General features: G+C 66.5%; 89 protein-coding genes. 38 read left to right on the top strand and 51 right to left on the bottom strand.

Going from position 1 to position 99,032, the window contains the following annotated elements; all coding sequences use genetic code 11:
- Positions 1–153 precede the first annotated feature (153 nt).
- From L1892_RS18130 to hpf, 9 genes are all read right to left on the bottom strand, one after another.
- On the bottom strand, positions 154–1,353 hold the full coding sequence (locus L1892_RS18130) for a fatty acid desaturase family protein (RefSeq protein ID WP_235725039.1): 1,200 nt from the start codon (positions 1,351–1,353) through the stop codon (positions 154–156).
- A 69-nt stretch (positions 1,354–1,422) separates the two neighbouring features.
- On the bottom strand, positions 1,423–2,745 hold the full coding sequence (locus L1892_RS18125) for a fatty acid desaturase family protein (protein ID WP_235725038.1): 1,323 nt from the start codon (positions 2,743–2,745) through the stop codon (positions 1,423–1,425).
- A gap of 155 nt (positions 2,746–2,900) precedes the next feature.
- Positions 2,901–3,974, bottom strand: coding sequence for a GNAT family N-acetyltransferase (locus tag L1892_RS18120; RefSeq protein WP_268900449.1), 1,074 nt, complete (start codon positions 3,972–3,974; stop codon positions 2,901–2,903).
- A 131-nt stretch (positions 3,975–4,105) separates the two neighbouring features.
- Entirely contained in the window at positions 4,106–5,227 is a 1,122-nt protein-coding gene (locus tag L1892_RS18115) for a ferredoxin reductase (protein ID WP_308191721.1), read from the bottom strand.
- A gap of 94 nt (positions 5,228–5,321) precedes the next feature.
- Positions 5,322–5,888, bottom strand: coding sequence for a DUF6912 family protein (locus tag L1892_RS18110; RefSeq protein ID WP_235725036.1), 567 nt, complete (start codon positions 5,886–5,888; stop codon positions 5,322–5,324).
- A 100-nt stretch (positions 5,889–5,988) separates the two neighbouring features.
- Positions 5,989–7,497, bottom strand: a complete 1,509-nt coding sequence (locus L1892_RS18105) for a wax ester/triacylglycerol synthase domain-containing protein (RefSeq protein WP_235725035.1) — start codon at positions 7,495–7,497, stop codon at positions 5,989–5,991.
- 81 nt (positions 7,498–7,578) lie between these two features.
- Positions 7,579–8,139 carry an Rv3235 family protein gene (locus L1892_RS18100; RefSeq protein ID WP_235725034.1) on the bottom strand — a complete coding sequence of 187 codons (561 nt, stop codon included), beginning with the start codon at positions 8,137–8,139 and terminating at the stop codon, positions 7,579–7,581.
- Between the two features lie 72 nt (positions 8,140–8,211).
- Positions 8,212–11,058 (bottom strand): preprotein translocase subunit SecA, encoded by a 2,847-nt coding sequence (gene secA, locus L1892_RS18095; RefSeq protein ID WP_235725033.1) that lies wholly within the window; start codon positions 11,056–11,058, stop codon positions 8,212–8,214.
- 124 nt (positions 11,059–11,182) lie between these two features.
- Positions 11,183–11,986 carry a ribosome hibernation-promoting factor, HPF/YfiA family gene (gene hpf, locus L1892_RS18090; RefSeq protein ID WP_235725032.1) on the bottom strand — a complete coding sequence of 268 codons (804 nt, stop codon included), beginning with the start codon at positions 11,984–11,986 and terminating at the stop codon, positions 11,183–11,185.
- A gap of 457 nt (positions 11,987–12,443) precedes the next feature.
- Here hpf and L1892_RS18085 point away from each other — a divergent pair, with 457 nt between their 5' ends.
- Complete coding sequence (locus L1892_RS18085) at positions 12,444–13,145, top strand: ComF family protein (RefSeq protein WP_235725028.1); 702 nt, start codon at positions 12,444–12,446, stop codon at positions 13,143–13,145.
- A gap of 39 nt (positions 13,146–13,184) precedes the next feature.
- Here the strand turns inward: L1892_RS18085 and lpqB are convergent, their stop codons facing one another.
- From lpqB to mtrA, 3 genes are read right to left on the bottom strand one after another with little or no spacing between them, the layout of a single operon-like run.
- Positions 13,185–14,957, bottom strand: a complete 1,773-nt coding sequence (lpqB, locus tag L1892_RS18080; RefSeq protein WP_372475203.1) for an MtrAB system accessory lipoprotein LpqB — start codon at positions 14,955–14,957, stop codon at positions 13,185–13,187.
- Positions 14,944–16,770 carry an MtrAB system histidine kinase MtrB gene (gene mtrB, locus L1892_RS18075; RefSeq protein ID WP_308191720.1) on the bottom strand — a complete coding sequence of 609 codons (1,827 nt, stop codon included), beginning with the start codon at positions 16,768–16,770 and terminating at the stop codon, positions 14,944–14,946. Before mtrB ends, lpqB begins: the two co-directional genes overlap by 14 nt.
- Positions 16,767–17,444 carry an MtrAB system response regulator MtrA gene (mtrA, locus tag L1892_RS18070; RefSeq protein ID WP_004023513.1) on the bottom strand — a complete coding sequence of 226 codons (678 nt, stop codon included), beginning with the start codon at positions 17,442–17,444 and terminating at the stop codon, positions 16,767–16,769. Before mtrA ends, mtrB begins: the two co-directional genes overlap by 4 nt.
- Positions 17,445–17,603: 159 nt before the next feature.
- Here mtrA and L1892_RS18065 point away from each other — a divergent pair, with 159 nt between their 5' ends.
- Positions 17,604–18,239, top strand: a complete 636-nt coding sequence (locus L1892_RS18065; RefSeq protein WP_235725027.1) for a dTMP kinase — start codon at positions 17,604–17,606, stop codon at positions 18,237–18,239.
- A gap of 67 nt (positions 18,240–18,306) precedes the next feature.
- Complete coding sequence (locus L1892_RS18060) at positions 18,307–18,993, top strand: Rv0361 family membrane protein (RefSeq protein WP_235725026.1); 687 nt, start codon at positions 18,307–18,309, stop codon at positions 18,991–18,993.
- A 170-nt stretch (positions 18,994–19,163) separates the two neighbouring features.
- Here L1892_RS18060 and ahcY read toward each other — a convergent pair whose 3' ends face one another.
- The 12 genes from ahcY to L1892_RS18000 all read right to left on the bottom strand — a co-directional run bounded on the left by ahcY (position 19,164) and on the right by L1892_RS18000 (position 28,371).
- Positions 19,164–20,636, bottom strand: a complete 1,473-nt coding sequence (gene ahcY, locus L1892_RS18055) for an adenosylhomocysteinase (RefSeq protein WP_235725024.1) — start codon at positions 20,634–20,636, stop codon at positions 19,164–19,166.
- Positions 20,637–20,703: 67 nt separating this feature from the next.
- Positions 20,704–20,886 carry a methionine/alanine import family NSS transporter small subunit gene (locus L1892_RS18050; RefSeq protein WP_235725023.1) on the bottom strand — a complete coding sequence of 61 codons (183 nt, stop codon included), beginning with the start codon at positions 20,884–20,886 and terminating at the stop codon, positions 20,704–20,706.
- The gene (locus L1892_RS18045; protein ID WP_235725022.1) at positions 20,883–22,442 is read right to left on the bottom strand and encodes a sodium-dependent transporter; all 1,560 of its coding nucleotides are present in this window, start codon (positions 22,440–22,442) and stop codon (positions 20,883–20,885) included. Before L1892_RS18045 ends, L1892_RS18050 begins: the two co-directional genes overlap by 4 nt.
- Positions 22,443–22,620: 178 nt before the next feature.
- A complete protein-coding gene (locus L1892_RS18040) occupies positions 22,621–22,917 on the bottom strand; it encodes a WXG100 family type VII secretion target (protein WP_235725020.1) in 297 nt (98 codons plus the stop codon).
- Between the two features lie 91 nt (positions 22,918–23,008).
- The gene (locus tag L1892_RS18035) at positions 23,009–23,332 is read right to left on the bottom strand and encodes a WXG100 family type VII secretion target (protein ID WP_235725019.1); all 324 of its coding nucleotides are present in this window, start codon (positions 23,330–23,332) and stop codon (positions 23,009–23,011) included.
- Between the two features lie 126 nt (positions 23,333–23,458).
- Complete coding sequence (locus L1892_RS18030; RefSeq protein WP_235725018.1) at positions 23,459–24,274, bottom strand: ESX secretion-associated protein EspG; 816 nt, start codon at positions 24,272–24,274, stop codon at positions 23,459–23,461.
- 1 nt (position 24,275) lies between these two features.
- Positions 24,276–25,325: a PPE domain-containing protein gene (locus tag L1892_RS18025; RefSeq protein ID WP_235725017.1), complete on the bottom strand. Its 1,050-nt coding sequence runs from the start codon at positions 25,323–25,325 to the stop codon at positions 24,276–24,278.
- A gap of 50 nt (positions 25,326–25,375) precedes the next feature.
- The gene (locus tag L1892_RS18020; protein WP_235725016.1) at positions 25,376–25,681 is read right to left on the bottom strand and encodes a PE family protein; all 306 of its coding nucleotides are present in this window, start codon (positions 25,679–25,681) and stop codon (positions 25,376–25,378) included.
- Positions 25,682–25,751: 70 nt separating this feature from the next.
- Positions 25,752–27,077 carry a hypothetical protein gene (locus L1892_RS18015; protein ID WP_235725048.1) on the bottom strand — a complete coding sequence of 442 codons (1,326 nt, stop codon included), beginning with the start codon at positions 27,075–27,077 and terminating at the stop codon, positions 25,752–25,754.
- A gap of 53 nt (positions 27,078–27,130) precedes the next feature.
- Positions 27,131–27,439 carry a hypothetical protein gene (locus L1892_RS18010; RefSeq protein WP_235725015.1) on the bottom strand — a complete coding sequence of 103 codons (309 nt, stop codon included), beginning with the start codon at positions 27,437–27,439 and terminating at the stop codon, positions 27,131–27,133.
- 137 nt (positions 27,440–27,576) lie between these two features.
- A complete protein-coding gene (locus L1892_RS18005) occupies positions 27,577–27,903 on the bottom strand; it encodes a YbaB/EbfC family nucleoid-associated protein (RefSeq protein WP_235725014.1) in 327 nt (108 codons plus the stop codon).
- A gap of 9 nt (positions 27,904–27,912) precedes the next feature.
- Positions 27,913–28,371, bottom strand: coding sequence for a hypothetical protein (locus L1892_RS18000; RefSeq protein WP_308191719.1), 459 nt, complete (start codon positions 28,369–28,371; stop codon positions 27,913–27,915).
- A gap of 336 nt (positions 28,372–28,707) precedes the next feature.
- On the opposite strand from L1892_RS18000, the gene L1892_RS17995 reads away from it, so the two are divergent.
- On the top strand, positions 28,708–29,907 hold the full coding sequence (locus L1892_RS17995; RefSeq protein ID WP_235725046.1) for a CaiB/BaiF CoA transferase family protein: 1,200 nt from the start codon (positions 28,708–28,710) through the stop codon (positions 29,905–29,907).
- A 154-nt stretch (positions 29,908–30,061) separates the two neighbouring features.
- Complete coding sequence (locus tag L1892_RS17990) at positions 30,062–31,615, top strand: MinD/ParA family ATP-binding protein (protein ID WP_235725013.1); 1,554 nt, start codon at positions 30,062–30,064, stop codon at positions 31,613–31,615.
- 13 nt (positions 31,616–31,628) lie between these two features.
- Here the strand turns inward: L1892_RS17990 and L1892_RS17985 are convergent, their stop codons facing one another.
- Complete coding sequence (locus L1892_RS17985; RefSeq protein WP_235725012.1) at positions 31,629–32,309, bottom strand: DedA family protein; 681 nt, start codon at positions 32,307–32,309, stop codon at positions 31,629–31,631.
- Between the two features lie 232 nt (positions 32,310–32,541).
- Between L1892_RS17985 and L1892_RS17980 the strand changes: the two genes are divergently transcribed.
- Positions 32,542–33,642, top strand: coding sequence for an alpha/beta fold hydrolase (locus L1892_RS17980; RefSeq protein ID WP_372475199.1), 1,101 nt, complete (start codon positions 32,542–32,544; stop codon positions 33,640–33,642).
- 53 nt (positions 33,643–33,695) lie between these two features.
- The gene (locus tag L1892_RS24935) at positions 33,696–34,223 is read left to right on the top strand and encodes a TM2 domain-containing protein (protein ID WP_235725011.1); all 528 of its coding nucleotides are present in this window, start codon (positions 33,696–33,698) and stop codon (positions 34,221–34,223) included.
- Between the two features lie 62 nt (positions 34,224–34,285).
- Here L1892_RS24935 and truA read toward each other — a convergent pair whose 3' ends face one another.
- The 8 genes from truA to infA form a co-directional block, all read right to left on the bottom strand.
- Positions 34,286–35,113 (bottom strand): tRNA pseudouridine(38-40) synthase TruA, encoded by an 828-nt coding sequence (truA, locus tag L1892_RS17970; protein WP_235725044.1) that lies wholly within the window; start codon positions 35,111–35,113, stop codon positions 34,286–34,288.
- Between the two features lie 66 nt (positions 35,114–35,179).
- Positions 35,180–35,815 carry a 50S ribosomal protein L17 gene (rplQ, locus tag L1892_RS17965; RefSeq protein WP_235725010.1) on the bottom strand — a complete coding sequence of 212 codons (636 nt, stop codon included), beginning with the start codon at positions 35,813–35,815 and terminating at the stop codon, positions 35,180–35,182.
- Between the two features lie 59 nt (positions 35,816–35,874).
- On the bottom strand, positions 35,875–36,927 hold the full coding sequence (locus L1892_RS17960; RefSeq protein ID WP_235725009.1) for a DNA-directed RNA polymerase subunit alpha: 1,053 nt from the start codon (positions 36,925–36,927) through the stop codon (positions 35,875–35,877).
- 80 nt (positions 36,928–37,007) lie between these two features.
- Positions 37,008–37,613 (bottom strand): 30S ribosomal protein S4, encoded by a 606-nt coding sequence (gene rpsD / locus L1892_RS17955; protein WP_235725008.1) that lies wholly within the window; start codon positions 37,611–37,613, stop codon positions 37,008–37,010.
- 23 nt (positions 37,614–37,636) lie between these two features.
- Positions 37,637–38,044 carry a 30S ribosomal protein S11 gene (gene rpsK / locus L1892_RS17950; protein ID WP_160900678.1) on the bottom strand — a complete coding sequence of 136 codons (408 nt, stop codon included), beginning with the start codon at positions 38,042–38,044 and terminating at the stop codon, positions 37,637–37,639.
- A complete protein-coding gene (gene rpsM, locus L1892_RS17945; RefSeq protein ID WP_235725006.1) occupies positions 38,044–38,412 on the bottom strand; it encodes a 30S ribosomal protein S13 in 369 nt (122 codons plus the stop codon). The genes rpsK and rpsM overlap by 1 nt, the downstream gene beginning before the upstream one ends.
- A gap of 218 nt (positions 38,413–38,630) precedes the next feature.
- A complete protein-coding gene (gene rpmJ, locus L1892_RS17940) occupies positions 38,631–38,744 on the bottom strand; it encodes a 50S ribosomal protein L36 (protein WP_040515091.1) in 114 nt (37 codons plus the stop codon).
- Between the two features lie 77 nt (positions 38,745–38,821).
- A complete protein-coding gene (gene infA / locus L1892_RS17935; RefSeq protein WP_005170487.1) occupies positions 38,822–39,043 on the bottom strand; it encodes a translation initiation factor IF-1 in 222 nt (73 codons plus the stop codon).
- 540 nt (positions 39,044–39,583) lie between these two features.
- Here infA and L1892_RS17930 point away from each other — a divergent pair.
- The 11 genes from L1892_RS17930 (at position 39,584) to L1892_RS17880 (ending at position 49,702) form a co-directional block, all read left to right on the top strand.
- Positions 39,584–40,441: an ABC transporter permease gene (locus tag L1892_RS17930; protein ID WP_235725005.1), complete on the top strand. Its 858-nt coding sequence runs from the start codon at positions 39,584–39,586 to the stop codon at positions 40,439–40,441.
- Positions 40,442–40,445: 4 nt separating this feature from the next.
- Entirely contained in the window at positions 40,446–41,498 is a 1,053-nt protein-coding gene (locus L1892_RS17925) for an MlaD family protein (protein ID WP_235725004.1), read from the top strand.
- Positions 41,495–42,523 (top strand): MlaD family protein, encoded by a 1,029-nt coding sequence (locus L1892_RS17920; protein WP_235725002.1) that lies wholly within the window; start codon positions 41,495–41,497, stop codon positions 42,521–42,523. Before L1892_RS17925 ends, L1892_RS17920 begins: the two co-directional genes overlap by 4 nt.
- Entirely contained in the window at positions 42,520–43,626 is a 1,107-nt protein-coding gene (locus L1892_RS17915) for an MCE family protein (RefSeq protein ID WP_235725000.1), read from the top strand. Before L1892_RS17920 ends, L1892_RS17915 begins: the two co-directional genes overlap by 4 nt.
- On the top strand, positions 43,626–44,741 hold the full coding sequence (locus L1892_RS17910; RefSeq protein WP_235724999.1) for an MlaD family protein: 1,116 nt from the start codon (positions 43,626–43,628) through the stop codon (positions 44,739–44,741). The genes L1892_RS17915 and L1892_RS17910 overlap by 1 nt, the downstream gene beginning before the upstream one ends.
- 14 nt (positions 44,742–44,755) lie before the next feature.
- Positions 44,756–45,787, top strand: coding sequence for an MlaD family protein (locus L1892_RS17905; RefSeq protein ID WP_235725043.1), 1,032 nt, complete (start codon positions 44,756–44,758; stop codon positions 45,785–45,787).
- Positions 45,784–46,752 (top strand): MlaD family protein, encoded by a 969-nt coding sequence (locus L1892_RS17900; protein WP_235724998.1) that lies wholly within the window; start codon positions 45,784–45,786, stop codon positions 46,750–46,752. Before L1892_RS17905 ends, L1892_RS17900 begins: the two co-directional genes overlap by 4 nt.
- Positions 46,753–46,791: 39 nt before the next feature.
- Positions 46,792–47,625, top strand: a complete 834-nt coding sequence (locus L1892_RS17895) for a hypothetical protein (protein WP_235724997.1) — start codon at positions 46,792–46,794, stop codon at positions 47,623–47,625.
- Positions 47,626–47,628: 3 nt separating this feature from the next.
- Complete coding sequence (locus tag L1892_RS17890) at positions 47,629–48,468, top strand: ABC transporter permease (protein ID WP_372475197.1); 840 nt, start codon at positions 47,629–47,631, stop codon at positions 48,466–48,468.
- A 122-nt stretch (positions 48,469–48,590) separates the two neighbouring features.
- Positions 48,591–48,977 (top strand): phage holin family protein, encoded by a 387-nt coding sequence (locus tag L1892_RS17885; RefSeq protein ID WP_235724995.1) that lies wholly within the window; start codon positions 48,591–48,593, stop codon positions 48,975–48,977.
- Positions 48,974–49,702: an SIMPL domain-containing protein gene (locus L1892_RS17880; RefSeq protein WP_235724994.1), complete on the top strand. Its 729-nt coding sequence runs from the start codon at positions 48,974–48,976 to the stop codon at positions 49,700–49,702. Before L1892_RS17885 ends, L1892_RS17880 begins: the two co-directional genes overlap by 4 nt.
- Here the strand turns inward: L1892_RS17880 and L1892_RS17875 are convergent.
- Positions 49,683–50,201 carry a flavodoxin domain-containing protein gene (locus L1892_RS17875; protein ID WP_235724993.1) on the bottom strand — a complete coding sequence of 173 codons (519 nt, stop codon included), beginning with the start codon at positions 50,199–50,201 and terminating at the stop codon, positions 49,683–49,685. The two genes, L1892_RS17880 and L1892_RS17875, sit on opposite strands and share 20 nt — an antisense overlap.
- A gap of 108 nt (positions 50,202–50,309) precedes the next feature.
- Between L1892_RS17875 and dtd the strand changes: the two genes are divergently transcribed.
- Genes dtd through L1892_RS17860 form a run of 3 tightly spaced genes read left to right on the top strand, consistent with a single transcriptional unit; the run spans position 50,310 to position 52,374 of the window.
- Positions 50,310–50,756: a D-aminoacyl-tRNA deacylase gene (dtd, locus tag L1892_RS17870; protein WP_235724992.1), complete on the top strand. Its 447-nt coding sequence runs from the start codon at positions 50,310–50,312 to the stop codon at positions 50,754–50,756.
- 31 nt (positions 50,757–50,787) lie between these two features.
- Positions 50,788–51,642, top strand: coding sequence for a formate dehydrogenase accessory sulfurtransferase FdhD (gene fdhD / locus L1892_RS17865; RefSeq protein WP_235724991.1), 855 nt, complete (start codon positions 50,788–50,790; stop codon positions 51,640–51,642).
- 9 nt (positions 51,643–51,651) lie between these two features.
- Entirely contained in the window at positions 51,652–52,374 is a 723-nt protein-coding gene (locus L1892_RS17860; protein ID WP_235724990.1) for a TIGR00266 family protein, read from the top strand.
- A gap of 409 nt (positions 52,375–52,783) precedes the next feature.
- Here L1892_RS17860 and L1892_RS17855 read toward each other — a convergent pair whose 3' ends face one another.
- The gene (locus tag L1892_RS17855; protein ID WP_235724989.1) at positions 52,784–53,017 is read right to left on the bottom strand and encodes a hypothetical protein; all 234 of its coding nucleotides are present in this window, start codon (positions 53,015–53,017) and stop codon (positions 52,784–52,786) included.
- Between the two features lie 112 nt (positions 53,018–53,129).
- On the opposite strand from L1892_RS17855, the gene L1892_RS17850 reads away from it, so the two are divergent.
- On the top strand, positions 53,130–53,582 hold the full coding sequence (locus L1892_RS17850; RefSeq protein WP_235724988.1) for a hypothetical protein: 453 nt from the start codon (positions 53,130–53,132) through the stop codon (positions 53,580–53,582).
- Positions 53,583–53,627: 45 nt separating this feature from the next.
- Positions 53,628–54,122 carry a GreA/GreB family elongation factor gene (locus L1892_RS24930; RefSeq protein ID WP_235724987.1) on the top strand — a complete coding sequence of 165 codons (495 nt, stop codon included), beginning with the start codon at positions 53,628–53,630 and terminating at the stop codon, positions 54,120–54,122.
- 715 nt (positions 54,123–54,837) lie between these two features.
- On the opposite strand, the gene L1892_RS25065 is transcribed toward L1892_RS24930, so the two are convergent.
- On the bottom strand, positions 54,838–55,098 hold the full coding sequence (locus tag L1892_RS25065; RefSeq protein ID WP_266061532.1) for a LysR substrate-binding domain-containing protein: 261 nt from the start codon (positions 55,096–55,098) through the stop codon (positions 54,838–54,840).
- 142 nt (positions 55,099–55,240) lie between these two features.
- Between L1892_RS25065 and gdhA the strand changes: the two genes are divergently transcribed.
- Positions 55,241–56,590 carry an NADP-specific glutamate dehydrogenase gene (gene gdhA / locus L1892_RS17840; RefSeq protein ID WP_235724986.1) on the top strand — a complete coding sequence of 450 codons (1,350 nt, stop codon included), beginning with the start codon at positions 55,241–55,243 and terminating at the stop codon, positions 56,588–56,590.
- 381 nt (positions 56,591–56,971) lie between these two features.
- Here the strand turns inward: gdhA and L1892_RS17835 are convergent, their stop codons facing one another.
- From L1892_RS17835 to L1892_RS17785, 11 genes are all read right to left on the bottom strand, one after another.
- Positions 56,972–59,041 carry an MprF family protein gene (locus L1892_RS17835; protein WP_235725042.1) on the bottom strand — a complete coding sequence of 690 codons (2,070 nt, stop codon included), beginning with the start codon at positions 59,039–59,041 and terminating at the stop codon, positions 56,972–56,974.
- A 146-nt stretch (positions 59,042–59,187) separates the two neighbouring features.
- Entirely contained in the window at positions 59,188–59,982 is a 795-nt protein-coding gene (map, locus tag L1892_RS17830) for a type I methionyl aminopeptidase (RefSeq protein WP_235724985.1), read from the bottom strand.
- A gap of 31 nt (positions 59,983–60,013) precedes the next feature.
- Positions 60,014–60,568 carry an adenylate kinase gene (locus tag L1892_RS17825; RefSeq protein WP_235724984.1) on the bottom strand — a complete coding sequence of 185 codons (555 nt, stop codon included), beginning with the start codon at positions 60,566–60,568 and terminating at the stop codon, positions 60,014–60,016.
- Positions 60,565–61,890 carry a preprotein translocase subunit SecY gene (gene secY, locus L1892_RS17820; RefSeq protein ID WP_235724983.1) on the bottom strand — a complete coding sequence of 442 codons (1,326 nt, stop codon included), beginning with the start codon at positions 61,888–61,890 and terminating at the stop codon, positions 60,565–60,567. Before secY ends, L1892_RS17825 begins: the two co-directional genes overlap by 4 nt.
- A gap of 215 nt (positions 61,891–62,105) precedes the next feature.
- Positions 62,106–62,546, bottom strand: coding sequence for a 50S ribosomal protein L15 (rplO, locus tag L1892_RS17815; RefSeq protein ID WP_235724982.1), 441 nt, complete (start codon positions 62,544–62,546; stop codon positions 62,106–62,108).
- A complete protein-coding gene (gene rpmD, locus L1892_RS17810; RefSeq protein ID WP_187589711.1) occupies positions 62,546–62,728 on the bottom strand; it encodes a 50S ribosomal protein L30 in 183 nt (60 codons plus the stop codon). The genes rplO and rpmD overlap by 1 nt, the downstream gene beginning before the upstream one ends.
- A 5-nt stretch (positions 62,729–62,733) precedes the next feature.
- Positions 62,734–63,387: a 30S ribosomal protein S5 gene (gene rpsE / locus L1892_RS17805; protein WP_235724981.1), complete on the bottom strand. Its 654-nt coding sequence runs from the start codon at positions 63,385–63,387 to the stop codon at positions 62,734–62,736.
- Positions 63,388–63,433: 46 nt separating this feature from the next.
- The gene (gene rplR, locus L1892_RS17800; protein ID WP_235724980.1) at positions 63,434–63,838 is read right to left on the bottom strand and encodes a 50S ribosomal protein L18; all 405 of its coding nucleotides are present in this window, start codon (positions 63,836–63,838) and stop codon (positions 63,434–63,436) included.
- A 3-nt stretch (positions 63,839–63,841) separates the two neighbouring features.
- Positions 63,842–64,378 carry a 50S ribosomal protein L6 gene (gene rplF, locus L1892_RS17795; RefSeq protein WP_235724979.1) on the bottom strand — a complete coding sequence of 179 codons (537 nt, stop codon included), beginning with the start codon at positions 64,376–64,378 and terminating at the stop codon, positions 63,842–63,844.
- Positions 64,379–64,390: 12 nt separating this feature from the next.
- Positions 64,391–64,789, bottom strand: coding sequence for a 30S ribosomal protein S8 (rpsH, locus tag L1892_RS17790; RefSeq protein ID WP_235724978.1), 399 nt, complete (start codon positions 64,787–64,789; stop codon positions 64,391–64,393).
- 408 nt (positions 64,790–65,197) lie between these two features.
- Complete coding sequence (locus L1892_RS17785) at positions 65,198–65,875, bottom strand: YjbH domain-containing protein (protein ID WP_235724977.1); 678 nt, start codon at positions 65,873–65,875, stop codon at positions 65,198–65,200.
- Positions 65,876–66,096: 221 nt separating this feature from the next.
- Here L1892_RS17785 and L1892_RS17780 point away from each other — a divergent pair, with 221 nt between their 5' ends.
- The 10 genes from L1892_RS17780 (at position 66,097) to L1892_RS17735 (ending at position 80,652) form a co-directional block, all read left to right on the top strand.
- Complete coding sequence (locus tag L1892_RS17780; RefSeq protein WP_235724976.1) at positions 66,097–67,272, top strand: PQQ-dependent sugar dehydrogenase; 1,176 nt, start codon at positions 66,097–66,099, stop codon at positions 67,270–67,272.
- Positions 67,273–67,276: 4 nt separating this feature from the next.
- Positions 67,277–67,606: a cupin domain-containing protein gene (locus L1892_RS17775; protein ID WP_235724975.1), complete on the top strand. Its 330-nt coding sequence runs from the start codon at positions 67,277–67,279 to the stop codon at positions 67,604–67,606.
- Between the two features lie 128 nt (positions 67,607–67,734).
- A complete protein-coding gene (locus L1892_RS17770) occupies positions 67,735–71,439 on the top strand; it encodes a nitrate reductase subunit alpha (RefSeq protein ID WP_235724974.1) in 3,705 nt (1,234 codons plus the stop codon).
- On the top strand, positions 71,439–73,103 hold the full coding sequence (gene narH, locus L1892_RS17765; RefSeq protein WP_235724973.1) for a nitrate reductase subunit beta: 1,665 nt from the start codon (positions 71,439–71,441) through the stop codon (positions 73,101–73,103). The genes L1892_RS17770 and narH overlap by 1 nt, the downstream gene beginning before the upstream one ends.
- Positions 73,100–73,786 (top strand): nitrate reductase molybdenum cofactor assembly chaperone, encoded by a 687-nt coding sequence (gene narJ, locus L1892_RS17760; protein ID WP_235724972.1) that lies wholly within the window; start codon positions 73,100–73,102, stop codon positions 73,784–73,786. Before narH ends, narJ begins: the two co-directional genes overlap by 4 nt.
- The gene (narI, locus tag L1892_RS17755; RefSeq protein ID WP_235724971.1) at positions 73,783–74,529 is read left to right on the top strand and encodes a respiratory nitrate reductase subunit gamma; all 747 of its coding nucleotides are present in this window, start codon (positions 73,783–73,785) and stop codon (positions 74,527–74,529) included. Before narJ ends, narI begins: the two co-directional genes overlap by 4 nt.
- The gene (locus tag L1892_RS17750; RefSeq protein WP_235724970.1) at positions 74,526–75,746 is read left to right on the top strand and encodes an MFS transporter; all 1,221 of its coding nucleotides are present in this window, start codon (positions 74,526–74,528) and stop codon (positions 75,744–75,746) included. Before narI ends, L1892_RS17750 begins: the two co-directional genes overlap by 4 nt.
- 291 nt (positions 75,747–76,037) lie before the next feature.
- Positions 76,038–76,709, top strand: a complete 672-nt coding sequence (locus tag L1892_RS17745) for a MarR family transcriptional regulator (protein WP_235724969.1) — start codon at positions 76,038–76,040, stop codon at positions 76,707–76,709.
- 2 nt (positions 76,710–76,711) lie between these two features.
- Positions 76,712–79,945, top strand: a complete 3,234-nt coding sequence (locus L1892_RS17740; RefSeq protein ID WP_235725041.1) for a helicase HerA domain-containing protein — start codon at positions 76,712–76,714, stop codon at positions 79,943–79,945.
- A gap of 104 nt (positions 79,946–80,049) precedes the next feature.
- On the top strand, positions 80,050–80,652 hold the full coding sequence (locus L1892_RS17735) for a DUF4262 domain-containing protein (RefSeq protein ID WP_235724968.1): 603 nt from the start codon (positions 80,050–80,052) through the stop codon (positions 80,650–80,652).
- Between the two features lie 106 nt (positions 80,653–80,758).
- Here the strand turns inward: L1892_RS17735 and L1892_RS17730 are convergent, their stop codons facing one another.
- Genes L1892_RS17730 through rplN form a run of 4 tightly spaced genes read right to left on the bottom strand, consistent with a single transcriptional unit; the run spans position 80,759 to position 82,217 of the window.
- The gene (locus L1892_RS17730) at positions 80,759–80,944 is read right to left on the bottom strand and encodes a type Z 30S ribosomal protein S14 (protein ID WP_160900647.1); all 186 of its coding nucleotides are present in this window, start codon (positions 80,942–80,944) and stop codon (positions 80,759–80,761) included.
- 1 nt (position 80,945) lies between these two features.
- Positions 80,946–81,527, bottom strand: a complete 582-nt coding sequence (gene rplE / locus L1892_RS17725; protein WP_235724967.1) for a 50S ribosomal protein L5 — start codon at positions 81,525–81,527, stop codon at positions 80,946–80,948.
- A 2-nt stretch (positions 81,528–81,529) separates the two neighbouring features.
- Positions 81,530–81,847 (bottom strand): 50S ribosomal protein L24, encoded by a 318-nt coding sequence (rplX, locus tag L1892_RS17720; RefSeq protein WP_235724966.1) that lies wholly within the window; start codon positions 81,845–81,847, stop codon positions 81,530–81,532.
- 1 nt (position 81,848) lies between these two features.
- Complete coding sequence (gene rplN / locus L1892_RS17715; protein WP_235724965.1) at positions 81,849–82,217, bottom strand: 50S ribosomal protein L14; 369 nt, start codon at positions 82,215–82,217, stop codon at positions 81,849–81,851.
- A 410-nt stretch (positions 82,218–82,627) separates the two neighbouring features.
- Here rplN and L1892_RS17710 point away from each other — a divergent pair, with 410 nt between their 5' ends.
- Genes L1892_RS17710 through L1892_RS17695 form a run of 4 tightly spaced genes read left to right on the top strand, consistent with a single transcriptional unit; the run spans position 82,628 to position 98,720 of the window.
- The gene (locus tag L1892_RS17710) at positions 82,628–96,613 is read left to right on the top strand and encodes a non-ribosomal peptide synthetase (protein WP_372475187.1); all 13,986 of its coding nucleotides are present in this window, start codon (positions 82,628–82,630) and stop codon (positions 96,611–96,613) included.
- A 22-nt stretch (positions 96,614–96,635) separates the two neighbouring features.
- Positions 96,636–96,878, top strand: a complete 243-nt coding sequence (locus L1892_RS17705; RefSeq protein ID WP_235724964.1) for an MbtH family protein — start codon at positions 96,636–96,638, stop codon at positions 96,876–96,878.
- Entirely contained in the window at positions 96,856–97,941 is a 1,086-nt protein-coding gene (locus tag L1892_RS17700; protein ID WP_235724963.1) for an ABC transporter ATP-binding protein, read from the top strand. Before L1892_RS17705 ends, L1892_RS17700 begins: the two co-directional genes overlap by 23 nt.
- On the top strand, positions 97,941–98,720 hold the full coding sequence (locus L1892_RS17695; RefSeq protein ID WP_235724962.1) for an ABC transporter permease: 780 nt from the start codon (positions 97,941–97,943) through the stop codon (positions 98,718–98,720). Before L1892_RS17700 ends, L1892_RS17695 begins: the two co-directional genes overlap by 1 nt.
- Positions 98,721–99,032 lie beyond the last annotated feature (312 nt).

Genomic DNA, 99,032 nt, shown 5'->3' with positions numbered 1-99,032 from the left:
GGTCTCGATCCAGAACTCGCCATCAACGGTTCCGTAGCCACGAGTGCTCACCCAGCAGCAGCCACCAACACCAAGTCTGACCCAAACTCACGACCAGACCCAGTAGCTCCCATTAGTAGCCACCGAGCCGCTAGGCGAGGCGGCGTATCGAGATCACCTACGCGACAGCTTGTTGCGCTTCAAATCAGCGATGGCGGACTTGAGCCCCCGGGTACGCGCCATACCGGCGAAGCGACGTTCGGACGCGGTTTCGGGGGCGTCGTCGGCGGTGTCGCGCAGGAATCGGTCGGGCAGCGCCAGTTTGTTGATCGTGCGCAACGTCTTCATGTACTGCACGAACAGCGACCCGGTGGTGTACGGCAGGTCGTACTTGTCGCACAAGGCACGCACGCGTTCGGCGATCTCGGCATAGCGGTTGCTGGGCAGGTCCGGATAGAGATGGTGCTCGATCTGGTAGCACAGGTTGCCGCTCATGAATGCCATCGCCGGTCCGGCGTTGAAGTTGGCGGTGCCGAGCATCTGCCGCAGGTACCACTGCCCCGGCGTCTCGTCGTCGAGCGATTCGGTGGTGAATTTCTCTGCGCCGTCCGGGAAATGGCCACAAAAGATCACCACATACGCCCACAGGTTGCGAATGACGTTCGCGCTGAGATTCGCGGTTAGCGTGTGCCGCGCATTCGGTCCGGTGAGTACCGGGAACAGGACATAGTCCTTGGCGACTTGCCGACCGATCTTCCGTAGGAACAACGTGATCTGCGGGATCGCCTCCTCCTTGGACTTCTTTCCCGCGATGACGTCCTTGAGCGCCAGATCGTGCAGCCCGATACCCCACTCGAAACTCAGCGCCAGCAACACGTTGAACAGCGGCTGGAAGGCGCGGCGCGGTTCCCAGGGCTCGTCCCGGGTGACCCGCAGGATCTTGTAGCCCACGTCGTCGTCCATGCCGACAACGTTGGTGTACTTGTGATGGATGTAGTTGTGCGAGTGCTTCCAGTGCGGGGACGCGCACACCATGTCCCACTCCCACGTGGCGGAGTGGACCTCGGGATCGTTCATCCAATCCCATTGCCCGTGCATCACATTGTGCCCGAGCTCCATGTTCTCGATGATCTTCGACAGGGCCAGCGACCCGGTGCCCAGCCACCACAGCGAACGCTTGTGGCTGCCGAACAATGCGACTCGCCCCACCACTTCGAGTGCTCGGTGCGCGACAATGGTGCGCCGCAGATAGCGGACATCGCGAAGCCCCCGATCGGCTTCGATCTCGCGTCGAAGCGCATCGAGTTCTGCGCCGAGCGCCTCGACGTCCGCGTCGGTCAGATGGGCATACTCATTGATGTCGGTGATGGCCATTGGTCCCCATTATGCCTGCGCAGCCGCGCCGGCCGCACGCCCGACCCCACGCGGTCGGGCGCGTTGGGTTCACGCTGCCCGGCGTTGCGGGGTCGACGTCGCAACGCTCGACACCGAACGGTCGCGCCGCCGACCACGCTTGCGCAGTGCAGCGATGGCGGTGCGTAAACCGCTGCGACGTCCACTGACCGGATCAACCGTGCCCTGCAGGCGTGCACCATCGGCCAACTCTGCCTTGAAACGCCACTCGGACGCCGTCTCCGGCGCGTCATCGACGGTTGCCGACAGATACTTGTTCGGCAACGACAGCTTGGCGATCGTCCGCCACGCCTTCGCGTACTGCACGGGAAGTGAACCGGTGGTGTAGGGCAGATCGTATTTCGCACAGAGCGCCTGCACGCGCACCGAGATCTCCGGCAGTCGGTTGCTCGGCAGGTCGGGGAAGACGTGGTGTTCGATCTGGTAGGAGAGGTTGCCACTCATGAAGCCGAGCACCGGACCGGAGCGAAAGTTGGCGCTGCCCAACATCTGCCGCAGATACCACTCCGCCTGGGTTTCGCTGTCGACGTCCTGCTTGGTGAACTTCTCCGCACCATCGGGGAAATGGCCGCAGAAAATGACCGCGTTGGTCCAGACATTGCGGATCACGTTGGCCAGGGCATTCGCCGACGCCGCCTTGCCGAAGGCACGGGCGTAGCCGGTGCGATGTCCCGTCGCCGCGCTCACCATCGCCGGATACACGGCGTAGTCCTTGGCGATCTGCTTGCCGACCTTCTTGCCGACATCGGCGAGGTCGCGCTGGAATTGCTCCTTGGCCTCGGGCGTCCGACGCTTCTTGCCCAGCTCGAGATGCTGCACGGCGACGCCCCACTCGAACAGCAGCGCGAGGATCGTGTTGTATGCGAGGTTGCCCAGGTAGAAGGGTCGCCACCGCTGATCGCGGGTGACGCGGAGCAGGCCGTACCCCACATCGTCGTCCATCCCGAGCACATTCGTGTACTTGTGATGGATGTAGTTGTGGGTGTGCTTCCAGTGCGCGGACGGGTCGGTGTTGTCCCACTCCCAGGTGGTCGAATGCACCTCCGGGTCGTTCATCCAGTCCCACTGACCGTGCATCACATTGTGGCCGAGTTCCATGTTCTCGACGATCTTCGCGACGCCGAGCGCACCTGCGCCCGCCCACCACATCGACCGCTTGGTGGAGCCGAAGATCAACGCGCGACCGGCGAGCTCCATGCCGCGTTGGAAGCGGATCGTGTTCCGGATGTAGCGCGCATCGCGCTCGCCGCGATCGGCCTCGATGTCGGCGCGGATGGCGTCGAGTTCACGGCCGAGCGCTGCGACGTCGGCGTCGGTCAGATGGGCGTACTCGGGAATGTCGCTGATCGCCATGAGCCCTCCCGGGTGTAGTCGAAGACCTGTGTGGTTCGGCCGGAGCACCGACCTACCATTCCGTAACCTACGCAAGCGTAGGTTAGCCGGAGCCGACGTGTCCACCCCTTGCCGATGTCAGGGCTCGATTGTGACCGAGCGCACTCTGTGCGCGGTCAGGCGTCGTCGCGCAGCAGTTCGTAGCCGACGAGATCCTCGAGGCGCCCCGCGGAGCTGGCGGCGAGCGGTTGGGTGCCGAACTCGCGCAATCCGGCCCGCCGCGCCAACGCTTTACTGCCCTCATTGGAATCGGCGGCGAACATCGTCATCCGGCGAATGTCGAGGACATCGAAGCAATGGCGGACGGCCGCCGGAAACGTCTCGCCGAGGACTCCGCTGCCGCGGGCATCCGGATGGGTGTAGAAGCCGATCTCCGCCCCGGTGACAGGGCTGATCTCGAATATCGAGATGTCGCCCAGATAGTTGTCGGTCTCGAGGTCGGCAACCGCCCAGGTACAGGTCTCCCCGCGTGCGGCGGTCCACCACTTGCGGGTGCGCTCCGCGGCGGCATGCTCGATCAGCAGCGGGTCGGGGCGCCCGAACAGGTACTTGCGCGAGACCGGGTCATCGAGGGTCTGTCGAATCCGCTCGTCATCGGCCTCGGCGAGTGGACGTAATCGGAACCGATCGGTTTCAAAAGTGGTTGCGCGCCAAGTTGATTTGGGCGCGAAGTCGTCGCCGGCACGCCACTTCGCACACCACGCGTCGACCACTTTGCTGTTCATCTCAAGCCAATCCGGGATCTTGGCGGTGAGTGTGAAACCGCAGCTGTGCGCCGTCCGGAGACTCGCGAGGTTCCCTTCCTCGGCCTGCCACCGCACCACCTCGATATCCCGGTGGGCGACGGCGTACTCGATCGCGAGGATGATCGCTCGACGGGCCAGCCCCCGCCCGCGCACATCCGGATGCAGGACGAAACCGATCTCGACGATGCGACCGGAACCGGTCAGATCGACACTGCCGATGAATCGCCCCTCATACTCGATCGCCCAGGTCATCGCCTCGCCGGACTGCCATCCGGCCCGCGCCCCGGCAATATAGCGCTCGGCATCGGTGCGGCCGTAGGGCGAGGGCATCCTGGCCCACCGCATCGTCAGCGGGTCCGTCGCGTACTCCACGACCCGCTCCGCATCCGCGGACGAATGGGCCCGCAGCGTGACGACGTCGTCGGACAGGACCGGCACTTCCATGGTCTGGGTCAGCTCAGCGCGCACGCGGATCTCCTCCGTGGTCGACTACTGCCGTCCTGACGAGCCTAACGCCATCCGGGCGCGACGCCGAGTCGAAACCGAACTCGCCCGCAGGTCCGAACCGGCGCGTCTCACACGTCGAGCGTGCAGTCCCCGGCCGCGACGCTGACGCAGGTCTGGATCCGCTCACCTTCCACGTGTTCGACTCCGGACCGCAAGTCGCGGACACACCCTTGATCCAGCATGACCACGCAGCTCTGGCAGATCCCCATCCGGCAACCGAAAGGCATCAGCACCCCCGCCGATTCACCCGCCTCGAGCAGCGTCGTCGCGCCGTCGACCTGCGCGACCGTACCCGACCGACCGAAGGTGACGTTTCCGCCCCGCGCACCGACCGCGCCGCGTTCAAGCGCGAACCGCTCGATATGCAGTGCGTCATCGACGCCGGCATCGGCGAACATGGCCTGCACCGAGTCCAGGAACCCGGCCGGGCCGCACGCCCACGTCTGCCGCTCGCGCCAATCCGGCACCACCGTGGCCCATCGATCTCCGGTGAGTTGCCCGACGCTCCGCGTGTACTGCACATGCAGATCGATCAGGCCGTCGGCGGCGAGCCCGGCGAGTTCATCGGCGAACAGCAGATCGTCTTCGTGGGGCACCGAATGCACCAAGCAGATGTCGGCGCGCTGCCCGCGATGTCGGATGGTGCGCAGCATCGACATGATCGGGGTGATCCCGCTTCCGGCAGTGGCGAACAGGATCTTCGACGGCAACGGCTCGGGCAGCACGAACTCGCCACGGGGCGCCGCGAGTCGGACGACGGTACCCGGACGCAGACCGGTCACCAGGTGCGAGGACAGGAATCCCTCGGGCATGGCCTTGACCGTGATGGCGATGATCCGATCATCGCGACCGCCCGCGGTGACCGGGACCGACGTCAACGAGTAGGAGCGCCACGTCCAGCGCCCCTCCATGCCGACGCCGATGCCCACGTACTGTCCCGGCTGATAGTCGAAGGAGAACCCCCACCCCGGCCGGATGCGGATGGTGGCCGAATCCTCGGTCTCGGCGGTCACGGAGACGACCTTGCCGCGCAGTTCCCGAGCCGACCAGAGCGGATTCGCCAGATGCAGATAATCGTCGGGCAGCAGTGGCGTGGTGATCCTGGCGACCGCGGCGCGCGCCCACTGCGCAGCCCGGCTGCGTGCGGCGACCCCCGCCACCGGCTCTTCGAAACGCTCGCGCCAGCCCACCTGCGCACCACCTCACCCGTGACCGACGATCACGCTCGACACCCGACAACCTACGGTTCCGTAGGTTACGCGACCGTTGGCGGGCAGCCAACCGTCACAGCAGTTCGAGCAGGAACGGCAGCTCCTGAGTGGCATACCAGGCAAGGTCGAAGTCCTCCACGTCGCCGACCGCGAGCTCGGCGTCCTGGTCACCGAGGTCGGCGGCATCGATCACCACCGCCGCGGCCCGCACCTTGTCCTCGGCTTCGGCGACGTCGACGTGCACCGAAGCGATGTCACGCAGCGCCACCGGCCCGGAGATGCGAACGACCGCGTCGTCGAGTTCGGGATGCAACGTCACGTCGGCGACATCGGCAGCCACCACCACGCGACGCGGCGGAAGTCTCGGCGTGTCCCCCGGTCTCGTGGTGCGCTCGTCGGCTGTCAGGTCCGCATCGGCGGCGTCGTCGCCGGGTTCGGGAGCCTCGCCGGCGAGTAACCGCAGCGAGGCGCGCGCAGCCTCGCGCATCGCCACCTCGGCGAGTTCCTCGTCGTCACCGGATACGAACGCCTCGCGCAGGGTCGGGGTCAACGCGAAGCCGGTACCACCGACCGCGCGGAACTCGCCGACCTCGTTGAGCTCCATCAGCATCGCCAGTGTCGCCGGCAAGTACACCCTCATCCGCACCATCCCTCAACCACATCGGCACCCCGCTGTCAGATCAATCCACCACCCTATCGGCTCGTCGGCGCCGCCCCCGGTGGGCGGCCGACCCAGCGGATCACTTGGTGGCCAGGAGCTCCTCATATGCCTCGGTCACATAGTCGGTCATCGCCGGCAGATCGTTCATGACCCCGCGATCGGCGATGAACGCGAACTCCAGGTTGTCGCGGTAGTCGGTGATGCTGATGGCCAGCGCCCGCTGGGCCATCAACGTGGGGATCATGTACATCTCCGACACCGGGCACCCGTCCACGAACTTGTCGGCGACCGGCGATGTCCCCATCCCGACCGGCACGTTGTAGGCGCGACGGTTCAGGCTGCGGAAGGCGCGCGAACTCAGCTCGGGAAAGGGCACCACACCCAATTCGGACAGGATCGGTTGCGGACCCATCGACAGCCGTCGCGACGACTGCGAGTACCGATTGGCCAGGCCCGCCACCTGCGCCAGTCGCACCGCCGGATTGTCCTCCCCGACGGGCAGGTCGGTGACGAAACTCGGTTTGCCCACGGCGATCCAACGCGCCTCGGAATCGAGACGTCGCTCGACCCCGGGGTCACGCGCCGACAGTGGGAGCACCACGCGGACGGTGTCGGCGACGTTCACCGACTCGTCGAAGGACAGCATCCACCGACGCATCACACCCGAGATGATCGCCAACTCCACATCGTTGACTGTGCAGTCGTAGCGGTCGGCGATCTTGGCGCATCCGCGACGTGGAACCGACGCCACCGCGAAGATCCGGGTAGACGTGGTCGAGTTGTTGAGCGGGCTCGACGGAGCCGAGTCGGAGAGTTGCTGGACGATGCTGCCCACCCGGCGCAACGCGTCCTCGGCAGTGGAGCGCACCTCGGCGACCACCGAGTTCCCGTGCATCAACGAGTCCAACAGATCGCCGGGCCGGGAGAACGCCTCGGCCACCGCACCCACCGCCAGCGACACCGAACCGGGCGGCGCTCCCGGCATCCACAGGTCTTCGGCGAGCGCTTCGACCTCCGGCTGTTCGTCGCAGATCGCCTCGCTGATCTCGAGCGCGGCCTCGTCATCGACCAGACATCGGTGGGTCTTGGTCAGAATTGCCTGTTGACCGTTTGGGAGTCCCTCGATCAGGTACATCTCCCAGAGCGGCCGGGTCCTATCGAGTGGTCGCGACATGACCCGCGCGATCAGATCCTGCAGCTGCGCGGTGTCCCCGGGGCGCGGCAGGCCGGAGCGGCGGATGTGGAAATTGATGTCGAAATCAGGGTCGTCGACCCACACGGGGCGGGCCAGCCCGAGGGTCACTTCGCGCACCACCTGCCGGTACCGGGGAATGGACTGCAACCGGTTCTCCACCAGCGCGACCAGGCTCGGGTAGTCGAGTGTCCGGGTGGTGGAGCCGCTGCGCGCAGATTTCTTCGCCGACCCGGATCTCGCGCCGTCACCTGACTGCTGTTCGGCCGCCGCAGTCGTGCCCGACTTCTCCGATTCGCCCGCGTCAACGATCAGCAGCGCTCCGAGGTGAGTCGTCGAACCCGTCTCGTCGAGGAAATAGAACATCGCTTCGCGCGGGGACAGCCGGTTGACCACGAGTGTGATCTTAGTGGTGCTGTCGGTGAGTTCGTCCGGACTGTGCTTGCTCGATCGGTGAGTCAGGTCGGGCAACGGACATCAGACCAGCGTGAAAGCAACCAGTTGCCAACGATATTCCGCGGCGCGGGTCAGCACCGGGTGTCGCGGGCCGGGCGTGGCGCGCACACGACACGGCAGCTGCTCGATGCGTGCGGCGAACGCCCGCACACGCATCCCGCGACGATAACTACCGAAGATCTCGGCGGTGCCGGGGCTGAGCATCTGCACGTGCACACGACGCAACGTGGCGGTGTCGCCGGCCACGCCACCGGGTGGTGTCAGGCGGATGAGCGCGGCGACCTGATCGATGAGATGCGCGGTTGCCAGCCCCTCGAGATGTGCCACGGTGCGGCGACGGTCGATGACCTCGAGGACCAGGGTGATGGTGCGGATGGCGTGTCGTCGGGCGTCGACTGTCGCCTTCGACAGTGCCCGACGCGGCCGGCGGGTCGGCTCATCGGGCACCGCGCCGGGCGCCGTGGCGGGCGCGCTCGTGTCGGGAGCGCCGCCAGGGACCTCGTCGACGGGACGGGCCGGCGGCTCATAGGACGGTGCGGGTCGGATCAGGACTCGAGAGGGCTCCATATGAATCGGACGCATCAGCGTGCCCGCCGGTTCCGTTTCCGCAGCAACTTTCTCGACAGATCCGCTGTCGCAGAACTCGGAGAAGCGTCAGCGACGCTTCTTCTTGGACTTCGGCGGCTTCTGCCGAGCGCCCTTGACGCTCTCTCGCGCGGCCGCGCGTCGTTCGCGACGCGTCGCCGAGACCAACGCCGGATCGTCGAGCTCCTCCTCTGCGGAGTGCACTTCGGTTCCGCCGCCCTCGGAGGGACCGGAGAATGTCATCGGCACCTCCGGCTGCTCCACGCCGACGGCGCGTAGCGCCGAAGGAACCTGCTTCTCGGGGGTTTCCGGCTCCTGCGTAGCGCTGCCGTTCGCGGCCGCGAAGTCGGCGACCTCGGGCGACGACAGGGTCGCCTGCGCGCCCGGCGCGGGGACTCGTGGCGGGGCCTGCTCGGTCTGCACCTGGACGTTGTAGAGGAAGCCCAGTGCCTCTTCCTTCAGACCGTCGAGCATCCCGTGGAACATGTCGAAACCCTCGCGCTGGTACTCCACCACCGGATCGCGCTGGGCCATCGACCGCAGATGGATACCCTCGCGCAGATAGTCCATCTCGTAGAGGTGGTCCTGCCACTTGCGGTCGAGCACGGTGAGCAGAATGGTGCGTTCGAGCTGACGCATCGCGCCTTCGCCGGCGATGGACTCGATTTCCTTCTCCCGGGCCTCGTAGGCCGCGCGTGCGTCGCCTACGAGTACGTCTTTGAGCTCCTCGGCGCTGATGTCGTCGCGTTCGCCGAATTCGTTCTCGCCAACGACCTCTTTGGGATCCAGCTGGATCGGGTACAGCGTCCGCAACGCCGTCCAGAGTTCGTCGAGGTCCCAATCCTCGGCGTACCCCTCGCCGGTCGCGCCTTCCACATACGCTCCGACGACGTCACCGATCATCGTCTGGACCTGTTCACGGTGGTCTTCGCCCTCGAGGATGCGGCGGCGCTCGGAGTAGATCACCTTGCGCTGCTCGTTCATGACCTCGTCGTACTTGAGGACGTTCTTACGGACCTCGAAGTTCTGCTGTTCGACCTGGGTCTGCGCGCTCCGGATGGCCTTGGTGACCATCTTCGCCTCGATGGGCACGTCATCGGGCAGGTTGACGCGATTCATGATCGACTCGAGCGCGGCGCCGTTGAAGCGACGCATGAGTTCGTCACCGAGCGAGAGGTAGAAGCGCGACTCCCCTGGGTCACCTTGACGGCCGGATCGACCGCGCAGCTGGTTGTCGATACGACGGGACTCGTGGCGTTCGGTGCCCAGCACGTACAGACCACCGGCCGCGCGCACCGCCTCGGCTTCCTCGGCCGCGGCCGCCCGGGCGACCTCGATGGCCTCGGGCCATGCGGCCTCGTACTCGTCGGGTGTGTTCACCGGGTCGAGCCCGGCCTTGCGCAACCGGGTGTCGGCGATGATGTCCGGGTTGCCGCCCAGCACGACGTCGGTGCCACGACCGGCCATGTTGGTGGCCACGGTGACCGCACCGGTACGGCCGGCCTCCGCGATGATCTGGGCCTCTTGCTCGTGGAACTTGGCGTTGAGGACGTTGTGCGGGATTCCGCGCTTGGTGAGCTGGCGCGAGAGGTACTCCGAGCGTTCGACGCTGGTGGTACCGATCAGGACCGGCTGCCCCTTCTCGTGGCTCTCGGTGATGTCGTCGACGACGGCGTCGAACTTGGCCTCTTCGGTCTTGTAGATCAGATCGACCTGATCCTTGCGGATCATCGGCTTGTTGGTGGGGATCGGCAGCACGCCGAGCTTGTAGATCTGATCGAACTCGGCGGCCTCGGTCTCCGCGGTTCCCGTCATGCCGGCGAGCTTGTCGTACATGCGGAAGTAGTTCTGCAGGGTGATCGTGGCCAGCGTCTGGTTCTCGGCTTTGATCTCGACGCGTTCCTTGGCCTCGATCGCCTGATGCAAACCTTCGTTGAATCGCCGTCCGTCGAGCACGCGGCCGGTGAACTCATCGACGATGAGCACGTCACCGTTGCGGACGATGTAGTCCTTGTCGCGATGGAAGAGCTCTTTGACCTTGATGGCATTGTTCAGGTAGCTGACCAGTGGGGAGTTGGCCGCCTCATACAGGTTGTCGATGCCGAGTTGATCCTCGACGAACTCGACGCCTGCCTCGTGCACGCCGATGGTCTTCTTCTTGATGTCGACCTCGTAGTGCACATCCTTCTCGAGCAGCGGCGCGATCCGCGCGAACTCGACGTACCACTTGCTCGATCCCTCGGCGGGACCGGAGATGATCAGTGGGGTACGGGCCTCGTCGACCAGGATGGAGTCGACCTCGTCGACAATCGCGTAGTTGTGGCCGCGCTGCACCAGATCGGGCAGCGAGTGGGCCATGTTGTCGCGCAGGTAGTCGAAGCCGAACTCGTTGTTGGTGCCGTAGGTGATGTCGGCGGCATAGGCTGCGCGGCGCTGCTCGGAATTCATGCCGGTCAAGATCACCGCGGTGTCGAGACCGAGGAACCGGTGTACGCGGCCCATCCACTCGGCGTCGCGCTTGGCGAGGTAGTCGTTGACGGTGACCACATGCACACCGTCGCCCGATAGCGCGTTGAGGTAGGCCGGCAGCACACAGGTCAGCGTCTTGCCCTCACCGGTCTTCATCTCGGCGATATTGCCGTAGTGCAGGGCCGCGCCGCCCATGATCTGGACGTGGAAGTGCTTCTGTTCGAGCACTCGCCATGCCGCCTCACGCGCCACCGCGAACGCCTCGGGCAGCAACTCGTCGAGCGAGGCGCCGTCGGAGATGCGCTCCTTGAACTCGTCGGTCTTGGCCCGCAGTTCGGCGTCGGTCAGCGCCTCGACCTCGTCGGAGAGAGCCTCGACGTGCGACGCGATCGCATCGAGACGCTTGACCATCCGGCCTTCACCGACGCGCAGCAGCTTGTTCAGCACCGTGGATCGAGTCCCTCACTCTTGTCGACAACACACGAAATCCGGCCTGCAACGCAGTACAGGCCGGATTCCATGGTACTCAGGTCGCCTTAGTGCAACCTGATCGGTGTCGGGCTGATCGATGTCAGGCCAAACGGATCAGACCGTAGTCGAAGGCGTGGCGCCGATAGACGACCGACGGCCGGTCGGTTTCCTTGTCGTGGAACAGGAAGAAGTCGTGTCCGACGAGTTCCATTTCGTAGAGCGCGTCGTCCACCGACATGGGGACCGCCTCGTGCTCCTTGACGCGGACGACCTGACCTGGCTCATGGAGCTCGACACCGTCATCCCACTCCTGAGCGTTCGCATCGGCGCCGGCATCGGGTTGGGCAGTGAGCTGGCCATCACGAAGCGGGGGCGCGCCGATCTCGGTGGCCTCGGCCACCGACAGCGGACGGCGGTTGCCGTAGGACACCCGACGGCGGTCCTTCACCCGACGGAGCCGGGATTCCAGTTTGTCGAGCGCGGCCTCGAGGGCGGCGTAGAAATTCTCTCCACACGCCTGGGCGCGTGCCTTGGGGCCTTTGCCCACCGCGGTGATCTCGACCTGTTGGCAGACCTTGGACTGTCGCCGATTGCGTTCGTGGTTCAGTTCGACGTCGAAACGGAAGATGGACGGATCGAAACGTTCGAGTCGGGCGAGCTTGTCTCCGACATAGATTCGGTAATGGTCTGGGATCTCGACGTTGCGTCCACTGATGTCGACCTTGGCATTGGGTTCGGCGGGTTCGTCGGCGGCGACGGAGCCGGCAGGTCGGACGAAGGCAAAACTGGGATCGAAGGCCTCGTCTGAGGTCGGACGGGCCTGCTTGGAGTCCGGGGTTGATTCGGGGGCTCGTTCACCGACCTTCGACTCGCGATGGCCTTTGCGGTGGATGACTGTTGACATAAACAACTACCTCCTTGTGGTGGTTCCCACCCGAGGACCGCAGTGTCACGACGCGACCTGATCCGATCCACCGGCACAGGCGGCATGATGCCGCTGGTGGAGGACGCCGATCAGGGTGTACCACTCACGTTTCTGCCGCCGGGCGCAGAACCCACGGCAGGAGAGGCTGGACAGCGACGTCAGACTCGTTGTCGCGCTGACACCTTCGTCGTCGGTAGGGAATCGAGTCCATGCCAGCCGACGGCTGACACTCAGGGGCAGGGGCCTCACCTCCTCGTGAAAAGCGGTGGCTACCTGTTGTGCCTTCGACCGTAGCCGGAAGTTCGCCTACTGGCCACGTTTCCGGGCAACAGACGCGTGTCACGATTGTCCACCGGCGATTCGGTGCATCCCCAGATCTGTCGTCCCCGCCTCGGCCGGCGCCGCGACGATTCACAAGCCCGGTCATACTCGACCGATGACCCGATGGCGCCCCGGCCTGGCCGGCCATGCCGCCGACGTCGCGCGCGCCGGGGTCGATCTGATGATCCCGACACACTGCGGCGGGTGCGATCTCCCCGGCATCGCGTGGTGCGCGCAGTGCGCGGCGACCCTGGCCGACTCCCCGGTGCGGCTCGAGCCCCGGGTGAAGGTCGGCGTGCCGGCATGGGCCCTCGGGCGTTACCGCGGGCCACACCGGGCCGCCCTGATCGCGGTCAAGGAGCACGGTCGTCGTGATCTGGTCGAGGAGCTCGCCGATGCCTTGGCGCGGGGGCTGGTGACGCTCGCCCAGTGGGGTGAGATCCCCGACCGCCACACGTTGACCTTGGTTCCCGCGCCCACCCGCGCCGCGTCGGCACGACGTCGGGGTGGAGATCCGGTGACCGCGATCGCCCGAGCCGCCGCTGTGCGCCTCGGACCCCGGGTGCGGGTGGCGGAGTTGCTCGTGACGGCCTCGCGGGCGCGGGACTCGGCAGGCCTCGATGCACGTGGACGGGTGGCCAATCTCACCGGCGCCGTCCACATGCGGCGCCGGACGCGGACCCGGCCGCTGCCCGGCGGAACTCTGGTGCTCGTCGACGACATCCTCACCACCGGTGCCACCGCGGCCGAGGCGTCGCGGGTACTGTCCACCCACGGCCTGCGCCTGGCCACGGTCGTCGTGATCGCCGGCGCCTGACATGCTCCCTGGGCCGGGAGGTGTGTCAGGCGGGCCGGGTCATGGCAGGACCGGGATCACGTCCGGGGCCATCGCCGGTTCGACTTCCGTCCAGTACTGGTCGGGCTGGCCATTTGAGCTGCCCAGGCGCAGCACACCAAGGGTGTCCCCGACGTAGACGGTGGACTGGTCGGCGACGACGGCACGCACCGGCGGCGACAGGTTGCCCGACAGGAGTCCGACCGCGGGCGTGCCGTTGATCGACAGCTGGGCGACCGGAGACTCGACGGTGTCCCGGGCCACCATCAGGGTGGTGGGCGACGCCCAATCCAACGACACCGCCCGGTTACCGATGTTGTAGGCCGCGATTCGTGGGCTGGTCAGCGAGAGCCCGCCGTCGGCATTGGTGCTGACCACCGCGAAGACCACCTGGCCGCCGACGATGAGCGCCACCCGCACCCCGTCGGGGGCCACCTGCAACTCGGTGATCGCCCCACGCGCCACCGTGGCGATGGCGTCGGCGTTCACCGGGATGAGCCGTTCACTGTCGCCGGACTCGTCGCGCATCCATTGCACGGGTTGTCCGTCGACGACCGCCCAGACCGCGTTGGCGTCCTGCCCGAACGACGGCCGAGTGATCGAGACCCCGCTCGTCACGACCGCCGGATTCGCACCGTAAGGCCCGACGACCAGGTCGAATCGCCGTTCGGCGCGGGCGAGCACGGCCGCGTCGGTCTCGCCGTCGGCGGAGATCACCGCGGAGCGCACCGCGGTGCCCGAGCCGAGCGGGCCGTCGACGGGCACCGTGCCGGAGTCGGTGACCTTCAGCAATGCCCCCGACCGGATGATGTTGAGGCCGACATCGGTGGCAGGCACCGCGGTCGGGTCGAACGAGCGTACGTCGGTGGTCTGCCAGCCGGGCGCGCGCTCGGGGATCAGTGGACCGCCGTCGGCGTTGATCACGTACGGCCCGCCGATGTCGGCGGCGTCGAGGGTCCAGATGATCTGCGCCGCCAGCGCGGTACGGTCGCGGGTCGAACTGGAGCCGATACCGGTCAGTTCCACCCGCACGCCACCGTCGTTCAATGCGGTGACCGGCCCACGTAGTGCGGCACCGTTGGGGAAGCCGCTGTCGACGGCGTCTGCCAGGTCGGCAGCCGGCCCCGCGATCAGCCGGGTGAGCAGTTCGGTCGCCTCGGTGTCCTTGCCGGAGTAGAACCATCGTGGGTCCGCGACGAGGTGTTCGAGGCTGCGGTTGGTGAAGTACAGCGTGGCGCCGCGGTAGGCGGTCTCGAACTGGTTGCGGTCGAGCATCGTGCCGTTGGGCAGCGGACCGTCGATGCGCCATTGATCGCCGACCCGGGCCAGCGAGAGTGTGGTCTCGACCCGGCCTGTCGCCGGCAGCAGTTCCCCGTCGGTTTTCAGCGTGCCGACATTGTCGCCGATCAGACGCAACCGGACGGCGTCCTCACTGCGTTGGTCGACGAAGATGTTGATCTCGTCGATGATCAGCATGTCGCCTCGATCGTCCCACTGCTCCGACGAGGTGGTGGTGAGGAACTTGCGCGCAGCCTCGTGTCCGGAGTCCGGGTCGGCGGTGGCCTTGAGGAAGGCCCGCACCAGCGACTCCGGATCCATATCCGCCTGCGGGACCGGCACGGCATTGGTCGGCCCCTGGCGTTCGAACGCGGTGATCGGTTGAGGTGATGAACTGCTGGGGATCGATCCACAGGCACTCAGACCGCACAAGACTGCCAGCATCATCGCCAGCGTCGACACCGCACGATGCGCCGAGCCCCCGGCACCGGCCGGTGCGTGATCAACCGGCGCCATTGCCACCTCCCCCGTTGCTGCGCTGTGGCACGGTCGGGCCGTGTGGCCCCGATGGGTTCTGCGGCATAGATGTGCTTTGCGTTGCGGGTGGGTTCTGCGACGCGGGCGAGTTCTGCGGTGCTGATGCCGGGGTGTCGTCGGCACCCAACTCGGGCCCCGCGACCGGCTTCGGCGCGGTGCGCGCGGGTGACTGACGGCCCAGCCCCCCACCCACCGGTTTGAGCGGCAACGGGCTGCCGAGCACCTTGTGGCCCCGCACCAATGGCAGCGTCAGCCGGAAGCTGGCTCCGTTGCCGGGTTCTCCCCAGGCCTCCAGCCGGCCCTGGTGCAGGCGGGCGTCCTCGATGCTGATCGCCAGACCGAGCCCGGTGCCGCCGGAACGACGGAAGCGCGACGGGTCCGACCGCCAGAATCGGTTGAAGACGAGTTTTTCCTCCCCGGGCCGTAGTCCGATGCCGTGGTCTCGCACGGTGATGGCCACCGCGTCGCCGTCCGACCGCATCGTCAGCACCACAGGGCTGCGCTCACCGTGATCGATGGCATTGGCGAGCAGGTTCCGCAGGATCCGCTCGACGCGGCGGGGATCGATCTCGGCGATCACCGGTTCGGTCGGAAGGTCCAGCACCAACTCGGTTCCGGTCTCCTCTGCCAGGTGGCTGACCGTCGCGAGCGCACCGTCGATGGGGATCGCCATATCCATCCGCTCGGCGGCGAGTTCGGCCATACCGGCGTCGTGGCGCGAGATCTCGAGCAGCTCGTTGAGCAGCGTCTCGAAACGGTCGAGCTCCTTGTCGAGCAGCTCCACGGATCGTTTGCGCACCGGATCGAGTTCGTCGCGCCCCTCGTAGAGCACGTCACTGGCCATCCGCACCGTGGTCAGTGGAGTGCGCAGTTCGTGGCTGACGTCGGAGGTGAACTGTCGCTGCAGTCCACCGAACTCCTCGAGATGGGTGATCTGTTTCGACAGGCTCTCGGCCATGTCGTTGAACGACATCGCCAGCCGCGCCATGTCATCCTCACCTCGAACCGGCATCCGCTCCTTGAGCCGGCCGTCGGCGAAGCGCACGGCGATGCGCGATGCGCTGCGCACCGGAAGCACCACCTGCCGCGACACGAGCCAGGCGATCGCGGCCAGCAGACCAAGCAACACGACGCCACCGGTGACCAGGGTGCCGCGCACCAGATCGACGGTGTTCTGTTCGCTGGTCAACGGGAACACGAGGTAGAGCTCGAGACCTGGCACCGATGCGTTGGTCGGTGTGCCGACGACGAGCGCGGGTTCCGACCCTCCGGACGCATTGGAGATCGAGGTGTATTGGTAGGCGACCTGCCCACCTTCGACCATGTCTCGCAGGTTGTCGGGGATCTCCGAGATCGGTCCGACGCCGCTGTCGCTCCCGTCGTCCTCGGTACCCGGCACCAGCAGCACCGTGTCGAAAGTGCCCACCGTTCCGGAGCTGTCGCTGGTGTCGACGTCACGGTCGGTGAGCAGCGATCGTGTCTGGCGCAGCCGATTCTGCACCGACATGTTGCCATCGCTGCTGGTCAGATCCCGTTCCACGGAGATCCGGGCGCGCTCGACCTCTTCGGTCGCCGCAGCGAGTTTCACATCGAGGAGCCGGTCGGTGATCTGACTGATCAGCACGAACACCAGGATGACGATCACAACGAACGACAGCACCAACGTCGAGACCACCACGCGCAGCTGGAGCGATCGCCGCCAGATCCTGCCGAAGGCACGACCGACGCTGCTCGCGACGCGGGTGACCCGCCCGAAGGTGCTGTTGACGCGACGTCGAGGACGGCCGATCACGGCGGGCCGGCCTTGTAGCCGACCCCCCTCACCGTCAACACGACCTCAGGATTTTCCGGGTCGGTCTCGACCTTGGCTCGGAGACGCTGGACATGCACGTTCACGAGTCTAGTGTCCGCGGGATGGCGGTAACCCCACACCTGCTCCAGCAGGACGTCACGGGTGAACACCTGACGCGGCTTACGTGCGAGTGCCACCAACAGATCGAACTCCAGCGGGGTCAGCGAGATCGGTACCCCATCCCGGGTGACCTTGTGCGCGGGGACGTCGATCTCGACAGGACCGATGGACAACAGCTCGGCCGGCTCCTCGTCGGTACGGCGCAGCCGGGCGCGCACCCGCGCGACGAGTTCCTTCGGCTTGAACGGCTTCACCATGTAGTCGTCTGCGCCGGATTCCAACCCGAGCACCACGTCGACGGTGTCGGATTTCGCCGTCAGCATGACGATGGGTACACCCGAATCGGCGCGCAGTACCCGGCACACGTCGATTCCGTTCATCCCCGGCAACATGAGGTCGAGCAACACCAGGTCGGGCCGGATCTCCCGAACCGCGGTCAAGGCCTGCGTCCCGTCACCGACGACAAACGGCTCGAAACCCTCGCCGCGCAGCACGATGGTGAGCATCTCAGCGAGTGCGGCGTCGTCGTCGACGACGAGGATGCGAGGCTTCATGCTCTCAATGGTGACACTTTCGTGACCCAACCGCGGAGATGACGCGCCGAACCGCACCGGTCCACCCACCCCTGCGGGACACTCCGGCGCCACACTCCTGCACGACGCACCGCCGCGCCTCGGCGGGTCGACCCACCCGCGGCCGTTACCATCGCGCTCGTGGGTCAACTCATTGCCGTCGAGGGACTCGACGGCGCCGGCAAGAACACCTTGGTCACCGAACTCGTCGACCGATGGCGCAGAGACGGACTCCGGGTCTGGACCGTGACGTTTCCGCGCTACGGAGAGTCTGTGACCGCAGACCTCGCCGCCGAGGCGCTGCACGGCCAACACGGCGACCTGCGCGAGAGTGTGTACGCGATGGCACTCATGTTCGCCCTTGATCGTGCCGACGCGGCCGATGAGATCCGCGCAGCCGTCGCCGCACACGACATCGTGCTCCTCGACCGGTACGTGGCGTCCAATGCCGCCTACAACGCCGCGCGGCTGAGCCAGGAAGCAGACGGCGAGATGGTCGAATGGGTCCGCGAGGTCGAGTTCCACCGATTTCGGCTGCCGGTCCCCGACCACCATGTACTCCTCGGCGTGGCGCCCGAGGTCGCCCTCGACCGAGCGGCCCGTCGAGCCGCGACCGACGCCACCCGTCCCCGCGATCTCTACGAGCGGGACACCGACCTGCAACTTCGCGTGGATCGCGTGTATCGCCAACTGGCCCAGTCGATGTGGATGTCACCGTGGTTGTCGACCGCGGACGGCGATCCGGCCGAACTCGCGCAACGTCTACTGGACGAATGAGCGCAATGCCCGCCGCCGACGATTTCGATAGCCTGGGAGTTCCACCCCGCCGCGGGAAGGAGGTCGCATGACCCAACAGCCGCCGCCGGATGGCCCGCAGCCGTTTCCGCCCGCGCAGAACCCTCCGTACGGTCCCGCGCCGTGGCCGCCGCCCACCCACGGGTCGGGCGCAGGGCAGTTCGGCGGGTATCCGCCCACTCCGCAGCACGGATGGGTCCCTGGGTATCGGCCGCCGTATCCTCCCCCACCGCCGCCGCCACCGCCCCGCGGCCCGCGCGCCGGGATGATCGTCGGTGCGGTGCTCGGGATCGTGACGATCGTCGTCATCATCGCCGCAGCGGTCGTGCTGACCATCGCCACCGAGTCCAACGGCAGCTCCACCGGCCGCGACCACACCATCACACAAGGCGTCCCGACCGAGGAAACCGCGAACGCAGCCGATGCCGGCGCCATCCGCTCGGCCATGCAGATGTTCGTCGACGCGGTCAACTCGCGCGACGTCGCCCGTATCCGGGCCTCGGTGTGTAGTGCGTTGCGTCCGCAGGTGACCACGCCCCTCGACATCACCGGAAACGTGGTCCTCGAAGAGTTGACCAATATCACGGTCAGCGGGGATGCGGCCGCCTCGACGGTGTCCACACACGTCGAGCTCGGCAACCAACGCTCGATGACCAAACGCAACGACGAGAGCTTCGCCCGCGAAGACGGCACCTGGTACGTCTGCCCCGGCACCCAACTCGACATCGGCACGTAGGGTCCCGCCGACGAAACCCACTTTCACGTCGACAGAACCCCGAAAATCGCCGAGAGAAACCCACGGTCGGTGACCGTGTCGCGACTGTCGATCGCGGTGGGTTCTCTCGGCGATTTTCGGGGTTCTGTCGACCGCCGTGGGGCGAGTGACGAGGTTGGGTGCGGGGTGGGTCAGTAGCGGTAGTGCTCCGGCTTGTACGGGCCTTCGACGTCGACGTTGATGTACTCGGCCTGCTCCTTGGTGAGCTTGGTCATCGTGCCACCGAGCGCCTCGACGTGGATACGTGCGACCTTCTCGTCGAGATGCTTGGGCAGGCGGTAGACCTCGTTGTCGTACTCGTCCTGCTTGGTCCACAGCTCGATCTGCGCGATCACCTGGTTGGAGAAGCTGTTGCTCATCACGAACGACGGATGGCCGGTCGCGTTGCCGAGATTGAGCAGACGCCCCTCGGACAACACGATGATCGACTTGCCGCTCTCGAAGATCCACTGATCCACCTGCGGCTTGACGTTGATCCGCTTGGCACCGGAGTTCTCGAGGCCGGCCATGTCGATCTCGTTGTCGAAGTGACCGATGTTGCCGAGAATTGCCTGGTTCTTCATCTGCCGCATGTGCGCCAGGGTGATGATCCCCAGGTTGCCGGTCGATGTGATGACGATGTCCGCGTCGGCGATTGCCTGCTCGACGGTCACCACGTCGAAACCGTCCATCAGCGCCTGCAGGGCGTTGATGGGGTCGATCTCGGTGACCTGGACCCGCGCTCCCTGTCCGGCAAGCGATTCCGCGCAACCCTTACCGACGTCACCGTAGCCGCAGATCAACACCTTCTTGCCACCGATGAGCACATCGGTTCCGCGGTTGATGCCGTCGATCAGCGAGTGCCGAGTGCCGTATTTGTTGTCGAACTTGCTCTTGGTGACCGAGTCGTTGACATTGATGGCCGGGAAGGTCAGCTCGCCGGCGGCGGCGAACTGATACAGCCGCAACACACCCGTCGTGGTCTCCTCGGTGACACCCTGCACCGAGTCGGCGATGGTCGTCCACTTGGTCTTGTCGGTCTCGAAGCGGGACCGCAGCAGTTCCAGGAAGACCTTGTACTCAGCGGGATGGTCGTCCTCGGCGGGCGGGACCACACCTGCCTTCTCGAACTCGGCACCGCGCAGCACCAGCATGGTGGCGTCGCCACCATCGTCGAGGATCATGTTGGCCGGCTGGTCGGGCCAGGTCAGCATCTGCTCGGCGGCCCACCAGTACTCGGCGAGGGTCTCCCCTTTCCACGCGAACACCGGAACACCCTTGGGCTCCTGTGGCGTGCCGTGCGGACCGACCACGACCGCGGCGGCCGCGTGGTCCTGGGTGGAGAAGATGTTGCAGGAAGCCCAGCGAACCTCTGCGCCCAGCGAGGCCAGCGTCTCGATCAGAACCGCCGTCTGCACCGTCATGTGCAGCGAACCGGAGATGCGAGCCCCCTTGAGCGGCAGCACATCCGCGTATTCGCGGCGCAGCGACATCAGACCGGGCATCTCGTGCTCGGCGAGTTCGATCTCTTTGCGGCCGAAATCCGCAAGTGACAGGTCGGCCACCTTGAAGTCGATCCCGTTGCGACTGTCTGCCGCAGGTGCGGAGTCCGCCACCGTGGTCATCTCGTCCCCTTCGTCTACCTTGTCGTCTGCCTTGTCTCTGGCAAGGCTATCCGACCGGGACGCGGGGCTAGGTGTCGCGGGTGGGATGCGGCAGATGCTCGCGTGCGATGTCGTCGGCGACGAGATCGGGGTCCTCGAACGGGCTGTCCGTCTTCTCCGGCCGCAGCCGGAGATTCACGATGCTGGCCGCAAGCCCGCCCCACACGATCACCATCGCGATGATCATCATGATGATGGCACCGGCGCTCATCGAACCGCCTCCTTCTCCGGCTTGGTGTCCAGTGGGGGCCACGGTTGGAATCCAGGATAGTCGCGGCCCCGCCACGACGGCAGGGTCAAGGCCACCGCACCGACGACGAGCAGCGCGATCGTGCCCCATCCGAACACTCCCAGATACCACTGCGGGTAGCCCTCGTAACCGTCGTTGATGATCGAGATGATCTTCTGCACCAACATCACGGTGAGGAAGACCGGCCCGACGACGCCGATCAACGCAATCCACCAGCGTCCCAGCTGGAATGTCGACACCGCGTTGAGATGTCGACGCAACAGATCCGCGTCGCGCGCCAGCCACACCGTGAAGACCGTCATGATGATCGCCGAGGACACCACACCGATGTTGTTCGCGAACTGATCGACGGTGTCGAGTGCGATCAGTCCGGAGGTGGTGGAGAACAGGCCGATCGAGATCACGCCGCTCACGCCGGCGGTGATCACTGCGGCCACCACGCGTGACAGCCCGAACTTCTCCTGAAGCGAACTCGAGACGCCGATCAGCAACGAGATCAGGGAGGTGAAGCCGGCGACAACGAGCGAACCGAAAAACAACGCCCCCCAGAAGCTGGCGCCCGGCATCTCCGAGATCACCGCGGGGAAGGTGACGAACGACAGGATCGGGCCGGTCAGGCCCTCCAGGTCCGAGATCGCAGTCTGCTGCTGGTAGGCCAAGAAGCCCAGTGCACCGAAGACGCCGATGCCGGCGAGGATCTCGAACGAGGAGTTCGCGAACGCCACCACCAGGCCCGAACTCGTCATATTCGCCTTGCGGCGCTGGAACGACGAGTAGGCGATCATGATGCCGAACGCGATCGACAGAGAGAAGAAGATCTGGCTGTATGCGGCGATCCAGACGTCGAGATCCGACAGGGCCGACCAATCCGGACTGAACAGCGCGTTGAGGCCGTCAGCCGCGCCGGGCAGGGTGACGGCGCGCACGACGAGTCCGGCGAATCCGACGAACAACAGCGGGATGAAGACCATGTTGATCTTCTCCACACCTCGGGCCACACCCAGGCACAGCACGGCCAGGATGGCCAACCACACGATCACCAGCGGCAGCGCGACGTTGCCGACGACCGTCGTGGAGATCTCCGGGTCACCCACCTGGAGGTAGTCGGAGAGGAAGAACGTCTGTGTGTCTTCACCCCAGCGCAGGTCGAACGAGTAGACGAAGTAGCTCATCGCCCAGGCGATCACCGCGGCGTAGTACACGCCGATCACGAACAGCAGTCCGGTCTGGAACCAGCCGATCGCCTCGGCGTGACGCCGGATGCGACGGAACGCCAGCGGCGCAACCGCGCGATATCGATGGCCGATTGCGTAGTCCAGGAACAGGATCGGAATGCCGGCGGTGAGCAGTGCGCACAGATACGGAACGATGAACGCTCCGCCACCGCTTTCGTAGGCAACGCCGGGGAATCTCCAGATGTTGCCGAGTCCGACCGCAGATCCGATCGCGGCCAGGATGAAGCCGGAGTTCCTGGTCCACGTCTCACGATTCGCGGTGCCAGCGTCGGGGTTGGCCACAGTTCCCTCCCTCGTCGGTTCTGCCCGACGCTATCGCACCGGTGGGGTCTGCGGGCGTCATTCGACCTCGCGCGTCAGCCGATGACGGTGCGCCGCCGAGCCCGACAGACACAGCGAGGAGGGCCCACCGGCACAGGTGGCCGGTGAGCCCTCCCCGGGTGTGACCGTTCGGGTGTGACTATCCGTGGAACGAGGCGCCGACGGACCGGTCGGTCTGCATCATCCGCTCCGCGGCGTTCGAAACGCCCTGGCCGAGGCCGCTCAGCTGGAGTCGCGCTTCCTCGAACAGCTTGTCCCAGTGCGCCTGAGCAACGCGGTAGGACTCGGCGCCGTCCTGCGAGATCCAGTTGCCGCCGAGTTTGTTGACCTCGCTCTTGAGCTGGTCGGACAGGTGTCCCAGCGCGGCGAAATGGCGATTGAGGTCGCCGGACAGCGTGTCCAGGCCGGCGAAGTCGTACTTGATGGGTTCAGACATGGTGGCTCCCCCTATTGAGGTATCAGTCCTCATGAGATTGGGCTGATGAGATATCGGCTGATGGGATGTGGGCGTACGCAGCGTCGGTGGATCAGAGCTTGAGGTGACCGACGCTCGACGTGATCGCCTGGGCGATGTCCTCGTCGTGCTCCGCGTACCCCTTGAACCCGGTCGTCAGTTTGCCCTCGATCTCGTCGAGCGCCGCCTGCAGTTTCTGCGCCGTCCCACTCCAGTCGGTCTGGGTGGTGTTGTAGGACTTGGCTGCAGTGCCGCCCCACGTGGCCATGCCACTCTGTGCCGAACTCTCGATCTGCCGCAGAATGCCTCGCATCTGTTCGACGATCCCCGCGATCGACTGCGATGACGCCTGTGCGGCAACAACATCGAGATTCAGTCCCGACCCTTCACCGGCCATGCTTGTTCTCCTTCTGTGTTTCGGCACCGCACGGCGATGCCCCGGTGGTATCCGCGGAAAAGTGGCCCGCTCGCGATGCTCCCGGCGCCGGCGACACAGATACCCTGACTATTTCCTCCGTACGGTTCACGGCATCCACCGCCCGTCGGGCAGCGTCTCGATCAGCAGGCCGACGGCCTGCGCGATCCGGTGAGCGCCACCCGGCGACAGCGTGGTCCACACGCGCCCGTCCGGAGACTTGCTGGGACTGGCGACGACTCGTCCGCGATCGGTGTCGAAGATCGCCAGTGCACCGCAAGATTGTGTGCTGCCACTGCTCGACCAGGAGACCGCGACGATCTCCGACCGGGTGTGGCAGCAGGTCAATGCCGAGGCGAGCACGACCGCGTCGGAGCCGACAGCCCCGAGTGCGTGCAACGCGTCGGCGATGTCGTTGGCGCCGTGGCAGTCGGTGAGCCGCTCGGTCAGTTCCGTGGCAGGTGCACTGAGGCCGCCGAACTCGAGCGGTTCGACGACGTCCAGTTCGCGCGCCACCAGCGACCCGACCTCGGATTCACCGGTGACGCTCACCAACCGGAGATCCACCTGCTCACCGGCCCGGCGCGCGATGACATGGTCGTGTCCGCTGCGCGCCACGCACGTCCGCCGAATCTCGGCCGCACCCGTACCCATCGTGCGGATCTCCAGCTGCCGCTCCGGTGTTCTGAGCACCCGCAGCGCGGTGGCCAGCCAGGCCACCGGCTCCCCGGCATCGATGAGACCGCGCTGCGCGATCTCGCGATCGGCAGCGGCGCGGATGGCATCGAGGTCGTCGCCATCGGCATGCGTGGGCCAGAGGTCGAGCACGACCGGCCAGGTCTGCACGTCGCTGTACTCGCCCAGTCGTCGCAACACGTCGAGGTCGAGGCGGGCGGCCGGGGCGTCGGCGCTGATTTGCCACATGTCAGAACCCCTTCCCGTGCTCGAGCGACAGTGTCTCGTCCAGGTAGCGACGGTCGAGGGTTCGACTGTCGGCGAGGTCCTGGGTGTGCGTCACGGCAGGACTCTGCGCCATGGCCACATCTGCCCAGGTGGCCAGAGGTTCGGCTTCCACCTCTGCGGCCGCCGCTTGTGTGTCGGGTTCGGGCGCCGACGGCCCGCGGGTGACGAACCGATCGGCGCTGCCCGCACCATGCGGTGACATCGGTGGGGCCAAGGGCCCCGCGTGCGGAGACGGCGTGGGTTGGCTCGCCGGTGCCGTCGACGTGGTGGGCGCGGGACCTCCGCCGGCCAGGATGGTGGGCGCGTAACCCGTCTTCTCCGGAGGCGGCATCACCATGCCCGCCAAGGGCAGCCCGACAGGGGCCGTCGCCGCCGCGATGGGCGCCGGTTGCGGCTGGGGTGGTGCCGGTGCGGCCGCACGGGACGCGGCTTCCCGTGCCGCCCGCTCGGCGGCAAGTGCTTGCCCCGATACCAGGTTCGGTGCAGGAGCGGCGCCGCCCCACGGAGTCGCCGCCGAGTCCGATGCGGCCTCGTAGGTCTGCATCACGCGAGCGGCCCGCAACCGCTGGTCGTGCAGAGCACGTTCTGCCTGGGCGGCGGCACCGACGAGCGCCGGTGCGACTGCGGCGATCGTGCTCGCAGTACGCATCGCCTCCTCGGCCAGGTCGACCTCGGCCAGATTCGGCATCGTCATCCGGGCGACGGTCACCGCGGCCGCCTGCGCCTCGGCACGGGCGGCGTTGCGGCCCGCGGCTGCCGCGGCATCGGCGAACCATGGGGCCAGGCGACTCAGGGTCTCGAACGACTCACTGGTGTGCACCGACTCCCAATGGATGCCGAGCGCAGCCAGAATGGTCCCGTATTCGGCTGCCGCAGATGCCAACTCGGACGCAACACGACTCCACGCCAGCCCCGCCTCGGCGAGCGGGGCTGGTCCGGCGCCATCACCGAGATCCGAGGCGAGTTGCTCGGTGGTGCGGGCGTCCCAGACGACACCGGTGAAGCCGGTCACTGTCACCTCTCCTTCCTGGCGATGATGGGTGGGCGGTCTGTCAGGTCACGTCAGATGCGGAAGCCTGCTGCGGCGTCGTCCTCGCCGCGGGCGTATCCGTCGGCTTGGGCACGAAGCAACGCCGCGATCTTGCGGAGCTCCTCGACGCCCTTCGCGGAATCCGTCGCGAAGGTCTCGGCCACCGAGTTGAAACTCGTCGCGGACACCTGCGATACCTCATCACGACCGGCCGCGGGAACACTCAGGGCGGGCACGGCACCACCCAGAGAGGTCTCCAGCCGCTCGGCCAGGCGGTCGAGTCGGCCCGCCGCCGTGACGAGTTCGGTGGGGTCGACGTTCAAGTGCGAATCTGCCATGTCTTCCTCGTTGTGGTCGGTTCGGTTGGTCAGTGCGATGCGCAGGCCGGTGAGCTCGGGTCGACGACGCCTACGAGCTGTCCGACGGATCAGGCTTCGGGTTCGACGGCGGGCCCAGTCGCAGTTCGATGTCCGGAGATGCCGAAGCCGCAGGCTGGTCGTCCTCCTGACCGATCACTGCGGGCACCACATCGGGGACCTCGCCGACGACCCGCTGGCCGTTGTCCTCGGTCACCAGATAGTCCGGAACCTGATGCTCCTCGGTACCCGCGCCCGCACCCGCGCCGCGAGCGGCGCCGGCGCCGGCCATCGGAGCCATCGATGCCGGCATCGCACCGGTGGAGGTCACCGCACCCCGGGGGGTGGTGGTCGGGCCCGATGCGGCCGGCTCGGTCATCCCGACCGAAGGGGTCATGAACGGGCGGGGCGCCAGCGGAGTCGACGCAGCGCCGACCGCACCGACACCACCTCCGCCGCCGACGCGGCCCTTGCCGCCGGAGCCACCGGCTCCACCACCACCCGGACCACCTGGCCTACCGGCGAGCCCGGCAGCCGCTGATCCGGGCATCGGATCTGCCCGTGCCGCCGACAGCATCCCGGACACCGGTGACGCGATCATCGACGGCAGCTCCGACGCCGACGACACGGCCGGAGAGACCCCGTCCAGCACCGCACTGGCCACGGCGAACGGCGATTGCGTCGCGCCGGCGGTGGTGGGTGCACTGGTGACCGGTACCTGCGCGCCGTTCGCCGTCATCTTCGCGGTGGGCGCGAGTAACTGTGCGCGCGTCACCGCAACCTGGGTGGTCGCCTCGGCGAGACCTTCGGAAGCGAACGCGACCGCCAGCCCCTGCCCGGGCGGGGTCATGATGATCGGAACCGTGCCCGCGATCTTGGCGATGGTGGCCGCGATGATCGCCTGCACCGCGGCGAGACCGGCCCCGACAATGCCCGCAGCGGCCTGGATGTCGATCGACATCCCGGTGCCCTGGGTGGACACATTCGCGGTATCTGCCGTCGCGACCGCCGATTTACCCACCGCGGCGGTCGACGCCGTGCCGGTCCACAGCTTGTCGAGCGCCTTCACCGCTCCCGATCCCATCGACATGCTGGTCTGCAGCACCTTCGACAGTCCTTCGAAGATCGCCGACGGGTCGAAGTCGGCGCCCGACAGGTTGCCGGTACCGAAGCCACCGAGGAGGTCGGTCAACGGCTTGATCAACAGGGTGATGTCGATCGGCGGCAGCGGCGGCAGCCCTGGCAGTGGGGGTCCTGGCGGCGGCATCGGGGGCAGAGCCGGCAGACCGTGGCCCGCGAGCACGTCGGCCACGCTGGTGTCGAGGATCGGGCCCAGCGGAGATGCATCGATCATCTCCTGCACCGTCATGTGCATCATCGCCGGCACATCCGGCACCGTCACCGGCAACGGCCCGGGGTCTCCGACGCCGGTCACAGGACCGATCGGATGGTGGCCGCGGAATCGCCGTCGGCGCCCTGCATCTGGGCCAGGCCGGCGAAAGTCGCTGCGGCGCTGCCCGCATGCACGGCCGCGAGGTTGCCGACCGACAGCAGGTGGTTGGCCTGCGCGACGATGAACGAGGCCAGGAACTCCTGGCCGATGAGACCGAAGACCGGGACCATCACCGCGGTGTTGGCCGCCGCGTTGATCGATCCGGCGGCGCCGACCGCAGTCGCCATGGCCGCGCTGGTCGCCCCGAATGCCTCGACCGCTTCCGGCACGACTGTCACGTCACTCATCGCTGTCCCTCCCAATTCACCGCTGTGACTTGCTTGCGCGCTCTCGATGTCGAGCGCAGCCGCCGCGATTCCCTCTTTGGACGCAGCGGCGTCCGATTCGGTTCCACTCTTGCGAAAGTTTTTCTCGGTCGTGCCGGCTAGTCGGTCCGTGGCCGGGAATTCACCAGGTCACCGAACGACTCGTTGAACTCCTCGGTGATCGACGCGCGCTTGGCGAATGCCCGCTGAGCCGCCAGCGCGGCGGTGGCGACGATCTGCTCGCCGAGGCGCGGCCCGCCCATCTCGTTGGCGCCGGGGGCAAGCCACAGACCGGTGAGCGCTCCGACACCGTCGACCTCCACGGTCACCAGATCGTCTGCCGACGTCTCGCGCACCGAGATCGCCGCGTAGCGCTCGTTGAGCTCGTAGAGACTGTTCAACTGCGCGTGTGCCCGGGCCTCGAGTTCGTCCATCGCCCAACTCATGGCGTCCCCCTACCCTGACCGCAACCAGGACGCCGGGGCGTCGAGGTCATGGTCGTCGAGTTGCTCGGCACGTGCGAGATCATCAGCCCGCGGCAGCTTCATCGCATCCACCACGTCGTGTTCGACACCCGAGGCGATGAGCTGCTCGCGCAGTCGGATCCCGGCGGCCATCGCGGATTGCCGACACAGCCGCAGGATCTCGTCGGCCACGACCGCGGGTTCTTTGTCGAGTGCCGACTGATCGATCCGCACCGAGACGGGCAATCCCTGCGGCGTGGTGATCACCGCCAGGGAGCCGGAACGTGAGCGTGCGCTCGACAGCGCCTGCGCGGCGTCGGCCGTCTGGTCGTCGCCGGTTGCACCTCTGCGATCTTGGGCGACCCCGCCATCGAGCGCTTCGTCATCCGCGTACCCGTCGTGCTGATACCCGTGGTTCGCGTCCCACGTGTGGTGACCTGGTGCGGTCATGGCGACTCCCCCTTCCGGACCCCATCCTGCTGACACTTGGACGCAGCCCGGCCGCGATCGGTTCCCACGATCGACGATGTGGCGATACGAGTCCCCCGACCAACCGTGCGCACGCCCGCGGGTGCACAACAATTCGACCGACGCGTCATAGCGACCGGTCGCCGACGACGATCCTGCCATACCAGCCCGTCACCGCCCACCCAACACTCGGGTTTGCGTTCGTTCGAATGACCTCGCCGACGACCGCACAGCCGTACGCGGCCGCCTCGGCGCCCCACTCACATCACCTCGGACCGGATCGGCGATGCTGGCAGTGTGACGCACACCGACACAGACGTGCCCGGCGCACTAGACGGGCTCCGAGTCCTCGAGCTGGGCACACTGATCGCCGGTCCGTTCGCGGGCCGGCTCCTCGCCGACATGGGTGCCGAGGTGATCAAGGTCGAACCACCCGGGTCGCCGGACCCCATCCGCACCTGGGGCCAGGCCGAAAAGGACGGCCAACGAGTGTACTGGACGGTGCACGCGCGCAACAAGAAGGCGGTCACCCTCAACCTGCGCGCTCCGGCCGGCCGGGCGGTCTTCCTCGAACTCGTCGAGGTCGCCGACATCATCGTCGAGAACTTCCGCCCGGGGACGCTGGAACGGTGGGAGCTCGGCTACGACGTCCTCGCGGACCGCAACCCCGGCATCATCCTCACCCGGGTATCCGGATACGGCCAGACCGGTCCGGCCGCGACCCGGGCCGGTTACGCGTCGGTCGCCGAGGCGGAGAGCGGGTTGCGTTATCTGAACGGATATCCCGGGGAGGCGCCCCCACGCCTCGCGCTGTCGCTGGGTGACACCCTGGCCGGGATGTTCGCCGCCCAGGGCACACTTGCCGCGGTGTATCGACGCACCGTCACCAGCCGCGGGCAGGTCGTCGACACCGCGTTGACCGAGGCCTGCCTGGCCGTTCAGGAATCCACCATCGCCGATTACGACCTCGCCGGGGTGGTGCGCGGCCCCTCGGGCACCCGTTTGGACGGCATCGCCCCCTCCAACCTGTATCTGGCGGCCGACGGCCTGCGCGTGGTGATCGCCGCCAATCAGGACACTGTCTTCGGACGGCTGTGCGGCGCGATGGGCCGGCCCGAACTGGCCACCGACGAGCGCTTCGTGGATCACCGGGCCCGCGGTATCAATCAGGATGAGCTCGACGAGATCATCGCCGACTGGGCATCGCGGCACACCAGCGAGGAACTCATCGACGTCCTGAGCGCCGCCGGCGTCGTGGTCGGGCCGGTGAACACGGTTGCCGAGGTCGTCGCCGATCCGCAGATGCAGGCACGCGAGATGCTCGTCGCCCACCATGACGAGCGGCTCGGCCGAGACGTCCTCGGCCCCGGGATCGTGCCGAAGCTGTCGGAAACGCCGGGCCGGGTGCGCTCGGCCGGCCCTCCGCGACCGGGCACCCACAACGACGAGATCTATCGCGACCTCCTCGGCCTGGACGACGCCACGATGGCGGACCTGCTCCGCGACGGTGTGATCTGATGCACGATCCTCGGCTCGCACACAAGCGATGAGGCGCGACAGCGAGCGGGGAGTCTACATCGCCGCATTCGGCGGGTCGGAAAGTGTTCGTTAGACTCGTCAACGCGCGATGGAATTGCCACCATCGACCACCTACAGGGGGACCTTTTCTCACATGACGTACGACGACTCCGGAAGTTTGGACAATTCCGGTGTGCCGGCGCCCCCTCCATGGCTCCAGTTCGCCGAGCCGGAGCCGACCGAGGCGCCCGCACCGGCCCCGAGTCCCGAAAGCGCGCATCGTCAGCCCGATGTACCGCCGGACCGGCAGCACAACGGTACGGCTGCCGCCGCCGGCGCGCCTGGACACGGCGCCCCGTTGCCGCCGACCACGCCTCCTCCGCCTGGCACCACCCCGCCGAACGGAGCTGCGCAACCGCCCGGTGCGCCACCAGCCCAGCACACGCCTTCGGCCGGCCCGATGCCCGCGACCGACCCACCGGGCCCTCGCGGTCCCATGCCTACGGCCGGCCCGCCGCCGCCGTCCGGCCCACAGCCGCCGTCCGGCCTACAGCCTCCGCACGCGCCGCATTCCCCGAATTCCGCCGCCGCGCCGCAGGGCCCACCGAACTCCTTCGGTGCCCCGCCCTGGCCGGACGCGCCCGCACCCGTGGGTCCACCCCCACAGCCACCGGCCGGACCGCCGCCCGGTCAGCCGCCGATGAACCCGGGCGGACCGTACGGCGGCTACCCGATGGGACCGCCCGGATACGCCGACCCGCAGTCGGGCCCGGCGCTCGATGAGGTCGCCCTCATCCGCAAGGCCCGGCGACCACCGAGCCGAGGGTGGCGGCGCGCCGTGCACACCATCTCCGCCGGAACGATCAATCCGGGTGAGTCGTCGGCCGACGTCGAGTACAAGCGGCTGCTGGAACGCGTCAATCGGCCGGTCCGCGGCGACTACCGGATCGCTGTGCTGTCGCTGAAGGGCGGCGTCGGCAAGACCACCACCACCGTCGGCCTGGGTTCCACCTTCGCGTCGCTGCGCGGTGACCGGGTCATCGCCGTGGACGCCAATCCCGACCTCGGCACCCTGGCGCAACGCGTGCCCCAACAGACCCGCTCCACGGTGCGCGACCTGCTCGCCGATACCAACGTCTACCGGTACTCGGATGTGCGGGCGCATACATCTCAGTCGCCGAGCCGTCTCGAAGTACTCGCCTCCGAGCGGGACCCGGCGATGGCCGAGGCCTTCAGCGAAGAGGAATACCGCGGGGTGATGCGCATCCTGCAACGCTTCTACAACATCATCATCACCGACTGCGGCACCGGATTGAGCCACTCCGCGATGGGCGGGGTGCTCGACCTCGCCGACGCCATCATCCTGGTCAGCTCGCCGGCGATGGACGGCGCACGCAGTGCCGGGGCGACGCTCGACTGGCTGGCCGCCCACGGCTACGCCCATCTGGTGTCGCGCGCGGTGGTCGTGTTGAGTTCATCGCGCCCGGGCGCCTCGACGATCGACACCGATCAGCTGGGCCAGCACTTCCTGACCCGATGTCGAGCGGTGCACAAGGTCCCGTTCGACGATCATCTCTCCGAAGGCGCCGACGTGGATCTCGACCTGGTCAGTAAACAGACCCGACGCGCCTTCGCCGAACTCGCCGCCACGATCGCCGATGACTTCTCATCGGTGCCCACCGACCGCGACGAGCCGTTCTACCAGTAGCCGGTTGGCGGACCTACGACGTCGGTTTCTCGGCGGCGGGCTCGGGATCCGGCTCTTCTGGCACGGGTTCGGCAGCCCCGTCCTGCGACGTTCGGCGCCCGTTGCGCCAACGCCGCGCGAGATGCAGGGCGGTCGGCACCACCACGGTGAGCACCGAGGCGATGATGAAGACGTCGAGGTGGTCGCGGATGATCGAAACCTGACCGAGGAAGTATCCGAGCGTGATGATGCCCGCCGCCCACGCGAAACTGCCGAGAACGCTGAACAGTGTGAAGATCCGGTACGACATCCCGGTGAACCCGGCCACCAGCGGCGTCAGGGTGCGCACGATCCCGATGAACCGGGCGAAGAACACCGTCAGCGCACCGAACCGTTCGAAGTACCGGTGTGTCTTGGCGAGCGGTTCGGGACCCACCAACCGCATCAGCCGGCTCTCCACGACACTGGAGCCCAGCCGTCGGCCGATGGCGTAACCGACCTGGTCACCGATGATGGCTGCGGCGGGCACGGCGATGCACAACAACCACAGCGGCGCGAACGGATCCGGTTGCGCGGCAAACACGCCGGCGGTGAACAGCACCGAGTCGCCCGGGAACACGAACCCGATCAGCAACCCGGTCTCGACGAAGACCAGCAGACACAACCCGATCAGGCCGCCCGTGGCGAGGAAGGTGTCGACGTCGAACGGATTCATCACCTCAAGCCTAATGACGTGGGCGAGAGCCCGGCCGCGTGCGGCGCCGCAGCGGCGCCGCCCCCCAGCGTCGACGGACGAAGTTAACTCGATGCAACATGCCGGGCGAAATGTGCCAAACTGCGGTTTACTCATGGGTAAGCACGCCGACGAACGCCGCCGGGCCGACCGGTTCCGCGTACTCGCACGGCGCCCGCAGCCATCACGCAGATGTGATCACCAAGGAGTCACCGTGTCCGGAGCCACACCCCCGCCGGCGGCGGGGTCTCGGAGCCGAACCCACGGCCGCAACGGCAAGAGCCACGCCCTGCGGCCGGTAACCGATACCGAGATCCGCATCGAGTATCACACCATCCACGGGTACCGGCGGGCCTACCGCATCGCCGGCAGCGGACCGGCGCTGCTGCTCATCCACGGCATCGGCGACAACTCGTCGACCTGGGACTCGGTGATCCCCACGCTCGCCCAGCATTACACCGTCATCGCGCCGGACCTCCTCGGCCACGGACGGTCGGAGAAGCCCCGCGCCGACTATTCGGTGCCGGCGTTCGCCAACGGCATGCGCGATCTCCTTGTGGTGCTCGGCATCTCGAAGGTCACGGTGGTCGGCCACTCCCTCGGCGGAGGCGTCGCCATGCAATTCTGCTACCAGTTCCCACGTTTCGTGGAGCGTCTGGTCCTGGTTGCGGCCGGCGGCGTCACGCGGGAGGTCAATCCCGCACTTCGGCTGGTGTCGATGCCGATTGCGCACGAGATCCTCACCCTGCTGCGGGTGCCCGGAGTGGTTCCCTCGTTGCGACTGGCCGCCCGCACCCTGGCCGCGGCACCGCACATCCCCGGTATGCCGGCCGCCGCATCTCCGCGGCGTCTGCTCAACGACCACGAGGACCTGGTGCGCGTGCTGGGTGACCTCGCCGACGCCACCGCGTCGTCTGCGTTCCTGCGCACGCTGCGCGCAGTGGTCGACTGGCGTGGTCAGGTCGTGACCATGCTGGACCGGTGCTATCTCACCGAACGTCTTCCGGTGTTGTTGATCTGGGGCGACGAGGACACCGTCATCCCCTACCACCACGCCCGGCTGGCACATGCCGCGATTCCGCATTCGGAGTTCGAGACCTTCACCGGTTGTGGACACTTCCCATTCCATGCCGATCCGGACCGCTTCACGAAAACCATCATCGACTTCATCGACCGCAACGAGGCCGTAGTGTTCGATCCGGCGAACTGGCGTCATCTGATGTCCGAGGGCCAGCGACTCGGCGAGTTCGCCGGTGACGAGGAGACGGTGGAGGCGGTGCTCGAGGCGATCGAGGACGAACGCAGCGCCACCTGAACGACCACTACATCCGCGCCCGACCACGCCAATGCCCGTGCGATGATGTGACGGTGAGCCACCCGGGACAGCCGCCGAACGACCCGTACCACGATCCGTACGGATACCCCTCCGGTGATCCGCACGGACAGTACGGCTTTCCGCCGGCCGGCGGACAGCCACCGTCGGCGCCCCACAGCGCGCCCGGAGCGGGGCACCAGCCCTGGGGGCCGGCTCCGGTGAATCCGTATCCGCCGAATCCGTACCTGCCGAATCCCTACGGTTTCGCCCCGATGGGCGGTGACCCGTACGCACCGTACGGTCGCGATCCGATGTCGGGACTGCCGTACTCGGGGAAGTCGAAGGTGGTCGCCGGGTTACTGCAGATCTTCTTCGGCACCCTCGGGGTCGGCCGCTTCTACATCGGCGACAACCAGACCGGCGGCATCCAACTCGGGCTCACGCTGGTCGGCTTCGTGACCCTGTTCTTCTTCATCGGGTTCTTCCTGATCCTCGCGGTGAGTCTGTGGGCACTGGTCGACGGGATCATCATGCTCACCGGCGGCGTGACCGACACGCACGGATATCCGCTACGACCGTGACCGTGTCCCGCCGCCGTACCCGAAACCGCCGCTGACTCCGACCGGGCCCGTCCCGACCACGATCAGCCGCCGCAGCAACCGTCGGCGGTGCGGATGTCGCGGGTGACCTCGTTGCGTGCGGCGAGGTCATCGTCGGCGGGGTAGTCGACGCCGACCAGACACAGTCCGCGCGCTTGCGCCACCGGAATCGCGCTGTTGCGGGTCCGCTCGGTCAATAGTCCGCGACACCAGTCGATATCGCGTCGTCCGTCGCCGACGCTGGCGACAGCCCCGACCAGCGAGCGCACCATCGACCAACAGAATGCGTCGGCGCTGACCCGCGCCACCAGCACCCCGTCGGCGTCGGCGGTCCAGTCGAAACGCTGCAAATCACGGATGGTGGTGGCGCCCTCGCGACGACGGCAGAACGCCGCGAAGTCGTTGAGCCCGAGCAGGGTGGAGGCGGCCGCGTTCATGGCCGCGAGGTCGATCGGACGACGCCAGTGCGCGGTGGTGCGGGCCATGATCGGTTCCGCACCCCAGACCGCGTCGGTGAGCCGATACACGTAATGGCGTCGGAGCGCGGAGAACCGCGCGTCGAAATCCCTGTTCACCCGCTCGACGACACGGACACGGACATCATCGGGCAGCATCTTGGCCAGTCTGCCCGTCAACCGCGACGGGTCGCCGGCAATCGAGCGGGTGCCCAGCGTGGCCTCCGGCACGTCGGTGTGTGCGACCTGTCCGGTCGCGTGTACGCCGGCGTCGGTACGACCGGCGACGGTCAATCGCACCGGCACACGCAGGATGGTGCCAAGCGTTTCCTCGAGCACACCGCAGACGGTCCGTTGACCAACCTGCGATGCCCACCCGGCGAAATCGGTCCCGTCGTAGGAGATGTCGAGGCGCAGACGGCAGAGCCCGCCGTCACCGGATGTGGTGACGGCGGGCTCTGCGCGCTCTGCTGAGTTCAGCGACTACTTCTTGTCGCCATCGACGTCCGCGCCCGCTGCCTCGGCATCGGGAGCGGTCGCCGCGGAGGACTCGTCGTCCACGGCCTCGGCCACGGCCTCGGCGTTCTCGACGGCCGCGTCGTCGGCGTCGGCCTCGACGGCCTCGACCGGGTTCTCGGCGTCGGTGACGTCGGCGACGTCGCCTTCGGTCGCGACGACCTCTTCGGTCTCGCTGAGCTTCTCCTCGGCGGCCTTCTTGGAGGCGGCGACGCGGGTCGCGCGGCTGGCCTCGCTCGACGCGGTCGACTCACGCACCAACTCGATCACAGCCATCGGGGCGTTGTCGCCCTTGCGCGGCAGCGTCTTGATGATGCGGGTGTAGCCGCCCGGACGATCCGCGAAGAACGGACCGATCTCGGCGAACAGCGTGTGCACGACATCCTTGTCCCGGATGTCCTTCATCACCTCACGCCGATTGGCCAGCGAGCCGGCCTTGGCGTGGGTGATCAGCTTCTCGGCGTACGGACGCAGCCGCTTCGCCTTCGCTTCGGTGGTGGTGATCCGGCCATGCTCGAAGAGCGAGGTGGCGAGGTTCGCCAACATCGCCTTCTGGTGGCTGGCCGACCCGCCGAGGCGGGCACCCTTGGTGGGCTTGGGCATTTCTCTTCTCCTCGAAGAAACTCACGATCTCTCGACCGGAAGGGTTTGGGGCGAGCGCCTTACAGCTGCTCGGTTTCAGCGAAATCCTCACCGGAGTCGGCATCGAACGATGCGTCATCGGTCCACGTACCGGTTGCCGGGTCGTAGCCGGCGACCTGCGACGGGTCGAAGCTGGCCGGGCTGTCCTTGAGCGACAGACCCAGCGCGTGCAGCTTGACCTTGACCTCGTCGATCGACTTCTGGCCGAAGTTGCGGATGTCGAGCAGATCCGACTCGGTCCGGGCCACCAGCTCGCCGACGGTGTGCACACCCTCGCGCTTGAGGCAGTTGTAGGACCGCACGGTCAGCTCGAGATCCTCGATCGGCAGGCTGAACGACGCGATGTGGTCGGCCTCGGCCGGCGACGGCCCGATCTCGATGCCCTCCGCCTCGACGTTGAGCTCCCGGGCGAGCCCGAACAGCTCGACCAGGGTCTTGCCCGCCGAAGCGAGCGCGTCGCGAGCGGTGATCGAGTTCTTGGTCTCCACATCGAGCACGAGCCGATCGAAGTCGGTGCGCTGCTCGACACGGGTGGCCTCGACCTTGTACGTCACCTTGAGCACCGGCGAGTAGATCGAGTCGACCGGAATCCGGCCGATCTCGGCACCCGACGCCTTGTTCTGCACGGCCGGCACATAGCCGCGGCCCCGCTCGACGACGAGCTCGATCTCGAGCTTGCCCTTGTCGTTCAGGGTGGCGATGTGCAGGTCAGGGTTGTGCACGGTGACACCGGCCGGAGGCACGATGTCGGCGCCGGTGACGGTGCCCGGACCCTGCTTGCGCACGTACATGGTGACCGGCTCGTCCTCTTCGGAGCTGACCACGAGGCCCTTGAGGTTCAGGATGATGTCGGTGACATCTTCCTTCACACCCGGGACGGTGGTGAACTCGTGCAGGACACCGTCGATGCGGATGCTGGTGATCGCAGCTCCGGGGATCGACGAGAGCAGGGTACGACGCAGCGAGTTGCCGAGGGTGTAGCCGAATCCCGGCTCGAGCGGCTCGATGACGAACTTCGAGCGGTTCTCGGCGATGATCTCCTCGGTCAGAGTGGGTCGCTGTGAGATGAGCATTTCTGTGTTCTCTCCTTTGGCCTACCGCTATTTGAAGGCCTCGAGGGTGAAACCGAACAGCCAGGTGGCTGCTGGCTTGACTACTTGCTGTAGAACTCGACGATGAGCTGCTCGGTGAGCGGCACGTCGATCTGAGCGCGCTCGGGCACCTGGTGCACGAGAATGCGCAGCGTCGACGGAACCACCTGCAGCCACCCCGGAACCGGACGGTCGCCCTGGATCTCCTTGGCGATCTGGAACGGGACGGTCTGCAGCGACTTCGGCCGGACGTCGATGATGTCGTACTGGCTGACCCGGTAGCTGGGCACGTCCACGCGCACACCGTTGACGGTGAAGTGACCGTGGGTAACCATCTGGCGGGCCTGACGACGGGTCCGGGCCAGGCCGGCGCGGTACACGACGTTGTCGAGGCGGGTCTCGAGCAGCTTCAGCAGCTCGTCACCGGTCTTGCCGGTACGACGGTTGGCCTCTTCGTAGTAGCGACGGAACTGCTTCTCCATCACTCCGTAGGTGAATCGGGCCTTCTGCTTCTCCTGCAGCTGGAGCAGGTACTCGCTCTCCTTGATCCGCGAGCGGCCATGCTGGCCGGGCGGGTAGGGGCGACGCTCGAACGCCTGGTCTCCGCCGATGAGATCGACGCGCAGACGACGGGACTTCTTGGTTGCGGGGCCGGTATAACGAGCCATGTTTTCTCTTCCTCCCTTTCCCGCTAGACCCGACGCCGCTTGGGCGGACGGCAACCGTTGTGTGGCTGCGGGGTGACATCGGAAATGGTGCCGACCTCGAGACCGGCTGCCTGCAGGGAACGGATGGCGGTCTCGCGACCCGAACCCGGTCCCTTGACGAACACGTCGACCTTCTTGACGCCATGCTCCTGGGCCTTGCGCGCAGCATTCTCCGCGGCGAGCTGAGCAGCGAACGGGGTGCTCTTGCGCGAGCCCTTGAAGCCGACATGACCCGAGGACGCCCAGCTGATGACGGCGCCGTTGGGCTCGGTGATCGACACGATGGTGTTGTTGAACGTCGACTTGATGTGTGCGTGGCCGTGCGGGACGTTCTTCTTATCGCGACGGCGGGTGCCCTTCTTGGGGCCTGCGCTACGTGACTTGGGTGGCATTACTTCTTCTTCCCGGCGATGGTCTTCTTCGGGCCCTTACGAGTACGGGCATTGGTCTTGGTGCGCTGTCCGCGGACGGGCAGGCCACGACGGTGACGCAGACCCTGGTAGCAGCCGATCTCGATCTTGCGACGGATGTCGGCCTGCACCTCGCGACGCAGGTCACCTTCGACCTTCACCGAGTTCTCGATGTATTCACGCAGCTTTGCGACATCGGCGTCGGTGAGATCCTTCGCCCGGAGGTCGGCAGAGAGCCCGGTCCCCTCGAGGATCTCCTTGGAGGTGGTACGACCAACTCCGTAGATGTAGGTCAGTGCGATCTCCAGCCGCTTCTCGCGGGGGAGATCCACACCAGCAACACGTGCCATGTGGCGTTTCCTTTACTTCTCAGAGGTCTGCTCCCAGTCCGTCCCCGACTCTTCGTGTGGTGATTGATGCTGCGGGGCCCCGGCCTCTGAACCGGGGGTGGGCGCCGACCCGTATGTCGACACTGGTGCTGGGAGGGCTTCACAAAGAATGTTCAGCTCTTCGATGCATATTCAGTTGTGGTCGGTAACTCTCAAGCGACCCCGAGGGGTGCCGATGATCAGCCCTGACGCTGCTTGTGACGCAGGTTGTCGCAGATCACCATGACCCGCCCGTTACGGCGGATCACCTTGCACTTCTCGCAGATCGGCTTGACGCTCGGCTGAACCTTCACGTCCGCTTCTCCTTGACTTGTCCGGGCACGACCCAGCCGCACCCGATCCTGTCCTCTCCCGGAAACCCGGGGAAGTCCTACTTGTACCGATAAACGATGCGCCCACGACCGAGGTCGTAGGGCGAGAGTTCCACGACGACCCGGTCCTCGGGCAGGATGCGGATGTAGTGCTGCCGCATCTTGCCGCTGATGTGGGCAAGAACCTTGTGCCCGTTCTCCAACTCAATGCGAAACATCGCATTGGGCAGGGGTTCGATCACTCGACCCTCGACCTCGATGGCCCCGTCTTTTTTCGCCATGTCCTCCGCGATCCTGGCTCCTGGTCGGCGGAGATCGCCCATGCGATCCCATGACACGAAGCCCGGTTGAAACCGTGTTTATCCGTTAGTGTGTGGACACCGATCGTCGCCGACCGGCCCCATCGGTGCTGACACCCGCCGGAACCGCCTCGCCGGCCCGTGGGCTCGAAGACATGCGGATACCGGCATGCGAAGCACACCGACGTTCAATGTTACGCGAACTGGCAGTTCAGACCAAACCGCCAGGAGTTGAGACAACCGCGCACTCCCCGCGCTGCCGCGCACGTCGCGACATGCGCGGCACCGTGACAGATGCGCGGTTGTGACGAGTCGCGCCGACACAGCGGCAATACAGCGGCATTACAGCGCCAATGAGGTGTGCGGCCCCACAGCGCGAATTCGGTGTGATGTGGGACACTTGACCACATATATGATACATATGACTTGAAACACGCCACCAGCTGTTGGCTGATGGACGCACACGCGCTCGGTTCGTCGTCGCACACGACTCGGGGGAACGAAGGATTTCGGGGGAAATTCATGAACGCGCCATCGACGTACGCTCCGCCGTGGGCCAAACCGGTGGCCAGGGCGGTCCATGGCGCGGACACGTCCCTGGCCTACGTGGGCCAGTTCCTCACCTTCGTCTACTACACGATCCGCTACATACCCACCACCTTCGTCCACTACCCGCGGCAAACCGTCCGCGCCGTGACCGACCTCGCGTGGGGTCGTGGCGCGGTGATCGTCGGAGGTGGCACAGCCCTGGTCATGGCCGCTCTGGGCATCGCGGCCGGCGCGACCGTAGCGGTGATCGCCCACAGCACCCTCGACCTCGTGGGACTCGGCGCGGTCTCCGGCGCCGCATCGTCGTTCGCGATCACCCGCGAGTTCGCGCCGATCCTCGCCGCGGTGGCCTTCGCGATCCAGGCCGGATGCCGCATCACCGCCGAGGTCGGTTCCATGCGGATCAGCGAGGAGATCGACGCGCTCGAGGTCATCGGCGTGCATGCGATGGCCTTCGTTGTCACCACGCGCGTCATCGCGGGCGTCCTCACCACCATCCCGACCTTCCTCGTCGCACTGGTCGCCAGCTACCTGAGTAGTTCATTGGTCGTCGGGTTCCGCGATGAGTCCGTGGGAGCCTACGAACACTATTTCGACCAGTTCCTGAACTTTCCGGACCTCGTGTTCGCGACGATCAAATGCGTCGTCTTCGTGGTGGCCGTGACCCTCATCCACTCCTATAAGGGCTTCTTCGCCAGTGGCGGCCCGGAAGGTGTCGGGGTCGCCTCCGGTCGGGCCATCCGCGCCAGCCTGGTGTCGATCATGATCCTCGATCTGATCCTCACCGTGGCGTTCTGGGGTATCAACTCTCCGTTCAGTTTCCGAGGCTGATCCGATGGCCGAATTCCGTATTCCCGGGATGTCCGCCGACACGGCGACCTACCGACGACGCGCACTCGCCTTCCTGGCCGCCTCCGTGGTGTTCGTCGGCGCTGTCGTGGTGATCGATCGGGCGATCCCGAGCGACTCGATCCGGATCACCATGTCCACGTCATCGGTGGCCGGTGGTATCCAGCGCGGTGCGTCGGTGGTCCTCAACGGCTCACAGGTCGGCCGGGTGGCTGACGTGACCACGCCGGCACCGGACACCTACGAGATCGCGCTCGATCTCGACACCGAGCGGATGGGCGCGTCTACCGACATACTCACCGACACAGCGATGGTCAGCTACGCGCCGGAGAATCTCTTCGGTATCGCCGCCGTGGTGCTCTACGGACAGCCCGGAGGCGCCCCGTTGCACGACGGGTCGAGCTTCTCCCCACCGGAACCCGAGGACGCAACCCTCACCACGCTGCTCCACAACCTGAGCGACCTGCAGAACGAGGCGTTCGATCCGTACGTCGGCGGCGTCCTGGACATCGCCAACCAGGCCACCGGCGGTTTGCTGCCCCTATTCGGGGCCATCGGCCAGATCGCCAGCGACATCGCCGACACCCAGGTGGTGACCCCCGCCGAGACCCTCCCGCAGTACACGCATCTGATCGGACAGGTGCGTGGCGCCGTCGACGACCTGTTGCCGCCGATCAAACAGATCATGGACTGGCAGGCGCCGCGTGCACCCGGATACCTCGAGGCCTCCGAGAAGGGCCTCTCGGCCACCGCCGGTCCGTTTGTCGACGACCTCACCCGCCTCCTCGGTCCGGATGCGCTCGGGATGACCGCGCCGCTGATGCCGGTGCTCACCGAGATCATCGGTCGGGTCCAGCAGACCTTCCCGGACAGCCGACGCAACGGTATCCAGATCGCCACCCTGATCGAACGTTTACGCAGGTCGCTGCCCGACACCCCCGACGGCCCGGTCCTCAACGTGGACGTCGTGCTCAGGTCGACGCCGGGTCTGGCGGCAGCGTTGCAACTGCCCACCGGTGGATCGGCGGGCCCCCGATGACCAGCTTCCGTCGCGCCCTGGTGTACCTGATCGTCTTCGCGGTGATGACCGTTGCCGGGGGCTTGTTCATCAACAATGCGATCGACCGTCCGGTGTCGAACGTGACCCGCACCTACACCGCCGACTTCACCAATGCCGCCGGCCTCAAGGCGGGCAACGACGTGCGGGTGCGCGGTGCACGGATAGGCAAGGTCACGGCCATCGAGGTGCACCACGCTCCCGGCGACGCGACGAGTGTCGCTCGGGTCGAGTTCGAGCTGTCGGGCGATGCCCGGGTTCATGCCAACAGCACCCTGGCCATCCGCTACCTCAACCTGACGGGCATCCGTTACGTGGACCTGCAGGACCCGGAGCAGCCCGGCGACCCGGTTGGACAGGACGAGATCATCGGCACTGCCTCGACGACGCCGTCGTTCGACGTCACGACGGTATTCCACGGTCTCGCACCGGTGTTCGCGACGATGAGCCCGGAAGACATCAACCACTTCTCGGAGAGCCTGTTGGCCGTGGTGGAGGGCGACGGCTCGAGTTTCAGCGAATTCGTGAGTTCGCTGACATCCATGATGCGGCTGGTCGACAACCGGTCCGAGGTGATCAACACACTCGTCGACAACCTCGCCGAGCTGTCCGGCGCGGTCGACGGTCGCGCCGAGTACATCGATCCGATCATCGGCTACATCTCGCGTTTCGGCACCGTGCTCGCCGAATGGACCCCCGATCTGGAGGATCTCGCCAACCACACGGGCGACCTGCTGGTACAGGCCGACTACCTCCTGGCCGCGCTCGGCGTGCAGCCCAACCGCACCCCCGACGCCGACTTCCTGTTCAACCAGATCAAGCCGATCGGTGAGGCCGCCATCGGACTGCTCTCGCTGTCGCCCGGCATCCTGCAGTCGATCAACTCGGTGCTGCCGGCGACCGACGCGGCACAGGTCGATCGAACATGCTCGGCCGGCGCGGCCGAGATACCTGCCGACGTGAAGCTGTTTCTGCGTGGAAGCCAGGTGACCTTGTGCAAACGATGAACTACGACACCCTCCGCGAGGACGGCACGTCCATGCCCAAGCTGTCGGGCCTCGGTTCGGCGATCCGCGGACTGTGGGACCGGGGCATCGGTCTGGTGAACCGCATGACCGACCACAAGCCGATGTCCAATCGAGGTCGCCGCCGCTCCGAACTGCGGTGGGGCATCGCCGGTGTGGCCGTCACCCTCGTCGCCGCGCTGATCGCGATGGGTGTCTATTGGCTGAGCCCGGGCCATTACCGGGTCGTCGCACAGTTCGACGAGGCCGGACAGATGCGAGTCGGCAACAGCGTCCGGGTCGCCGGTGTGCCGGTCGGCACGGTCAAGAGCATCGAGCTCGCAGATGACCACGTCGACGTCGAGATGGCCGTGCGGTGGGGTACATACCTCGGCGACCAGACCCGTGCCGACGTCAAGATGCTCACCATCGTCGGCGGCTCCTTCGTCGACCTGACGACCGCGGGCGACCGACCACTGGGTGACGAGCCGATTCCGGCTGCGCGCACCACGGTGCCCTACAGCCTGATGCAGACCTTCCAGACAATCCAGCCCAAGCTGGCGAAGATCGATGCCAACCCGCTGCGCACGACCATGGCCGACTTCGATGAGGCGCTGACCGCCAACCCCGGCGCGCTGCGCACGAACATCGGCGTGATCAGCTCGATGCTCGACAACCTGCAGCAGCACCAGGATCAGTTCGGCTCGATGCTGCGATTGGCGGCCGACTACGCCGAGCAGATCAACGCCAACGGCGACGTGATCACCCAGATGGCCCGCAACCTCAGCAGCTTCATCTCCGAGTACGCCGTGTTCGCACCACGTCTGAACGTGGTGCTCGAACACACCGGTCTGCTGCTGCAACGACTGCGCGGTCTCGCCCTGCTCTATGACGACGACATCCAACCCTTGATCGATCAGCTCGACGCGATCGGCCGCGACTTCGGACCGGCGCTCCAGCGCTACACGCCGTTGATCGAGCAGGGCCGCGACCTGATCAAGCGGCTGGAAGGCATGGTGGCGCCGGACGGTTCCATCGTGATCGACCAGAGCAACCTGGTCCTGTCGTCGGACTACTGCGTACCGATGGTGGGGGTGGCGTGCTGATGCTGGTGAAGATCCTCGGTTCGAAGTGGCTGATCTCCGGTATCTCGATCACGGTGGTGGTCGCGACACTGGCGGGCCTCTACGTCGTCGGCTCCGGACTTACCGGCAAGCAGCAGTACTGCGCGGAGTTCGACGACGCCATCGGGCTGTTTCCCGGCAACCACGTCACCCAGCGCGGTGTCACCGTCGGCACCATCACGTCGGTGGAGCCCGGTCCCGGCACCGCGATAGTGCGGTTCACCGCCGACGGTGCACAGCGACTCCCAGCCGAGGTCAAGGCGGCGACGGTCGCGCCGTCGGTAATCGCCGTCCGGCAACTCGCTCTCATCGGTGACGACACCGACGGCGACACGCTGAGCCCGGACACGTGCATACCGCGCCTGTCGACCAATACGCCGGTGTCGATCTCGGAGTCGCTGGAGAGTATCTCGGTCGTCGCGAAACAACTCACCACCGCGGGCGGGCCCGATCAGCTGAAGAACGTGCTCGGATTCGTCGGCAATCTCGACGACGAACTCGCCGGCACCGGACCCGAGCTCAACGCGTTGATCAAGAAGCTCGCGATGCCCGCGAACAGTCCGATCGACGGCGCGCTCGTGGACACCGCACGCATCGTCGACAGCGTGAGCGCCATGTCCACCGGCCTCGCCGGCAACTGGGACTTCCTCGAGAAGTTCATCACCGAGATCACCGGGGTGATCCAACCTCTGGTCCTGCCGACGGTCGGCAACGTCGTCCGCATCATCGCGGCCGTCCCGGAGACGATCAACCTGCTGACCAACGTCATCTCACACTACGGTCACTTCGTCTGGCCCGCGCTCGACGTCGTGGTGCCGGTCGCGCGCGTGATCGGCGCCGGCATGCGGAACTTCGGCGACATCCTCGGCATCGTCCCGGTCCTCATCAAGGCCTTCGACATCTCCTTCGATCAGAAGTCGTTGGGCCTGCGCATCCGGTACACACCGCCGACCACCCGCATCCCCGCCAAGAATCCAGAGCTGACATGCGCGAACATCAACCGCCTCGTCCCGGGCCAGTGCACCGTCACCGATCCCGACGGGATGCAGGTCGACGCCATCACGATGGCCCTGATGATGACCGGGGCCAAACCATGAGAATCGTGCCACGTATGCCGCGTCGGACCACCACACTCCGACTGATCGCGACGCTGATGGCGGGCTGGTTGGTCACGGGGTGTTCGGCCTACACCCACTTCACCCCGGAGGAACTGCCCACACCCCAGTCCGTGCGCACCGGCTGGATGATGAACGTGGAGGTCCCGACCGCCGTCAACCTGCCGCTGCGTTCGCGGGTCGTGGTCAACGGCATCGCGTCCGGTGTGGTGTCCGCTATCGAGCCCGCGACCGGTCACACGGTCGTCCGACTGCTGGTCGATGAGTCGCAGGCGATCTCGGCGCAGGCCACGTTGGAACTCAAGCAGGACACCCTTCTCGGTGACACCTACGTCTCGATCACCAACCCGCCCGACGCCATCAGCTCGGCTCTGCCCCCCGGGGGCACGCTCCCCCAGTCCCAGGTCCAGCGGCCGGTCCAGATCGAACAGCTGATGGCGAGCCTGTCGAACTTCCTCGGCAGCGGCGACCTCATGCAGCTGGGAAGTACCTTCACCACGGTCAACAACCAGTTCCCGCAGGACCCCGCCGAGGTCCGCAAGATCCAGGCCGTGCTGACCGACACCGTGAACACCTGGGCCGACAGCACACAGGACATCACCTCGATCCTGCGCAACGTCACGGCGCTCACCGAGCGGCTCAAGAGTATGAAGGGCACCCTGCAGTTCGCTCTGAGCCCCGAAGGTGCCGGCCAGTTCCGCGCCATGAGCGACACCACCTACCTGGTGGTCGTCCTGGCCCGGCTGTCGCGGGCACTCGGTCCCGCGATGCCACTGGTGCCGGTGCTCACGGGTCTGACACGACTGATCAACACAGTCGTCAAGCCCATCCTCATCCCGGGATGGCCCGGTTCCGACGTGTCCAATGCGGAACTGCTCGTCGACGTCCTCAACGACAAGCTGGTGCCGTATTTCAAGAACGCCCCGGGGCTGAACATCCGGTCCATGGCAATCGAGAACAACGTTTCCGACCGGGAGATCGCCGGCCAGCTCACCAACGTCTTCCGCATGTTGGGAATGACCCGATGAATCCACAGACCATCCGAGAACTGATCCTCAACATCGTTGCGTTCGTCGTCGTGCTGATCTTCGGCGGCGGCTATCTGGCGACACAGGCGTACGACTGGCGGCCGTTCGAGCAGCCGAAGACCGTCCAGATGAGCGTGGCGAACACCGGGCTCATCCTGTCCGGAACCGGCGTGTTCGCGAGCGGGGTACGCATCGGTGATGTCCGTGAGGTCCAACTCGCCCGGCAGGGGGCGACGCTGATCCTCGACTACGACAGCGACCAAGAGATTCCTGTCGACTCCACCGTCGAGATCGGTCTGCAGTCGGCTCTGGGCGAGCCGTACATCAATTTCACCTCGGGCACCTACGCCGGTCCGGCACTGCCCGACGGAGCGGTCATCTCGGCCGAGCAGATCGACGAACCCGAGTCGATCCCCGGGATCTTCGATGAAATCTCGACGATGTCGACCGCAATCGCCGCCGGCCCCATGGCTGGCGTGCTGAAGACGGTCTCGGAGGCACTCGACGGAACCGAGCCGTCGCTGGGCCGCATCAGTGACGGCACCCGGCTGGTAGCGGCCCTGTTGCTGTCGCGGTCCGAACAGCTGCGCAGCATGTTCTCCAACACCCAGATCTACACGGCAAATCTCGGGTGGATCGTCGATACCCTCCCACAGTTCTCCCGCGGACTCGATCAGGTGGTCACCGAATTCCAGGGCGCACTGCACGCGACCGCCCACCTGGTCAACAGCACCGATCTGCACGATTCGATCATGAACACGCTGCACCCGTTCTTCGAGCAATTCAACCCCTACCTGGAGAAGACGATTCCCCCGGTGATGGATGCCGTCGGCCCACTGATGCCGATCGTGACCGCACTCAACCAGACCCTGCCGCAGATCAACATGAGCGAACTGCTGGCACGTGCGCTGGAACTGTTCGGTGCCGGCGACGGCATGCGACTGGTGATCACCCAGCCGAACTGAGACATCGAGACATACCCGCGTAGCAGAAGGAGATCGGCTGTGGCCGAGAACAACACGTCCACCGAGGACAAGCACGACGACGCCGACGCCGATCGCATCGAGCCGGCGGACAGCGAGGCGTCCGAGACCACGACAGGCGACACCGTCGAGAACACCGGCACCGTAGAAAAGGCCGGCACCGAAGAGAAAGTCCACACCGACGGCCCCACCCCCGCCGGCCCGAAGCCGAGTGCCGAGCACGCGCCGGCACGTGCCGGTAAAGCCAAACGCCAGCTGTCCATCTCGCTCGGCACGCTCGGCATCTCACTGCTCATCGTGGCGCTCGTCGCCGCCCTCGGGACGTTCATCTACCGGGACGTGTCCGCACGCAACGACCTCGACGCCATGACGTCGGAGGCCGCGGATTCGGCGAAGGCCGAAGATGTCGCCGCTCGCTACGCCGTGGCCGCCGCCACCCTGGACTACCAGGATCTGACCCCCTGGATCGCAGCGATGAAGGACGGCGTGAGCCCGGAACTGCAGAGGAAATACGACGTCATCGGACAGGCCATGGAGCAGATCATCACACCACTGCGGATGCAGACCACGGCCGAACTGGTACTGGCCAAGACCCAGGAGGTCAACGGCGACATGTTCCGCGTCGACGCCGTCGTCGACGTCGACACCAAGAGCGTGCAAACCCCCGACGGCGGCAGTGCCGTCGCGGTGTACACCGTGACGCTGGACCGATCGCAGGACTGGCTGATCACCGAGGTCGGCGATCCGACCGGCGCGATCCCCGGCGGATTGGGTGAGGCAGCACCGGATTCGGGCGCACAGGATTCGGGCGCACAGGAATCGGCTCCCGCCCCGTCGCCGGCACCTGGGGGCTGAGCGATGACGATGAGCCGAGCCTCACGCAGCCCCGCCCTCGACGCCTTCTCCGCCAATTTCTCCGACAACGCGCTCGGCCCGGTGCGGACACTCGGCCGCACATTCCGGCTGTCGATCGTCGCGATGCTCCAGATGGCGCTCGACCTCGTCCGCGGTCAGCTCAAGGTCCGCGAGGCCGTGGTCATGGCCTGGTATCTGGTGAGTGTCACCGCGTTGCCGGCCTTCCTGATGGCCATCCCGTTCGGCGTGATCGTGACCATCCAGATCGGCAACATCATCAACCAGCTGGGTGCTCAGTCGCTATTGGGCGCCGCATCCGGATTCGCCGTCATCCAGCAGGCCGCACCGCTGGCCGCCGGGATTCTGCTCGGCGGGGCAGGTGCCTCGGCGATTGCCGCCGACCTCGGCGCGCGCACGGTCCGCGAGGAAATCGACGCCATGCGCACCATGGGTGTCGACCCCATCCAACGGCTGGTGGTACCCCGGGTGATCGCCGCCGCGGTGGTGGCACCGCTCCTGGCGATCTTCATCGTGGTGGTCGGTGTTCTCGCCGCCTTTTATCTCGCAGTCACCATGCAGGGTGTCGGGCCCGGCAGCTACTGGCAGTCGTTCGGCTCCTTCGCCTCACAGCGCGACATGCTGCTCGCGATGGTCAAGGCGTCCATCTTCGGGGTGATCATCGCGGTCATCGGTTGTCAGCGCGGGCTCGAGGCGAAGGGCGGGCCACGCGGCGTGGCCGACGGTGTCAACGCCACGGTGGTGGTCTCGACGGTGGCGATCATCGGAGTGAACTTCGTCATCACGTTGATCTACACGGTCTTCTTCCCGCTGCAGATCGGCTGAACCACCGGATGTTTGACCGTCCATGCCATCCGCGCACCTGCCATGCATCCGCGCTTGTCGAGACATGCGCGGATGCGTGGCAACCGCGCGGATGATGTGGCCGGCCTGGCACACTGTCTGCCATGTCCGCCTTCTTGATTCGTTCGGCGTTCACCGGGTTCGCCCTGTGGATCGCGACCCTGATCGTGCCGGGCCTGGACTTCGTCGGGGGTTCGACGGGTTGGCAACAGTTCGGCATCGTCGTGGTCGTGGCGTTGATCTTCGGTGTCGTCAACGCCTTCATCAAACCGATCGTGCAGATTCTGTCGATCCCGCTCTACATCCTGACGCTCGGCCTCATCCATGTGGTGATCAACGCATTCATGCTGGAGATCACCGCCTGGATCACCCGCAACACCACCCACTGGGGTCTCGAGGTCGACAGTTTCTTCTGGTCGGCGATCTTCGGGGCGATCGTGATCTCGATCGTCGGATGGATGCTCGGGCTGTTGATGAAGGAGTCGGTGTGAATCGGCCGCGCCCGGTGCGGGCCGCCGCGGCCGTCGTCGGGGTCGTCGCGCTGCTGTTCCTCACGGCGTGCGGCGATGGTGGTGGCAGCGGCGGCGACCCGCGGACGGTGACTGTCAACGGCAGCGGTGAGGTGACCGGTGTGCCCGACACATTGCGCGCCGACATCGGTGTCGAGGCAACCGGCCCCGACGTCTCGAGCGCGCTCAACGAGTCGAGTTCACAGGTCCGCAAGGTCACCGACGCTGTGGTCGAGGCCGGGGTCGAACGCAACGACATCCAGACCCAACAGGTGAATCTGTCTCCGCGCTACACCAACCCCGCGCCGGGCACCTCGGGCGAGATCACCGGCTATCAGGCGACCAACACCATCCGGGTCACCATTCGCGACATCGGAACGGCTTCGGATGTCCTCGCCGCGGCAGCCACCGCCGGCGGCGACAACACCCGAATCAGCAACGTCGCCTTCGCCATCGACGACGACTCGGAACTGATGAAACAGGCGCGCGAAGCGGCCTTCGACGATGCGCGCGCCCGTGCCGAGCAGTACGCGTCGCTGGCCGGCGACTCGCTGGGTAAAGTCCAGACGATCACCGAATCGACCAGCGGTCAGCAGCAACCGACCTCGGTGCAACGTGATTCGGCCGTGGCGGCTGCTCCGGTCCCGATCGAACCGGGCGAGCAGACCCTCACCTTCTCGGTGACGGTCACCTACGCGTTGAGCTGAGTTCGTCGGCGATCTCGTCGGCCCACTGCCGGATGGCGTCCCAGTCCCGCGCGTCCCGGTAGGCCTGCGGGGTGTTGCGGGCGACGGATTTCTCCATGAAGCCGCGCGGGTCGTCGGGGACCTTGCCCGCGAACACCATGTGTCCGCGCATCCCGGCCGCCTCGGCGAGTTCGAGGACTTTGTGCGGTTCGAGCCACCGCGAGTCGTCGTCGAGTTGTTCGGCGGCATGCTCACCGGTCGGTCCGGAACTGAAGATCCACAGCGGCATGGTGGCCAGAACGTCGTGGTTGTGGGCCAGGAAGTCGCGAGCGTGTTTGCGCCAACGACCCGTGTACACCGCACTGCCCAGGATCACTGCCTGATACCCCGCACAACCGGCCTGCGCCGCCTCGACGCAGTCGACGTCGAGGCCACGGGTGCGCAGTTCGGCGGCGATCGCCTCGGCGATCTCGGCGGTCGGGTGATGCTTGCTGGCATATGCCACGAGAACCTTCGACATGTGACCATCGTCACCCTGCAGCCCGACGACGACCAGAGCAGAAGGTCCCGACTGTCGCCGCACGACCGGCGCGGGTGGCCGTGCCGGCCTCGTGGCAGGCTGGTGCGCATGCGTGCAGTGATCCAACGGGTGAGTCGGGCGTCGGTGGCCGTCGATGACAAAACGGTCGGCGAGCTCGATCTCTCCGACGGCCGGCACGGCCTCGTCGCACTTGTCGGAGTCACCCACGACGACACATCCGCGCACGCCGCCACGCTGGCGGACAAGATCTGGCGGCTGCGCATCCTCGACGGAGACGACACACAGGCGTCGGCCGCCGACCTCGACGCACCGATCCTGGTGATCAGTCAGTTCACGCTGTATGCGAACACCGCGAAGGGCCGACGGCCGTCGTGGAACGGGGCCGCGCCGGGGTCGGTGGCCGAACCGCTCGTCGATGCGGTCGTCGACACGCTGCGCGAGCTGGGCGCGACGGTCGCCACCGGCCGCTTCGGTGCGCACATGGAGGTCTCCCTGGTCAACGACGGGCCGGTCACATTGATCGTCGACGTCTGATCAGGCCTCCGAGCATCGGTAGGCTGACCACGTGGGACGTATCACCACCCGTCGGCGGGTAACCAGGATTCGGCGTAACGCACCGCCATCGGCGCGCGCCGACGTGCTCGCCGTCGAGGAGCCGCTCGAGATCCGCGTCAACGGTCGCCCGTTGGTCGTCACCATGCGCACACCCGGCAATGACGTCGATCTGGCGTTCGGCTTTCTCGTGTCCGAAGGGGTGATCACCCGCGGCGATCAGGTCGAGGGCGCCCGCTATTGCGCCGGCGCCAACAACGATGGCGTCAACACCTACAACGTGCTCGATGTCGCACTGACCCCGGAAGTGCCGCCACCGGCACCGGAGCTGGCACGCAGCTTCACCACCACCAGTGCGTGTGGGGTGTGCGGCAAGGACAGCATCGACGCGGTGACCACCCGATCGGCTTTTCATCCCGGGTCCGACCCGCTGGTCGTCGACCCCGAGTTCCTGCTGGACCTTCCGACGCGGCTACGTGCAGGACAGTCGGTGTTCGACAAGACCGGTGGGCTGCACGCGGCGGCGCTCGTCGACGCCGCATCCGGCGACATCGTGGCACTCCGTGAGGATGTGGGGCGCCACAACGCGGTGGACAAGGTGATCGGTTGGGCGGCCGCCGCGCAACGACTTCCCTTGCGCGGGCACATTCTTCAGGTGTCCGGTCGCGCCAGCTTCGAGCTCGTGCAGAAGGCGGCGATGGCGGGGATACCGATGTTGTCGGCGGTATCGGCGCCGTCGTCGCTGGCCGCGGACCTGGCCGACGAACGCGGCATCACCCTTGTCGGGTTCTCCCGCGGCGAGTCGATGGTGCTCTACACGCGTGCCGATCGGGTGCAAACCCAGGCGGCGGTGACATCGTCGTCTTAAGCTGAGGTCGTGCAGACCCAGATCAACGGCACCACCATGCCCGTCCTCGAACTGACCCTCGATCCCGGCGAGCACATCATCGCCGAGGGCGGCGACGTCGCCTGGCTCACGCCCGGTTTCGACATGGAGACCTCCACGTCGTTCGGCTCCGGTGGCAAGGGCGGTTTCATGAGCGGTCTCAAGCGGATGCTCGGCGGCGGACAGTTGTTCCTGACGAAGTACACAGCGCCGTCGCGTGGCGGCTTCGTCGCATTCGCGGCCAGTATGCCCGGCCAGATCCGGCATCTGCAGATCGACGCGGCCGACGAGTTCATGGTGCAGAACGGCTCCTTCATGGTCAGCACCAACGACGTCGAGGTATCAGTGGGGCTGCAGCGCAAACTCGGAGTCGGTGTCTTCGGCGGCGCGGGCGTGATCTTCCAGAAGCTCTCCGGATCTGGCTCGGCCTGGGTCCAGCTGTCCGGCGAGATTGTCGAATACGACTTGGCTGCGGGCCAATCCATGCTCGTGCATCCCGGCCACCTGGCATTGTTCCGTGCCGAGATGCCGCTGGAGTTCGCGAAGGTCAAAGGCGTCAAGAACAAGTTCTTCGGCGACTCACTGTTCCTCGCCGAGATCCACGGACCGGGCCACATCTGGTTGCAGTCGATGACCCCGGACAAACTCGCCGCCGCCCTGGAGCCCTATCTGCCCAAGGAGAACTCGTCGTCGGTGCCGTCGGGCGCCAATTGAGTCCTGCATAGTCGAGATGGTCGCGACCCGTCCGTGGGTCGAAGAGCACGGGTCAATCGAACGCTCCTGCAGGTGCCACGCCCGTTCTGCGACAACCACGCACTCGATCACCCACCGAAACACCCATGTAGTAGCCCCAGGTGGCCTCCGACCCATCTCTGCGCAAGCCCGAGCGGGTCACCAGATGTTCACGCAGCTTCGACATGCCGCACGGATCGGAGCGAAGGTCGCTGGTCATCGACGGCGAGAAGCAGTCGAGAATACGCGCCTTACCGAATATCTATTCCTCGCGTCACACCAGCTCGTGGCCGTCGCGCAGGTCCGTCGATCTGTACCGCACGCCGGCTACCGCCGAGAATGCTCGTGCAAGGTCTCGAACAGAACGCCGAGGCCACCGTCAGGTCCGCCATCAACCACTCTTGCGTTTGCGAATGGCGACTGCGCCCACCTCGGCGCGCTTACGTTGACGCTGCGCTTTCAGTGCCAGACGTTTTTGCTTGGAACTGGTCTTCTTCTCCGCCATCGTTACCTCAATGCCGAAAGTGATCGCGGATAAAATCCGCTCCCTCGAGACCATAGCCGAGAATCCCACAAAGTCCAGGCGGGCCCAGGCGCAGTGGCGCAGGTATACGAAAATCGACATTCATTTCCTACCAGTGAATTTCCCGATCATCCCGCGCACGACGAGCGACTGGCTTTTTCTTTTTTTTGGGCTAGTGTCCATGGCACCCGCACCAGAAAAGGAGTGAGTGGCCGTGAAAGCGGTTGTGATGGAGTGTCGTATCCGAGTGTGTGCGTCGCGAGCTCGTCGCGATGCTTTCGTCGAGGCCGCAATCGAACAAGCCGCCGAGGCGTTTCCGCATCCGACCATGCGCTCGTGCGTGGTCGAGGAGAAGGCGTCTCGGATGCTCGCGCGGCAGTGGACTCAGGCCAATTCGAGCCGCGAAGAACCATGTCCGTCGACCTACGACATCTGCCTGGCCTTCGCTGACAGTTCTGGCAGACTCACCGCCGCGCGGTTGGAGAGCTTGTCACGCGACCTCCTGAGGACACTCGATTCGTCTACACACCAGTCGATGTCGGCCGAGGAGACCATTCCTTGGATTCTGACGCTGGTGTCGAGCACCGATCGGCGCGGACGGCGAGACATCGCCTTGCGCCATCCCGCCCTGGGACTGTCGACGTTGGCCCCCATGGTCGTCGGCTGAACGCGAATCTTCGAATTCATGATCCGTTGCAGTTATAGGAGAGACGTGACAATCGTGGAAACCATGTGGCCCGAGACTCGGCCCCGCGCTGAACTACATGACGAGGTCAATCGACTTTCGCAGGAGCGGATCACGGCGCATGCGGCGATGGTCGAACTACGCAGCGTGGGCGATCTCGAAAACAACGACGACTACCATCGCGCAGTACGCGTAGTCGAGATGCTCGACGCCCAACTCGTCCGCGTACGATCAATGCTCGCGTCCTCCAGCGACGGTTGGTCGATCCGGTCCGACGATCCGGGCCGCGCGCAAGAGGGATCAATCGTGACAGTGTCCTTCGATGACGACGTCGATGATGTCGCGCGTATTCATGTCGGCGATCCGACCCAAGAGCCGTTCGTCGGTGTCGAGACCTGCTCACCCGACTCCCCGCTGGGGCAGGCTGTTTTGGGATCTTCTGTGGGCGAGCGACATTCGTACCGCCTTCCCAACGGCACGGTCAGTACCATCACCATCCTGGAGTGTGTTCAACCAAGCTGAACGTGCGCGCCGTCCAAGGTTTCTGAATCACCCGGCGAGCGAGATCGCGCTCACTGTGATCACCGCGAGTTGCCAGCCGGCAACCGTGGTACTCGGGGCCCTCACCGAGGACGGCGCACGCCGCGATTCGCCCGAAACCACGTCGGAGCCTGGCGTGCACATGTTCTCACTCGGGGACCCGCGTAGGACCGATACACTGCCTGCCGGCGAGCAGGTGGTGATCGTCTGTCCGGTTCCCGCTGCGTCATCAACTCTCCTGCCGTCGAGCTGGCGGAAACGAATCACTATGTTCCGCCATCGATCTCGAATGGTGACCACTGCCGGCGATGTCGCGGCCGCGGCGGAATCGTGTCGACTGCTCGTCATGTCAGACGGACGGGGCCGCTCGAGGCGGGAGCGTCTCGAGTTCACCGAAGAGCTCGCCCGGGCGATCACGTATCACGCGGAGATCAATGGCGGCAGAGTGGAATCGATGTCCGCAATCATGATCGACGGCGCGTCGGTGTCGGTGGATCGTGGGCTGGATCTGCTGTCGAGATGGTGCCGTCGGCATGTCGAACAGATCACGAACGCAGCAGCCGCAGGAACTCCTGCGCGGCCGGATCAAACGGTCCACCGTCGCGCGCGATGAGTGCCACAGACCGGTTCGCGGACGTTGCGGTCTGCAACTCGACCGATCGCACAGCGGGTGACCGGACTGCGATCGCAGCTGGTATCACCGCGACGCCCAGACCAATGGTTCGTGGTAACTGGTGAGAACCTCGCACGGGTGATCAAGTGGTCTATCGTCGAGCGCGATGAAAGCCATGTCGAGGCCACCTCGGAGCAGGTTCTGCATGACAAGCACGAGGGGGGAGATGTCCTCGACGAACTCGATCTTTACCCCTGGATGAGGTCGGTGGTAGTCGGCGAGCACAGCCGGTAAGTCCACCGTCGTGAACGTCTGCGCATGCCCGACGGTCGACTGGTCGATCACACCCCGCACCGGCGCCCGGGTGCGTGACGATGGTCATGTCGTCTGGGATTCTGTCGACCGATAGGCTCGCGAGGAGCTGTCGCCTCACCACATCGCGTTGGAAGGCGACGACAGACAGATTTTGACAGGAGGTCGCGCAGACGTGACGAGACTCGACGGAAAGATCAGCGATCTCTACGACGAGGTCGTCGCCCGCAATCCGGGCGAGGCAGAGTTCCACCAGGCGGTGCACGAGGTCTTCGACAGCCTCGGGCTGGTGTTGGCACAGCATCCGCACTACGCAGATGCCGGCATCATCAAGCGGCTCTGCGAACCGGAACGTCAGATCATCTTCCGCGTTCCGTGGGTGGACGACGACGGGAGAGTCCAGATCAACCGCGGGTTTCGCGTGGAGTTCAATTCTGCGCTCGGACCATACAAGGGTGGCCTCCGCTTTCACCCCACTGTGTACCTGGGCGTCGTGAAGTTCCTCGGCTTCGAGCAGATCTTCAAGAACGCTCTGACCGGTCTGCCCATCGGCGGCGGCAAGGGGGGCGCCGATTTCGACCCCAAGGGGCGCTCGGACGGTGAGGTGATGCGTTTCTGCCAGTCCTTCATGACCGAGCTCTACCGGCACATCGGCGAGTACACCGATGTACCGGCCGGGGACACCGGCGTAGGCGGCCGAGAAATCGGATATCTCTTCGGTCAGTACAAGCGGATCACCAACCGCTATGAGTCGGGAGTGCTCACCGGCAAGGGGCTTGCATGGGGCGGCTCCCAGGTGCGTACCGAGGCGACGGGCTACGGCGTCGTCTACTTCGTCCAAGAGATGTTGGCCGCGTCGGGAGCGCAGTTCGATGGCCGACGGGTCGTGGTATCCGGCTCCGGCAACGTGGCACTTCATGCGATCGAGAAGGTGCAGCAGCTCGGTGGACACGTCGTGGCATGTTCGGACTCCAATGGCTATGTCATCGACGACAAAGGGATCGACCTCGCCGCGTTGAAGCAGGTGAAGGAAGTCGAGCGCGGACGCATCTCCGACTATGTGGAGCATCGCGGCGAGAGCGCCCGCTCGGTCACCTCCGGGTCCATCTGGGACGTGCCCGCTGACATCGCGATCCCCTGCGCCACCCAGAACGAACTCGATGCCGACGGCGCACAGGCGCTGATCGACAATGGTTGCCAGATCGTGGCCGAAGGCGCGAACATGCCGTGCACGCCCGATGCGATTCGCGCTTTCGCTCGCGCGGGCGTGCGGTTCGCCCCCGGAAAAGCCGCCAACGCGGGGGGCGTCGCCACGAGCGCACTCGAGATGCAGCAGAACGCTTCTCGCGATTCCTGGAGCTTCGAGCACACCGAGGATCGTCTCTCCGACATCATGAGCGCGATCCATCACACCTGTCTGGCCACCGCCGATGAGTACGGCGTTCCGGGCGACTACGTCCTGGGCGCCAACATTGCGTCTTTTACCCATGTGGCCGACGCGATGCTCTCGCTGGGTGTGATCTGAGACGATGACCGACGAGGATGCCCTATCGTCCATACGTCGATGGCACGACTCAGGTGGCGTCGTCGAGATTCTGTCGCTACGGCACGACGAAGCGGTCGTGTCACTGCGAACCTGTGACGCGGGCGAAGAGATGACTCGGCTACGCAGTACCGACCCCGCGGTCCTGCGATGGATCGACCAACATATCGGGGATGACTCTCGATCCGAATAGACGTTCTCGATGATCGCGGAGTACCCGTCGGCGATCGTGCGTGGATTGAGGTCGTTGGCCAGGGAGGTGACCACGGCGCCCCTGGCGACCAGGTGTCATCAACGATGGCAAGGTTCTCGACCTACGCAGGACAATCTGGGTTGCAGCCCATTCGCAGCGACGAGGCACCATCAGTCGCCGCCGCGCGAGGCCGCCAACCGCACCAGCTGACGCGGAGTCGCATCGGGAAGATACGCCCTGCTGATCGCCACGCCGATACGCGGAAGGTCGGCCTCGTCGCGATAGGCGAGGTACACCGCCTCATAGCGCGGATTGAACTTCTTCTTGAAGACATGTAGCGATCGAAAGCCGTAGAACGGTTCCATCGCCGCACCGAGACTGTCCAGCACCCGATCCATCCGCTCGGGCTCCGGCGCGTCCTCACTGTGCGCCAACGGTGCGCCGGACAGGGAAATGAACTGTGCCCCTTCGCCAGAGAAGATCACCGCAGATGACGCGATCAGATACTCGATGACCGGCCCGAAGCCGTCGGTCCGTCGACGCATGATGTCGAGGGTCCAGCCGCGGATCTCGCCACCGGTAGCGTAGACCGGCAGCCACGACAGCACGCCGTGCACACTGCCCTCGTCGTCGAGCGCCAGCGCCACCCGCACCTCGGGATCCATCGCCTCGTCGACGCTGCCGAGCGTGAAACCCATTTCCGGCAGCCCCTTGTCCCCCACCCATTCCTCGGAGATGGCCCGGACCTGCGACTTGATCGAGAACGGTTCGGCGGACAGATCCGTCACCCGGCATGAGATCGATTGCTTCTTGGCCTTGTTCAGCGCCGACCGCACGTGCTGCCACTTCTTGCCGGTGAACGCGAGGTCGGTCAGGTCGACGATCGTGTCCTCGGCGATCTGCACGCTGCGCCAGCCCAGTTCCTCTGCCGCACGGGCGGTGTCCGCACCGACCGAGAACCAGCAGGGCGTCTTCCCGCTCCGCTCCGCAAGATCGATGAAACCCTGCACGGTCGGCAGCAGCTCGTCGTCGTCACACACGGGATCGGCCAATGCCAGCAGGGTGCCCATGTGGCTCTGATACGCCACCACACCGGACCCGTTCGCGGAGAACAGGTAATCGTTTCCGGGCCAGGTGATCATCCACGACATGGTGCCGCCACCGTGCTCGCGCACCAGATCCTTGACGGCGGCGACCGGATCGTCGCCGGCAGGCCCGTCGTACTTGACCCGCCACGGCACCCGGAAGGCGAACCGCCCGGGGATCAGGATGGCCAACTCCACGGCCCACAGCAGTGACGTCCCCATGGTCACGGAGCCCTCGGAGTCGAAATCCCTCGTCACGGCGAGCAGCACCAGGACCACGACGGTGATGCTGACGGTGAGCGAACCCAGCACCACGGCCACCCACCACGCCCACCGACGGCCGCGCCGGAGCTGATCGGCGATGAGCACGTTGATGACGACGCCGATCAGGATGGACCACACGGAGTCGTCATCGGCGGCGTCGGTCGGCCCGAACGGTCCGTCGGTCGGGAACATCCACACGACCAGACTCGCGGCCGCGATGACCAGCACACCGATGCAGGCCAGCAGCCGAACCTCCCGTCGGGTGCGAGCGAAGAACCCGTGTTCGTCAGTGCTGAACCATTTCTCACCGATCCACAGCATCACCACGACCGCCACCACATACTGCGTGGTCGCCAACGTCCCTTCGAAGAGAAACGTGATGGCGACCGCCGCGGCCAGCAGCGCTCGCAGCCGAAGTCGCCACGGCGAGCGCAAGGTCGCCGTCGCGACCGCGACGGCGCAGATCACCATCGTCATGGCGCCGGTGGTCCGTGTGTCGGCCAGTTGCTCGGCCCATCCCCAGGACAGCCCACCACGGGTCAACAGCCACAACGCAATCGCGCAGATCAGCTCGGCCAGCACGAAACCACCGATGGCGACCATCGACACCTGAACGGTCCCCAAACGCCATTCCGCCCAACCGATCCCGACAGCCACCGCGATCAGCGCGACCACGTATGTGCCGGGGCTCGTCTCCACCACGCCGGACGACAGCAGCGTCCACCACCGGAGATCGCCGAGCGACGGCAGACCGAATGCCACATCGGAGTACCAACTCTTCTCCGGCGCCCGCCCCCACAACGATCCGGTGATGACACCGACGATGAGGATCAGCGACCACAGACCGATGGTGAATGGGACGCGGCCGACAATTCGCCGGGCATCGGACATCCTTGCGCGGACACCACCGGCGATGTCTGCGTTTGCCGCGGTTTCCTCGGTCGTGACCATCGCCCACCGTCCGGTCCAGGTTTCGTCTGGAGGTCAGCCTAGCAACGCATCACCAGGTTCACCTGCGTTCCGGCGCAGGTGAGCGATCAGTTCGGCCGTGTGGTGAGGATCCGCGGACCGTCGCCGGTCACCACGACGGTGTGCTCCCAGTGCGCTGCGCGCGACCCGTCGTCGGTGACGACGGTCCAGTCGTCGTCGAGGACCGATGTCTCGGTGGTACCCAACGTGAGCATCGGCTCGATGGCCAGCGTCGAACCGATCACCAACCGCGGACCGCGGTTGGGTTTGCCCTCATTGGCGAGGAACGGCTCCATGTGCATCTCTCTGCCGATCCCGTGACCGCCGTACCCGGCGACGATGCCGAAGGAACGCCCGAACTTCTGTTCGGCGGCACGGGTACCGAGTTCGATGGCATGCGAGATGTCGGTGAGCCGGGCGCCGTCGACCATGGCGGCGATACCGGCCTCCATCGACAGACGCGTGGCCTCGGACAGTTCCGCATCCGCGGTGGAGAGCTCCCCCACCCCGAACGTCCATGCCGAGTCACCATGCCAACCATCGAGAATGGCGCCGCAGTCGATGGACACCAGGTCGCCTTCGGCGAGGACCACATCCGTCGACGGGATGCCGTGGACCACTACCTCGTTGACCGAGCTGCAGATCGATCCGGGAAAGCCGTGGTAGCCCTTGAAGGACGGGATCGCCCCGGCATCCCGGATCACCGACTCGGCGACCTCGTCGAGATCCAGGGTGGTGGCCCCGACCGTCGCGGCCGCGCGCACCGCAACGAGGGCGGCGCCGACGACCGCGCCGGCCGCCGCCATGGCGTCGACCTCACCGGGCGTCCGGAACGGCACAGGTTTGGGTTTACGAAAAGCCATGAGCAGATGGGCTACGGTGCCGTGGTGCCGATCAGGACACGCCCGCACCCAGCGCGCTGAGCACACGCTGGTGGACGTCCTGCACGTCGCCGACGGCGTCGATGGTCTTGACCTCGTCGCCGTAGTACTCGAGCAACGGTGCGGTCTCCTTGGTGTAGACCGCCATCCGGTTGCGGATCACCTCTTCGGTGTCGTCGGCGCGGCCACGGGCCATCATCCGCTCCACCACGACGTCGGTGTCGACGACGAACGACAGCACGGCATCGAGGCCGGTGTCGAGCTTGGCGAGAATGTCTTTGAGTGCGTCGGCCTGCTCGGTCGAGCGCGGGAACCCGTCGAGAATGAATCCCTTGGCAGCATCGGGCTCGGCCACCCGGGCACGAACCATGTCGACCGTGATCTCCGAGGGCACCAGGTCACCGGCATCGAGATAACGCTTGGCCTCGATGCCGACCGCGGTTCCCTGGGAGATGTTGGCACGGAACAGGTCACCGGTGGAGATGTGCGGGATGCCGATCGCCTCGGACAGCAGTTCCGCCTGGGTACCCTTGCCGGCGCCGGGGGGGCCGAGAATGACGAGTCTCACTTGAGGAATCCTTCGTACTTACGTTGCATCAATTGACTGTTGACTTGCTTCATCGTGTCCAGACCCACACCGACCATGATCAACACGGCCGTGCCCCCAAATGGCAAGTTCTGCACACCACCGCTGTTACCGATCTCGAGGAACAGGTTGGGCAGTACGGCGATGATACCCAGGTAAATCGACCCCGGCAGTGTGATGCGGCTCAACACATAGCCCAGGTAGTCGGCGGTCGGCTGGCCCGGACGGATTCCCGGGATGAAGCCGCCGTACTTCTTCATGTCCTCGGCGCGCTCCTCCGGATTGAAGGTGACGGCGACGTAGAAGTAGGTGAAGAAGATGATCATCAGGAAGTACACGACGATGTAGACCCAGCTCCCCGGGTCGGTGAGGTACTCGCTGATGTAGCGCTGCCAGGTGGACTGTTCGCCCGCCGGATCCTGGGTCAGCTGCAAGATGAGCTGCGGAAGATACAGCAGTGATGAGGCGAAGATCACTGGGATGACGCCGGCCTGGTTGACCTTCAGCGGCAGATACGTCGACGATCCGCCGTACATCTTGCGGCCCACCATGCGTTTGGCGTACTGCACCGGGATGCGGCGCTGGCCCTGCTCGATGAACACCACGCCGGCGACGATGAGCAGCGCCGCAACGCAGACCAGGCCGAACACCAGTCCCCCACGGGTGTCCAGGATGTTTTTACCCTCGGCCGGGATTCGGGCGGCGATACCGGCGAAGATCAACAGCGACATGCCGTTGCCGACACCGCGCTCGGTGATGAGCTCGCCGAACCACATGACCACACAGGCGCCGGCAGTCATCACCAGCACGATGATGGCCAGACCGAAGATCGACTGGTCGTTGATGATCTGGTCGCCGACTGAACAGTCGGCCAGTAGCTGTCCGCGATCGGCGAGTGCGACGATGCCGGTGGACTGCAGCAGGGCCAGCGCCACCGTGAGGTAGCGGGTGTACTGCGTCATCTTGGCCTGGCCGGACTGACCTTCCTTGCGCAGCTGCTCGAAGCGTGGGATCACCACCGTCAGCAGCTGCACGATGATGCTGGCGGTGATGTAGGGCATGATGCCGATCGCGAACACGGACAGCTGCAGCAGCGCGCCGCCCGAGAACAGGCTGATCAGCGAGTAGATGTTGGCCGAGTCGCCCTGCGACACCTCATCGAGGCACGCTCGTACGGCCTGATAATCGACGCCGGGCGATGGGATGGTCGCTCCCAACCGGTACAGCACGATGATGCCGATGACGAAGAGGATCTTCTTCCTCAGATCGGGCGTCCTAAAGGCCGCGACGAGGGGGGAAAGCACTAACTCCTCCTAGGAACGACCACGCGACGAGGACTCGCATCCCCCACGTGCTCGGCAATCGACGTTGATCGAAGCGTCAAGACAACGCTTGAACTCTAACAGTCACGTCATCGGCGCTCGTCAGCGCGACGGCCCGGTGTCCGGCTTGTCCGACGTGACACGACGGACGGCTGCACGGAAGTCCGTGAAGCCGTCCGTCGGTCAGCGGTGACGACTCAGAGTTCGGTCGCGCTGCCGCCGGCAGCCGCGATCTTCTCCTTGGCCGAAGCCGTGAACTTGTTGGCGGTGACGTCGACCTTCACGCCGAGGTCCCCGTCGCCGAGCACCTTGACGAGCTGGTTCTTACGAACCGCACCGGCGGCGACGAGCTCGTCGACACCGATGGAGCCGCCCTGCGGGAACAGCCGTGCGATATCGCCCACGTTGACGACCTGGTACTCGACCCGGTTGTTGTTCTTGAAGCCCTTGAGCTTCGGCAACCGCATGTGGATCGGCATCTGGCCACCCTCGAAGGCGGCGGGCACGTTCTTACGCGCCTTGGTTCCCTTGGTGCCGCGGCCTGCGGTCTTACCCTTGGACCCCTCACCGCGACCCACACGGGTCTTCTCGGTCTTCGCGCCCGGAGCGGGGCGAAGGTGATGGAGCTTGATTGTCATTACTTGACCTCTTCGACTGTCACGAGGTGCCGAACCACGTTGATGAGGCCGCGGTTGATCGGGGTGTCCTCGCGGGTGACCGACTTGCGGATGCCCTTCAGTCCGAGGGTCCGCAGGCTGTCACGCTGGTTCTGTTTGGTACCGATGGTGCCCTTGATCTGGGTGATCTTCAGCTCTGCCATCACTCTCACGCTCCCTGGCCCGCGCGCGCCCGCAGCATGCCCGCGGGTGCGACATCTTCGATCGGCAGACCACGACGTGCGGCGACCTCCTCCGGCCGCTGCAACATCTTCAGCGCGGCAACGGTGGCGTGGACCACGTTGATCGCGTTGTCGCTGCCGAGGCTCTTGGCGAGCACGTCGTGCACGCCCGCGCACTCCAGCACGGCACGCACCGCGCCACCGGCGATCACACCGGTACCGGGGCTGGCCGGACGGAGCATCACGACACCGGCGGCGGCCTCACCCTGCACCGGGTGGGTCACCGTGCCGCCGATCAGCGGCACGCGGAAGAAGTTCTTGCGAGCCTCTTCGACGCCCTTCTGGATCGCGGCCGGGACTTCCTTGGCCTTGCCGTAGCCGACACCGACCATGCCCTGGCCGTCGCCGACCACCACGAGTGCGGTGAAGGAGAAGCGACGGCCACCCTTCACCACCTTCGAGACACGGTTGATGGCGACCACGCGCTCGAGCTGGTTGCGATCCTCGCGATCACGGCCGCCGCGGTCGTCGCGACGACCACGGCCGCGACGCTCGCCGCGCTGGTCGTTGTTGCCGCCGGTGGCGGCGTTGTTGTCGTTTCCGGCGGGTCCGTTTCCGCCGTCACGCTGACGTCCGGGCATCAGAGGTTCCCTCCGGTCATGGTGGTGTAGCTGGTGTAGATGGTCATCAGAAGGTCAGCCCTCCCTCGCGGGCGGCGTCGGCGAGTGCGGCGATCCGGCCGTGGTACTCCTTGCCACCACGGTCGAACACGACGGTCTCGACGCCAGCTGCCTTGGCACGGGCGGCGATCAGTTCGCCGACCTTGCGGGCCTGCGCGGACTTGTCGCCACCGGCGGCGCGAACGTCGGCCTCGATGGACGACGCCGCGGCCAGGGTCTTGCCGGCCAGGTCGTCGATCAACTGCACGTGGATGTGGCGCGAGCTGCGCTTGACCGACAGACGCGGACGCTCGGGGGTGCCGCTGACCTTCTTGCGCAGACGGAAGTGCCGGTTGGCGGTCGCGGTGCGACGACGCGTCGACACGTCCTTGCCCAGGGGCTTGCGAACAGTTTTGGTTGCTGTATCACTCATGGCTTACTTACCCGTCTTTCCGACCTTGCGACGGATCTGCTCACCCTCGTAGCGAATGCCCTTGCCCTTGTAGGGGTCCGGACGACGCAGGCGGCGGATGTTCGCCGAGATCTGGCCGACTTGCTGCTTGTCGATACCCGAGATCGAGAACTTCGTGGGTGATTCCACGGCGAAGGAGATGCCTTCGGGCGCCTCGATCGGAACGGGATGGCTGTAGCCCAGGGCGAACTCGAGGTCACTGCCCTTGGCCTGCACGCGGTAGCCGACACCGAAGATCTCCATCTTCGTGGTGTAGCCCTGCGTGACGCCGACGACGAGGTTGTTCACCAGCGTGCGGCTCAGGCCGTGCAGGGAACGGTTGCGACGCTCGTCGTTCGGCCGGGTGACAACGATCGTGTTGTCTTCCTTGGCGACGGTGATCGGCTCCGACAGAGTGACGCTCAGCTCACCCTTGGGGCCCTTCACCCGCACGTCCTGCCCGTCGATGGTGACGTCGACGCCGGCAGGGATCTCGATGGGGCTCTTTCCAATACGCGACATGTGAGGACTCCCCTACCAGACGTAGGCGAGGACTTCGCCGCCCACGCCCTGGTTCGCTGCCTGGCGGTCGGTGAGCAGGCCCGACGACGTGGAGATGATGGCCACGCCGAGGCCGCCCAGCACCTTGGGCAGGTTGGTGGACTTTGCATACACCCGCAGGCCCGGCTTGGACACGCGACGCAGACCGGCGATGCTGCGCTCACGGCTGGGGCCGTACTTCAGGGTGACGACGAGGTTCTTGCCGATCTCCGCATCTTCGGTGCGGTACTCGGTGATGTAGCCCTCGCGCTTGAGGATCTCGGCGATGTTCACCTTGATCTTCGACGACGGCAGGGTCACCTCGTCGTGGAACGCCGAGTTGGCGTTACGCAGACGTGTCAAGAAGTCTGCGATCGGGTCAGTCATGGTCATGGTTGACCGTCAACCTTTCTCGTAGCGGTTCCCATACAGCGCCGGACACGGGAAAATGATCCCTGACCTGCGGTGGGCCTTCCACGAAGTGGATAGTTGTGCATAAGGTTCTTGCCGCCGATGCCCCTGGCTTTTCACCAGCACCGGCGACTGTTCAGTTGTGGTGAGCAGCCCGCCACGGGCAGGCAACCGTTCAAGTGTAGAGAATTGGCTGGCCAGACCCAAATCGTTGCGGGAGGTTCCTCACGGAGCGGGCGTCGCGGGCTCGGGTCACCGGGTTTCGATACGCGCCGGCTCGCAAGCTCGCGCGGCGCTACTCAACCAGCAGGTGGGGTACTCCACCGGCGCGCGGCCCCCACCGGTGATCGAGTAGCCCGCGAGCCCCCCGGGCGAGCGAGCGTATCGAGATCACCGCGGCCCGACTTCGAAGTCGTACCGCGACGTCGGCACGACATCCAGATTCTGGTGCGCGCCGAACCGCGCAACACTCTCCAGCATTCGCGTCATGCGACGTTCGAGCTCTTGCTGATCTCCCCCGCTGCCATAGAACGCGTGGACGTCGGACACCGCGTCCATTGCGAACAGCTCCTCGACGATGGCGTCGACGACCGGGGCGTCCCGGGTGAGCGCCCGTTCGACGATGTTCTGGACATAGCCGAAGGTCGCCTGGGTCTCGATCGCCACGCGGGTGTGATCGTCGAGCCAGATGCGCAGCCAGTCGGCACGCGGCAGGTCGACCGGTCGCCGCAGGAAGGCGACGTTGGCCAGCGCGTCGATCCGGGAGCCGTCGGCCGGCAGCGCGGGGTGCAGCGGGGTGCGTTCATCGACCTGCCAGGCGGCCATTGCGCCCACCCGTACATCGAGCAGGTCGAGAACGTCGGTCGGATCGTCGGCCCAGATGCTCACCACCGCATCGATCGGTGGGTCGAATTCGCTGATCCGCATCGCCCCGGCCACCGCGGCGTCGCTGATGTTCACCTGGAGCCGCTGTGCGCCGGCCGCGGCACAGGCATCCCGAAATCCGCCGGACAGCAGGGCCGATGTCGGGTCGTCGTCCCAGATCGCCGCAATCGTCTTCGCCGCCATGTTGGCGACGTTAGCCGGTCGGTGTCGGACCGGCCGGAGGCGGATGATCGTCGCGCGGGTGGACTCGGATCGCGCGGGTCGGCTCGGGTCGCGCGAGCGGTCGACGAGCCGCGCCTTCGGAGCGGACCTGCGTGTTGCGAGACGACCTGCGTGGCCGACCGGATGCGGTTCGGCAGATTCGGGGCGGGCACGCTTCCGACAATTCGGGCACCATCGATGTCATGGACCGCCGACAGTTCTTGACCGCCGGAGCGCTGGCGGGCGTGGCCGGCTTCGTCGCTTCCTGCGCCGACGTCGAGCCCATCACGTCGCCGTCGTCCGACTCCGACCTCACGTCCGATGCACCACCCACGACCGACGCCGCGTCGCCCACGGTGACCGCGACGGTCGCCGAGGGCCTCAATGTGCCGTGGGCCATCACCTTCCTGCGTGACGGTTCGGCCCTGGTGACCCAGCGAGACGACGCCACGATCGTGCGGATCTCCCCCGACGGGGACGTCCGCACGGTCGGGGACATCTCCGACGCCGCACCCCGCGGCGAGGGAGGCCTGCAAGGCATCGCGCTCGGCACCGACGAGGACACGGTGTTCGTGTACTACACCACCGAACGTGACAACCGGTTGGTGCGGATGGAGTTCGACGGCGAACGGGTCTGGAACCCGAGGCCGCTGATCACCGGCCTCGACACCGCGTTCAACCATCACGGCGGCGCCGTCGTTCGTGGGCCCGAGGGCTTCCTCTATGTCGCGGTCGGCGACGCGACCCAGCCCGAGGTCGCCCAGGATGTCAACGCGTTGAACGGCAAGATCCTGCGCGTCGACGACGACGGCCGTCCGGCTCCGAATAACCCCTTCGGCAACGAGGTGTGGTCGATGGGACATCGCAACAACGAGGGCCTGGCGTTCGACGGCGCCGGGCGGTTGTGGGCCAGCGAATTCGGTCAGGACCGACGCGATGAACTCAACCTCATCGAACGCGGCGGCAATTACGGGTGGCCGCAGTTCGAGGGCGAATCCGACGATCCCCGCTTCATCGCACCGATGACCACCTGGTCCACCGACCAGGCCTCGCCGGCGGGTCTCGCGATCATCGGCGGCCAGGCGTACATGGCGGCGTTGCGTGGGCGCCGGCTGTGGCAGATACCGCTCGGGGCTGGCACCGATGTCGGCGAACCGCAGGCACTGTTCGACGACACATACGGCCGGTTGCGGGCCGTGGCCGCGGCCCCGGACGGATCGCTGTGGGTCAGCACGAGCAACACCGACGGGCGTGGAGCGTCCGCACCCGGCGATGACCGCATCCTGCGCGTCACGGTGTGCGTCGACCGGCCAGGCGTCCTGCCTTCGGCGATTTCGACGAGAAGGGTCGCTCCCGACCGGAGACGGTGCGAAAGTTGACGGTATGGATGCCACCCGCCTGCCCGAACTCGTCGACCGACTGCTCACCACCGCGCATTCCGCCAGCAGCGGCCGGGCTGCCCAGACCCTCTACGGCAGTGCCGATCATCGCCTGCGCCAGACGGTCATCGCCCTTGTTGCCGGGAACCGGATGGCCGATCACGAGAGTCCGGGAGAGGCGAGTCTGCAGATCTTGCGCGGACACGTCACGCTGAGCACCGCGACCGAGAAATGGGAGGGCATCGACGGCGATCTGTTGGCCATCCCAGACGAACGCCACGGCTTGGTGGCACAACAGGATTCGGCCGTCCTACTCACAGTGGCGACCAGCTGACATCCACCTCGGGCACACCAGACGCCGAACCTCACCGACCACGTGCGCGGTTGTGAGCAACAGCGGTTCATCAACTGATTTCCCGCATTTCACCAATCGACGGGCATGAGCTCGTATGGTTACGGCTTATGGGCCGGTCAGCGGGGGTTGACGGTGAAGCGGCGAAGGCTCTGCTGGACATCGGCAGATTCTTCACCCGGTGGGACGAGTCTGACGACGGTCGCGCGGTGTTCCGTCGCGGCGGTCGCGACGGTGACGTGTTCTACCGCGACCGCTGGAGCCACGACAAGGTGGTGCGTTCCACCCACGGGGTCAATTGCACCGGATCGTGTTCGTGGAAGGTCTACGTCAAAGACGGCATCATCACCTGGGAAACCCAGGAAACCGACTACCCGTCCGTAGGTCCCGACCGTCCCGAGTACGAACCCCGCGGATGCCCGCGAGGGGCGGCTTTCTCCTGGTACACCTACTCACCCACCCGCGTCCGCTACCCTTATGCCCGCGGAGTTCTCGTGGAGATGTTCCGGGAAGCCAAGGCACGCCTGGGTGATCCGGTACTCGCCTGGGCCGATGTCGTCGACGATCCGTTGCGCCGCCGCTCCTATCAACGCGCTCGCGGCAAGGGTGGACTAATCCGGGTCTCGTGGGACGAGGCGATCGAGATCGCGGCCGCCGCCCACGTCCACACCATCAAGACCCATGGACCAGACCGGTGTACCGGCTTCTCCCCCATTCCAGCGATGTCGATGGTGTCGCACTGCGTCGGAACCCGGTTCATCCAGTTGATCGGCGGCGTGATGACGTCGTTCTACGATTGGTATGCCGATCTGCCGGTCGCCAGCCCACAGGTGTTCGGCGACCAGACCGACGTTCCCGAATCGGGCGACTGGTGGGATGCGACCTACCTGCTGATGTGGGGTTCCAACGTCCCCGTCACCCGCACCCCGGACGCCCATTGGATGGCCGAGGTCCGCTACCGCGGCACCAAGGTCGTCACCGTGAGTCCCGATTACGCCGACAACACGAAGTTCGCCGACGAATGGCTGCCCGCGCAGGCCGGCACGGACGCGGCGCTGGCGATGGCAATGGGACATGTAATTCTGACCGAGTATTTCGTACGGCGCCGCACACCGTTTTTCGATGATTACGTACGCACCTACACCGACCTGCCGTTCCTGATCCACCTCGACGAGCACGACGACGGATCGTATGTGCCCGGAAAGTTCGTCACCGCCGACGAACTCGACCTCGCCGCGTCTCCCGACGAAGACGTGTGGAAGACCGTACTGTTGGACGAGAACACCGGGCAACCCGTGGTCCCCAACGGTTCCATGGGTTTTCGCTACGCCGATTCCGGCATGGGCAACTGGAACCTCGATCTCGGCGGTGTCCGCCCCGCATTGAGTCTGCACGGCGCATCCGCCGAACCCGTGATGGTGGGCTTCCCGGCGTTCGACTCGCCCGACGGCAGCGGGACGGTGCTACGTCGCGGCGTGCCCACCCGCCGTGTCGGTGGGCACCTGGTCACCACCGTGTTCGACCTGATGTTGGCCCAGTACGGCGTTGCCCGTGACGGGCTGCCCGGCGACTGGCCGAGCGGTTACGACGACACCACCATCCCCTACACCCCGGCCTGGCAGGCCGAGATCACCAGTGTGCCGGCCGAGTCGGCGATCCGGATCGCCCGCGAATTCGCCACCAACGCCGACGAATCCGACGGTCGGTCGATGATCATCATGGGTGCCGGGATCTGCCAGTGGTTTCACGGCGACGCCACCTACCGGGCGATCCTGTCGTTGCTGATCCTCACTGGGTGTATGGGCCGCAACGGCGGCGGCTGGGCCCACTACGTGGGTCAGGAGAAGTGCCGACCGATCACCGGGTGGATCTCGCTGGCGAACGCGCTGGACTGGACCCGACCACCACGCACCATGACCGGAACCTCGTTCTGGTACATGCATACCGACCAATGGCGCAACGACGGCTACTCCACCGCTTCGCTGGCCTCTCCCCTGGCACGTGGGGTTCTTGGCGACCAACACACCGCCGATGCGATCGCCCAGTCCGCACGCCTGGGCTGGATGCCGTTCTACCCGCAGTTCTCGGCCAACCCGCTCGAGGTGGCCGAGGCCGCCGACGCAGCCGTCGCGGCGGGCGACGCCGACGACGTGGGCAGCTACGTCACCCAAGAGCTGACGTCGGGCGCTCTCACACCGTCGATCGCCGATGTGGACGCCCCCGAGAACTGGCCCCGCACATTGGTTCTGTGGCGCTCGAATCTGATGGGATCATCGGCGAAGGGCAACGAGTACTTCCTGCGTCACCTGCTGGGCACACACCACAACGTCCTGGGTACCGAGAACCCCAACACCCCACGACCGCGCGACGTCGCCTGGCACGACGACGCACCCGAGGGCAAGCTCGACCTGTTGGTCTCAGCGGATTTCCGGATGACGTCGACGACGTTGCTCTCCGACGTGGTGTTCCCGGCCGCGACGTGGTACGAGAAACACGATCTGTCCTCGACGGATATGCATCCGTTCGTGCACGCTTTCACCCCGGCGATCGATCCGCCGTGGGAGGCCAAGACCGACTTCGAGATGTTCCATCTGCTCGCGCGAAAACTTTCCGACCTCGCTCGCATACACCTCGGCGTGCGCAGCGACCTGGTGAGCGTGCCGTTGCAACACGACACACCCGGCGAGACGGCGCAACCCCATGGCCGGGTTCGGGATTGGGTGCGCAGTGATGCGCCTGCCCAACCGGGGCACAACACGCCGGTTTTCAGCGTGGTCGAACGCGACTACACCGCCATCGCCGACAAGTTGGCCACCATCGGGCCCCTGGCCGACTCGACGGGCTTCACGGTCAAGAACATCACCTACGACCTCGCCGCACAGACCGCCAGACTGGCCGAGGCCAACGGGGTCATGCTCGGCGGTGCCGGCGACTCCCGACCCGCGATCGACACCGACGCCAAACTCGCCGAGGCCATCCTCACCCTGTCGGGCACCACCAACGGCGAACTGGCCGTCAACGGCTTTGGCAAGCTCCAACAGCGCGTCGGGATGCCACTCGACGATCTTGCACGCGGGTCCGAGGAGAAGCGAATCCGGTTCGCCGACACCCAGCAGGCGCCGGTGCCGGTGATCACCTCGCCGGAATGGTCCGGATCGGAGACCGGTGGCCGACGCTATGCCCCGTTCACCGTGAACATCGAACGGCTCAAACCGTTCCACACCCTCACCGGGCGCATGCACTTCTACCTCGATCACGACTGGATGATCGACATCGGCGAGTCGCTGCCCATCTACCGCCCACCGCTGGACATGCACCTGCTGTTCGGCGAACCCAAGCTGGGTCCCGATGGCGGCCGGCAGATCACGGTGCGCTACCTCACGCCACATTCCAAGTGGTCCATCCACTCCGAGTACCAGGACAACCTGTTCATGCTGTCGCTGTCCCGCGGCGGACCGACCGCATGGCTCAGCCCGCAGGACGCCGCAGCCATCGACGTCTGCGACAACGACTGGATCGAATGCGTCAACGCCAACGGCGTGGTGGTCTGCCGGGCCATTGTCAGCCACCGCATGCCTGCAGGTGTCTGCTATGTCCACCACGCCCAGGAACGCACCATCGACGTCCCGAAGTCGGAGGCCACCGGCCGCCGCGGCGGCATTCACAATTCGACCACCCGCCTGCTGGTGAAGCCGTCCCACCTGATCGGCGGCTACGCGCAGTTGTCGTATGCCTTCAACTATCTCGGCCCCACCGGCAATCAGCGCGACATGGTCGCCACGATCCGCAAACGCAACCAGGAGGTGACGTACTGATGCGCGTGATGGCCCAGATGGGCATGGTGATGAACCTGGACAAATGCATTGGCTGCCATACCTGCTCGGTCACGTGTAAGCAGGCCTGGACCAACCGGGCCGGCACCGAGTACGTCTGGTTCAACAACGTCGAAACCCGGCCGGGACAGGGTTATCCGCGGCGCTACGAGGACCAGGACCAGTGGCGCGGCGGATGGAAGCTGAACAAGCGGGGCCGCCTGCGGCTCCGCACGGGTGGAAGGTTGCAGAAGCTCCTCACGCTGTTCGCCAGCCCGGTGCAGCCCACCCTGGACGACTATTACGAGCCGTGGACCTACGACTATCAGACCCTCGTCGACGCCCCGCTCGGCGACGATTTCCCGGTCGCGCGCCCGAAGTCGCTGATCACCGGCGAGGACACCAAGGTGACGTGGTCGGCCAATTGGGACGACAACCTCGGTGGCGCACCGGAAATGGGTCGACTCGACCCGATCGTGGCCAAGCTGCGCCGCGAATCCGAAGACGCGATCAAGTTGAGCTTCGAACAGACCTTCATGTTCTACCTGCCGCGGATCTGCGAGCACTGCCTCAACCCGTCGTGTATGGCGTCGTGTCCGTCGGGCGCGATCTACAAACGGTCCGAGGATGGCATCGTTCTCGTCGACCAGGACCGATGCCGCGGCTGGCGACAGTGCATCACTGGTTGCCCCTACAAGAAGATCTATTTCAACCACAAGTCCGGCAAGGCCGAGAAGTGCACCTTCTGCTATCCGCGGGTCGAGGTGGGGCTACCCACCGTGTGCTCAGAGACGTGCGTCGGGCGGTTGCGTTACCTGGGCCTGTTTCTCTACGACGCTGACGCCGTCACCGACGCGGCATCGACCTCCGACGAACAGGACCTTTACCAGGCCCAGCTGGACCTCTTGCTCGACCCGGAAGATCCCGAGGTCATCACAGCAGCACGTGTACAGGGCATCCCGGACGACTGGCTCGACGCCGCCCGTCGGTCACCGGTGTACGCACTGGCCAAGAAGTACCGCGTCGCATTGCCCCTACATCCGGAATACCGCACCATGCCGATGGTCTGGTACGTTCCGCCGCTGTCGCCGATCGTCGATCTGCTCACCGATCAGGGCCACGACGGCGAGAGTCACCGCAACCTGTTCGGGGCCATCGACGCCTTGCGCATCCCGGTGGACTATCTCGCCGAATTGTTCACCGCCGGCGACAGTTCGGTGATCGAGAACGTGCTGCGCCGCCTGGCTGCGATGCGGGCGTACATGCGTAATGTGACGCTGGGCCGCGAGCTCGACGCGTCGATTCCGGCCGCAGTCGGCATGACCGAAGAAGAGATGTACCGCATGTACCGGCTGATGGCGATCGCCAAATACGACGAACGCTACGTCATCCCGACCGCGCACCTCGAACAGGCGCACGACCTCGAAGAGATGGGCTGCTCCCTCGACTACGACGACGGGCCCGGCATGTTCGACTCGTCGGCGTTCGGGGAGGCCAGCGGGCGCCCGGCACCGGTGTCGGTGGAGACGTTCCATGCCCTGCGGCAACGTCAGACCACCGACACCGCTGCGGGCTCCGACTCGTTGGCCGGCCGCACCAACCTGCTCAACTGGGACGGCAACGGAGCCCCCGACGGCCTGTTCCCGCGACGATCGGAACGCACATGAGGTGGCGCCGGTCGCGGACCGCCGACCCCGCCGTCATCGCCCAGGCGGCCTCGGTGTGCCTGAGCTATCCCGATGACGACACGCTGGCGCTGGTCCCACTTCTCGACGCCGCACTCGCCGAACAACCCGCCACCGACCAGTCAGTCGCCCCGCTTCGCTCGTTCGTCACCCACCTTCGCGACACCGATCCAATGACGCTGCGGCAGCACTACATCGAGATCTTCGACCTCTCTCGTCGACACACCCTCTACCTGTCGTACTGGTCTGCCGGGGACACCCGCCGGCGCGGCTCGGTGCTCAGCGAATTCAAACAGCGCTACCGCGACAGCGGCTTGTTGGTCGACCTGCGCGGAGAATTGCCCGATCATCTGCCCATCGTGCTGGAGTTCACCGCCCGCGATCGGTATGCCGGCACCCAACTCCTCGTCGAGCATCGCCGGGCCCTTGAGTTGCTGCGTCTGGCACTGGAAGAGCGGCAGACTCCCTATGCCGACGTCATCGGCGCCGTGTGCGCAACCCTGCCGGGCGTCTCGCCAACCGAACGCGACGCGGTGATGGCGATGCGAGATGCGTCCGCACCCGTCGAAACGGTGGGGTTGGCCCCGTTCGATCCACGTCTGCTACCGCTCACCCCAACGGCCGTCGGCACCCAACCGATGTCGAGATCACAGGCGAACCAATGAACGTGGCGCTCTGGGGAGTCCTACCGTACGTGACGCTGCTGCTGCTGATCGGCGGCACCATTTGGCGGTACCGCTACGACAAGTTCGGCTGGACCACCCGATCCTCCGAGCTCTACGAGTCCCGGCTGCTCCGGATCGGGTCACCGCTGTTCCACTTCGGCATTCTCGTGGTGATCATCGGCCACGCGATGGGTTTGGTAATCCCCGAGTCGTGGACGGAGGCGATCGGGGTCTCCGAGCACCTCTATCACGTCGTCGCCGCCGGCTTCGGCCTGATCGCGGGGGTCGCGACCTTGGGTGGAATCGCGATTCTGATCTACCGCCGACGGCGTACCGGGCCGGTCTTCATGGCCACCACGGCCAATGACAAGTTGATGTACGTGGTCCTCACGGGCGCACTGGTTCTGGGCGTCTACATCACCCTCATCGGCACTCTGCCCGACGCCGAGGGCGTCAATTATCGCGAGACCGTGTCGCCGTGGTTCCGGTCGATCTTTGTGCTGCAACCCGATGTGGATGCGATGGCCGCCGCACCGCTGCGCTTCCACATCCACGTGCTCGTCGGGATGTTGGTGTTCGCGATGGTGCCTTTCACCCGGCTCGTCCACGCCTTCACCGCGCCGGTGCACTATCTGTTCCGACCCTACATCGTCTACCGCAGCCGGGATGTCGCGCAGTCGCCCGGCAGTCGCTCGTACCGGCCCGGTTGGGCGCCCGTCGGAACAAAGGATCGCCAGCGATGACCACCGCCACGTCGACCCCGGCAGATCTCCGGTCGGGTCAGACCCTCAACCTCGCCCTCGCGACGCTTGCCTTCTGCATCAGCTTCTGGGCATGGAATCTCATCGCTCCGCTCGGTGTGCGCTATGCCGAGGTCCTGCACCTGTCGTCGACCCAGAAGTCGGTGTTGGTCGCGATCCCGATCATCGTCGGTTCGGTGGGGCGCATCCTCACCGGCGCACTCACCGACCGATACGGCGGCCGGTTGATGTTCCCCGTTCTGCTGATCGCGACCGCACCCTTCGTGGTGTTGGTCGCAGTCGCCGGCGAGGTCGGGTCCTATCCGATGATGCTCGTCGTCGGCTTCTTCCTCGGTATCTCCGGCACCACGTTCGCGGTCGGCATCCCGTTCGTGAACGCCTGGTATCAACCGTCCAAGCGCGGTTTCGCCACCGGTATCTTCGGCGCCGGTATGGGCGGGACCGCGTTGTCGGCGTTCTTCACGCCGCGCTTCGTCAGTTGGTTCGGCTACGTCACCACCCACGTGATCGTCGCGGCGGGACTGGTCGTGGTGGCGGTGATCGTGTGGATGTTCATGCACGATTCGCCCGCCTGGCAGCCCAATCGCGCGGCCGTGACACCGAAACTCATCGCCGCTGCGAAACTCCCCATCACCTGGCAGATGTCATTCCTTTACGCAGCGACCTTCGGTGGTTTCGTCGCCTTCTCCACCTATCTGCCCACCTATCTCAAGGACATCTACGACTTCGACCTGCAGGCGGCCGGCACCCGCACCGCGGGATTCGCGGTCGCAGCTGTCATCGCACGACCCATCGGAGGCGTACTGTCCGACCGGTTCGGACCCAAGCTGATCACCTTCATCTCCTGCGCCGGTGCTGCGGTGCTGGCGATCTGGATGATCACCGAGCCTCCGCTGGAGTTCCTGGCGGGCCTCGACTTCGTGCTGATGGCGGTCTGCATGGGACTCGGGTCGGGATCGGTGTTCACCTGGGTCGCGCAATCCGCCCCGACCGAACGAGTGGGATCTGTCACCGGCATCGTCGGCGCCGCGGGCGGCCTGGGCGGCTTCTTCCCGCCGATGGTGATGGGCGCGACCTACAACGCCGAGGAGCACAGCTACACGGTCGGCCTCGCATTGCTCGTGGTCTTCGCGACCGGCGCCGCGGTGTTCACGCTGTTGGGAATCAAACGGGGGCCGGTCCGCGAGCACGCGACATAGCGCGTCGCGACACCCGAAATCGCGGCGCCGGCCGACGACGGCGGGACATCGCCGAGCCCACGGTGGCGCCGACCGATATATTTCTCTCGATGACTGTCGCTTCCCGCCATCGGCCACTTCCCGCGATCACCGCCGAGATCGTCCGCCGATGATCGATGGCCTACCCGCGGCGATGTCCGTCGACCCGAGCCGCGCTCGACGCGCGCGTACACCACCGCGCCGTGCCGCGCAGATCAGTGACGCCGTGTCGGCAGACCATCTGGCTTCGCGACCGACGAGGAGTCACTGACGTTGGATCACGCCTCGCTGACACCGTCGCAGAGCGCGGTGCTGTTCGTCTTGTTGTCCCAGGCACGGGAAGTACCCAACCCGGAGCTGCGCCGCCTGGCCCCAGAACTCACCCGCAGGAGCCGCGAGACGCTCAACGACCTGGGCCTCATCGAGTCGGTCCGCGGACCGCGCAACAGCTACGTGCATGCGCTCACCGACCGTGGATGGGCGTGGTGCAGCCGGGAACTCGCAGCCGATCCGCCCCACCGATCACAACCCCCGATCCGGGCCCTGTACGCGGTGATGGCTGCCATCGGCCGCTACCTCGATACCGAAGATCTGCGGCTGCACGAGGTGTTCCGTCCGGCCGAACAGCCCATCACCGAACAGCCCGACACCGAGCCATCCGGGTCCGACCGATCCGCGACGATCGGCATCGAGAGCCGAATCCGATCGGCCTACCACGATCTCGCGCCACGTCCGGGCGCATGGGTGGCGGTGGCGGCGCTGCGTACTGCCCTGTCCGACGAGGCCGCCGACACCGTCGACGACGCGTTGGTGAACCTCCAGCGCAGTCCGGGGGTGAGTCTGATTCCGCAAGAAGACCGGGCACTGCTCAGTAGAGCCGACCGCGACGCCGCGGTGGTCGTCGGCACCCAGGAGTGTCATCTCTTTGCCATCGAGGAGCTGTGATGATGGATGAACGCACCCGGCAGGCGTTGGAATCGATACGTCTCGACTGGGCCGCCACCCCGGACGACGTCTGGGGAGCCCAGGCTCCCTTGCATGTCCCCGGCCTGCACGAGTCCACCGTCGACGACATCATGCGCGCCTTCGTCGACGCGCAGCGCAGCAAGGGGACGAGCCCACTCGGTGTCGCCGTGCGGGGTCCCGCAGGCGCCGGGAAGACACATCTGCTCGGTCAGGTGCGCGAACGCGTCCAGGCGGGAGGCGGGTACTTCTTCCTGGTGAAGCTGCTCGATGGTGAGGACTTCTGGCGTTCGGTGTTGGTTGCCATGTTGGAGGACCTCAGCCGGCCCACCCCGACGCACCGCTCCCAACTCGCCCAGCTGCTCGACCGACTCGGCACGGCCACCGGCGTCGAACCCGACGACCTGGCGGCGGTGACCGGCGAGACGTCGGTGACCCCAGACATCCTGGATCGGTACGTGACCGCCGTCTACACCACGCACTCGCGGCACCGCCGACGGTCTCAGCACATCTTGCGCGCGCTGGTGCTGACCGAGGCCGACGACTTCGCGACCAAGGATCTCGGCGAGGCGTTCCTGCACCTCGACGTCGACGACAGCGAGGAGCTCGCGGAGTGGGGAATCCGCAACGCACGCCTGGGCTACCAGGAGATCGTCGAGAACATCTCGCGCATCATCGCTTTCGACAATGCGACGGTGCTGGCCATCGACCAGATCGACACGCTGATCGAGGCGGCCAAATCAGAGAACCGACACGACGAGAACTCGGTCGAGAAGGTGGCTCACGGCCTGATGTCCATCCGCGAGACGATGAGCCGGACGGCGGCCGTGGTCTCCTCGATCACCGCAGCGTGGGAGTATCTCGAGGCCAATGTCATGGCGTCGGCGATGGACCGGTTCCGCCAGCCACCACGACTGCAGCGTCCGCCATCTGCCGACTTCGGTCGGGCGTTGCTGGCCAAGCGGTTCGCGCCGTGCTTCGCCGAGGCGGACTTCATCGCGCCGTATCCCACCTGGCCGGTCTCGGACGCCGCACTGTCGGCGTCCGTCGACTTCACCCCGCGGGAACTGATGCGGACCGTCGACCGGCACATCGGGGCATGCCTGCGCGCCGACGCCTTCCGCGAGATGGCGTCGTTGACAACCGACACGCCGGTCGAGCCGGTACCCACCGACAACGAAAGACCGGAACTGGCACAACTCGATCAGCGCTTCGCGGAGCTGCTCGCGGCGGCCGATCCCTCCCTCGCCCTGACGCCGGAGTCGGAGGATCAGACCGTGCCGGCTCTGTTGCAGGCCGGGTTCGCCTCCTGGATCGAGGCACTCGGCGACACCGGTGACGCCTTCCGCCAGGACCCCAAGCCCAGTCCCAAAGCCGTGCTCCACGGACGGATCACGCGGATTCTCGATCCCGAGACCGATGCCGAGGAATCGTGGAGCTTCCGGGCCGTCTCGGCCACGCACCCACGCTCGGTGCAGGCCCGTCTCGCCAACGCGACGACCGCCGCCGGGCTGTCACTCGGCAGCGCCGCACGCACCCTGGTCATCCTCCGCCGCGGCCCCTGGCCGTCGGGGGCCAAGACCGCGCAGATTGTCACCGAACTCCACCAGCGGGGTGGACGGGTCGTCGCCTGGACCGACGACGACATCACGGTCCTCACCGCACTCGCGCGGATACGTTCGGAGCGTTCGGAATTTCTCAGCGAATGGACCGCCCGCCGAAACCCCGCCGCGCGAGTCGGCTTCATCGCGGAGATCCTCGAGCCCGCCGCGCGCGCCGTCCCGCCTGCCGCAACGGTCGACGACCTCGTCCGGACCGACCAGCCGGCACGACACGAACGGCCACGGGGCCGCTCCGCCGTCACGCCCGATCGCAGCGGCGACCGTTACGCGGTGTCCGCGCTCAGTGAGTCGGCCACGAGTGTCGTGCTCGGCGCCGCCGCACGGCCACCCGCGCCGATCATCAGTGGCGATGCCGACGCCGGGACGATCACCATGGGTGCAGAGGTCGGGTCCGGACGTCCGGTCACCATCGCGCTCGAGGCCCTGCGCAAACACACCGCGATCTTCGCCGGGTCCGGTTCCGGCAAGACCGTCCTGATCCGACGGATCGTCGAAGAATGTGCGCTGCAGGGTGTCTCGTCGATCGTGTTGGACGTGAACAACGATCTGTCACGGCTCGGCTCGGCATGGCCGCACGACGAGCGCACGTGGGCCGACGACGCGGAACGCGACAAGGCCGCCGACTACATCGCCGGGACCGAGGTCGCCGTGTTCACCCCGGGCCGTTCGTCGGGCCGTCCGTTGAGCTTTCGCCCGCTCCCGGATCTGAGTGAGGTCGCCGACGACGCGGACGAGTTCGAGGCGGCCGTGGAAGCGGCGACGGCCGGACTCATCCCCCGGGCGATGGTCGGCGGCAAGACCGCCAAGGCCACGCAGTCACGGGCCGTGTTGATGGACTCTCTGCGCTATTTCGGTCGACGGCAGTCCGGCGGGATCGTCGAGTTCATCGATCTGCTGACGGACCTGCCCGACGACGTCAGCGGACTGCGGGAGGCGCGCCGCTATGCCGCCGAGATGGCCGAGAACCTCAAGGCCGCACGCGCATACGACCCGCTCTTCGGCGGCACCGGAGCGCCCGCGAACCCCGCGGTCCTGCTCACGCCGTCTCCCGGGTATCGCGCCCGCGTCTCGGTGATCAACCTCTCGGCATTGGCCAGCGATGACAAGAGACAGAACTTCGTCAACGAACTGCAGATGGCGCTGTTCGCGTGGATCAAGAAGCACCCAGCCGAGGGGCGGCCGCTCGGCGGACTCTTCGTGATGGACGAAGCGCAGAACTATGCGCCCGCCGACCGTGGCACCGCCTGCCTGCAGAGCACGTTGGCGTTGGTGTCGCAGGCACGCAAGTACGGACTCGGCCTGGTGTTCGCGACGCAGGCACCCAAGGGTCTCAACGCCAAGATCCCCGGCAATTCCGCCACGCAGTTCTTCGGCATGCTCAACGCACCTGTGCAGATCGCGACCGCACAGGAGATCGCCCGCGCGAAGGGCAGTTCGATCGGCGACGTCGGCCGCCTGAGCACCGGCGTGTTCTACGTCGCGCGCGAGGGCGCCGGGTTCACCAAGGTGACGACCCCGCTCTGCTTGAGTCATCACCCGCCGAGTCCGCCTACCGAGGACGAGGTGGTTGGGATCGCGCAGCGATCGGCAAGCTGATCCGCGCTGCGCCGATCGCTCGTCTCCTTCGGCCGCTTGGAGCCGGATGAACCTGTCGGACCCGCCTGGTCTACTGGACCGCACCTTCGAACAAAGGAGCGAACATGTCCGACCACGCCGCCGCGATCCGGGGGTTGCCGCGATGGCATCCCGAGCCGCTCGTCCAGGACACGATCCATCGCATTCGAGCACACGGGTGGTCGGTGACCGCGGTCTCGGAGTTGTGCGCCGAGTGCGCGGAGGAATGCGAGGTACCCGACTGCGCCTTCGCCTATTCCACCGGCCTAACGCTGCATTCGATCCCCGAGCTGATCGTCTACGGCCTAGACGCCGCAACCTCCGGCGCGGTGATCAACGAACTCGGGGACCTGCTGCATCGGTGCGACTGGACCGAACTCGTGCAGGCCGGCACCGAGATCTGTGTCGCCGCACTGGATGTGCCGCTACGCCTCGTCGAACTCATCGACAAGGACGACATGTGCGTGAGCAACGTCCTGTTCCCCGACGCGCCCGCCCTGCAGGTGATCTGGCCCGACGACTGGGGTCACTTCCCTTGGGATGAGGCGTACGCGCTCGAGCCGGAGCATCAACCGGTGAAGGGCGTTCTGTCCGATCCAGCGGTCCCGATCACCGGACCGCGAGTCATCTCGCGCAGCTACGGTCCCAACCGGAAGGAACGCCGGCGACGGAAACCCACTGCCGGGTAGCACGATCGGCCCCACCTCCGTCGTGGAGGTGGGGCCGATCGCCAAACCCTTCGAATCCGTAGTAGTTACCGGCGTGTAGCGCCGGTTGGTACTACGGGATCGGGAGTTACCAGCTGGACTTCTGCACGCCCGGGAGCTCGCCGGCGTGCGCCATGTCGCGCAGGCACACGCGGCACAGACCGAACTTGCGGAACACCGAGTGCGGACGACCGCACTTGTTGCACCGGGTGTAGGCCCGCACGGCGAACTTGGGCTTCTTGTTGGCCTTGTTGACCAGAGCCTTCTTTGCCATGTCAGTTCTCCTTCACGGAGTTGTCTTTGAACGGGAAGCCCAGGTGACGCAGCAGCGCGCGGCCTTCCTCGTCGTTGGTCGCCGTGGTCACGACGGTGATGTCCATACCGCGCGGCCGGTCGATCTTGTCGATGTTGATCTCGTGGAACATCGACTGCTCGTTGAGGCCGAACGTGTAGTTGCCGTTGCCGTCGAACTGGCGATCGGAGAGTCCGCGGAAGTCGCGGATACGCGGCAGTGCGATGGACACGAGACGGTCCAGGAACTCCCACATCCGGTCGCCGCGCAGCGTGGCGCGGGCACCGATCGGCATGCCCTCACGCAGCTTGAACTGCGCGATGGACTTGCGGGCGCGCCGGATCTCCGGGCGCTGACCGGTGATCAGCGCGAGGTCCTCGACGGCACCGTTGATCAGCTTGGCGTCGCGGGCGGCGTCGCCGACACCCATGTTCACGACGACCTTGACCACGCCGGGGATCTGCATGACGTTGGCGTAGTCGAACTCGGTGTTGAGCGCGTCCTTGATCTCCTCGCGGTAGCGAGTCTTCAGGCGCGGCTGGGTCTTGGTTTCAGTAGAAGTCATGATCAGATGTCCTTCCCGTTCTTGCGGGAAATACGGACCTTCTTGCCGGACTCCTCGTCCACGCGGTAGCCCACGCGGGTCGGGTTTCCGTCGGAGTCCACGACCATCACGTTCGACACGTGGATCGGGGCCTCCTGGGTCACGATGCCGCCGGAGGATGCGCCACGCTCGTTGGCCGAGGCGGCGGTGTGCTTCTTGATGCGGTTGACGCCCTCGACCAGAACTCGCTGCTCCTGCGGGAAGGCCTGGATGACCTTGCCCTTGGCGCCCTTGTCCTTGCCCGAGATGACGATCACGGTGTCACCCTTGTGCACCTTCATGTCAGATCACCTCCGGTGCCAGCGACACGATCTTCATGAACTTCTTCTCACGCAGCTCACGGCCGACCGGGCCGAAGATGCGGGTCCCGCGGGGATCGCTCTCACCCTTGAGGATGACGGCCGCGTTCTCGTCGAAGCGGATGTAGCTGCCGTCCGAACGGCGGCGCTCCTTGGAGGTGCGCACGACGACGGCCTTGACGACCTCGCCCTTCTTCACGTTGCCACCGGGGATGGCGTCCTTGACAGTGGCGACGATCACATCACCAATGCCGGCATAGCGCCGCGAGGAACCGCCGAGCACGCGGATGCAGAGGATTTCCTTTGCTCCGGTGTTGTCGGCGACCCGCAGGCGAGATTCCTGCTGAATCACTCGTTGTCTCCTTGACCTGGACTTGTATGCCCGCCGGATTGCCGACCCGACGCACACGGTCTGCTGCCCACCGGACACGCGCCTGCCTGGGGTTTTCGTCTTCCGACGGCCATCCCAGTGGGTTCGCGAGCCGATTTGCGGCACGTCGGTGCCGCAGGCAACCCCACAAGTGTAGGGGAAACCGCAGGTGGGGACCAAATCCGTGGAGCACTCCACGTGCGCAGACATTTTCACGACAGGTTACCGGGTCAAGCCGGCGCGATTCCGCATGCTCTCGGCGCGATTCCGGAATCTGTCGGCGGGGCCGGAAAGCAGACCAATCCGCCCACCCTTCGCCACGCGAAGTACCCGCAGACGGCACACATGGTCGGCCACCCGGCCGATGGCACCGCCGAGACGAGGAGGACTGCGTGACCACCGACAACGTCATCCGCACCGATGCCCACTCCGCCGACGGCCTCGGCGCACCGCTGTCGATGACCGCCGCCCAGCGCGGCATCTACTACGCCCAGCAACTCGACCCCGATGTGCCGATGGCGGTGGCGGCCTTCGCCGAGTTCCGCGACGCGGTCGACGGGGACATCACGCAGCGCGCCGTCGCCGTGACCTGCGACGAGACCGAATCGGGACTGCTGCGCCTGGTGGACGCCGGCGACGACGAACCGCACGTGGTGGTGGACCGCACCCGCACGGTCACCCTGGGGCGACGTGACTTCAGCGCGGCCGACGATCCACGTGCGGCGGCGATGACCTGGATCGACGAGCATCGGTCCCAGGTCACCGACCTGTTCACCGATCCGCTGCTCGAGACCTATCTGCTGCGCCTCGGCGACAGACATCACATTTGGTACTGCTGGGGTCACCACCTGGCGTTCGACGGGTACGCGGCGATGTACATGATGCTGCGCGTCGCACAGCACTACACCGCAATCGTCGACGGCGACGAAGCCCCGCCGGCCGACATCGCCTCGATGGCCGACATCGCCGCACTCGACGCCGAGTACCGGTCGTCCGATCAGTTCGACCGGGACCGCGCGCACTGGGCGGCCACCCTGCTCGATGATGCGCATGCGGGCGGCGACAGTGGGCAACTGCCCGAGATCACGTCGCTGTCGTCGGCGACCGCGGCAGCCGCGCCGACCGCAACCGTGCGGGCGCACACCCTGCCGCGGGCGTTGGTCGACCGCATCCGTGCCCGCGCCACCGAACACGGTGTGCGCGCCGCGTCGGTGATCACTGCCGCGGTCGCCGCCTACCTGGCACGGCTCAACGACCGCGACACGACCATGCTGAGCCTGCCGATGGCTGCCCGCGACCGCGACATCCTGCGGACCTCGGCCGGCCTGACCTCCAACGTCGTGCCGGTGCGCGCACGCATCGACGGTGGTGCGCAACCGGTGTCCGTCGCCGACCTCCTGGGATCGGTGAACCGTGAGATCAAACAGGCCGTGCGCCACCAGAAGTTCCGCCACGAGGACATCACCGGCGATGTGCTCGGCGCCCCCGGGGGCCGACGTGGCTTCTTCGGCCCGATGGTCAACGTGATGCTGTTCTTCGAGCACATCGATTTCGGCACCCTGCGCGGCGAACTGAATGTCCTGTCCACCGGCCCGGTCGAGGATGCGTCGGTCAATGTCTATGACGGCTTCACCGGCGGGATGCGGCTCGATCTCGAGGCCAATCCGAATGTCTACTCACCATGGGAGATCCGCACCCACCATGGGCGAATCGTGGAGTTCCTGGAGCGGTTCGTCACGGCCGACCCGGCAACCGCGGTCGGCGACCTCGCGGTGATGGGTGATGAAGAAGCCCGCACCGTGGCACACACGGCTATCGGGGAGCCCGTCGACCTCGGCGACACTACCCTGCTCGATCTGCTCTCCGATGCCGCCGGCCGTCACGGTCGCCGGGCAGCTTTGCTCGACGATTCTCCCGTCTCCGATTCCCCCGTCTCCGAGTACACCGTCTCCGAGTCCCCTGTCTCCGAGTACACCGACCACATCGGCGCGACAATCGGTCAGCTCAGCTACGCCGAATTGACCGCGCGCGCCGAAGCCGTCGCGGCGGGCCTGCGGGCCCGCGGTGTCGGGCCGGAGAGTGTGGTCGGCGTGGCGTTGCCCCGCAGCATCGACCAGGTGGTGGCGCTGCACGCGACGATCCGCGCCGGTGGTGCCTTTCTGCCCATCGACCCGGACGAACCTGCCGAACGACTCGGTCACATCATGTCGACCGCCCGACCGACCCTGGTGATCGGCGCCCTCGGCCGCCCACAGACCACCGACCCGACTGTCGAGACCGTCACCCTGTCCGGTCTCGCCGACCACTCCGCGGCTCCGGCGGTCACCACCCGCGCCGCCCGTCGCCGCGTACGCGACTCCCTACGCGGCGATCACCCCGCCTACGTCCTGTTCACCTCTGGGTCGACCGGAAAACCCAAGGGTGTCATGATCTCCCACCGGGCGATCGTCAACCGCCTGCGCTGGATGCAGTCGCGCTACACCCTCACCCCCGACGACCGGGTCCTGCAGAAGACCCCCGCCACCTTTGACGTGTCGGTGTGGGAGTTCTTCTGGCCGTTGGTGTCCGGTGCATCACTGGTGATCCCGCGCCCGGACGGGCACCGCGATCCGTGGTATCTGCGGGACGTGATCGCAGCGACACAGATCACCACCGTCCACTTCGTCCCGTCGATGCTGTCCACCTTCTCCGCCGCTCACGGCGACGACGCGGCCGCGACTCACGACGATCTGGGCTCGCTGCGGCAGATCTTCACCAGCGGGGAGGCGTTGACGCCGGAGACCGTCGGCGCCACCGCCACGCTCACCGATGCACCGATCCACAACCTCTATGGGCCCACCGAGGCCGCGATCGACGTGACCTTTCACGACCGCTGCGCCACCGACGACAGCACGGTGCCGATCGGTACTCCGGTATGGAACACCGCCGCATACGTGCTCGACCACCGTCTGCGACCGCAACCGATCGGAGCGGTCGGCGAACTGTATCTGTCCGGCGTGCAACTCGCGCGGGGCTACACCGGCCGCGCGGATCTGACTGCGGGACGATTCGTCGCCGACCCGCACGGTGGCGGCGACCGCCTCTACCGCACCGGGGATCTGGTCCGGCGCCGTCCCGACGGCGAACTGGAGTATCTCGGGCGCAGTGACTCCCAGGTCAAGATCCGCGGCCAGCGAGTCGAGCTCGGTGAGGTGGAAGCCGCCCTGAGCACACTGAGTGGCGTCCGCTCGGCAGCCGTCCTCATCCGCGACGACGTCGTCGCCGGTGAACAGACGCTCGTCGGGTACGTGATCGGCGACAACGACCTCGGTGACCGTGATCTCCGCGTCGAACTCGGCGACCGGCTCCCCGAGCACATGATCCCCACCGCCATCGTGGTGCTCGACGAGCTGCCCACCACACCCAACGGGAAGCTCGACCGGCGTGCGCTGCCGGCGCCCGCGTATCGCGACGCCGGAGAGTACGTCGCCCCGACGGCACCGCTGGACGCGCTGGTCGCCGACACTGTCTCCGCCGTCCTGGGCGTGGACCGGATCTCGATGACCGATAGCTTCTTCGACATCGGTGGCAACTCGTTGTCGGCGACCCGGGTCGCGGCACGCCTGACCCGATCGACGGGCCACCGCGTGGGTATCCGGACCCTGTTCGACGCCAAGGACATCGCGGGTATCGCCGACGCCGTCCGGTCGCTCGGTGTCGACGAGACCGTGCTCGCCGACGCGCCCGCGCCGGACGTCGCGACTGCCGACATCGCTTCTGCCGACCTCCCTGCCGGGCCCGTCCCGCTCTCGCCGGCGGCCACCCGACTCTGGCTGACCAACCGGATGGAGACCACCGACGCCGCGACCTACAACATCCCGTTCACGGTCCGGCTGGTCGGCGAGCTCGACACCGACGCCCTGGCGGAGGCGATGCGCGATGTCGTCGCCCGGCATGAACCGTTGCGCACCCGCGTGACCGAACACGCCGGGACCCCGTACGCCGACGTGATCGACGCAGCCGACGTGGATCTCCGGGTTCCGGTGCTCGACGCCGAGGCGGCCTCGCCGGTGACCGAATTCGCTTCGGCACCATTCGACCTCGCCGCCGACCTGCCGATCCGGGCACGAATCATCCGTACCGGCGACGCCGACCACCATCTGACCGTGGTGATCCATCACATCGCCGCCGATGGCTGGTCGCTGGCACCACTGGCCACCGATCTCGCGCAGGCCTATCGTGCCCGTCGCGATGGTGCGGCACCCGACTTCGTCGCGCTCCCACTGACCTACTCTCAGGTCAGTGCCCGGCGACACGCACAACTCGCCGACACCGTGGCCGAGGACCTCGGCTTCTGGTCTGCCGAACTGGCCGATGCGCCGCGCGAGACCGAACTGCCTTTCGATCGCCCACGTCCCCGCGTTCCCGATGCGACCGGCGGCCTGCTGCACGCCGGCCTCGAACCGGCTGTGCACCAGAAGGTCCGAGACATCGCCGAAGCCCACGGGTCGACGGTGTTCATGGTGTGCCACGCGCTGGTGGCGACGCTGCTGCGCAGCATGAGCCAGACCTCCGACATCTCTGTCGGCACGCCGGTCTCCGGCCGCGGCGACGCCGAGGTGGACGCGATGGTCGGGATGTTCGTCAACACCGTCGTCCTCCGGACCGACGTGGCCAAGGACAGCTCGTTCGCCGAGCTGCTGACGCACGTCCGCGACCGAGACCTTGCTGCGTTCGAGCATGCCGACCTGCCGTTCGACCGGCTGGTGACCGAACTCAACCCGGACCGGGGTAACTCGCATCCGCTCTTTCAGGTGTCCGTGGCACTCGAGGACAGCTCCGCCATCGACGTGGACTTCGCCGGACTGGCGGCCACCGCATCGCGGATCGACACCGGACACACCAAATTCGACTTGCAGTTCACCTTCACCGAGCATCGCGCCGCCGACGGCGGACCGGGCGGAATGAGCATCGAACTCGGTTATGCTGCAGCATTGTTCGACCGTTCGACCATCACCGGACTGAGCACCAGGTTGCGTCGCCTGATCACCGCGGTCCTCGCCGACCCGCAGGTCACCATCGGCGACGTCTCGCTGCTGGAACCGATTGAGCGACTCGATCTGGTTCCCGCCGTGGGCGCCGGGAAGCGCCCGGTCGAGCACCTGTCCCGCATCCTGACGACCGCCGTCGACGCCGAACCGCACCGGGTGGCCGTCACCGACGGCACCCGCGCACTCACCTATTCCGAACTCGACGCCGCCGCCAACCGGCTGGCCCGACTGCTGCTCACGCTCGGAGCGGGACCCGAGAGGTTCGTCGCCGTGTCGATGCCGCGCGGCGTCGACTGGATCGTCACACTCTGGGCGATCGCCCGCACCGGCGCGGCGTGGGTCCCGGTGGATCCGGAGTATCCCGCCGAGCGCATCGCCTTCATGATCGATGACTCCGGCGCAGAACTGGTGGTGACCACCCGCGACAGCGACCCCGGCGTCGAGCGAGCACACACCGTGCTCCTCGACGACGACGGGATCCGTGCCGAGCTCGACGAACTCGACGCGACGGCGCCGACCGACACGGACCGCCACGCGCCGCTCGACGTCGACCATCCAGCGTATCTGATCTACACCTCGGGCACCACCGGCACCCCGAAGGGTGTCGTGGTCAATCACCGAGGCATCGCCGACTTCGCCGCCGAGGAGGTGCGCGCATTCGGTCTGAGCCCCGAGAGCCGGACCCTGCAACTGGCCTCCCCCAGCTTCGACGCCTCGGTTCTCGAACTGCTGATGGCCGTGTCCGCGGCGGCCACCATGCATGTCGCACCGTCCGGGGTCGTCGGTGGGCGTGAACTCGCCGAACTGCTGCGGGCACATCGCATCACCCACGCATTCCTGACGCCGTCGTTGTTGTCGACGATGGATCCCGATGAGCTCCCGGACCTTCGGACGCTCGTCATCGGTGGCGAGCACCCCAACCCGGAGGTCGTGCGGCGATGGTCGGCCCGCCGGGCCCTGTTCAACGCGTACGGGCCCACCGAGACCACCGTGGTCGCCACCATGTCCGGTGAGATCGACCCAGGCGACGAAATCCTCACCATCGGCCGTCCGATCCGCGGGATTGCCGCGATGGTGCTGGACGAACGGTTGCAGCCGGTCGCACCCGGGTCGGTCGGCGAACTCTACATCGCCGGCCCGCACCTGGCCCGTGGGTACCACGGGGTGCGACCGCTGACCTCGAAACGCTTCGTCGCCAACCCCTATGGCGATCCCGGCGACCGCATGTACCGCACCGGCGACCTGGTGCGGTGGACCAGTGACACACCGGAACCGACCGGACGCCGACTGGAGTTCCGTGGCCGTGCCGACCATCAGATCAAGATCCGCGGCCACCGGATCGAACTCGGCGAGATCGACGCCGCCCTCGTCAACGACGACCTGGTGACCGCCGCGGTGGCCACCACCGTCGGCGCTCCGTCGACGGCCCGGCTCGTCGCCTACGTCACCCTCACCGGGGCCGCCCGCGACGCCGGCGGCGACGTGACAGCCGACATCCGAGCTCGTCTGGCGCAGCGGTTGCCCCGGCACATGATCCCGTCGGCGATCATCGAACTCGACGAGATCCCCACCACCCCGATCGGCAAGGTCGATCTCCGGGCGCTGCCCGACCCGGCGTCACTCGGCATCGACACCGACACGAGCTATGTGGCGCCACGTACCGCCGCCGAACGGTCGGTGGCCACACTGCTGGCCGAACAGCTGGGCCTCGACGTCTCCGAGATCGGCCGCGACCACGACTTCTTCGATCTGGGCGGCAACTCGTTGTCGGCGACCCAACTGGTGGGCGGTCTCGAGCAGATCGCCGGGCGCCGGGTGAGCGTGCGAGAAGTGTTCGAGCACTCCACCGTCGCCGCGATGGCCCGTCTTGCCGCGGACGTCGGCGACCGGGCACCGGCCGAATCGGGTACCACCGACAGCAACCCGGTCGACCAGGCGACGGACACACATCCGCTCTCCCAGCTGCGCCACGATCCCGACGCCGTGGTGGCCCCCGGACCGGCGCAGCAGCAGCTCTGGTTCCTCAACCGCCTGGCACGCGACGAACAGGCCGGTGGCGAGGCGGGCGGCACGGAGATGTCAGCCAGTGCCTACAACATCGCGTTCGCGCTCGACCTGCGTGGCGACCTCGACGTCGAAGCGCTCGGTGGCGCCGTGCGCCATGCGGTGGCGCGCCACGAACCGTTGCGCACCGTCTACCCCGAACACGACGGCCGCCCAGTGATGGAGATCCGATCGGCCGACGAGGTCGTGAGTGCGTTCACCACCGTCGTCACCGACGATGCGGGCGCCGACGCCGACGCCGCTGTGCTGGCGCGTCGTGGTTTCGATCTCACCACCGAGGCGCCGATCCGAATCGCGCTGCACCGCATCGAGAACGGACGGGATGGCGGGGCCCTTCGTGACACTCGGCTGGCGCCTCGCTCCTCACCGACCAGCGAATCGGGCGAACAACACCACAAGCTGACCATCGTCGTGCACCACATCGCTGCCGACGGTTGGTCGATGACGCCGCTGGCGCGTGACATCGCCGGGGCGTACGCGGACCTGCGGGCCGGTCGATCACCGGCGCAGCGTCCACTTTCGGTCGGTTACCGCGACTATCTGCGGTGGCAGGCCGAGAATCTGGGTGTCGACCCGCAGCGCGGTCTGTCGATCGACGCGCACGGGATCGACGGGCAGGACGGGACGCGGCAGGCCGAACTGGCCGACTGGTGGCGTCGCGAACTCGACGGGATCGACACCGCCCCCGTCCTGCTCCCCGACCACGTCGAGGGGGCCGACGACGAGCCACACACCGGCGTCGTGGACGTGGCTTTCGACGCCGGACTGCGAAGCAGCCTGCGTGATCTCGCCGACGGCAAGGCCACCGACTTCATGACCGTGCACACCGTGTTCGCCGCCCTGCTGCATCGGCTGCACTCCGACCCAGACGTCCACGTCACGGGCGATCGCGCCGATGTGGTGATCGGGACCCCGGTTGCCGGGCGCAATGATCCGCGACTGTCCGATCTCGTCGGGATGTTCGTCAACTCGGTGGTGTTGCGCACCCCGATCGACGGTTCGGCCACCTTCGGTGAGTTGCTCGACACCGTGCGTCGGTGCGACCTGGAGGCGTTGTCGCAGGCCGACCTGCCATTCGAGCAGGTTGTCGCGGCGGTCAATCCTCCACGCAACGGCCGTCATCCGCTGTTCGGTGTGGTCCTGGCCTTCGATGCCGAGACCACCGACGGGCGCACACCGTCAGGTCCGATGCTCGAACTCGACGGTCTGGCGGTCGAGGCGCAGGAGGTCGACACCGGTTCGGCACGTTTTGATCTCGAGTTACGCATACGCGGCGACCGGGCACGTTTCACTTATGCCGGTGACGTATTGAGCCGTGAGCGCGTGCGCCGCATCGCCGATGCATTCGTGTCGCTGGCCCGGCAGATCGTCGCCGACCCCGATCGTCGGATCGACGACCACGTTCTCGGTGTGCAGCCTGAGGTGGCCGCGCCGACCACGCAGCCGCGGCACCTCGCCGACATTCTCGAGGCTTGTGCCCACGAGCATCCGGCGCGGACTGCCATCGAAGCGGGCACCGACTCCATCGACTACCGCGATCTCGACGAACGCTCGGCGGCATGGGCGCGCCATCTGATCGACCTGGGTATCGGCACCGACGACGTCATCGCGATCGCCTTGGAACGCTCGATCGAATCCGTTGTCGCCGTGTGGGCGGTCGCCAAGGCGGGCGCCGCGGCGCTGCCCATCGATCCCGGCTATCCCGCCGACCGGGTGACCCACATGCTGGCCGACTCCGGCGCCATCCTGGGCATCACGGCCGCCGCGCATTTCGGCACACTGCCGCACCACCTCTGGTGGATCGGTCCCGAGGCACTGGATTCCGGTCGGGGTACATCGCGAGTCACCGCGCGCGGACCGCGCCACATCGACAGCGCGGCCTACGTCATCTACACGTCGGGCTCGACCGGAACACCCAAGGGCGTCTGCGTCACCCACCGCGGATTGGCGGCGTTCGCCGCGTCGCAGCGGGAGCTCTATCAGGTGACTCCCGAGAGCCGTACCCTGCACTTCGCGTCACCGAGTTTCGATGCCGCGATGCTGGAACTGCTCCTCGCGGTCGAGGCAGGCGCCACCATGGTCATCGCACCACCTACGGTGTACGGCGGTGACGAACTCGTCGATTTGCTCGACACGCAGGCGGTCACGCACGCGTTCATCACGCCGGCCGCGTTGTCGGCGGCCGCTCCCCGCGAGTTGCCCGCGTTGCAGACCCTCGGTGTCGGCGGCGAGGCGTCACCGCCGGAACTGGTGGAACGCTGGGCTCCGGGTCGCCGCTATCTCAACTGCTACGGCCCCACCGAGACCACGATCGTCGCCACGATGTCGCACCCGTTGACGCCCGGTGACGAGATCACCATCGGCACACCGGTCGACGACGCGACCGCCCTGGTGTTGGACCACCGGCTGTGTCCGGTCGCCGACCGCGTGCCCGGCGAGCTGTACCTGGTCGGTCCTGGCGTGGCGCGTGGCTATCTCAACCGCACGGAGGCCACCACGACCCGGTTCGTCGCCGCCCCCGGCGGTAGCGGCACGGTCATGTACCGGACCGGTGACATCGTGAGCCGACGCGGCGACGGTGCGCTGATCTACCACGGCCGCACCGACAATCAGGTCAAGGTCCGTGGTTTCCGGATCGAACTCGACGAGGTGGACGCCGCGTTGGGCCGCCATCGGGCAGTCGACTGGGCCGGCACACTGGTCGTGGGCAGCGGCGCCGAAGCCGCGTTGGCCGCGTACGTGACGCTGCGAGATGATCTGGCGGCCGGTGACCGACCCGAGGGTGCCGACATTCTCGACACCGTCCGGGGACGTCTACCCGCGCAGATGGTCCCGGCGTCGGTCACCGTCATCGATCAGATCCCGCTGACCCGCAACGGCAAGCTGGATCGCGCGGCTCTGCCCACGCCGAACCGCCATCGGCGGTCGGTGCCCGGCCGGGCACCGGCATCCGCGGCCGAACACGTGGTGGCGCGAGTGATCGCCGAGGTGCTTGGCCACGGCGAGGTGGCAGCCGACGACGACTTCTTCGCACTCGGCGGCACGTCGCTGCAGGCGACCACCGTGACCAGCCGGCTCAACCACCTCCATCGGGGCGAACCGCTGCGCGTCCGAGAGGTCTTCGACCACCCGAGGATCGCCGATCTGGCCGATCGCGTCGACATTGACCCGGAGCGGGCCGAGGTCGATGTGACCCCGGCAGCCCCCGCGGGACCGCCGGCCGAGCGGCCGTCGACCGTACCCCTGGCACCGGTGCAGCGGCGCCTCTGGTCGATCACACGTGCCGCGCCCGACTCGGTGCAGTACACGATCCCGCTGGCCCTGCGGTTGCATGGTGAGCTGTCGGTCGATGCCCTGCGCGGCGCCCTGACCGATGTCGTGTCGCGACACACCGCACTGCGCACGGTGTATCCGATCCGCGACGGTCGGCCTGTCGGCGTGGTGCTCGACGAACCGGCCGACGTCATCGGGGCACTCCGCGTGCACCGACACGCAGATCCGTCCGGGGTGGCCGACGAACTCGCCGCGCGACCGTTCGATCTGACCCTCGACGCACCGTTGCGCGTTGCGGTGGCCGCTGCCGGCACCGGGGAACACGTGCTGGTGCTCGCCGTACACCACATCGCCGCGGACGGGGCGTCGTTGCCGGTACTCGTCGGCGACCTGCTGACCGCTTACCGGGAACGAATCGACGGCCGTACCGATCCGTGGCCCCCCGCCGATGTCGACTTCCGCGACTACGCGCAACGCGTCGGCGACGACCGTCCCGAGGATCAGGTGGCGTACTGGGTGAATCGACTCGCCGGCGCACCGACCGAGACGACCCTGCCCGTCTCCGACGGCGGCACCGACCGGGATCGGCGGATCGAAGGGGATCGCACCGACGACGATTCCGGTGCCGTCACCACCGTTGCCTTCGACGACGATGTGCGTAGCGGGCTGGCCGACTTCGTCCGCGACCACCACACCACCGCATTCTCGGTACTGCACACCGCCCTGACGATCCTGTTGCACCGCATGGGACTCGGCCGGGATCTGGTGATCGGCACGCCGGTTGCCAACCGGTCGCCGCGGTCGGGAACCGATCTCGACTTCTCCCGAGTGGTGGGGATGTTCGTGAACACCCTTGCGCTGCGCACTCAGATCGAACCGAGCGGCAGCGTCGCCGACCTCGTCGCCGCGGTCCGCGACGACGACCTCGCTGCGCTCGACAACCGCGACGTGCCCTTCGACGACGTGGTCAGCGAAGTCAACCCACCTCGCGAGGCCGGACGGCATCCGTTGTTCCAGATCGCGTTGTCGGTGCACGACTTCGCCGACGGCATCGATGGCACCTCGCTGTCGGTCGACACCGGTCTCGACGTCGACGTGTCCGAGGTGGACACGGGCACAGCGAAGTTCGATCTGCAGTTCACCGTCACCGGGATGAGCCCGGACGCCGACAACGCAGCCCTCGAGGTGTCCTATGCGGCGGCACGCTATCGCCGCGACGAGGTAGAGATGCTCGTCATGCGCCTCATGCGGGTGCTGCGGGCGATGCTGTGCGACCCGCAGCGCCTCGTCGGCGACATCCGGGTCACCGATCCACTCGAGGTCGCGCGGCTGTCGCCGATGACCGGTCCGACGCCCGCGGCACCGGCCACCTTCGACGCCCTGCTCGACGAGGCGGTGCGGCGCAACCCGGACGGTTGCGCAGCGATCACCGAGGACGCATCGATCACCTACGCCGAACTCGACGCGCGCGCCAACCGACTCGCCCGCGTCCTGCTCGGCCGCGGGATCGGCGCTGATCCCGCGTCCGTGGACCTCGCGGCGGCCGAACCTGTGGTGGCCATGGCCGTACCCCGGTCCATCGATGCGCTGGTCGCGATCTGGGCGATCGTCCGGTCCGGCGCCGCCTACGTGCCGATCGACCCGACGTATCCGGCAGATCGGATCGCGCACATGCTCGCCGACAGCGGCGCCCGCCTGGTGGTGACCACCGAGCAGGCACGTTCGTCGGTTCCCACCGATGCCGGCACACCGGTTGTCGTACTCGACGATCCCGCTGTTCGAACCCGCATCGGTCATTCGTCGCCCGCGCCGCTCGGCCCCGGCGAACGGATCGCACCGATCCGGACCGATCAATTGGCGTACATGATCTACACCTCCGGGTCGACCGGCAGGCCCAAGGGCGTGCTGGTACCACACTCGGGGCTGCGGGCGGTGCGCGACGAGCTGCGCGACCGGATGGCACCCAACATGTCCTCACGGGTCCTGCATTTCGCTTCCCCCAGCTTCGACGCGTCGGTGCTGGAGTTCTTGATGGCTGCGGCCGGGGCGTCGGCGCTGGTCATCGCGCCGACTGATGTCTACGGCGGTGAACCGTTGTCGGACTTCATCGACCGCCACGGGGTCACCCACGCGTTCATCACGCCGGCCGCAGTGGCCACCATGGATCCCCATGCGGTGCCCACCCTGGCGTCGCTGGCCATCGGCGGCGAGGCCTTCGGTGCCGAACTGGTCCGCCGTTGGGCTCCGGGCCGCACCGTCATCAACGTCTACGGACCCACTGAGACCACCGTGATCACCACCGGCAGTGACGAACTCGACGCCGACACCGAGCTCACCATCGGCACCCCGAACAACGGGGTGGGTGCACTGGTGCTCGACGAACGACTGCACCCGGTGCCGCCGGGGGTGACCGGAGAGTTGTATCTCGTCGGCGGCCAGGTCACCCGCGGCTATCACGGGCGACCGCAACTGACGTCCACGAAATTCGTTCCCGCGCCGATGGTCGCCGGCCCGAGTCACGCCGGCAACCGGATGTATCGCACCGGTGACCTGGCGTGCTGGACCGCGGACAACCGGCTGCGTTACGTCGGCCGCGACGATGATCAGGTGCAGATCCGGGGCTTCCGTGTGGAACTCGGCGAGATCGACGACGCGTTGGCCGCCGCGCCGACGGTCGACTTCGCCGCGACCATCATCGACGGGGCCGATCACGAGGGCAGCGGTCCGCCGATGATCCGCAGCTACGTGACCGCCGCCGACGGACAGACGCCGGATGTCGACGAGCTACGCCGTCAGGTTGCGACGGTCCTGCCCCGGCACATGGTCCCGTCATCGATCACCGTCCTCGAGGCGATCCCGCTCACGCCGGTCGGCAAACTCGATCGCCGGGCACTGCCGCAACCGGAGATCGTGTCCCGGTCGCGGGCACCGCGGCCGGGCACCGAGGCGACCGTGGCTGCCGTGTTCGCCGAGGTGCTCGAGATCGACGACGACGCGGTCGGTGCCGAGGAAGGGTTCTTCGACCTCGGGGGCAACTCGCTGATGGCCACCACGGTCACCACCCGACTCAGCGAGCGCTTCGGCCGCGACGTCAACGCCGGAATCCTCTTCGGCGCACCCACTCCCGCCGAGCTCGCGGCGGTGATCGACGATGCCGACAACTCCACCGGAATGGTGGATCCGTTCGCGACCCTGCTGCCGCTACGACGGCCGGCTGCCGGCGGGGATGCACACACCGGTGACGACAGTCCGCTGTTCGTGGTGCATCCGGCGATCGGCCTGTCGTGGAGTTTCACATCACTGCTGCCGCACATCGACCGCGGGCGCGCCGTCTACGGACTGCAGAACCCGATGCTGTCCGGCGGTCGGGCACCCGAGTCGATCACCGAGCTGGCCGCTCACTACGTGCAACTGATCCGTTCGGTTGCACCACAGGGGCCGTACCGGCTGCTCGGCTGGTCGCTGGGCGGGCTCATCGCCCAGGAGATGGCGGTACAATTGTCCGAGTCGGGCGACGTCGTCGACGAGCTGACATTGCTGGATTCCTTTGTCGTGGCCGATCGTCCGGGATTCGACCGGACCCCGTCGGTCGCTGAGCTGATGGCCGAATTCGGTCTGGACATCGACACCGACGACGGGCAAGAGCCGAGTATCGCCCACGCGTTGGAGTCGGTGCGCAACGCGGGTGGGCCTCTCTCGGGTCTCAGTGAGCACGAGTTCGCAGCGGTTCACCGCACGTTCCTGGCCGCGACCCCGCTGGCCGCCGACTGGCGACCGCGGACCTACGCCGGGGATGCGAGGTTCGTCACCGCCACCGCCGACCCGCCACCCGGCGGCCCGGCCGTCGACGACTGGGCGGGGCGGATCACCGGAACCGTGCGCGAGTTCGTCGTCGACTGCAGTCACGCGCGCATGTTGTTGCCGGCGAACGTCACCGCGTACGCGGCAGCCGTGGACGGGTCCGTCACATCGGACCGATCCGCGGACCCCGGTCGTCCGAACGACCAGTGACATCCATCAGCGAGGAGGACCGATGACCAATCCGTTCGACAACACCGAAGGCGTGTTCCTGGTACTCGTCAACGCCGAGAACCAGCATTCGTTGTGGCCCGAATTCGCCGCCGTCCCCGATGGCTGGACCACGGTATACGGCCCGGCCGGCCACGACGACTGTCTTGCCTACGTCGAGGAGAACTGGCGGGACATGCGACCCGCCAGCCTGATCGAAGCGATGGAACGAAGGGAGCAGGCACATGGGACGACACGCGATGCCTGAGCGGGGCACCGACGTCGCACTCCGCCTCGACGGGGTCACCAAAACGTTCCGCTCCGGGATCTTCGGTCGGGGACCGCGAGTGGAGGCGCTACGCGGCATCGACCTCGAGGTGTCGTCGGGCACCGTGCATGCGCTACTCGGCCCCAACGGCGCCGGAAAGACCACCACGGTGCGCGCGGTCGCCACGCTGATGCGGCCCGATGCCGGGTCGGTCGTCGTCGACGGTGTGGATGCACTCGCCGAACCGGACACCGTGCGCGAGATGATCGGCGTGTCCGGCCAATACGCGGCCGTCGACGGCAACCTGACGGGGTTCGAGAATCTGCGGATGGTCGCCCAGCTCTACGGGCATCGACGGAGCGTGGCGTCGCAGCGGGCGCGGGCGATGATCGCCGATCTGCGCCTCGAGGATGCAGCCGACCGACCGATGCGCACCTACTCGGGCGGTATGCGGCGACGGCTCGACCTGGCGGGTGCCCTCATCAACGAACCATCCCTGGTCATCCTCGACGAACCCACCACGGGCCTCGACCCTCGCGGACGCCGCCAGATGTGGGATGTCATCACCGAGCAGGTCGCGGCCGGTACCACCGTGCTGTTGACCACCCAGTATCTGGAGGAGGCCGACGCACTCGCGGATGAGATCACGGTGATCGACCAGGGCGCGATTCGCGCCCAGGGCACCGCTGCCGAGTTGAAAGCCACCACCGCCCAATCGATTCTGACTGTCGAACTCCGCGGACGCCACGACGAGGCTCGAGTGCGCACCGCGCTGACCGAGCTCGGACTGAGCGCCCCGCATCACGTCGACGCCCAGACCTGGACCGTCGCGGTCACCGACGGCACCCGCAGCGCGGTGGCCGCTGTCCGGGTGTGCGACGCCCTCGGCATCGACGTGCTCGACGCGACGGTGAGTACTCCGACTCTCGATGACGTGTTCCTCGACCTCACCGGCCGTGCCGACACCGACGGCAGCGAAACCCACGGCAATCGCGATCTGGGCGGCGGCGCGTCGTTCGAGCTTTCCGACGAAGCCGTCACCCAACGATTGGAGCGTGTCTGATGTTCGCCGACACCGCAGTGATCATCGAACGAAACCTGTTGACGGTCCGTCGCATCCCCACTCTGTTGATCAGCGCGACGATTCAGCCGTTGATGTTCGTCTTCCTGTTCGCGTATGTGTTCGGCGCGACGTTCGGCGGAGGCTCGTATCGGGAGTTCCTGATGGCGGGGATCTTCACCCAGACGGTGGTGTTCAATGCCGCGATCACCACCGTCGGGCTCGCCAACGACATGTCCGACGGCATCATCGATCGACTCCGCTCGTTGCCGATGTCACGTCTGGGGGTGATCGCCGGTCGGGTGAGCTCGGACATGCTGCTCGGCATCCTGGGGCTCGCGGTGATGGTGGCCTGCGGGCTCGCCATTGGCTGGCGGGTGCGTGGTAGCGCCGCCGACGCCGCGATCGCCTTCGGCATCATCGTGTTGTTCGCGCTGGCAATGGCGTGGATCGGTGCCGTCACCGGACTGGCCGCACCCAATGTCGAAGTGGCGCAGAGCATCGGCTTCTTATGGATGTTTCCGGTCACCTTCCTCTCGAGCGCGTTCATCTCCGCGCAGAGCCTGCCTGGCTTCCTGCGTCCCATCGCCGAGTGGAATCCGGTGACCGCCGTTGCCACGGCATGCCGGCAGAAGTTCGGCAACGCCTCGCCGCCGGATTTCCCCGCCCCTACCGGTTGGGTCGCCGAGCACGCCGTCGGCTATTCGATCGGGACCAGCGTGGCGATCCTCGCCATCTGTGTTCCGTTGTCGCTCATCTTGTATCGGCGTTCGACGCGCTGACGGTTGAAGTGGTCTCGATACGTCACTCACTCCGTTCGCGACTACTCGACCAGCGATGGAATCGCCCAGCCACGCCGGGGCGCGTAGCGAGACCACCGGCAGAATGGCCTTACACCCGCGAGACCACCCTCCGCTGGTCGAGTAGCGACCGAGGCGCCAGCCGAGGCCGCGTATCGAGACCACACCAGAACGGCCTTACACCCGCGAGACCACCCTCCGCTGGTCGAGTAGCGACCGAGGCGCCAGCCGAGGCCGCGTATCGAGACCACACCAGAACGGCCTTACACCCGCGAGACCACCCTCCGCTGGTCG

The sequence above is a fragment of the Gordonia tangerina genome (assembly GCF_021556435.1).
In the GTDB taxonomy this organism is placed as follows: domain Bacteria; phylum Actinomycetota; class Actinomycetes; order Mycobacteriales; family Mycobacteriaceae; genus Gordonia; species Gordonia tangerina.
Note: the sequence above shows the minus strand (reverse complement) of the source record. Positions and strands in the feature narration are given on the sequence as shown.

What these genes read in the sequence shown, in the direction of transcription:
- L1892_RS17875 (WP_235724993.1), bottom strand. Translation starts at nt 50,201, where the DNA reads ATGTCGAAGGTTCTCGTGGCATATGCCAGCAAGCATCACCCGACCGCC.
- L1892_RS18005 (WP_235725014.1), bottom strand. Translation starts at nt 27,903, where the DNA reads ATGAGTTGGGCGATGGACGAACTCGAGGCCCGGGCACACGCGCAGTTG.
- L1892_RS17890 (WP_372475197.1), top strand. Translation starts at nt 47,629, where the DNA reads ATGACGATGAGCCGAGCCTCACGCAGCCCCGCCCTCGACGCCTTCTCC.
- rpsD (WP_235725008.1), bottom strand. Translation starts at nt 37,613, where the DNA reads ATGGCTCGTTATACCGGCCCCGCAACCAAGAAGTCCCGTCGTCTGCGC.
- L1892_RS17740 (WP_235725041.1), top strand. Translation starts at nt 76,712, where the DNA reads ATGGATGAACGCACCCGGCAGGCGTTGGAATCGATACGTCTCGACTGG.
- rplR (WP_235724980.1), bottom strand. Translation starts at nt 63,838, where the DNA reads ATGAGTGATACAGCAACCAAAACTGTTCGCAAGCCCCTGGGCAAGGAC.
- L1892_RS17775 (WP_235724975.1), top strand. Translation starts at nt 67,277, where the DNA reads ATGGATGCCACCCGCCTGCCCGAACTCGTCGACCGACTGCTCACCACC.
- L1892_RS18100 (WP_235725034.1), bottom strand. Translation starts at nt 8,139, where the DNA reads ATGCGTCCGATTCATATGGAGCCCTCTCGAGTCCTGATCCGACCCGCA.
- L1892_RS17705 (WP_235724964.1), top strand. Translation starts at nt 96,636, where the DNA reads ATGACCAATCCGTTCGACAACACCGAAGGCGTGTTCCTGGTACTCGTC.
- rplF (WP_235724979.1), bottom strand. Translation starts at nt 64,378, where the DNA reads ATGTCGCGTATTGGAAAGAGCCCCATCGAGATCCCTGCCGGCGTCGAC.
- L1892_RS17905 (WP_235725043.1), top strand. Translation starts at nt 44,756, where the DNA reads ATGCCGCGTCGGACCACCACACTCCGACTGATCGCGACGCTGATGGCG.
- map (WP_235724985.1), bottom strand. Translation starts at nt 59,982, where the DNA reads ATGGCTTTTCGTAAACCCAAACCTGTGCCGTTCCGGACGCCCGGTGAG.
- infA (WP_005170487.1), bottom strand. Translation starts at nt 39,043, where the DNA reads ATGGCGAAAAAAGACGGGGCCATCGAGGTCGAGGGTCGAGTGATCGAA.
- lpqB (WP_372475203.1), bottom strand. Translation starts at nt 14,957, where the DNA reads ATGGCGCCGGTTGATCACGCACCGGCCGGTGCCGGGGGCTCGGCGCAT.
- rpsE (WP_235724981.1), bottom strand. Translation starts at nt 63,387, where the DNA reads ATGCCCGGACGTCAGCGTGACGGCGGAAACGGACCCGCCGGAAACGAC.
- rpsM (WP_235725006.1), bottom strand. Translation starts at nt 38,412, where the DNA reads ATGGCACGTGTTGCTGGTGTGGATCTCCCCCGCGAGAAGCGGCTGGAG.
- L1892_RS18060 (WP_235725026.1), top strand. Translation starts at nt 18,307, where the DNA reads ATGACCCAACAGCCGCCGCCGGATGGCCCGCAGCCGTTTCCGCCCGCG.
- L1892_RS17770 (WP_235724974.1), top strand. Translation starts at nt 67,735, where the DNA reads ATGGGCCGGTCAGCGGGGGTTGACGGTGAAGCGGCGAAGGCTCTGCTG.
- narJ (WP_235724972.1), top strand. Translation starts at nt 73,100, where the DNA reads ATGAGGTGGCGCCGGTCGCGGACCGCCGACCCCGCCGTCATCGCCCAG.
- L1892_RS17930 (WP_235725005.1), top strand. Translation starts at nt 39,584, where the DNA reads ATGAACGCGCCATCGACGTACGCTCCGCCGTGGGCCAAACCGGTGGCC.
- L1892_RS17695 (WP_235724962.1), top strand. Translation starts at nt 97,941, where the DNA reads ATGTTCGCCGACACCGCAGTGATCATCGAACGAAACCTGTTGACGGTC.
- L1892_RS17700 (WP_235724963.1), top strand. Translation starts at nt 96,856, where the DNA reads ATGGGACGACACGCGATGCCTGAGCGGGGCACCGACGTCGCACTCCGC.
- L1892_RS17885 (WP_235724995.1), top strand. Translation starts at nt 48,591, where the DNA reads ATGTCCGCCTTCTTGATTCGTTCGGCGTTCACCGGGTTCGCCCTGTGG.
- rpsH (WP_235724978.1), bottom strand. Translation starts at nt 64,789, where the DNA reads ATGACCATGACTGACCCGATCGCAGACTTCTTGACACGTCTGCGTAAC.
- rpmD (WP_187589711.1), bottom strand. Translation starts at nt 62,728, where the DNA reads ATGGCAGAGCTGAAGATCACCCAGATCAAGGGCACCATCGGTACCAAA.
- L1892_RS17920 (WP_235725002.1), top strand. Translation starts at nt 41,495, where the DNA reads ATGACCAGCTTCCGTCGCGCCCTGGTGTACCTGATCGTCTTCGCGGTG.
- L1892_RS17855 (WP_235724989.1), bottom strand. Translation starts at nt 53,017, where the DNA reads ATGTCGATTTTCGTATACCTGCGCCACTGCGCCTGGGCCCGCCTGGAC.
- L1892_RS18010 (WP_235725015.1), bottom strand. Translation starts at nt 27,439, where the DNA reads ATGAGTGACGTGACAGTCGTGCCGGAAGCGGTCGAGGCATTCGGGGCG.
- rpsK (WP_160900678.1), bottom strand. Translation starts at nt 38,044, where the DNA reads ATGCCACCCAAGTCACGTAGCGCAGGCCCCAAGAAGGGCACCCGCCGT.
- rplX (WP_235724966.1), bottom strand. Translation starts at nt 81,847, where the DNA reads ATGAAGGTGCACAAGGGTGACACCGTGATCGTCATCTCGGGCAAGGAC.
- L1892_RS18030 (WP_235725018.1), bottom strand. Translation starts at nt 24,274, where the DNA reads ATGTGGCAAATCAGCGCCGACGCCCCGGCCGCCCGCCTCGACCTCGAC.
- L1892_RS17750 (WP_235724970.1), top strand. Translation starts at nt 74,526, where the DNA reads ATGACCACCGCCACGTCGACCCCGGCAGATCTCCGGTCGGGTCAGACC.
- L1892_RS17960 (WP_235725009.1), bottom strand. Translation starts at nt 36,927, where the DNA reads ATGCTCATCTCACAGCGACCCACTCTGACCGAGGAGATCATCGCCGAG.
- narI (WP_235724971.1), top strand. Translation starts at nt 73,783, where the DNA reads ATGAACGTGGCGCTCTGGGGAGTCCTACCGTACGTGACGCTGCTGCTG.
- mtrA (WP_004023513.1), bottom strand. Translation starts at nt 17,444, where the DNA reads ATGAAGCCTCGCATCCTCGTCGTCGACGACGACGCCGCACTCGCTGAG.
- L1892_RS18040 (WP_235725020.1), bottom strand. Translation starts at nt 22,917, where the DNA reads ATGTCTGAACCCATCAAGTACGACTTCGCCGGCCTGGACACGCTGTCC.
- dtd (WP_235724992.1), top strand. Translation starts at nt 50,310, where the DNA reads ATGCGTGCAGTGATCCAACGGGTGAGTCGGGCGTCGGTGGCCGTCGAT.
- rplO (WP_235724982.1), bottom strand. Translation starts at nt 62,546, where the DNA reads ATGACAATCAAGCTCCATCACCTTCGCCCCGCTCCGGGCGCGAAGACC.
- L1892_RS18050 (WP_235725023.1), bottom strand. Translation starts at nt 20,886, where the DNA reads ATGAGCGCCGGTGCCATCATCATGATGATCATCGCGATGGTGATCGTG.
- L1892_RS18130 (WP_235725039.1), bottom strand. Translation starts at nt 1,353, where the DNA reads ATGGCCATCACCGACATCAATGAGTATGCCCATCTGACCGACGCGGAC.
- L1892_RS17785 (WP_235724977.1), bottom strand. Translation starts at nt 65,875, where the DNA reads ATGGCGGCGAAGACGATTGCGGCGATCTGGGACGACGACCCGACATCG.
- L1892_RS18015 (WP_235725048.1), bottom strand. Translation starts at nt 27,077, where the DNA reads ATGATGCACATGACGGTGCAGGAGATGATCGATGCATCTCCGCTGGGC.
- L1892_RS18125 (WP_235725038.1), bottom strand. Translation starts at nt 2,745, where the DNA reads ATGGCGATCAGCGACATTCCCGAGTACGCCCATCTGACCGACGCCGAC.
- ahcY (WP_235725024.1), bottom strand. Translation starts at nt 20,636, where the DNA reads ATGACCACGGTGGCGGACTCCGCACCTGCGGCAGACAGTCGCAACGGG.
- L1892_RS17730 (WP_160900647.1), bottom strand. Translation starts at nt 80,944, where the DNA reads ATGGCAAAGAAGGCTCTGGTCAACAAGGCCAACAAGAAGCCCAAGTTC.
- L1892_RS17925 (WP_235725004.1), top strand. Translation starts at nt 40,446, where the DNA reads ATGGCCGAATTCCGTATTCCCGGGATGTCCGCCGACACGGCGACCTAC.
- L1892_RS17915 (WP_235725000.1), top strand. Translation starts at nt 42,520, where the DNA reads ATGAACTACGACACCCTCCGCGAGGACGGCACGTCCATGCCCAAGCTG.
- L1892_RS18120 (WP_268900449.1), bottom strand. Translation starts at nt 3,974, where the DNA reads ATGGAAGTGCCGGTCCTGTCCGACGACGTCGTCACGCTGCGGGCCCAT.
- L1892_RS18110 (WP_235725036.1), bottom strand. Translation starts at nt 5,888, where the DNA reads ATGAGGGTGTACTTGCCGGCGACACTGGCGATGCTGATGGAGCTCAAC.
- L1892_RS17910 (WP_235724999.1), top strand. Translation starts at nt 43,626, where the DNA reads ATGCTGGTGAAGATCCTCGGTTCGAAGTGGCTGATCTCCGGTATCTCG.
- L1892_RS18000 (WP_308191719.1), bottom strand. Translation starts at nt 28,371, where the DNA reads ATGACCGCACCAGGTCACCACACGTGGGACGCGAACCACGGGTATCAG.
- hpf (WP_235725032.1), bottom strand. Translation starts at nt 11,986, where the DNA reads ATGTCAACAGTCATCCACCGCAAAGGCCATCGCGAGTCGAAGGTCGGT.
- L1892_RS17735 (WP_235724968.1), top strand. Translation starts at nt 80,050, where the DNA reads ATGTCCGACCACGCCGCCGCGATCCGGGGGTTGCCGCGATGGCATCCC.
- L1892_RS17835 (WP_235725042.1), bottom strand. Translation starts at nt 59,041, where the DNA reads ATGTCCGATGCCCGGCGAATTGTCGGCCGCGTCCCATTCACCATCGGT.
- L1892_RS17780 (WP_235724976.1), top strand. Translation starts at nt 66,097, where the DNA reads ATGGACCGCCGACAGTTCTTGACCGCCGGAGCGCTGGCGGGCGTGGCC.
- L1892_RS17985 (WP_235725012.1), bottom strand. Translation starts at nt 32,309, where the DNA reads ATGAATCCGTTCGACGTCGACACCTTCCTCGCCACGGGCGGCCTGATC.
- L1892_RS17990 (WP_235725013.1), top strand. Translation starts at nt 30,062, where the DNA reads ATGACGTACGACGACTCCGGAAGTTTGGACAATTCCGGTGTGCCGGCG.
- L1892_RS18085 (WP_235725028.1), top strand. Translation starts at nt 12,444, where the DNA reads ATGACCCGATGGCGCCCCGGCCTGGCCGGCCATGCCGCCGACGTCGCG.
- rplE (WP_235724967.1), bottom strand. Translation starts at nt 81,527, where the DNA reads ATGACTTCTACTGAAACCAAGACCCAGCCGCGCCTGAAGACTCGCTAC.
- L1892_RS18020 (WP_235725016.1), bottom strand. Translation starts at nt 25,681, where the DNA reads ATGGCAGATTCGCACTTGAACGTCGACCCCACCGAACTCGTCACGGCG.
- narH (WP_235724973.1), top strand. Translation starts at nt 71,439, where the DNA reads ATGCGCGTGATGGCCCAGATGGGCATGGTGATGAACCTGGACAAATGC.
- rplQ (WP_235725010.1), bottom strand. Translation starts at nt 35,815, where the DNA reads ATGCCCAAGCCCACCAAGGGTGCCCGCCTCGGCGGGTCGGCCAGCCAC.
- L1892_RS17900 (WP_235724998.1), top strand. Translation starts at nt 45,784, where the DNA reads ATGAATCCACAGACCATCCGAGAACTGATCCTCAACATCGTTGCGTTC.
- L1892_RS18035 (WP_235725019.1), bottom strand. Translation starts at nt 23,332, where the DNA reads ATGGCCGGTGAAGGGTCGGGACTGAATCTCGATGTTGTTGCCGCACAG.